Genomic DNA, 115343 nt, shown 5'->3' on the forward strand with positions numbered 1-115343 from the left:
GCGTATCAGGATAAAGCATTTCCAATAGCGGCTGATCAAACCATTTCTCATCCATATACGGTAGCCTTTCAATCACAAGTATTAGAAGTACAAGAAGGTGACAAAATTCTTGAAATAGGAACAGGTTCGGGGTATCAAACGGCTGTTTTATTGGAATTAAAAGCAGATGTGTACTCGATTGAACGTCAACATGAATTGTTCAAGAAGACTTCTAATTTCCTTCCCAAATTAGGGTATCGACCGAAGCGCTTTATTTTTGGAGATGGATATAAAGGATTGCCTGTGCAAGCTCCTTTTGATAAAATTATTGTTACTGCTGGTGCTCCTTTTGTTCCAAAAGCTTTATTAGCACAAATAAAAGTTGGAGGTAGGTTGTTAATTCCTGTGGGTGAAGGAGAGCAAGTAATGACCTTGTTTATTAGAAAATCACCTAAAGAGTTTGAAAAGCACGAGCTCGGTGATTTTCGATTTGTTCCTATGTTAAAGGAGAAGAATTAGATTCATCTGTTTTTTCAGTTTGATACTATCTTTCTACCAAAACTATTCTTATTCTAATTTGTAATTGAATATTGGTAAAACATTCTATGGATTTACTTTATTAAGGGTGAATAACTCTTTATAATCTATCTCATTCTTTAATCTACGACTTTTAGGGTCGAATATTAAACTCTCATGGTCTTTTTTATTATTTCAGCTAAATAAAACGGCAATTTTGACACAAAGATTCAGCCAAAGAAAGAAGCTAATATTAATAAAAACTATAACTTATGAAGAATTTAATATCGATAATTACTCCGGTAATAGATCAAATGCAAGAAAGTCATTTAAAATCTCAATTACTACGTTACTTTCCTTTACAGACGAATGAGTTTGCAACCATTGAAAATTCGTTTAAAAGTTTAACCTCACAAAAGCAGTCAAAAGAAACGTTAAACTTATTTTTTAAAAGTTGGAGTCAAACCAATAATAGCGCTATGACAGTTGCAGGTTTAAGCAATAGAATGACAATGTTGATTCATAAAAATAAGCCAGTGGTAAGCGAGCATGATTTATTCAAAGCTGTTGCAAGTTTAAATAGAATCGTTGATGAAGACCTTGCCGTTATTGGTCGTATTTTACACTCCGAAATGTTTTATACAATGGCAACGAATATTGCGGGAGATGATACATGGCTTTCAAAACAATATTTAAGTGCAGAAGCAAAAACGTTTAAAGCCTGGAAAGATAAAAATTCATTAAGAGATAAGGATATAATGATTGGTTTATTAACCACACTTGTGCATGAAATTTACACACATGGAGAGGTCGAATATATCATTCCTAAGTTTAATGCTTGGTTAAAAGAAGAAGGTACTTATACTGATGATGAAATTGAAAAATCATTGGCATGGATTCAGGTACATTGTGGTGCTACTGAAAAAGATCATTTTTTCCATGCCGTAGATGCTGTTAACTCGTATGCTAAAGCACAGAACATTGATGTTACTACCTATAATTTGGAAGAAATAGTAACTACATATTTAAAGTTAAAGGCAGAGGTTATGGGCGTTTTAGATGAGCAAATAGCTAAAGCTAATGAGTTAGTCGTGGAGGCATAATTTGATTTTTAACAAACGATTAAATGCAAGAGGTTAAAAAATCAAATGGAATATTGATGAAGTATGCACTGTCGAAATCTAAGGTCGATTACGAATATTTAATACCCCAACTAGAGGAGTTCTTTGGAGGTGTTCCATTTGGAGGAAAAGATACTTTTTTAAATGTTCCTATGGAAGTTGCCAGTTTTCAAATCGAAGAGCTTGGCAGACTTGGTAAATTATTAAATGAAGCTATTGAGCAAATAGTTAATAATTATTTTAAGGATGAGAGAATTAGAAATGTTTACCAATTAGATGCAGAATTAGAGAGTATTTTAAAACAAACAATTGCTGTTCCGTATAAAGTTGGTATGTATCGTCCTGATTTTATTTTCGATAAAAAGGGGCATCCTAAAATTTGTGAAATTGGTTGTAGATATCCTATTAATGGGTGGATGTTTAGTTATTATACACGCTTAATTTTTGATAAACTTTCAGCTCAAAATTGTAAAAGATGGATGGATGAATATCAAAATAAATCGTTTATAAAAGTAATATCGGAAGATTTTGTAAAGGAGAAAACACTTTATTATGTCCATGAATTGGAAGGAGGAACAGAAGCTTATCAGTTTTTTAATGAACTTGTAAAACTTGGTTTTAGTGTTAAAGATATTTTACCAAAGGAGTTAAGCTTCAAAGATGGTAACCTATTAGTAAATAATGAGGTTGCAGAGCAGTTTGTCGTCGAAATGGATCGTGAAGAATTAAGGGGAATAAACCCCGAAGTTCGTCAAGGGCTAATAAATTCAAAGAAATGTTTGAATGATTTTAGAACTTTAATCTTGGTACATGATAAACGTGTGCTATCGGTTTTATTTGATGAAACCATAATGGAGGATTATATAGATACTGAGGATTATCATTTTTTAAAACGTTTTTTAATCCCTTCATTTGTTTTGGATTCGGAAGAAAAAAGAAGTCACTTCGGACAAACATCACAGAACTGTTTACTTAAAAAGAACAGTGGAGGTAGAGGTATCGGTATTTATGTTAAAAACGAATGTTCCTCAAAGATATGGAGTGAGATAATTTCAAATCAATGGAACGAATATATGCTTCAAGAATATGTGAATCAGCAGGTGTATAACATTGAAAGAAATGGAGTAGTAAAAAATGTAAATATGGTAGGAATGCTGTTGTGTTATAATGGTCAGTCATATGGACCTGGAATATTTAGAGGTTCAGCAAAAAGTGTTATCAATGTGCATAGTGGAGGATATATTTTACCAACTGTTATTTCAAAAGAATTATGAAGATATCCATAGTACTTCCTTTATACAATAAAGCTCCATTTATTCAAGAAACATTGCAGTCCGTTTTTAACCAAACAAAATTACCTTTTGAACTTATTATTGTAGATGATAAAAGCACTGATAATAGCCTCCATATTGCTAAAGATTTTATATCCTCAAATAAAAAACTGATAGAAAAAGTAAGGATCGAAATTATTGAGTTGGAAGAAAATGGAGGTGTAAGTGTAGCTAGAAATGTTGGTTTCGAACAGACTACAGGTGAAGCGGTTATTTTTTTAGATGGCGACGATTTATATACCAGTGATTTGTTGGAAATGGCAAATAACTTAATGACGAACCATGCTATTGACTTTTTAGTTATGGGTATTCAATTATTTCCTAGCAATACCTTTCTGCCAGATTTGAAGAAATTAAATCAAAAATTAACTCCAATTTTTGAAAATGCTTATAGAATGGAAGAACCTTTAAAAGTGGTTAGTTCTATGCATTTTTATATGGGGCTAGGGAGTAATGTAATAGCAAAGAAAAAATGGATGGAGTCGGTTAAGTTCTATGAGAAACGAAATTTTTATGAAGGTATTGATTACTGGTACAAAGTGTTGAAAAAAGTTTTACAGGAAAAGAAAGATTCCATAGGACTTTTAATGGGAAACCGAATACAAGTGCGAGAAGTCGTTGGAAGTGCATCACGTAAAAAGTTTAATACTTGGAATGAAATAGCCGAAGCCCCTTTATTAAATTCTTGGAAAGGAAGTAATAATAAGTATGATAAATTAATCATGGGAGTAGTAGGAAAACGCTGGTTACGATATTGTATTAAAAACCTGCAAACGATAAAACAGAAGTTAATTTTCATTTATAAATACAAACATCTTTTTAAAAATCAGCTGTATTCTTTTTTTTTAAGAACTTTCAGTAAATAATATGATAAGTCAAAGATTACTTGAACATTTTTCAGTAGTGAAAAACTCTTCACTTTTTAAAAACTATTATGAGGGAGTTAATGAAAATACTATTCCTAAACCTATTGAAAAACATACATTACGAAATATTTTAGAAACTCGTTTTCAACTTGAAAATGAAACTGAAGGTGTTTATTTGGTGCGCTCAGGAGGCTCAACAGACAAACCTTTAATTTTTCCTGTTGACATAAAAGAAAACTTATACCAACGCGAATTATTAGCAAAAGAACTTGTTAAAAGCGGTATATTTTCGTCAAAAACCATTGCATTGAATTTGTTCAGTTACGATAGTATGTATCGATCTGCCGCAATTCTTGACGATATTCTTGAAAGATGTAATGCAACTACTATTGCAGGTGGTTCAAAAACTTCATTTGATTTTATGTTTAACGCAGCGTCTACATTCAAAGCAAATATAGTTTTAGGTACTTCATCGATGTTAACACTTTTTGCTCAGTATGTCATTGATAATAAGCTTAGTTTAAAAATTGATAATATGCTTTTCGCTGGAGAATATCTATTGAAGTCTCAAGCTGAAATTATTAAGAAAGCTTTTAAAACGAAAAATATTTATTCTTTATACGGATCAGCTGAAACGGGAATTTGGGGTTGGTCGACCGATGCTGAGAATACAACTTCTTTCGGGGTCTTGGATGATGTTATTATTGAAATAGATAATCCTGATGACGAAGGAAATGGGATGATTGTAGTTACTAATTTATTACGTAAAAGATTTCCTGTATTTAGGTATTTTGTTGGTGATATAGGATGTTTAAACTATAATAACGGAAAACAAATTCTTACCTTAAAATCTAGGGACTCTAAATCATTTTCAATTCAAGCTAATTCTTATTTTCTAAGTGATTTTGATAAGCTTTTAACCATAATCGATAGATTTCAAATACAGCTATTTTTAGATGAAGACTTGAAAACAGAACTAAGATTTTTGATTGTTAAATCAGAAACTAAGACTGAAAAATCAGAAATTATAAGAAAGGTAACCGAAAAACTTATTGAAATATTAGATATGAACCCCAACTTTTTTTCGCTAAAAGTTGATTTGGTTTCTCTATCCGATTTATATAGAAACGCAACAACCTCAAAAACACCAGTAATAGTTGATTTTAGAAGCTAATAATATGAGGGATTCAATAAATATAGAACTGTATGTGCTTTGTTTTAATGAACAAAAAATGATTCGTCATACATTAAATTATTATGCTCAAATCTGCAGTAAAATTGTCGTTATCGATAATCAAAGTACTGACAATTCTATTGAATTAGCGCGTAGTTATGAAAATGTGGAAATTCGATACTTAGATTCTGGTAACGAGTTTATAGAAGATAAACTTCAAGAAACACGAAACAATTGTTGGAAAGGAAGCACGGCCGATTATGTAATTGTTTGTGACATGGACGAGTTTTTATACGACAAAAACTTAATGGAGAAACTGCTCATGGCTAAACATAAAGGAATCGCGATTCCTATAATTATAGGATATAATATGATGAGCGATCATTTTCCTTCAAACTATGATACCTTAATTACTCAACAGGTTATGCATGGTAAACGATCCAATTGGTTTGATAAAAGTATCATTTTTGATCCTAAAAAAGTAAAAGAAATTAATTTTAGTCCAGGTTCTCACCAAAGTTATCCTGAGTTTTATGAAGATAATATCACAGATAATTTATTAGAGCTAAAATTATTGCATTACAAGTATTTAGGACGAGAGTATCTTTATAAAAAGCATGAGGGGTATGTAAAGAGAATGAGTGATATAAGTAGAGCTAAAAAACATGGCTATGAATATTTAGATGGCGAAAAACATATTGATAATATGTTTGATTCTTCAACCTACTTACATAAAATAATAGAATAAATTTCCTAGATCAATTATAAACAATGGATTTTACAATAGAATTTACCTCAGGAGGTAATCATGGACATCAATTAAAAGACGCTTTAGGCGGACTAACTATTGGTAAATTATTTAACTTAAATTATGTGCATACGCCCTATAGTTATTTAGATTATTTTGGTTTAGGATACCAATGTACTGTTGTAACTAAAGAAGAGCGCGGAGTAAAATATAAAAACGTGGTTCGTATTGAAGGACCTTTATGGTGTGGAATTGATGAATATGACGAATTATTAACCTATTTTGAAAAGGTTTTACCTTTAAGAGATAAAAACACATTGGTTGTTTTCGAAAATGCCTTAAGAATTCATCCTTTTCAAACCATACCTTGGTTTTTAAACGGGAATACGGAACGTAACATTTTTGCTGAAATTCAAGAAGAAACATCTCGAAAATTTAATGAATTACATAATTTAAAAATTACAGATTATAAATCTCCAATTCAAGTAGCTATGCATATAAACAGAGGTAACGATTATGACAAAGAAAAGTATCCAAGTCATTTTTCAACACCTTTTGCAGTTCGATATATGTTTGATATGGATTATTATGAAAATACATTAATTCATATTGAAAAAGCATATGGAGTAGGAAATGTGAAGTTTACGATTTATACCGAACAAGTAAATTCAGAGGCTATTGTGGAAAGATTTTCTAATAGACTAAATACTGAGGTCAAAATAGGATCTAATAGAGAAGAAAAAAACTATGATCAAATTCACCGAATTTTTAGAGCATTCGTTGAAGCTGATATTTTGGTATGTTCGAATAGTAGTTTTTCAGTAATGTGTGCTTATTTCCGAAAGGGAAGGAAAACCATTTATCACCCACATTTACAATTACGTTACCTGCCTGAACCAAACTACATAAAAACCGATGACAACGGAACTATTGATATTGAGGTTCTAAAGCAAAAAATAACCCAAGATGTTTACAATTTATCTGCTTTTGAAGAGGTAGGTTAGGAAGTTTTAAAAGGAGGTAGGTTGTTAATTCCTGTGGGTGAAGGAGAGCAAGTTGTGACCTTGTTTATTAGAAAATCACCTAAAGAATTTGAAAAGCACGAGCTAGGTGATTTTCGATTTGTTCCTATGTTAAAGGAGAAGAATTAATCTATTCTTTTATAGCTTTCGGATTTTTCTGTTATTAGATTATCAATAATATTTAGATATGGTAGTTTAATATAATTGGATTTCACATAGGTAACTTCTTTATAGTCGTAAGAAAAAACAGGTAAATAGAGTTGAACCTCAATACTATCTTTTAATGTTAAATCGGCTCTATTGAAAACTTTGAATTGATCATTTTTATCATCCAGAAAAAGTAAAGGTTTATTATGAATTACATCCATAATTGTATCATTTTTCGTCGTTTTGTAGTGACAATAATTAATACCGAAATCTTTCAAAAAGTCTCGATAACTTATCTTAGATTGAAAACTTTCATAAGGATTAATAGAAAATGTACTTAATCCTGTTCCGCAGGAAACAGAATAATTATATTTTTCTTTTATAAATTTTGAGTTGTATTTGGTTCGATAGTGCTGAAGAAACTTCTCATTATCAATATCAAAGATTATATTCCATCTATAAGTTAATGTTAGGTATGGTTTTATAGAATTATTTTTAAAAGTTAAGATGAAATCATCATTACTTTTATCAATTTCTATAGAAAGGTTATTATTTTCAACTTCAATCAACTCTTTTTCATGAGGATATGATAGAATATATACAATATCGGTCGAAAAGTACCCTCTAAAAACATAGAGATCTACTAAAAATGGACTTAGAGTTACTAAAATAATGGGGATAATAGCTTTTTTAAATGTCTTTTTCATAGCATGAATATAAGACTAAAAACAAAAAAATCCGCCTTAAAAGCGGATTTATTGAATTTGAATAAAGAAATCAACTATTCAGCAGTTGCATCAGCAACTAACACTTCCTGTTGATGAATATTTTGTTTAGTTTGCTTAGTTTCAGCTAAACCACAAGGGCTTGTACTTCCACAAGAAGTAAAACCTAATAAACTAACTATACAAATTGCAATAAATACTACTTTTTTCATTTTTAATATTTTAAGGACTCAAATATACATATTTCTGATCAATTTACCAGAATCTTCCGACTTTTCAATAACGTTGAATGATATCATTTTATTTTGTATCTCTGTAATTAATTCTTCAGAAACAGGTAAACCATCGTTCCATTCGGTTATTGATAGCCATTCTCTAATGTCTTCCAATTGCTGCTCGTACCTAGTTGCTAGTGTCTCATCGATACTTTTTATCTCTTTAAAGTCTGCAGTACAATTGTTAATGATATCCAATACTTTTTTCACTTCATTAAAATTGTTTTCTAAAACTTCATCTCTCACAGCAACAACAAAACAAGGCCAAGGAGTAGGACAATCACCTAGTCTACGAAAAGTTCCATTATCTACTAGAGGTTTGGTGGTAAAATGTTCCCACATAAAGTAATCCGCATCTCCATTTGTTAATGCATTGATACCTCCTTGAAGGTTTCCAACTACTTTAAATTTCAACTTTTGAATATCCCATCCATTGTTATGAGCATTTACAATGGCCATTAAATGTGATCCAGAGCCGTATCTACTGATGGCAACCGTTGCATTTTCTAAATCGTCAATTTTTTCAAATTTAGATTTAGCGCCTACATGAATTCCCCAGACTAGAGGGGTTTTTACAAACGTCTGTGTTATTTTGGAAGGATTTCCTTCTATAATATCTTTAATAATTCCTTCGGTAAGAACTATTGCAATATCGATATCACCAGCTCTTAAGGCTTTACACATAGCACCAGTTCCTCCAGGGAAATCTTGCCAGCGTAAATTAATATTATGTTTTGTGTATTCTTTATTCTTTAGTGTGATATACCATGGATAATTAAAGTGTTCTGGTACACCACCAACTTTTAAATTTAGCATTTATTCAACTAATTTGTTTAACGTGTAGATAATTAAATCTTCTACTGTTTTTTTAGGTTTTTGACTAAAAGTTCCGTTAGCTCTATTAGCAATAATGGCATTCATTGAAGCGGCATTATGTCCTAATAATTTTGCCAATCCATAAATGGCAGAAGTTTCCATTTCAAGATTGGTGATTTTATGTTCTTTAAACTCAAAACTATCAATTTTATTATTTAGTTCGGAATCTTGTAATGGTAGTCTTAAAACTCTTCCTTGAGGACCATAAAAACCGCCAGCAGTTGCCGTAATTCCTTTGTAAACCTTCTCTGAAAGAATTTTTTCTTCCAATGAAGTGCTATTGCTAATCACTAAAGGAGTAGCCTTTTTAGCACTCCAATTGGTATGTTGTACAAAGGCTTCTTCGATTTCAGAATGCCCAATAGTCTCTACTTGGTAAGAACGAAGCATTCCATTTAAATCTAAAGCATGAGAACTTAATAGAAAACTATCTACAGGAATATGGCTTTGAAGTGATCCAGAAGTACCAATTCTAACAATATTCAAAGCAGTGTGTTTCTTTTTAATTTGACGGGTTTCTAAGTCAATGTTTACAAGAGCATCGAGTTCATTTAATACAATATCTATATTATCAGGACCAATTCCTGTCGAAATAACCGAAAGCCTTTTTCCTTTATAACTACCCGTTGTAGTTTTAAACTCCCGCTTTTGAGTACTGAATTCAATACTATCGAAATGTTTAGTTATTTTATCAACCCTATATTGATCACCAACAAATATTATATCTGTGGCAATATTTTCAGGTTTTAAATTTAAGTGATAAATACTTCCGTCTGAATTTAAAATGAGCTCAGAATGTTGTATAGTCATTTACGATGTTATTTTGAGCAGCTTGTCGGTATCGTTTACATACAAATAGCTGTATTTTTTAGAACCGCCAAGATACGAAAAATCTGAACGTATTTGACCATAGAAGTTAAGTTGGTTTTCCAATACTTTTTTACCCTTTCTACTTAGTTTAACAGGATTAAACGATGAAAATAATTTTTTCATGTTCTGAAGCTTGTTTGCATATTGCACATCACCAAAACCATAAAAGCCTTGATCTTTCAGTATTTCACGAACAAGTTGATTCTGACTTTCCAGTTCTTGGGTATTGGCAATATTTAAAAGTTGATTTTCAAGTTTATTTAAACCGTTTTTAATGGAAGGAAATCTTTGTAAGTGAGCTTTAATTGCCTCTTCTAAGTAAACAAAAGGCGACATTGGGTTAAATTTATGAACTGTTTCTAATCTTAGGGGACTATCTGAACAGTACAATTGCCAAATATAATCGGCATATTCTATATCATCTTGAGTAAGTTCAACTCTATCTTTATAATGATTTAATAATTCTTTTTTATTTAAATGGCCTAAGGCATATAATCCTTCTTTACCTTCTATTCTTCCGCTACAAACGAGCGAAATTTTTCTTCCTTTTCTATATCTTTTCAACCAGCTTATTACGGCTACCATGTTTATTTGACAGAAAAGATCGTATTCGAACCATAGAACAATTTCATTTTGCTGTTTTTGTTTACATAGGTTCCTATACTCCTTCAAAGTATAATCGATAAAAGTTTTTTTGGTGGTTTTGTATGAAGATTTTAAAAACTCAAATCTCGTTTTCCAAAAATTTTCACTGCCTACATCAATGGTTGTCTTACCTTCACATAACATTTCCCGCCATGTGATGATTTCTCCATCGAAGTTTAATTTACTTAAAACTTGTGTAGTACTGTCTCCGTTTGTAATGTGTAATATTGAAGATGCCATATTCTTGGGGATAATTGATGATTTCTTAATTTAAATATAAAAACGTTACTTTATTATAAGTGTTGTTTGTTTTCAGTTGTTAATATGGTGTAATATTAAAACAAAATTTATAAAAACAAAAATGCTAGGATCAATTTCCTAGCATTTTAACTTTTTTAACCGCCAACTCTTTTCACATTAAACCCTTTTTCTTTTAGGATTTCCATGATCTTATCCCTGTAATCACCTTGGATAATTATACTGTCATTTTTAAAACTACCTCCAACACTTAACTTTGTTTTTATTTCTTTCGCTAATTTTTTAAAGTCGCTAGTAGCTCCATTATAACCATCAATTATCGTAATGGGTTTCCCCTTACGTTTTTCATATTTACACAAAATAGGATCATCCTGTAACCATATATCAGGTTTTTCTTCTTTCGGTTTTTCCTCAAATTGATGATCTGGGAAAAGATTTTTAAGTTGATCTTGTAAGTCCATTTTATTTTATAAGGCCCAATTCTCTTAGGCGTTCGTTCAAAAATTCTCCTGCAGTAATGTCCTCAAATTGTTTAGGGTTATTTTCATCAATACAATTTTCTAAAACATCTAATTTCATTTCAGATATTGGATGCATAAAAAATGGTATTGAATATCTTGAAGTACCCCAAAGCTCTTTTGGAGGATTCACAACGCGATGGATAGTTGATTTTAATTTATTGTTACTATGACGTGAAAGCATATCACCAACATTAATCATTAGTTCATCAGGCTGGGCAATGGCATCAATCCATTCTCCCTCATGATTTTGAACTTGAAGTCCTTTTCCATGAGCTCCCATCAATAACGTAATTAAATTAATATCTCCATGTGCGGCTGCTCTTACCGCTCCTTTAGGTTCTTCTTTAATAGGAGGGTAGTGAATAGGTCGTAAAATGCTATTTCCGTTTTTAATGTATTGGTCAAAATAAGTCTCTTCCAAACCTAAATGCAACGATAAAGCTCTTAAAACGTATTTAGCCGTCTTCTCGAGCATTTTATAGGTTTGTTTTCCAACATCGTTAAATTTTGCTAATTCTTCAACATTGACATTGCCAGGGTACTCTGATTCGAGTTTAGGATTGTCTTCAACATATTGACCAAAATGCCAAAATTCTTTTAAATCTCCTTCTTTTTTTCCTTTTGCTGATTCTTTACCAAAAGAAACATAACCTCTTTGCCCACCAATACCAGGAATTTCATATTTCTGTTTTACATCTATGGGCAATTCAAAAAACTTTTTAATCTCGTCATATAAATCATCCACTAATTGTTCGCCTAAGAAATGACCTTTTAAGGCAACGAAACCTATATTCTCATAGGCATTTCCAATTTCATTAATGAACTTTTGTTTGCGCTCTACATCTCCCGATAGAAAGTCCTCTAAATTTACGCTTGGAATTTTATTCATTGTTAATAAGTTTTTATGTAATACTTGGTAAAAGTAGTGAAATCAAGCGTATGCAGGAAAATTACTTATTAACAAAAGGTATTAGGTACGATATTGTGTAAAAAAAGCCAAAACCAGTGTTGCTTTCAAAAACTCTATTGAAACCAGGGCTATATAGGGTTTTAAAACCTGTTTGATCGTCAATACTCAATATAATTTTATAAGAGAAACCAGCTCCAACAAATAAGTTTTTTAGTGTTTCAACTTTCATCCCAATTTGTATTTCCGCCCAATGTGCCATTAACTCAGTTTCTTTTCTTGGAGTTGTAATGGTATTTGATGGGAAATAGGCAGTAGTAACATCGGTTCCTGGTAAAGAAGTGGTTCCTACGGTTGTATTAGGAGTATAACTATCTAAAGAATGATCAAATAAAGCAAAACCATAACGACCACCAATAAATATTTCATTATTCATATCCAGCCAATTCTTGTACGCATTATAGTTAGCTCCAATACGAATAAAGCTCCCTTGAGACGTTGATGTGGTAAAGTCTTCATATGTAGTTTCTTTTTCGTACCCTAGCTCCGTTGCAATGTACCAGTTTTTTGTAATTCTATAATCACCAACCAGCTCCAATCCACTATAACTTTTATCAAAAAATGATAAAACAGGTCTGCTAATATCAGCTCCAATTCTTAATCCGTATCCAGTTTTATAGGTAATACTATCTTTTGGAATCTCTTCATTTATTTTCTTTTGACTGAAGACGTTAAATGATACTAACGAGATTAGAAAACAACTAATGAAAAATTTGTACATGAGATTGAATTTGGTGATTAATTTCTGGGATCGAATTGTTAGATAGTCTCTCGATCCAAGAGTTGGTAACAGTTAAAGTAACATCGTCAAAAACATATCTAAAACCACAAGATCGAGAAATATAATCTTCTTCTGGAGTATAGGTTATTGTAAGTGTATCTACTTTGTTATCAGCTAGATTTCCTTCGGCATCATTCATTTTTAAAAGATAGACAGTTTCAGAAGCTAAACCATTTAAAGGAATTGCTATTGAATCAAGTGTTCTAGTACTAATAAGGCTATCGGTTTTACTTTGAGCAATTACCGATAAGCGAGGTACGCTTTTTACAGCAGTAATATCATCTTTATCATAAAAACGAATTACTAAATTAGGCGTTACTGGAGTTGTTGTACAAAAGTCATCTTTTTCACAAGCGTTAAAAGCAAACAAACAAAGTAACAAAATGCCAAAACATTTTTTCATTGATCGAATATTTTACAATGCGCAAATTATATAGCGCTATTAAATTTCCAATAGATGGATTTGGTTTATTTTTCAAATAGCACCACAGTTTCAATATGAGCTGTATGCGGAAATTGATCTACTAAACTTATCTTTTTAATTTCATATCCCGCATTAACCAACTCTTCAGTATCGCGAGCCTGAGTTGCTGGATTACAAGATACATAAACCATTCTATCCGCTTTCAAATTTATGATTTTTTTAAGTGTTTTAGGGGTGATTCCCGCTCTTGCAGGGTCAAGAATAATTGTTCTTATCTTGTTCCTGTATTGAGGATGCTCTAGTAAAAACTTTCCTACATCTGCAGCATAAAACTCAACACCTTCAATATTATTGCGTTTTGCGTTCTTTTTAGCATCTTTAATTGCTGAAGCAACAATATCAACACCAACAATTTTAGTATTATCTGCTTTTGAAGCTATAATTTGCCCAATAGTTCCAGTTCCGCAGAATAAATCCATTACCACAGTATTATCTACAGCATCTTTATTTTCTAAAGCATAATCAACAACTTTGGTGTATAACTTTTCAGCTGACTTCGGATTTGTTTGAAAAAAGCTTTTCATGCTAATCTCAAAATTTAAGTTTAATAACTGCTCTACAATTTTTTCATTTCCATAAACAAGATTGATACTACCGCTAGTAGCAATAGTTCTATCACCTGTTTCATCATTAATTGTATGAAGAAGCCCTGCAACTCTATCTCCAAATAATTCAACTAAATACTGAGCAAATTTTTGCAAGTCAAATTTAGGTAAATCTGCTGATGTTGTTACTAAATTAAATAAAAGTTGATTTGTTTTATAAGACTTTCTTACCACAAAATAGCGGAAGAAACCTTCTTTTCTTGGAGCATGCCATGGGGCTAAATTGGTGTTTTCACAATACGCTCTAATCTTATAAAGATTGTTTTCGAATTCAGCGTCAAACAATCCACTATCTTTATTTAAATTTTCACCAATCCACCAAGTTCCACGTCTTTTAAAGCCTAAAGTAAATTCATCAACATCAGTTTTGTTTTCATTGTCGTATCCAATCGCAGAAAAACTATATTCCATTTTATTTCTATAATGGAAAGCATTTGGAGAAGAAACAAATTCATCAAATAAGTCTTCAATGTTTTCAACTTTACCAATCTTTTTAAACAAACTCATGGTACTTGCATATTTGTACTCATGTTGCTTTTCAATAGGAAGTTGAATGTATGGTGCACCAGGTATGTGTTGATAAGGAGAAACGATTTCATCTTTAGATGCCTCGATTACCTCTAATAATTTACACTCGGCATATTTCTTTTTTGATTTATCTACTCTTGCTTTCACAAGTTGACCAGGAAGTGTGTTGGGTACAAAAATTACAAATTCTCCCAGTTCAGATCTAATTCTACCTATTCCTTTTCCTCCAAAAGCATAATCTTCAATTAAAATTTCTAAAATCTGACCTCTTTTTACAAATTTATTACGTTCTCTTCTCGGCATGTTTTGCAGCGTTTGTTTCTTATTATGGATTTCTCAAGCAACTCAAGAGTCACTTGGCTCCATAAATTGAATCTTATATTTATAGTTACCTTTCCTGTTGTTAATTGTGAGTAACAATTAACGGACTGCAAAATTAGGAAAAGATATGGTTTGTAGTACTATAGTTGACTGCAATAAATTTTTAAAATAAAAAATGAACTTTTTTAAAAACATACCGTCTACCAATTGAAGTATATCATGAAAACAAAAAGTAAACAAGAGGATTCATATTTGGTTCGGGCGTGTCTTTCTGGAGAAAAGAAAGCAGTAACAAAACTCGTTAAAAAATGGCATTTGGTATTTTGTAAAGTTGCTTACAGATATGTTAAGGATAGAGAAGTAGCTAAGGATATAGCACAAGATAGTTGGAGAAAAATTCTTAATAAATTGGAAGGATTGCAAGACCCACAAAAATTTGAAAGCTGGGCTTTAAGTTTAGTAAAAAGAAAGGCTATTGATTATTTACGGTCCAATAAGCGAAAGGAAGAACAATTAAAGAGAATAGCTGATGAAGATAGAAGTATGACTGAAAAAGAAGAGGATGTTAATGAAGACAGAAAAGCTCTTTTGAAAAAAGAAATAGAAAAATTAAACAAGGGACAAAGAGAAGTTATTCAATTGTATTATACGCAGGAATACTCGTTGAAGGAAATCAGTTCGATTTTAAATATATCAGTAGGAACTGCAAAGTCACGAATGTTTCATGCAAGAGAACGATTAAAAAAGGTAATTTTAAAAAGTAAATTATGAGAGATATAGAGGAAATAGATAAGCTAATTAAAGAAACGTTAACTGAAGAAGAGGCAAAATTTTATGAAGAACTAGATGAACAAAATGTTTTTCAAATGATTCAAGGGTTATTTAGAGGAAAGAATAAATGGATTATGATACTGATGAATATCATGACGGTGGTGATGTTTGTATTTTTTGTTTATTGTTTGGTCCAATTTTTTCAAGCAGAAGAAATTAAGGAATTAATCAAATGGGCAGGAGGTAGTATTATATTTTTATTAGGAGTAAGTATGTTAAAGATTTTTGCATGGCTTCAAATGGATAAAAATGCTGTTTTACGTGAAATAAAGCGTTTAGAGATTCAAATTTCATCAATATCGGCTAAAATCTCGGACTAAGATTTTAAGGAGCAAGGAATATTTAGTAATTTGCGCTTTTCTAGGGATGATTTCTCTCCCACGCTGCTTTTTCGAGTCCTTCGGAAAAATAAAGGTACAGTAGGAATCGTTATTTTATCAATTTTTAAAAATTACGAAAATGGCTGTTTTAGAACATTTAACTTCACAGCAAGCAATTGATTTAGAAAACAAGTACGGAGCGCATAATTACCATCCATTACCAGTGGTGCTGAGTAAAGGAGAAGGTGTTTATGTATGGGATGTAGAAGGTAAGAAGTATTATGATTTTCTTTCTGCATATTCTGCAGTTAACCAAGGACATTGTCATCCAAAAATTGTGGGTGCTATGGTAAATCAAGCACAAACCTTAACCTTAACATCTCGTGCTTTTTATAACGACATGTTAGGGCGTTATGAAAAATTCGCAACTGAGTTCTTTGGTTTTGATAAGTTACTTCCAATGAATACAGGAGCTGAGGCCGTTGAAACTGCATTAAAATTATGTAGAAAATGGGCTTATGAAGTTAAAGGAATAGAAGAGAATGAGGCTGAGATTATCGTATGTAAAAATAACTTCCACGGAAGAACAACGACAATAATTTCTTTCTCTAACGATCCAGTAGCTCGTAAAAACTTTGGTCCATTTACTAATGGATTTATCAAAGTGGATTATGACAACTTAACTGAATTAGAAGAGGCTTTAAAGAACAATAAAAATGTAGCAGGATTTATGGCAGAGCCTATTCAAGGTGAAGCTGGTGTTTATGTTCCTTCTGAAGGATATTTAGCCGCTGCGAAAGCATTGTGTGAAAAATACAACGTATTATTTATTGCTGATGAAGTTCAAACAGGAATAGCACGTACAGGAAAATTATTAGCTGTTCAGCATGAAAATGTACAACCAGATATTTTAATTTTAGGAAAAGCATTAAGTGGAGGAGCTTATCCAGTTTCTGCAGTATTAGCCAACGATAGCATTATGAATGTTATTAAGCCTGGAAATCATGGTTCTACGTTTGGTGGTAATCCAGTGGCTGCTGCTGTTGCAATTGCTGCTCTTGAGGTTGTAAAAGAGGAAAAATTAGCTGAAAACGCTGAGCGTTTAGGTAAGATTTTTAGAGAAGAGTTAGGGAAGTTTGTTGATGAAAATGAACTAGTAACTCTTGTTCGTGGAAAAGGGTTGTTAAATGCTGTTGTAATTAATGATACAGAAGATAGCGATACTGCTTGGAATATTTGTATGAAGTTACGTGATAACGGTTTATTAGCAAAACCTACACATGGTAATATTATCCGTTTTGCTCCGCCATTAGTAATGAATGAAGAGCAATTAAGAGATTGTATTGATATTATTAAAAAGACTATTGCTGAGTTTTCGAAATAGTTTTAGAAGATAAATACTAAAAAAGGGCTTTGATTTTTATCAAAGCCCTTTTTTATGTTCTAATTATCAATCTACAATTAGATTTCTAAAATTTGACGTATCATTTGATTAGTAAATCCCCATTCATTATCATACCAAGTCATTACCTTTAGTAAATCCCCATCTACTACTCTTGTCATACTCAGGTCAACAGTTGAGGCGTATGGACTTTGAACAATATCGGAAGAAACAATAGGTTCGTAAGTGGTTGCTAAAACTTTTTTATAACGATCTGTTTCTGCTTCTTCTTCAAGTATAGCATTTACTTCTTCGACGGTAACTGGTTTTTCAGTAACAAATGTCATATCAGAAATAGACCCAACAGGAATTGGTACTCTTAATGCAACACCATCGAATTTACCCGAATATTCCGGAAGTGCTTTGGTGGTTGCAATGGCTGCTCCTGTAGAGGTAGGGACAATATTTGCCGCTCCAGCTCTTCCCATTCTAAAGTTTTTATTTGAGATAGAATCTACCATATTTTGAGAAGCTGTATACGCATGGACGGTTGTCATAATGGCTTTTTTAATACCGATCCTTCTACCTAATACTTCCACAACGGGACTGATATTATTGGTAGTACAACTAGCGCAAGAAAATATACTTGTTCCTTGTTCGGTTGAGTTTACACCATGCACTACAGTAGGCGTATTTGGGCTTTTAGTAGGAGCAGAGATTACTACAGTTTTTGCTCCTGCAGTAATGTGTTTTTCAGCATCTTCTTGCTTTGTGAAGAATCCTGTACTTTCAATAACAATGTCAATTTTATTTTCTTTCCAAGGTAATTCTTCTGGGTTTCTATTTGAGAAATATTGAATCTTTTTACCATTTACGATTAAATGATTGTCATCATGTTCGACTTTCTTATCGTAAATACCGTAAACAGTATCGTATTTTAATAAATAAGCTATGTTTTCAATTCCAACAAGGTCGTTTACAGCTACCAATTCTAATCCAGGTGTTTCTAGGATTACTTTTAATGCAGCTCTTCCAATACGTCCCATTCCATTAATGGCTAATCTTTTCATCTCTATTTGATTTGTTAATTGTTTGATATTTAGTCGTAAAAAGGACTGATAAATTAATAAGAATATTTTAGAAACTTCTAATTAATTAGACTAAATACGTGAATTATAGGAAGTAAGGAGTTTTAATGTGATAAATGCGTTAAAACTTAGGGTTTAGTTCTTAGAAAAAAGGAATCAAATAAAAAGGGAACCCGTTAAGGTTCCCTCTATGTATAAAAAGTCAAGGACTTATTTTTTCAATAGTTTATTGACTAAAGCTTTTAATTTTTCTATTTCTTTAGTTTGATTTTCTAATGTTTTAATCTTCTCTTCTTGTACCTTTAATTGCTTTTCTTGAGCAATGGTGTATAAAGTCAGTTCTTCAATCTTTTGTAAAAGTTTTGCATCCATTGATCCTAAAAAGAAACCTTCTTGACTAACTTCTTCAGCACTAGGAATATCTTTTAAATGCCCATTTTTTTGAATATGATTTTCTACTTCATTCAAAGTAGGAAGGTCGTAATTGTTCTCGAATACATAATCTGGCCAGTTGGTATATGTAGCTACTTTTACTTCTTCAGCAGCGATTTTTCCTTTAACACCTAATTTGAATCCTTTTGTATCTGTAGTTCCGATACCAACACTACCTCCGTAATTGCGGTCAATAACAAGTTGGGCCAAACTTAAATCTGCTTTACCTATAGGCAGATTTCCTGAAGATGTTCCTAGTCCAAGACCCGCTTTCTCATTTTTCGCATCAATAGCAATATCTAAATATTTTAATTGATTATGGCTGTTTTTAGAGTTAACACGAACCCCTTTTATATTGTCATTGATTTCAAGGTTTTGGAATCTAGAAATTAAATTTTCTTTTGAAGTTACTGATAGCTTCGCATCAGGGGTTACTATTCCAATTCCTACGTTTCCAGTATGTCTTGAAGCTATTAGTACATCAGTAGGGTTATCATAGCCTCCTAAATAGAGTAAAGAAGTGGAATTGTCGGTTTTAATTGGTTCGATAACGGCGCCTGCCGTTCCATGCCAAACACTCAAATATTTATCATCAAAACCTTCTCTGTAAATTCGAAATTGATTTCTCTCTAAACCTCTTACATCAAGTTTTGATTTCGGAGTTTTATTTCCGATACCGACATTACCGTTTTGTGACAAGGTTAGTATGTCTTTATCAGATGAATTCCAAAAAGACAAAGAACTATTTATATCCTCTCGCCCTATTATTCTCCATTGCTCAGTAGAGTTGGTTTTAAATGATTGCCATGTATACCCCCAGCCTGGTTGCGCTCCAGTAAAATCTAATGAGAGTGTTCGGTTTTTAGAGGACTTTATGTCCAAGGGGCTTGAAGGGCTTGTTTTTCCAATACCTATATTACCATCTGCTAAAAGAGTTAATACATTATTACCAGGGTAACTCCAAAATTCTAGTTTTGATTTATTTGGATTAGCTGCTAAATAAGAATGATTTAAGTGAAATTCACCATAGTGATTTGAAGCAATATTGTTGTTAGTGAACTGAATAGTACCTAAGTTTCCTGATGATTTTAAACTTAAAATAGGTCTAGTATCACTTACTTGTAATAATTTACCTCCAAACCAGTTTTGAGGATTGTTGGTTCCTATACCAATATTACCATTTGCCGCAATTCTCATTCTTTCTGCTCCGTAAGTTGAAAATTTTAAAGCAGCATTTTCTCTATTTAAAAAGTGAACCTCACTATCACTTTCATTGATTAAAACGAAACCGTCCGAGACATTTTTTCCAGAATGATTGTTCGTCAAAGCAATTCTGGTATCTACATTATTACTGTGGATATGAAGATTGGTAAATGGGTTTGCGCTTCCCATACCAATGTTTCCATTGCCTAATATTTGTAATCCATTTGAAGCAGAGTGAGCACCTCCAATATTCAGGTTGTGAAAGGTTTTGGCTTGACTGTTATAATTATAAATAAATGCATTATCAGCATCAAGCATGTTGGTAGTTAATCGGAAATTCGTTTTTCCAGTTTCGGTTGAATAAGTGTGACTTGCACCTTGAGAAGATGATGCTCCTTTTACTGTCAAGTCACCATTAATTGTTTGGTCTTGAGCCCTTAAATTTATATTTAAACCTATCATAGCAAGGACAGCAATTTTGAATTTTGTTTTCATGTGTTTATTTTTTGTTTAAATCTCGTGTATATTCTTAATTGGTAACCAATTTTTAGATTAAAGAGTTAGTTACTTATAAGGATTTACAAGTTTCGTATTTTTAAAATGTTAATATTTCTTTAGCAATAGAGAAAAGTAAGAGTTCTCATATCAATTAATTTGTGGCAAAATTAACCAATTTAATGAGGATTACAAAAACATGCCTACCTAGTTCGACCGAGTTGAAATCAAATCAGCAAACCATTGAGTTAATACGTTATGACGCTTCTTAATAAGCCATTTCTTGAATATTCAAATGTTTTTTTAATAAGCCAGAAGGTGTTTTATTAGCTTCATTTAAAATTCGAGTATCTCCAAATAATATAAAACTGTCTTTAGCTCTTGAAACTGCAACATTCAACATGTTAGGTTTGTTATCTCTGTCGAAAAACATGGTTCCTTCATCTTCATTACTATATACCGAACTAAATAAGATAATACTTCTTTCGGCGCCCTGTAAAGCATGTACCGTTCCTAGTTTAATATCATTTATTTTATAGCCAGCATCAGTCAATGCTTTTGATAATTCCGTTTTTTGACTGGCAAAAGGAGTAATAATTCCTAAAACACTTTCGATAGAGTCAACATTATAGGCTTTTTGTATTGCATCTTTATTTTGTTGTAACCATAAAATAATAGCATTTACTTCCTTCATGTTACAACGGCTGTTGTACTTTCGTTCACTTACACCTTCAACATGATAGGCTACCATTGATGGAAAAACTTGGTCGTCTTTAGCTTTTCCTTTCATGGGTTTTAAAATACCATCATAAGCCAGTTCATTACAAAAATCAATGATTTCGTCATTACACCTTCTGTGTTCAAGAAGAATCAACCCGTTTTCTTTTTTGTTCCCAATAACAGTTTCATATTCACAAGCGTTTTGTGCCATTTTCATAATACTTCCGCTAGAAGCTAAAAAACCTAAACTATCTAACAGTTCGTTTTCTTGTGGAGTTTCAATTATATGCAACGAACTTAAGTTTCCAGTATCAATTTTTGGAGGAATAGACCAAATAGGTTCAATCTGTTTTAAGTCTCCCACAACGAAAGCTCTCTGTGCTAGCGCAAAAAGAGGAATACTAACTTCGGGTGTAACCTGACCCGCTTCGTCAATGATTAGTAAGTCAACAAAATTAGTTAGAGGGAAATATTCAAATATAGGTTTTCCTTCCTCACTTTCTCCTTGAAATTGACTACGAACAAAATGTGATGGCGCCATATAGAAGGTAGCAACAAAACAAGGGGTAAGCATTGCACGTCGTTTCCATTGTGCCTTTATTGTATTTTCCCCCGTACCTCTTTCAGTATCATTTTCAACAACGTCAATGGTTTCAAGAATCCAACGAGCCTCCCAATAATGCGTAGCTAATAAAAAGGCTCTATGACGCAAGGTCATATCAATTTCATTGTAAAAATATCCCTTAGATTTGTCGAGGTTTGGGTTTTTCTGTAAGTCTAAATCCCACATTTTTTCTTCAGAAACAAAAGGCTGTCCCAGAATTTTATTCTCTTTTTTCCAATCGCTTAGTTTAAGATTAGCTTGGAGTAAAAGGTTTACGTTTGCAAAAAGCTGTTTAATGTAAGAGAGGGCGGTATCTTGGTCTTTAAGCTTATCTTCGGTAATTTTAAAAACATGCTCCTCGTTTTGCGAGTTTTCATCCGAAGTAAAGTAAACACGAATATCATCAATAAAGTTATCTTGTTTATAAGTCTTTTTTAATTCGGCTAAAAGTGATCGCCATTGATGAATTTTTGTAATAATAAAAGTATCACCTGATATATGATCTTCTTCTCTTAATAATAGATTGTTGATATAATCAATTGCAGTAATATAGTCATTAGAAAAGCGAACTCCATCAATTAATTTATCTTCAATGTCAATTAATTCTTGTTGCAGTTGGTAACAAGCTTCTTCCAAAGAAGATTCTTGATAACCGAAGTAATTACTGTATTTTTCAAGAAAGTAATATTCAGCATCATATAAATATTGTTCGTTTTCTAAATCACAGAGGGTTCCCTCATAACCAAAAAGATTTCCTTTTAAATAGTTAATGTCTTTTAAAGCCTTGTCCGCTTTAGAGTTTGAAGGAAGGTAAGTTGCATATCCTTTAAAGTTTGGAATCCAGCGTTCAGCAAGCTCTCCTAAACTACTTGCGGAATTGATAAAACTATCAATAATATTGGTTACCGCCTGATTGTTGTTGGAACAAGCTAAAATCAGAGGAGCTTCTTCTCCAATAATTGCGGATTTAACGAATTCTGTTGCGACTAAACTTTGAAGCAATGTTGTTTTTCCTGTCCCAGGAGGTCCGTTTACAGCCATTACTGGATTATCTTCCGCTACTAAGTAGGAGAGTAGTGTTTTTCTTTGACTTATGGAAAGTGGAAACTCATTCGACATTTGTCCCAAATGCAAGTGGTTGTAATGCAAATAACCTTCATCGGTCACAGGTGGTTTTCTGTAACGATCAACAGGAGTTACAATTTTTGCCAGAAGAGGCAATTCATCAAGGTTATCTAAAAGATTTTCATATAGAAATAAGATACTTTTGGCTGTTGATATTTTTGAGCTTACTGCGAAATAAGTAAGGCTATGTTGTGTTGTGTACTTCTCTGTTTTATAGTTTGAAATACTACTAAAAGTAATTTCGTTAAATACTTCATTTATATAATCCCAGTAAACATCCCATCCTATTTTTTCATCTTCGTCATATGCTTCTGGTTGCTCAACATCACGAGCATTTGTAACATTTTCTAAGGATGAAAAAATGAAATCATTTTGGACATCAGCTATTGGAGTAACGTAATTCCTCACAATTAGAGGGAATAAATCTCTTGGAGCTGAAAGCTTTCCAGATCTGTCTAATGTGGCAGTGATCCAAAATGGGTGAATAACGTTTTGTTTGAATTTTTTATTATCCGTTTTAAATTTTAAATGGAAAGGGGAAATCAAGATTTGAGTTTCATTAATTTCTTGCCATCTAGAACTATCTTTTTTAGAAATTCCTTTCAGACGATTAATTCTACGCTCTTCCAAATCTAGAATTTCTGTAGCGTTTTTATTACTAATTAACGCATTGGTTAAGTCTGAAGAGTTTTGATGATACAGGTGTTTTATTCTTGAAATATCGATAGCTAAGTTTTCACTATCAAACAAACTATTTTTATAATAAAGTAACCAATTTCTTTCGTCGTCCATGAAAAATAAAATCTACAATTAAATAGGATAATTAGGGGGAGAATGGGCGCGAAAATAATAGAATTTATTCTGTTTTTTTAGTGAAGAACAACTTTCTTATCATAAAAGAATTAACAATTTTATGAGTAATTAAGAATCAATAAATTGTAAAAAAAAATCCTGAAGTTCAACTTCAGGATTTTTAAATATTTGTATTTTAACGAATCGTTTTACCAACCATTCATTCTTTCTTGTAAAAGTTCTGGATCCTGTAAAGCATCCCAACCTACAACAGCAATCATTCCAACTATAAATATTAAATAGAATACACTTAGCGCGATTCCGATAATTGCTAAAATTCTTCCTGTATTTAAGTTAGAGTAGTTTGTATAAAGGCTCGGATTTAAATCATACTTATTTTTATCTTGCTTAAACAAAACAAGAGCAATAACTCCAAGAATAATTCCAGGTATTCCATAGCAGCAACAACTTAAAATTGAAATAATTCCTAAAACCAAAACAGCAGTTGCATTGGGAAGTTGTCTTTGTTCAAATTCGTTCATGAATAATATATTTTATTTAGTTAACTTAATAATTTGTTCATTTTTATGATGTAAGCCAAAATGATAATGGCAACATTACTAAAGGCTAATACCACTAAAATTTTTAAGGTGATTTTCTTTTTCAAAAAGAAATGAAGAATGGCAATGGCAACAAGAAGAATTGTAGTGTATATTGCAGGAAACATGGTAAATGCATCGTAGAATTTCCCTTCAGATAAAAGTATAGTAGATCGTTGTAAACCACATCCAGGGCAATCTATTCCGAAAAGTTTCTTATTCATGCAAGGCAACATGTAATCTTCTAATTTCATGCCTGTTTTTATTTGAACATATCCATTCCAGGAATATTTGGCATACCACTTTTGGCAGCTATAGCAAGTTCCTGTTCATTAATTTCACCAGCTCTTTTTAAGGCTTTGTTTAAAGTTAATATTAGGTAATCTTCTAGTTCTTCTTTATCCTGAAGTAAAGATTCGTCTACTGAAATAGCTTTGATTTCTCGATTCGCAGTTACGGTAACTTTAATGTTTCCATTCGCCGCAGACTCATCTATCAAAACTGTATCTAACCTTTTTTTAGTCTCTTCAACTTTATCCTGGGCTTCTTTCAATTTACCCATCATATTAGAAAGATCTCCAAACATTGTATTTATTTTAAATCTATTGTTTTACAAAAGTAGTATTTTCACTTGAAAATAAAATAACCAAATTAAAATGAGAAAAATAATTATAGCAATAATAACTTTAAATCTTATTTTTGCTTCCTGCAAAAAAGAGAGAATGAATACAGAGATACAAATTCCCGTAGCTGAAAAACAGCCAACTAAGTTAGAGAAACACGGAGATGTAAGAACAGATAATTACTTTTGGATGCGTTTGACCGATGAGCAAAAAAATGCTGAGGTTAAGGATGAACAAACCCAAAAAGTATACAATTACTTGAATGCTGAAAATGAGTATTATGAGCAAGAAATTGCAAATACGAAAGATTTTCAAGAGAAGTTGTTTGAAGAAATGAAGGGGAGGATAAAAGAAGATGATGAATCGGTTCCTTATAAAGAAAATGGGTATTTTTATATTACACGTTATGAAATTGGCGGTCAATATCCAATTTACAGTAGAAAGAAAGAAACTTTGGAAGCTGAAGAGGAGATTATATTCAATGTAAATGAGGAAGCAAAAGGACATGAGTATTATCAGTTAGGAGGTTTAAGCGTAAGCCCAGATAATAAGTTGGCAAGCTTCGCTGTAGATACCGTAAGTAGACGTCAGTACACCATTCAAATTAAAGATCTTGCTACAGGAGAAATCCTTGGTGATAAAATTGAAAACACAACAGGAGGATCAGTTTGGTCAAATGATAACAAGTCATTTTTCTATACGAAGAAAGATCCTGTTACTTTAAGAAGTTCTCAAATATATAGACATGTTTTGGGAACAGATTCTTCAAAAGATGAATTGGTATTCGAAGAAAAGGATGAAACATTTGGAGTTTTTGCAACGAAAACGAAATCTAAAAAATACATTGTTATCGGTTCATATAGTACTGTTTCTACTGAATATCGAGTTCTTGAGGCTGATAATCCAGAAGGTGAGTTTAGAGTAATTCAACCACGTGAAAGAGATTTAGAGTATGATGTTGCACACTATGAAGATGCCTTTTATATCAGAACCAATAAAGATGGAGCTACAAACTTCAAGTTAATGAAAACACCTGAGAATAATACTACCAAAGAGAATTGGATAGATGTTATTCCTCATAGAGAAGATGTTTTACTTGAAGATTTCTCGATTTTTAAAGATTATTTAGTTCTTGAAGAAAGAAGCGAAGGGTTAAACAAAATTAGAATTAAGCGTTGGGATGGTAAAGAGGATTATTATTTACCTTTCAATGAAGAAACATACTCAGCTGGTGTTTATTCTAACCCTGAGTTTGACACAGATGTTATCAGATATTTATACAACTCAATGACAACTCCAAGTTCTGTAATTGATTTCAATATGAAAGATAGAACTAAAGATGTTAAAAAAGAGCAAGAGGTGTTAGGAGGCAAGTTTGACAAAGCTAACTATGTAAGTAAGCGTATTTGGGTTCCTGCTCGTGATGGGAAAAAGGTGGCTTTGTCTATTGTTTATCACAAAGACACAAAAATAGATAAAAACACACCTGTATTACAATATGCTTACGGATCTTATGGGTATACGATTTCAGATGGCTTTTCTACTACAAGATTAAGTTTACTAGATAGAGGATTTATTTTTGCTTTAGCTCATATTAGAGGAAGTCAGTATTTAGGAAGAGATTGGTATGAAGACGGAAAAATGTTAAATAAGAAAAATACATTTACTGATTTTATCGATTGTTCTAAATATTTAATAGATAATGGTTATACATCATCAGAGCATTTATATGCAATGGGTGGATCAGCAGGAGGTTTATTAATGGGAGCCATTATAAACATGAACCCAGAGTTATATAATGGAGTAATTGCAGCGGTTCCTTTTGTAGATGTTATTTCAACAATGTTGGATGATAGTATTCCATTAACAACAGGAGAGTATGATGAGTGGGGAAATCCAAACGATAAAGAATATTATGATTATATCAAGTCGTATTCTCCATACGATCAGGTAGAAGAAAAGGAGTATCCAAACATGTTGGTTACAACTGGTTTACATGATAGTCAGGTACAGTATTGGGAACCAGCTAAATGGGTGGCGAAGTTGAGAGAATTAAAAACAGATAACAACTTATTGTTTTTACATACAAATATGGAAGCTGGACATGGAGGAGCTTCTGGAAGATTTAATTCATTAAAAGAAACAGCAGAAGAATATACGTTCTTTTTGATGTTAGAGGGTCAGTTAGAAAAATAATTATATTTTTGCCCACGGAAAGCGAAGGTTGTTATTATGAAAAAATAGAAGAAAAATTTATTTCACCCTAGTTTTTCATAATGACGCCTTTTATGATTTTAGAAAGAATGAGACATACTGGTATTACCAATTCAGTTTTAGATCTAGTAGGAGAGACCCCTTTAGTTAAGTTACATAATATCACTCAAAATATCCCAGGAAAGTGCTTTGCTAAGTTAGAAGCATTCAATCCAGGACATTCGGCAAAAGATAGAATAGCTTTACATATTATTGAAACTGCTGAGAGAAAAGGAATTGTAAAGAGAGGCGATATTATTGTAGAGACTACTTCGGGAAATACCGGTTTTTCACTTGCTATGATTAGTATTGTAAAAGGATACAGATGTATTTTGGCTGTTAGTGATAAGTCATCTCAGGGTAAAATCGATATGCTAAAAGCCATGGGGGCAGAAGTACATATTTGCCCAGCGAATGTTGCTGCTGATGACCCTCGTTCTTATTACGAAGTTGCGAAAAGATTACACAAAGAAAATCCAGGTTCAATTTATATTAATCAGTACTTTAACGAATTAAATATTGAGGCGCACTATGTAAGTACTGGTCCTGAGGTTTGGGAGCAAACGGAAGGAAGGGTTACGCATATTGTAGTTGCGAGTGGAACTGGAGGAACTATTTCTGGTACCGGTCGTTATTTAAAGGAACAAAACCCAGATATAAAGGTTTTAGGAATAGATGCTATTGGTTCGGTAATCAAAAAATTTCATGAAACTGGTGAGTTTGATCCAAATGAAATAAGTCCTTATAAAATTGAAGGACTTGGGAAGACGCTTATCCCTACATCGACAGATTTTGATGTAGTTGATATTTATGAAAAGGTTTCGGATAAAGATTCAGCGTTAAAAGCGAGAGAATTAGTAAAAACGGAAGGTATTTTTGCAGGTTATACTTCTGGAGCGGTTTTACAGGGATTACAGCAATATGCAGATCAAGGGTATTTTGATGAAAATAGTGTTATTGTGGTAATCTTACCTGATCATGGTTCAAGATATATGAATAAGATTTATTCAGATGAATGGATGAAAAACCAAGGTTTTTTGTAAAAAGATAATTTAAATAAAAAAGGTAGCAATTTGCTACCTTTTTTATTTTTTCCATTCTATCTGCTATTGAACCAATTCGGACTGATTTCTGAAAACTAATTGATCATCAAATGAGTCTAATAGAATAATACTGTCCGTAGTTACCTTTCCAGAAAGAATTTCTTTCGAAAGTGCGTTTAATACCTCTTTTTGAATCACTCTTTTTACCGGACGGGCACCAAATTCTGGTTGATATCCCTTTTTAGCCAAGTATAAAATAGCTTCTTCGGTAGCATCAATGGTTATGTTTTGTTTTGCTACCATTTTCTTAACGCTATTTAATTGTAGCTCAACAATATTTTTAATATTGTTTTCAGACAATGGAGTAAACATTACGATATCATCAATTCTATTCAAAAACTCCGGACGTACACTTTGTTTTAACAAGCCTAGCACTTCAGTTTTAGCCAATTCCATTGTAGTATATATGTCTTGCTTCATGTTTTCGAACTTCTCTTGGATAATATGACTTCCCATATTCGATGTCATGATGATAATAGTATTCTTAAAGTCGGCTACTCTACCTTTGTTGTCCGTCAGCCTTCCTTCATCTAAAACTTGTAATAAAACATTAAACGTATCCGGATGCGCTTTTTCTATTTCATCAAGTAACACTACTGAGTAAGGTTTTCTTCTAACAGCTTCGGTTAATTGCCCACCTTCATCATACCCAACATATCCTGGAGGCGCCCCTACTAATCTACTTACAGAATGACGTTCTTGATATTCGCTCATATCTATACGGGTCATAGCATTCTCATCATCGAATAGATAATCAGCAAGAGCTTTTGCAAGTTCAGTTTTACCAACTCCTGTAGTTCCTAAGAATAAAAATGAACCAATAGGTTTATTAGGATTTTGTAGTCCAGCTCTTGAACGTCTTACGGCGTCAGAAACGGCTTCAATTGCTTCGTCTTGCCCAACCACACGTTTGTGTAATTCAATTTCAAGATTCAATAATTTTTCACGTTCAGATTGTAGCATTTTCGTTACTGGAATGCCTGTCCATTTTGCAACAACTTCTGCAATATCATCATAAGTTACTTCCTCTTTTATTAAGGAGTCTTCTTTTTGATTAGCTAGAACAACTTGTTGTTCATCAAGTTGCTCTTGAGCTTCTTTTATTTTACCATATCGTAATTCAGCAACCTTACCATAATCACCATTTCTTTCCGCTTTATCTGCTTCCAGTTTAAATTCTTCAATTGACGATTTTAACTGTTGAATTTTTTCTACTACACTTTTTTCAGATTGCCATTTTGCATTTATTTCGTTTCTTTCTTCTTTAAGATTTGCTAAATCGGCGTTCAAAGATTTTAATTTTACAGCATCATTCTCACGTTTAATAGCTTCAATCTCAATCTCAAGTTGCATTATTTTTCGATCTAAAACATCAAGTTCTTCAGGCTTAGAGTTGATTTCCATTCGTAATTTCGACGCCGCTTCGTCCATTAAATCAATAGCCTTATCTGGTAAAAAACGATTGGTTATATAACGTTGTGAAAGCTCTACAGCACCAATAATCGATTCATCTTTGATTCGTACTTTATGATGTGTTTCATATTTATCTTTAATTCCTCTTAGAATCGATATTGCACTTTCCGTGTCGGGTTCATCTACAATAACCTTTTGAAACCTTCTTTCAAGAGCCTTATCTTTCTCAAAGTATTTTTGATATTCATCAAGAGTGGTAGCTCCAATAGCCCTTAATTCTCCTCTGGCAAGTGCTGGCTTCAAAATATTTGCGGCATCCATAGCACCTTGACCACCACCGGCTCCAACTAAGGTGTGTATTTCGTCAATAAAAAGTACAATATCTCCCTCTGATGTTGTTACTTCCTTTACAACACTTTTTAACCTTTCCTCAAATTCACCTTTGTACTTGGCGCCTGCAATTAAGGCTCCCATATCCAAAGAGTAAATTTGTTTGTCTTTTAAATTTTCAGGAACATCACCGCGAATAATTCTATGAGCTAATCCTTCGGCTATGGCCGTTTTACCAGTTCCTGGTTCACCCACTAAAATAGGATTGTTTTTGGTTCTTCTTGATAAGATTTGAAGTAAACGCCTTATTTCTTCATCTCTACCTATGACTGGATCTAGTTTACCATCTTGCGCTAATTGGTTTAAGTTCTTTGCATATTTGTTTAAAGAATTATAGGTTTCCTCAGCACTTTGAGAAGTAACACGATCTCCTTTTCTTAATTCTTGTATAGCAGCGGTAAGGTTTTTTTCTGTTATTCCTTGGTCTTTTAAAACCTGAGATATTTGGCTTTTAGATTTAAAAATTGAAAGAATTAAATGTTCTATGGAAACATATTCGTCATTCATTTTCTTAGCAATCACCGAAGCTTCTGTAAGTGTTTTTCCAGCTTCTCTTGAGAGCACTAATTCAGTACCAGAAACCTTGCTAAAACTTTCTAGTTGTTTGTCTAATATTTGTTGAACAACTTGAACGTTTACATTTAGTTTTTTTAAGATAAAAGGTAACACGTTTTCATCAACAATAAAAAGTGCTTTAAATATATGTTCGTTTTCAATTTGGTTATGTGAATAACCTTGCGCGAGTTGTTGCGCTTGTTGTATTGTTTCTTGAGATTTTATCGTATAATTGTTGAAATTCATAATCATTTTATTTTACACAAGACAGGTCAAAATCAATACCATTACCTAGATATTGATAAAAGTAGACATAATGGCAGCTTATAGTTGGTTTTTGCTGACTTTTTGGCTTTCATGTTTGTTTTGTTCATAGAATGGTTCCTATTATATTAAAATAGGTTAAAGTGTTGTTAAAAAAGATTCTTGTTTGTGTTAAGTTGTGAATCCACAGTAATTTAGAATAGAAAACTAGTGAAAATGATAGTTAAAAATGAAGAATTTAATTGTTTTAATTGTATTGTTTATTTCTGTCTGTAATTTTGGACAAAAGAAGACTAATGATATAGTGCTTGGAGAGGAGCTCGTAATTGCATCGAAATATTTAAAAGACACTAAAAGCTTGCAAATATATTTGCCTGAGAATTACGAGGAAAAAAAACTGAATAAAAAGTTTCCAGTTCTGTATATTCTAGATAGTCAATGGTTTTTTTCAAGTGGAGTTGGAGTACAACAATCTTTAAGAGATAATGATATACTTCCAGAAATGATTATTGTTGGTATAAAAACAGATAGTTCTGGAAGGTATACAATATTAGGAGAAGAGAAGCTTAATTTTGAATCTTTTATTAAAAAGGAATTGATTCCTTTTATAGATTCAAAGTTTACCACTTCTAAAGTAAGAATTTTGTTTGGATGGGAATTTGCAGCTTATTTTTCGAGTGAAATACTTTTAAAAAATGACACATCTTTCTTAGGGGCGATTGCATGTAATGGAGGTTATGTTGATACTCTAACTTTAAAAAACCTGGAACTCGAAAAAACAAAATATTTGTTCTTAGCAAACTCTAAGAAAGATATTTATAATATATCTTCAACTGAGTCATTTAAGAAGTCTCTAACCGGTATTAAACCATCTAATTTAATTTGGCATTATCAATTGTTTAATGAGGAGTTTCATGAATCATTACCATATATTTCTTTGTATAAAGGGTTGAGGTTTTATTTTAAAAACTTTGCATCGTTACGTTTTGAAAGCATAAAGGAGTTTGAAGATATGGGAGGTTTTGAGTATTTAGAGAGTTATTATAAAGATAGAGGAAAACGATTTGGGTTACCTTCGGAAATCGATGATGGAGTTAAAAACAGCCTTATATGGTTGGCATGGAAAAGAGATAACTTTACCTATTTTAAGATTTTCATGGAAAAATTTAAGGATGTTTTACAAACAAAAAGATACCAATCTGGATATTGGCAAAATAGATTAGGGCAGTTTTATTTAAAGTACAAAGATTTCAATAATGCAATAAAACATTTTGAAATAGGTGTTTCAAAATACAAGGATAGTAAACAAATAACTAAGATTTACACAGGGCTGTCAAAGGCATATAGAGCGATAGGTAATAACGAAAAGGCGCAGTTTTTTGAAAAAAAAAATTAAAAAAACTTTAAATAAATTTGTCGAACAATTCATATATAAGAAATTGAAAGGAATGTTCAAATAAACCGTCAATACTTAAAAATATATTCATGGGAATTATAAATTCACTTTTCGGAAGTTCAGATAAAAATAACAAGAAGAAAGAATCCTTTGTTAACTGGATTCCTCTTACCAGTATAGAACAGTTAAATGAAATAGAAAACATATCGGAAAGCGAACCAGTTGCTATATTCAAACATTCAACACGATGCGGAATTAGTAGTATGGTTATTCAACGTTTTGAAAAGAGTTTTGATGAATCTTTGAAAGATTTTAAGGTTTACTATTTAGACTTATTGAGCTATCGTAACATTTCAAATGAAATTGGTTATAAGTTTCAAGTTTTACACCAGTCGCCTCAATTACTAGTGATAAAAAATAAAGAAGCGGTAGCACATGCTTCTCATTACGACATTGCTGGAATTGATTTAAAAAGTTTTTAAATTTTCCGCCAATTTCAGCGGAATTTCCTCAAATTCATCGTATTTTTGCTATCTTCAAAATAAGATAAAATTGAGTAAAGAAACAACGACGACCAAGAAAATTGTAGGTAAAAACTTATACGATTATCAAAAGGAATCGATCCACAAGATTTTTAAGAGTTTTGAAAATGCCCCCGAAAATTATCATCTTCTTTTCCAATTACCAACAGGAGGTGGAAAAACGGTTATTTTCTCTGAAATAACTAGGCAATATTTAAAGCATTATAAAAAGAAAGTGTTAATCATGACACACCGAATAGAACTTTGTAAGCAAACGGCAAGAATGCTTCGTGAGTTTGGTGTTGACAATAAGATTATTGATAGTAAGGCAAGTTTAGATGATCAAGGCAATTTCGATTGTTTTGTAGCGATGGTTGAAACGCTAAACAACCGTTTAAATGATGATATGCTCGATATTTCTGATGTCGGGTTGGTTATTATTGATGAGGCTCACTATAACTCTTTTACAAAACTGTTTAAGTTTTTTGATAAGTCATTCATTCTAGGAGTAACGGCAACACCGTTAAGTTCGAATATAAAGTTACCAATGAAAAACAACTATGATGAGTTAATCGTAGGTGAGAGTATTGGAACATTAATATCGAATGAGTATTTAGCAAAGGCCAGCGTATATTCATATAATGTTGGATTAACCTCATTAGAGGTGGGTGCAAATGGTGATTATACCGTAAAGTCTTCAGAAGATTTATATACTAATACAGATATGCTTTCTAAGCTTTTACAGGCTTATGAAGAAAGAGCAAAAGGTACTAAAACGTTAATATTTAATAATGGTATTAACACTTCTCTACATGTATATGATACATTTAAGAGGGCAGGGTATCCAATTGCTCACTTAGATAATACAAACACAAAGAAGGAACGTGATTTTATCTTAAAATGGTTTAATAAAACTCCGAATGCCATTATTACTTCGGTGAGTATCTTAACTACTGGATTCGATGAGCCCTCTGTTAGGTCGATTATCTTAAACAGAGCAACAAAGTCGCTAACATTATATTATCAGATGATTGGAAGGGGATCGCGTATTTTACCTGGAAAGTCTGGATTTAACGTTATTGACTTAGGTAATAACTTTCACAGATTTGGACCTTGGGGTGCTGATTTAGATTGGCAGAAAATGTTTAGAGCACCGAATTTCTACTTGGATAACTTGTTAACTGATGAAGAAATTGAGAGCGATTTTAGATATGAGTTACCAGAAGATGTTAAAAAAGAATTTGCAAACTCTGAAGATCTTTACTTTGATGTAAAAAAGGTTTACGTTCAAACCATTCAGTCAGGACAATCGTCAAAAAAGGTTTTAGAGAAATCTATAGAGCATCATGCTAAGTTGTGTATTGAGAATAGCGAAGATGTTTTTGATGCTTTAATACTTGCTAAAAAATTAGGAGGCGACATTGATGATAGAATTTTTAGATATTCGAAATGTATTTGTAAGAGTACTCATAATTTTATTGATTGGTTGCAAGATGATTATAGAAAAAAGCTAAATGCATATTTAAGAAATAATTTCGATGAGGTGTATGAACAAATTCATGGTCATCCTCCTCCAGAAGAAGAATAAAAAAAGTGGTTTTTACCACTTTTTTTTTGTTTATACCTTTCAATAATGCAATTTTTTTTTGGTAAAATGAAAGATTTATTTTGCCGTTTCGAAAAATAATTTATTTTTGGAATACTTATTATAAGTTAAATGTTAAGTTTTACTTATTTCGTTTTCAGTTTTTTACGGAAGATAAATAACTGTTTGGTGTTTCAGAAACGCAACGAAAGAATAAAGGTTTCTTCCAATTTTAAAATCGTTACTCCACAAATATTAATACTTCGTGGTGTTTTTTTACAGCTAAGAGTTTAGTTTATTTTTTCAATTAAGGTTATTAAAAATTAACTCCTTATTATGGTTATAAGGAGGAATCGGTGGCTATAATTTTATTTGAAAAAAATGAATACTAAATATAAAGATTTAATAGAGCAAACATTTGATTTTCCTCAAAAGGAATTTGATATAAATCAAGGAAACTTGTTTTTTCATGGTATTGATTTATCTAAATTGATAGAACAATATGGAACTCCTTTGAAATTTACATACCTACCTAAAATTTCAGAGAATATTAAAAGAGCTAAAAAATGGTTTTATGAAGCCATGCAAAAGCACGACTACAAGGGAAGGTATCACTATTCATATTGTACCAAAAGTTCACACTTTAAATATGTGTTAGATCAAGTTTTACAGAATAATGTCCATATTGAAACCTCTTCTGCTTTTGATATTGATATTGTAAAATCCCTGAAGGAAACAGGTAAATTATCTGATAATGCCTATGTATTGTGTAATGGTTTTAAAAGAGATCAATACATAGCGAACATTGTAAGTTTAATTGATGGAGGACACACGAATTGCATTCCTATTATAGACAATTATGAAGAGTTAAACCTAATTTTAGAAGAGACTAAAAGTAAGTTTAAAATAGGAATAAGAATTGCTTCAGAGGAAGAACCAAAATTCGAATTTTATACGAGTCGTTTAGGAATTGGGTATAAAAATATTGTTTCTTTTTATGAAAGAGAGATAAAGGACAATCCTCAGGTAGAGCTAAAAATGCTTCATTTCTTTATCAATACGGGGATAAAAGACAATGCCTACTATTGGAATGAATTACTTAAATGTTTGAAGGTTTATGTGGCTTTAAAGAAAATATGTCCTACACTAAATAGCCTTAATATTGGTGGCGGATTTCCTATTAAAAACTCTCTAGCTTTTAATTACGATTATCGATATATGATCGATGAAATCATCAATCAAATAAATGAGGCTTGTAAAGAAGGAGAGGTTGAAGTTCCAGACATTTTTACTGAGTTTGGAAGTTTTACTGTTGGGGAAGCGGGAGGAGCCATTTATGAGGTATTGTATCAGAAAAAACAAAATGATCGTGAAAAATGGAACATGATAAATTCTTCATTTATAACGACACTTCCCGATTCATGGGCGATTAATAAAAGATTTATTTTATTACCTATAAATCATTGGAGTAAAAATTATGAGCGTGTTTTATTAGGTGGATTAACCTGCGATAGTGATGATTACTATAATTCGGAGCAACATATTAATGCTATTTATCTACCAGTTTATGAGAAGGAAGCCCCATTATATATTGGTTTTTTTAATACGGGTGCCTATCAGGAAACAATAGGTGGTTTTGGCGGATTACAGCACTGCTTAATTCCGAGCCCTAAGCACATTTTAATTGATAGAAACGAAAATGGAGATATAACTACTAAGTTGTTTAAAGAGCAGCAAAAAAGTGAAGAATTACTTGATATACTTGGATATTAACCTTAACCCTTTATAAAATTTAAAAAATGAAAAATAGAACTTATGCTGGTATTCCTGAAGAATATAGCAAGTTGGAGAAAGCTAAAATTGTATTAATTCCTGTTCCTTATGATGGTACGAGTACGTGGCAAAAAGGCGCAGACAAAGGACCAGAAGCGTTTTTAGAGGCTTCCGAGAATATGGAATTATATGATATTGAAACGGAAAGCGAGGTTTATAAAGAGGGAGTGTATTTAGCAGATGCAGTTACCGAAAGTTCTTCACCAGAGTCTATGGTCGATGAGGTTCATGCAATAACGAAAAAATACATCAATAAAAATAAGTTTGTTACCATTTTTGGAGGAGAACATTCCATTTCTATTGGTACAATTAGAGCATTTAATGAATGTTATAATAATCTAACAGTATTACATATTGATGCCCATGCCGATTTACGTAAGGAATATGAGGGAAGTGCTTGCAATCATGCTTGTGCAGTATACGAAGCAAATCAACAAACGAATTTAGTTCAAGTAGCTATACGAAGCATGGATATTTCTGAAACTAGAGTAATGAATAAGGATAAAGTTTTCTTTGCTCATGAAATGGCTACAAATGAATATTGGATGGACAATGTGATAGAACAATTAACAGATAATGTTTTTATCACTTTTGATTTAGATGCTTTTGATCCTTCCATTTTACCAAGTACAGGAACCCCTGAGCCTGGTGGTTTGTTTTGGTACGAAACATTAGATTTTTTACGTCAAGTTTTTGAAAGTAAAAATGTGGTCGGGTTTGATATTGTTGAACTATGTCCAAATGAAAATGAAAAGTCTTCTGACTTTTTAGCAGCAAAATTGTATTACAAAATGTTGAGTTATAAATTTTGCCTTGATAAAGAAGATTATTTTGAAGAGGATGAAGATGAAGGAGAAACATTGATAGCATCTAAATTTAAGGGAGATTTCGAGGAAGATTATTAATTCTTGGGTATTCTCTAAAACAAAAATAAAAGATAACTATGGCTTATTGAGAACTTAATTCTGTTCTGATGAGTAGTAAATAACCTAAACAAAGCATTATAATTAAATGGATAAACCGATATCTAATTTTATTGAAAAGTATTTTTTACACTTTAATGCCGCTTCACTCGTTGATGCCGCTAAGGGGTATGAACAACAATTAGACAAAGGTTCTAAAATGTTGGTATCGTTGGCTGGAGCTATGAGTACCGCAGAATTGGGGAAAATTTTCGCTGAAATGATTCGTCAAAATAAAGTGCACATTGTTTCTTGTACAGGAGCTAATTTGGAAGAAGATATTATGAATTTGGTAGCACATTCTCATTACGAAAGAGTGCCGAACTACAGAGATCTAACCCCTTCAGATGAGTGGGACTTATTAAGCAAAGGCTTAAATCGAGTTACAGATACTTGTATTCCAGAGGAAGAAGCTTTTAGAAGATTGCAAAAGCATATTTTCAAAATTTGGCAAGATGCTGAAGCTAATGATGAACGCTATTTTCCACATGAGTTTATGTATAAATTACTCCTTTCTGGAGTTTTAGAAGAGTATTATGAGATTGATTTGAAAGATTCTTGGATGTATGCTGCTGCAGAGAAAAACTTACCCATGGTAGTTCCTGGGTGGGAAGATTCGACTATGGGTAACATTTTCGCTTCTTATGTAATGAAAGGAGAGTTACAAGCATCAACTATGAAGTCTGGTATAGAGTACATGACTTTTCTGGCTGATTGGTATACGGAAAACTCGGAGAATGGAATTGGATTTTTTCAAATTGGAGGAGGAATAGCAGGAGATTTCCCAATTTGTGTTGTGCCTATGTTGTATCAAGATTTGGAAAGAACTGATACTCCTTTTTGGAGCTATTTCTGCCAAATTTCTGATTCAACTACTAGTTATGGATCTTACTCAGGAGCCGTACCTAATGAGAAAATTACTTGGGGTAAATTAGATATTGATACACCTAAGTTTATTATTGAAAGCGATGCCACGATTGTAGCGCCTTTAATATTTGCATATTTATTAAAAATGTAATTTTTTGAATGTTGATTAGAACGATTGTTCAAAACATTTAAAGTTGCATTTCATCACAAAAACATTAAAAATAAATGGATGAAAAGAGTAATTGTAGATTATGCCAAATTAACAACAAACATTTTAGATTTGTTAGTTGAAAAGTATCCAGAAGGATATGAATACGATGATATTATAACGTTTCAAAACTCCAAAGGAGCTACAATAAGCGCCGTTGAAGTAAGAACTGATGATACAATTTATCTAGTTAAAATTAGTACTAAGCTCGAAAAGACCATGGAAAGCTATAGTGAAGATGAAGATTCTTTCAATTCAAATGATTTTGGTTTTGAAGAGGGTGGGAGTTTTTAATTTAAGCTTTTAAATATGAATTATTATAGCGCGGAACAATCGATAACAATGACGGGAGTGTTTGTTGGTTATGTCAATGGGAATTATGTTTTTCATATGGAAAATGATGATGTTATTGATTTTGAAAGAATCAATAAAGAAGTTTTAGAAATTTATAACTTGAAGGATGGAACTTTAAAAAACAAAAAGTTTGAAGTTGGTTACACAGAACTTTATGACGATTTAGATGATGAAGATTATGTTATTTTCAGGCTTGATAAGTTAAATGAATTATCATAATTTTTAGAATATTATCTGATGTAAAGAGTTCTTGTTGAAGATTCACAAAATTAATATATGCTTGACTTTAGTTTGAATAATTTTAAAGATTAGCTAATGATTAATTAATGTTAGTGAGATTACATTTGAATTTAGAAAAACATTAGAACAACCAAATGAAAAGAGTAATTGTTGATTACGCCAAATTAACTACTGATATTTTAGATTTGTTAGTAGAAAAATATCCAGAAGGATACGATTATGACGATATTGTAACCTTTAAAAATGTTGAAGGTTTAACTATTAATGCTATTGAAGTTCGAACAGAAGATACCGTTTATTTAGTTAAAATCAATACTAAGCTAGAAAGAACAATAGAGAGCTATATTGAAGATGAGAGCTCTTTTACACCAGAAGAGGTCAATGTCAGTTCAGAATATTAACAAAAAAATCCATTTCAAATTGAAATGGATTTTTGTTTATAAGGTAATAAAGCTCTTTTACTCTACAGCAGGTAATACTTTACCAGAGCAATCTCCAAATCCGATACGAACTTCGTTATTCTTTGCATAACCTCTTAAAATAACCGTATCGTTATCATTAATAAATTTACGCTCAGATCCGTCATTCATTTTTAATGGATTTTGTCCTCTCCAGCTTAATTCTAACATAGAACCATAGCTATCTTTAGTAGGACCAGAAATTGTTCCACTTCCCATCATGTCTCCTGCATTTACGGGACAACCGTTTACAGTATGATGAGCTAATTGTTGAACCATTGTCCAGTACATGTACTTAAAGTTAGAGTTACAAACGACAGTTTCTTCAGAATCTTCAGGTTTAATTGCTACTTGTAAATTAATGTCGTAACTATCTTTCCCTTCTTTCTTTAAATAAGGTAAAGGTTCATGTACTTGCTTTGGATTGTCTACTCTAAATGGCTCTAAAGCATCTAAGGTAACGATCCAAGGTGAAATTGTTGACGCAAAGTTTTTACCTAAGAAAGGTCCTAAAGGTACATATTCCCAAGCTTGGATATCACGAGCTGACCAGTCGTTAAATAATACCAAACCAAAGATATAGTCTTCAGCTTCTTCGATAGGAATTCTATCTCCTAAATCATTTGCAACAGTAGTAATGAAAGCCATTTCTAATTCAAAGTCTAATAACTTTGAAGGTCCAAATCCAGGCTTGTTCGTTCCTTCTGCGGGTCTAGATTGACCAATAGGACGACGAACTGGAGTTCCTGAAGGAATAATCGAAGAACTTCTTCCATGGTATCCGATAGGAATGTGTAGCCAGTTTGGTAACAAAGCATTTTCAGGATCTCTGAATAAGCTTCCTACATTAGTTGCATGTTCTTTACTTGCATAAAAATCAGTATAATCTCCAACACTCACAGGTAATTGCATTTCAATTTCCTCCATGGTGAAAATTACTTTATCTCTGTGGTCTGCATTATCACGTAATTTATGATTTTCAGCATCAAAAATATCCGCGATTCTATTACGAACTAAACGCCAAGTTTTTCTCCCGTCAGCAATAAAATCGTTTAAAGTATCTTGTAAAAATATATCATCGGTTAAAGGAATACCCTTAAAGTAGCCTAATTGGTGTAAAGCTCCTAAGTCAATGGCATAATCACCAATTCTAGTTCCAATGGTAATGATATCGTCTTTGGTTAAGAAAACACCAAAAGGTATATTTTGAATAGGAAAATCAGAGTCTACATCAACCGTTAACCATGATTTTCTATTTGGATTATTTGCAGTTATTTCCATTGAATTGTTATGTTTTATTTCTTTTCAAACCTACATATTTTTTTCAATTTACACCAGTGAAGTTGTCTAAAATATACGAAAACTCGAGCTTTATTAAGACATATTTAACGAATCGATTCAATCTTGTGAAAATACTTATAATCGGGCTTGTTTTACTTTTAAATTGATTACATTTGGCATCGAAATTTAACAACACATAATAATGCAAAGAGATCATCAAATTTTTGACCTAATAATTGAAGAAAATAAGCGTCAATTACATGGTTTAGAGTTAATTGCTTCTGAAAACTTTGTAAGCGAGCAAGTAATGGAAGCGCAAGGATCAGTTTTAACAAATAAGTATGCTGAAGGGTATCCAGGCAAACGTTACTATGGAGGATGTGAAGTAGTTGATGTTGTTGAGCAGATTGCAATTGACAGGGCTAAAGAATTATTTGGTGCTGAGTATGTAAACGTTCAACCTCACTCAGGTAGTCAAGCAAATACAGCTGTTTTTGCTACTTGCTTAAAGCCAGGAGATACTATTTTAGGTTTTGATTTATCTCATGGAGGTCATTTAACACATGGATCTCCTGTTAATTTCTCTGGAAAATTATATAATCCAGTGTTCTATGGAGTTTCTAAAGAAACAGGATTAATTGATTATGACCATTTAGAAAAGCAAGCTAATGAGCACAAGCCTAAGTTAATTATAGCTGGTGCCTCTGCTTATTCAAGAGATATAGATTTTAAACGTTTTAGAGAGATTGCTGATAGTGTTGGAGCTATTTTAATGGCAGATATTTCTCATCCAGCAGGATTAATAGCTAAAGGAATTTTATCAGATCCTTTACCTCATTGTCATATTGTAACAACAACGACTCACAAAACATTGCGTGGACCTCGTGGAGGGATGATTATGATGGGGAAAGATTTTGAAAACCCATTTGGTTTAACCTTAAAAAGTGGAAAGCCTAAGAAAATGTCTACATTGTTAAACGGATCTGTATTCCCAGGAAACCAGGGAGGACCATTAGAGCATGTAATTGCGGCCAAAGCCGTTGCCTTTGGAGAAGCATTAACTGATGGTTTCTTAGACTATCAAATCCAAGTTAGAGAGAATGCTAGAGCGATGGCAGCTGCATTTGTAGCTAAGGGATATGATCTTATTTCTGGAGGTACTGATAACCATATGATGTTAATCGATTTAAGAAACAAAGGAATTACAGGTAAAGATGCTGAGATTGCTTTAGGAAAGGCAGAAATTACAGTAAACAAAAACATGGTTCCTTTTGATACTGAGTCTCCATTTGTAACATCAGGTATACGTGTGGGAACTTCAGCAGTTACAACCCGTGGATTGGTTGAGGAAGATATGACTGTTATTGTTGACTTAATTGATGAGGCAATTCAAAATGCAGGAAATGATGAAGCCTTGGAAGCGATTTCTGAAAAAGTATATGATTTAATGCATCACAGAAGATTGTTTGTAATGTAATAAACTTTCTAATAAATATAATTTAAACCGAAGATCAAAAATCTTCGGTTTTTTTGTTAATATAGTTAATTCCAATATGTAGTTGTTTTAAAGGATGTTATGTTCAAAAAAAATGGCTAAATTGAGTGTCGATTATTTTTAAAAGAATTTTAAATGCGAGAAAATAATTTTGTTTTCGCTGATTTGTCTACTTACGATCTAGTAATTGCGAAAAGTTTTTATTCAAATGTGTTTGATTGGAGTTATCCAAAGAATTTTGATGATTACTTAACAGCCAAATATCAAACGAGAGAAGTGAGTGGTTTGTATGAAATGCCAGAAAAATTCAGGAGAATGAAGATGCCTTCTTTCTGGATGTCATATATACAAGTTAATGATATTGATAAAACTTTAGAGAAAGCTAAGGAACTCGGAGGAACAATTGAATTCATCGATAAAGAGCAGCTTATTGGTAAAATAGCTTTGATTCGAGATCCTCTTGGTGCTGGATTTACTGTTTATGAAGGAGATTCTTTAAATGCGCGCTTTGAAGATAAACCCAATACATTTATATGGAGTGAACTTTTTATTTCTGATTTTTCCAAAGTGAAAATGTTTTATGAAGGAGTTTTTAATTGGAAGTTAGAGGAGGGGCAAAGCGATCGTTTCTTTATTAAAAATAGAGAAGATGTTATCATAGGAGCAATTCAAGAGTTAGATTCAAAAATAAAAGGGGATAAAGAATATTGGAGCGTGTTCTTTGGGGTAGCAAATATTGAACAAACAAAAGAAAAAGTATTACAAAATGGAGGTAAGTTAGTATATGAAGATGTTTCAACTACTGTATTGTCCGATCCTTTTGGAGCCTTTTTTCATGTATCTCAAATAAGGAACACTTTGGGTACAGATGATAAAAAGGAAAATACTATTTTAAAAAAAAGAATAAAGTGGAAAGCCCTTTTAGGTATAGCTCTCATAGTAATTAGTTTTATAACGGGTTGGCTCTGGATTTGGGGATTCTTTTTTTTACTTTGGGTTATTTATGACGTAAGGTCAGGCATAACACATTTATTAGAGCCAATATCGAAAAAGGAAAGTCCTTTTTTGTTTTGGGTAATAATTGGCTTATGGACTTTCGTTAGTATGTATAGCTTTAGTCAATATTTAGCTTTGTAAGAAAATACAATATATGAATGAGTAAACCCCCCTTAATTATTCAAAAAATACTAAATACTAAAGATTACGTCTAATATGAAATATTTAAAGGCAACAGACTATTTAAACTTTAAACATGAGTCAATTCAAAAATTGGTTAAAGAGTTTAAAGAGGATTCTTTTACTAATAAAGAAAAGGTGATAGGCTTATACAAAAAGGTGCGCGATAAATGGAGATACGATCCTTACACGATTAGTTTGTTAAAAGAAAGCTATAAAGCTAGTGTTATAGCTGAAAAAACTTCAGGGAATTGCGTAGAAAAATCTGTTTTACTTGTAGCTTGTCTAAGAGGAGTGGGAATTCCCGCTAGATTACATTTAGGAAAAGTTAAAAATCATATTGCTGTCGAGCGTTTAACTGAAAAATTTGGCTCAAATGAACTAACACCTCACGGAATGGTAAATGTCTACTTAAATGGTAAGTGGTTAAAACTATCGCCTGCATTTAATGCATCTTTATGTGAAAAATTTAATGTGGAGCCACTTGAGTTCGATGGTGAAAATAGTTCTTTTTTACAGCAATATAATAGTGAAGGGAGCTTGTTTATGGAATATATAGATGATTATGGGCATTTTGAGGATGTTCCTTTAGATTTTATGAAACAAAATATAAAAGAAAATTATCCGCATATCTTTGATACCGATGAGAATATTTCAGAGTTTAAATTATAATAATAAAATTTAACTTGCGTGCTAAGTTAGAATAAAGAAAAAAACTATGAAAAAATTATTCTTAGATGATCTCAGAACCGTTGATATGATTTACCATAAATCAATGATTTCTGAATTTGATGTTGTACGTACCTTTGATGAATTCGTTTTTTATATTAAAACGAACGGTCTTCCTGATTTTATAAGCTTTGATAATGATTTAGGTCTTGATGAAGATGGAAATCTTGCTCCAGACGGTTATGCAGTAGTAAAGTGGCTTGTTTATGATTCTGGTTTAGATCTGAGTCAATTAGAATATAAGGTGCATTCTGCAAACCCAGTTGCCGCAGAGCAAATAAGGGGGCTGTTGAATAATTACATGATTTTTTTGAAGTCCTCAAAGAATGGATAAAACCGAGATATATAATAAAGATTTTGATCTTTGTATTAAAAAAGCGACCTTTTTTCGGTCGCTTTTTAACTAGCACTTTGTTAGTTCATATTATAGTATTTATTCATAATATCGGTAGTAACATTTGAATTTCGGTGGTGCTGAACAATTCTTTTTATTTTCAATTTTTCTTTTCGAACAAATTCAATAAATTGTTTTTCCACATTAGAGATATGTGTAGCTATAGAGTTGTCAGCAGGAACTTCTAAAAAATCACCTTCATAAATTATTTCTTCATTTTTGAAATAGGCAAAACTTTGCTTTAAACTATGTTCATTTTCTAGTACATAAAAACGAACTCCATTAATACTTTGTTTGTTTTCAATTGTTTTGAATTTAAAAGAATCAATTGTTTCCTTAAAGTTAGGGAAACTTCTAATGGCTTCAATAGTGTAATCATCAGCGATTATAGTGGTCCCATTTTTGGCGTAAGGTACTAAACCGCTGATATGATCACTGTGGGGGTGAGAAACAAACACGTATTTAATGTTTTTTGTGGGGAATTTATTCTCAATCAATCCGATAATTTTATTACTAATCTTTTCAGATAAAGGGGCTCCAAAAACCATGATTTCACTATCTATAACCTTAAAGAGGATAAACCTACTGTTATTGGTAGTGTTTATGAGATAAATGTTATTTGCAATCTGAGTAATCTCGCTTGAAATTGTTTGGTTTTTCAGAGGTAATACATACCCATAAGGTATTGCAAATTTTGAAGCAGCAATGCCCATGGTTTTTTCGAAACTCTCTACAGAAACATTAGCATTTAACTTGTTTTTTTTATAAATAACTAAGTCTTTGGCATATTCAATTCCATTTTTGATAACATAGTTTTTAAAATCTACAATAGAATTATCTTCGGTACTTTCCAAAGTCATTAGTCTTAACGATTTGATATCAAAAGTATAGGTGTTTCTAATCTTATCAATTGTAGTGTGAACAATCGTTGTTAGATCATTGTTTTTATCAATTTTGATTTTTAAATCATCTCCTTTTTTATAGCCATTTAATAAATCGGCAACCTTTTCGAAACTCAATACTTCGCCAGCTCTTTTATTTTCTTTTTCAAAAGCATTTTTTTTCAATAGTCTTAACCTTTTGCCTCTAATTACCCCATTTACATCATAAGAAACCGCTTTTTCACTATTCTTAAAATGTTTGAATTCGAAAACAAAATTACCAGGGAATTGACTTCTATCGTGCGTGAAATATTCTTTTTTCTCTTTATCAATTTCAATAGTATATATACCATAACCATTAACTTTATCTTCAGGGTGTTTATAATTATGACTTTGATAAGGGTTCAGAGAAGTGAATTTATAGGTTACAGTGTATTTCTTGATATCATTCGTGAATCTGTATTTTTCTTGTAGCTTATTAACAATATTGTCTTTTGTGATTTTTTGAGCATATGATGAAAAGAACATCAGATACACCATAATCAAGGTATTTATACGTATGAATTTGGTTAATTTCATTTTTTATTTTGGGTTTAATTATAAGTTTTTTTGAAAAGTGATTTTTAGGAATACGTTAACTTCTTCGGCAAATATATAATGTGAAAGTTTAGCTATTTTCGTGAAACATGGTCTAAAACATGAAATAAGTACTTAGTGTAGCGAAATACGTGTTAAAAAAATGCAAAAGAAAATTCATTATCCCATTTTAAGAAATCCTTTTTATGTTTTAAGTAGCTATTTCGTATTGCTACTTCCTGAGTTTATTAATTCTTGTAATCATAAGAAAGTAGTTTCTTCATTTTGGAATGTAATACCCATATGTAGTAAAGAGTTTGTTTTTTCAAGATTTTTAGGAAACTCTATAAAATCCATTCTTTTACTTATTGTCTGTTTTGAAGTTTTTAAAATAGTAGGAAAGTATTTTAATTTAAAAGGCTTACCTGATAATTTAAGACAGTGGGTACATTTTGAAAGTAAACTTTTAATAGCTGCTTTACTTTCTTTTTTTGGCTACATTATTATAGCCTTCCTTTTTGCATGGGGTACAGATACCTTAAAAGATTTAAGCATTTTTTCGATTTTATATAGAGTAATTATTATTACCTATTTAGGCATCCATGGAATGTTGCTTTTGAGTTTTTTAATTCACAAAAAAGATCCGTTAAATCAGAGTATAGAGGTTAAGAATTCAATAGGAGAAACATCGTTTTCTGTAAACGAAGCAATATGGTTTGAGAAGAAAGATAGAAACTATTTTGCGAACTCTAAAGATGGGGCATTTAAAGTTGAATATAACTTATCTCAACTAGAAGAAAAGCTCAGTAAAAAACATTTCTTTAGAATTAATCGCGCCGTAATAATAAATATCACCAAGGTGGAAGAAATTTTCCGCTGGGAAAATGAAAAATACATTGTCAAACTAAAAAATAATCAGGAGTTCGTTGGAACAAGAAAGCGTATTGTCGAATTAAAAAAACTAATAGCAGAGTTAAATTAATAGTTTAGTTCTCTTCTTGAGCACGTTCTATGATTTTTTCAGGTAAAGCTTTTTTGGCTTTAGTTCCCATTTTTTTCAGTTTTCAACACTGGATATTAAGTTACCTCTACCTTCAAAAAGTTTATTTATGGTCGAACTATAATCTGATTTGGTAGCATCAATCTTTTTACCAATATTAATGAGGTTTTTTAATAGTTATCATATAAAGCCCCCTTGACTTTCTATTCCAGTAGTTTTTCTTTGTTATTTTGTATCTATGGTGAATATGTAGTAGAGATAGCAATAATACTTCTATCAAACATTTTTGATTTCCCCATAAATAACTATTCAGAAAGATATACTGCTTTCCAGAAAGTATAGTTTCTCATTTTAAATACTTAATAGAGTTTTGCTCAAAACTTAAAAATTTTAAAAGATGAGAAAAAACTTAATTTTTTTATTGTGCGTAATATTACAGTTTTACGTAAGCGCTCAAAACTGCAACACACTTGAAAACTATAGTGCAGATAATAATTGGACTATTGAAGGAATTGATAGAGGTGGAAATTCTATAAATCCCCAGACAATAAGCATTGCTAATGGCACTTTTAACTACGAAGAGACACCGGATGCTTGGAATGTGATAAGAGCTTATAGACCTTTAGGCTATACTTTGTGTAACTCATGGCAAACAGAATTTATTTTTAATCCGACTTCAGTGAATAATGACCCATTAAGCGCTGGACATATTATTTTTAGTGCAACAGCGGGAAGTCTGGCACCAATGAGAGTGGTAAATCAAAATACAGATACATTGGTTTGGACAGATCAAGACGCTATAGGAGTTGTTTTTCGCTCGAACGGAACTGAATTTGATCTAGAAATGTTACCATTTATTAAAAATGGAACCGATTGGATAACTCCAAATTGTGCCATTTCTTTAGATGGAAATCAGACCATAACCCCAGAAGTATCCTATCGAGTTCGATTGGAAAGAATATCAAGAGAAAGAGGAAGATTAACTGTTTTTAGGGTAGTACCAGAAGGTGAAGATGAACGTATAGGAGAATGTTGTTTTGATATTCCACCAGGAGTGGAGGGGCTAAGTGTTATACAGCATGCCAATGCTACTGGAGGAAACCATACCAGAATAATATCTGGTACTATTGATGATTTATGTATTCAAAATTGTTTTAGAAGAGAAAACTGTTGTATTGATCAAGAAATTATTGGGAATACCCTTATTTGTGCTAGTTCCGGAAATGAGTTTGTGTCTGATACATTTTCTGTAACCAATAGTCCAGATGCTAGTTATACATGGAATGTGCCTAGCGGTATATTATTTAGAGGACAAGGAACTAATAGTATTACGGTAACAAATTGGGCAGGGCATTTTGGACCGATAACGATAAGTGTTGATATTACTTGCGGATGTGAAACCACAACAAGAACAATAGAAGTAAATTTATTAGCCGATCTTAGCCTTTTCGCAAGCTTTGATTTGATGGCGAGTTCATCTGGAAACACAGTAAATTATGTTAAAGGAACACCACGTCATTTAAACGGACCAACAAATGTTATTCATTGGTGGAATATTTTTGAAGCTGAAAATTCTATTCAGAATGATGCTACTATTTTAAATGAGCAAAACGGAACTCCTGTGGCTCTTAGAAATCCAGTAACAACCGCAATAGCCGAGTTCGAAACACCAGATATTGTTGGAGGTATGCAGGATTTATTGGTAGGAACTCCTTATGTTGTTGTGCATAGAGTTAATTACGAAGGAGAGCCTTGTGAGTGGGTTGAGTATAGATATAAATTCATGTTAAATCCAGTTCCTGGTAATTCTAATGAAGCTGAACTTATTATACTTTCCGAAGATAATACGGTTATCGGAGAGTTTAATACTGGTTTTACTTTATATCCAAATCCAAGTACTAATTACATTCAGTTGAAATTATTGGGAAGTGAGAAGGCAGAGTTGATTACAGTTTACAATACCAACGGGAATAAAGAAGAGGTGGTAATAAAAGATAATAGAGTAGATATTTCTGGCCTTAAAAGAGGTGTGTATTTAGTAAAAATGGAAACCGCAAAAGGAAGTTATACACGTCAATTTATAAAAGAATAGGGCGTTAAAGGAAAAGCAATGTAGGTTTATTAATTTCACTCTTTCTTGGTCTAATTTGAAAGGGTGAAATTTTTATTTAGTACCAAATAAGAATCCTTAAGTACAGTTTAGAAATTTTTTCTTTCGATTCAGAAAGAAGTAGGTTCTTTTTAAAAACATAAAAATACCTTTAACCTATGTTTTCTAATATTTTTACAAAACAATTGTAGCGCGTTTTATGATAAGATATTTGTCCAATACCGTTTTTCTTTTTTTAGTCACAACTATTTACGCACAGAGCATTGATTATTTATCGTATCAAATTACGCAAGAAGAAGGATTGCCCGATAGAGAAATATACTCAATACTAGAAGATAATTCAGGGTTAATATGGTTGGCCTCAAATTCTGGATTGTTTAGTTTCGATGGAAAATCTTTTAAGCATTACAAGCATCCAAAGCAAAGAAAATCAGCTGTTTTTAGCCCTCAGATTGACAGTAAAGGCCGCTTGTGGTACTGTAATTTAAGTGGTCAAATTTTTTATATTCAAGGAAAGAAAGTAGTCTTTTTTGATGACTATAATTATTTGATAAAAAATACAGTTGCAAACTATACTGTTACGGATGATTACTTGTTTCTTACAACAAGGCAATCTGTTTTAAAAGTTGATATAAATTCAAAGAACAAAGAAGAAATCTTTCTTAAAAGAAAAGGTAAAGTATTTGCTTCTTCTAAGGTTATTAACACCAATGAAGAATTTTATATTACCGATGCACGAAAAATCTATAATGTAGATGAGTTACTTGATGTAACAATAGTTAATGAAGAAAGGTTTTTGGAATACATTAAAATTATCTCAAAACCAGGAAAGATAATTACTCAAGTTCGCTTATTTAATCATTTAAATGAGTTTAGGGTTTTAAATAAACAAAATAAGTTTATCCCTCTATCAGGAACTAAAGAATTAGAACGAGTTACTATTTTAAATATCAAATTTTTAAATGATAAGTTATGGGTATTAACATCTGATGGAGCTTACGAATGTCAAATAAGCAACAATAATATAAAGATAAAATCTAATTATTTGAAAGGGTACTCTATTTCAGATGTGTTAATCGATTCGAATGATAATATTTGGTTTAGTTCTTTATCCTCGGGGTTATTTGTTATACCAGACAAAAGAATTAAAAGGCTAAAAAGGTTACACGAGAACGAATATGTTTCGAATGTAAAACCAATTAATGATAGCGTGATTTTTTACGTTGAAGGGAAAAAGTATTTTGTAAAGAACAATTTGAGCAATAGCACACTACAGTTAAATGAAATCAAAAGATTAAATAACCAGAAAATTTACTACGATTCTTATTTAGAGAAGTGCTTTTTTTTCAATGATCATGAAGCCTTAATTTATGATAAAGATAGACTTATTCCCTTTAGGAAAGCAAATAAATTAGGAATAAAGGATATCGTGAGAGTAAATGAGAATACTTATTGGACAACACGTTATTCGGCACTTCAAAAAGTAAACAGTGTTAGCTTCAAAAAAGAAGAAAGGGTTGTAGGAAGATGTAATAGAATTTTATATAATGATTTTAATGATTATTTATATGTAGATTTTTACGGAGGCTTAAAAGCAGGGAACGATCCGAATCATTTGAGATATGTTTTAGATAAAGGAAAGAAGATTTTTGTAAAGGCTATTACAAATCAAGTAGAATCCAGAATTGTATGGGTGGCTTTCGATAATAAAATTGTCGCAATTGAAGATGGCGATATTTTGAAAGTGGTAGAACTAGATAAGAAATATTCAGTTTTATGTTTGTCGTCAAGTTTGAATAACTTATGGATAGGAACCAATAAGGGAGTTTTAAGGCTTGATTTTAACTCTGAGAAAGTTTATTCTTTGACTCGGTTAAACACTACTTTTCAACCCATTGTTAGAGAAATTCAAACGACCACAAACTATACATTTGTGGCTACGGATAAATACATTTATCGAATACCAAATAATCATACTGAACATGAAGTGTTTCCTAACACTCCCTATTTTAAAACCTTAAGTATAGATGATAAAAAAATGGTGTGTGCCAATAATTCGCCAATAGAACTTTATAAGAGTAGTGGTTCAGTAGAGGTTAATTTTACGATTAATGGTTTTAAATCTCATGACTATCATAAAATAGAATATAGACTTAAAAATGGACCTTGGCGTACAATTAGTGGAGACAATCTTTTAATATCGAATCTTTCTTTCGGAGAGCAAGTACTTGAGGTTAGAGGAACTAATTCTGAAGGAAACATATCTGAAACAAATGAACTCGTAATTTTAGTGCACAAACCCTTTTATTTTAAATGGTGGTTTTTGAGTTTATTGATAGTATTTGTTGTTGTTGTTTTGATCTTTTTTGTGAAGTTTTTGCTAAAAAAACTTGAAGAGAGAAAGAATGAAGAATTATATCAAATTGAAATACAAAAACAATTAGCCGATTTAAAATTGGAGAATTTAAGGTCTCAAATGAACCCTCATTTTATTTTTAATGCTTTAAATTCTATACAGGAATATATTTATAACAATAATCAGAAAAAAGCTTCTAGTTATTTAGTGAAGTTTTCAAGACTCATTAGAATGTATTTAGATCATAGTAAAACATCTGAAATATCACTTCAAAACGAGATAGAAGCACTTGAATTATATTTGCAATTGGAAAGTAATAGAATGGGAGGGGAGTTGGAATATAGTGTTCATATAAAAGAACTTTTTAACTTAAGAAATATCATAGTTCCGTCATTATTTATACAACCTTACGTAGAAAACTCTATTAAACATGGATTGCTGCATAAGAAAGGAGAAAAAAAGATAAAAGTTGCTTTTTTTGAAAAAGAAGAAAATCTTTATTGCATAGTTGAAGATAATGGAGTGGGACGGGAAGTCGCTTTAAAATTTAGAGAGAATAAAGTGCATACATCTTTTTCTACAAAAGCTAATATAGACAGAGTAGCTCTAATTAATTCGACTAGAAATATTAATATGAAAGTTGAAATTGAAGATTTAAAAAACAAAGAAGGAATAGCTCTAGGAACTAAAATTATCATAACTATACCTTTAAAAATTATGAAAAATGAAAGTACTAATCATTGATGACGAAGTAAGTGCAAGAAGATTGTTGCTTAGAATGTTACCTGATATATTTAAAAATGATCGTGAGGTTGTTTTTTATGAAGCTGAAAATCTTTTAGACGGTGTTCAAATAATTAATAACGAATCTCCCAATTTGATATTGCTCGATATTGAAATGCCAGGGCATACTGGGCTTGAAATTTTGAATTTTTTCAAAGATAAAACAGTAGATTTTCATATTATTTTTACCACTGCTTATAGTCAATATGCAGTTGAAGCATTTAAGATGAATGCAATTGATTACTTGTTAAAACCCATTGATTATGATGAACTTGAGGTAACGATTAAAAAGTTAAAAGAAGTAATCGATAAAGAGGAAATCAATAAAAAATTAGAAAACCTTCGAAAAACATTTTCCGAGTTATCAGGTAAGAAAATAGCCTTAGAAGTTCCTCATGGTTTCTTATTTGTTTTACCTGATGAAATTATAGCCTTAGAAGCAGATGGTATGTATACAACAGTATATTTAAAAGAGCAACCGAAGGTATTGATAGCAAAACCCTTAAAGTACTTTGTAGATCAGTTAGCCAAGCATTCTTTCTTTTATAGATCGCATAGAACCCATTTGGTAAATCTAAAATTTCTAAAAGAATTTTCTAAAAAAGAAGGCTTTAAAATAATTCTTGAAAACGGCATGAAGATACCCCTTTCAAGAGACCGTAAAGAAGAATTTATGACTATAATTAAGGAAATGTATTTTTAATCCTCTTCTTGAGCACGTTCTATGATTTTTTCAGGTAAAGCTTTTTTGGCTTTAGCTCCCATTTTTTTCAGTTTTTCAACACTGGTTATTAAGTTACCTCTACCTTCAAAAAGTTTATTCATGGCCGAACTATAATCTGATTTGGTAGCATCAATCTTTTTACCAATATTGATAAGGTCTTTTAACAAACCATCGAATTTATCATACAAGGCTCCGGCTTGACGTGCTATTTCAATAGCATTTCGTTGCTGTTTTTCGTTATTCCACATAGTATCAATTGTGCGTAGGGTAGCCAATAAAGTTGTTGGAGTAACGATAACAATATTTTTTTCAAATGCTTTGTTGTATAAAGTGTTATCTTCATTTAAAGCAACTGCAAAAGCGGGTTCAATAGGGACGAAAAGCAAAACAAAATCAGGAGATTCTATTCTATAAATGTCTTCGTATTTTTTTTCAGAAAGTTGCTCAACATGTCTTTTCAACGAGTTTACATGTTCTTTAACAAATCGCGCTTTTTCATCATCATCTTCAGTATTTATGAATTGTTCATATGCAGTCAACGAAACTTTAGAATCCACAATCATCTTTTTGTTGTCAGGTAAATGGATTACTACATCGGGCATAATACGTTTACCTTCTTCATTTGTAAATGACTGCTGAACAAAATACTCTCGGTCTTTTTCCAAACCAGATTTTTCAAGAACTCGTTCTAAGACTAATTCTCCCCAATTTCCTTGCGTTTTACTATCTCCTTTTAAAGCTTTGGTCAGGTTAATAGTTTCTTTACTCATTTGAGCATTTAACTCTTTTAAGCCTAACAATTGTTCTTTCAAAGCAGAATGCATTGAAATACTTTCCTTTTGAGTATCTTCAACCTTTTTCTCAAACGTCTTAATCTTCTCTTGAAGAGGATTTAATATGGTTTGCAGGTTTTCTTTATTTTGCTCAGTAAATTTATTCGATTTCTCATCGAGTATTTTGTTCGCTAGATTTTCAAATTCTTTGGTGAATTTTTCTTGTAACTTACTAATCTCTTCTTTATTTTCATTAAGCTTTAATTGTAAGTTTTTCAGCTCTTCATTCTTTCGGGCTAATTCTATAGAAGAAAAATCTTTTTCTCTTCGAAGTTCATTAATTTCTTTATTCTTATCATTCAATCTTGAGGAAAAATCTTCTTTCTGCTGGTTAAAAGATTCTTCTTTTTCTTTTTTCTGAGTTTCAAGATTCTCTACCTTACTTTGAAGAATATTATTGTCTTTTTCGAGTTCGCCTGTAACTTTCTTTAAGGTTAATTTCCCCAATAAATTTCCAATAATAACTCCCAAAGCCAAGCCTATCAAAGCAATAATTATAACAAGTACGGTAGTGTTCATGTAAATGATAAAAATTTAAATATAATAGCAAATATAGGGCAAGTTATGATAAAAATATTTGTTCTTATTGCTGAAAACCGTATCATTGGGGCTTATTTTAGCAAGAATGATATCTAAATTTATATATACTAAAGTTTTAGGATGGAAGTTGGTTGGAGAATTTCCCGAAGAACCGAAAAAGTTTGTTGCGATTGGAGCTCCACATACCAGTTGGAAAGATTTTCCTATCGCTATTTTAGCAAGAAATTCCTTTGGTGTTAAAATTAATTTTATCGGAAAGAAATCGTTATTCAAACCACCATTTGGATTCATATTTAAATGGTTGGGAGGCACTCCTGTAGATCGTTCAAAGAGTAATAATTTAGTAGAATCAATCATAGACATTTTTAACTCTAGAGAGGAATTTCGCTTAGGACTTTCTCCCGAAGGAACTCGAAAAAAGGTTGATAAATGGAAAACGGGGTTTTACTATATTGCTAAAGGAGCAGGAGTTCCTATTATCATGTTTACTTTGGATTTTGGAAAGAAGCAGGTAGCCATATCAGAACCCTATTATCCAACGGATGATATAGAAAAAGATTTCAAAGTTTTTACCGAATTTTACAAAGATGTAAAGGGAGCAAACCCTGATCAATTTTAAACCATTTAGCCATGAATTTGAGGTGTTTAATTTCATTATTAAGTTTAACTCTATTAGTAAACTGCCAGAAAAAAGAAACCAAGAAACAAGTTAAAACTCCAAAAGAACCTTTCTTTGTTGTTTTGGGGGTTGCCCAAGATGCTGGATATCCTCAAATAGCATGCGAAAAAACATGTTGTGAGAAAACAAGAAAAGATACAGAATCAGAAAGAATGGTAAGTTGTATTGGTTTGGTGGATCCAATTTCAAATGAAAGTTGGATTTTTGATGCAACACCAGATTTTACTGAACAAACAGAATTACTTTCGACATATACTCCAAATAAAACAGTGCCAGATGGTGTTTTCTTAACTCATGGTCATATTGGCCATTATACAGGAATTATGTACTTGGGGAGAGAGGCAATGAGTGCAAATAAAACTCCTGTTTATGCAATGCCAAGAATGTTAGATTACTTAACGAACAATGGACCTTGGGGGCAATTGGTTACTAATAAAAATATTGAATTAAAACCTCTTACTAAAGACTCTCTTCAAGTTTTAAATGAGCGAATATCTGTAATTCCATTGGAAGTACCTCATAGAGATGAATATACAGAGACCGTTGGTTTTGAAGTTCATTACAAGGAAAAGAAAGCATTGTTTATTCCAGATATTGATAAATGGGAAAAGTGGGAGAGGAGTATTACCGATTATATTAAAAAGGTAGATATTGCTTTTTTGGATGCTACTTTCTTTAAAAATGGAGAAATTAATAGAGATATGTCTGAAGTTCCTCATCCATTTGTAGAAGAGAGTATGAAGTTGTTCTCTCAATTAAGTATCAAGGATAAAAACAAGGTTCATTTTATACATTTTAATCATACGAACCCATTGCTAGATGAATCGAGTGAAGCTTTTAAAACTGTTTTAGAAAATAACTTTAAAGTTGCAGTTGAGAAATCTGTTGTTAGCTTTTGATAAAAAAGAACCCCAAGACTAAAGGGGAAGCATAGTCTTGAGGTTCAAACGTATAATTACTACTATATAATGAAAACAATTAAATCCTTAAAATTTGTAGTTCACAGATAAGTTAAATAGAGCTCCTAATTGACTGAAATGGTATCCATCATAAGTCATTTGAGAGTATCTTTGGTTAAATGTGATTAGGTTTGATTGGTTTTTAACCTGAGCAGGATCATTTAAGATAGCTTGTCCGGCAGCATTTTCTGCTTTGAAGCTCCATTCAGGTAAAACATTCAAGATGTTATTTGCATTAAAACCAATGGTCCAGTTTTTATCTACGTTGAAGTTAACTCCTAAATCAGTTACAATTTTTGGGGTAAATTCAGTTCTTAAGTTTGTATCTAAACCTTGTTGCTTAAAGGTAGTCTTACCAAAGTAAGTGTTGTTTAAAGAGAATCCGAACTTCCCTATATCATAAGTTGTTCCGAAAATCCATTTAGTTCTTGGTCTTGAAGTAAAGAACAACGCTTCTTGTGTTTCATTAACAACAGACTGACCAGCTCCTTCTACGATTGCAGGGTTTTTAACAGCACCATCTCTTTCGTTTTGAATGGTATAGTTACCCGATAAATTAAAACCTAACTTTCCGTTTCCTGCTTTTAAATTGTTATAACTAAATACAAAGTCAAGCCCTGATGTTTTAGTGTCAATTGCATTTGAGAAGAAACTAATATCACTCAAGTTGTTGCTATCTAATAAGATATCTAATGGGTTTGAAGCATCTCCAGTACGTCCTATTTCAGTACCTAATACAATTCTATCTTCAACAGATATACTATAATAATCAATAGTGAACGAGAAGTTTTTAAACGGTTTTCCTCCAAGACCAACAGTGAAGTTGGTAGAGCTTTCAGCATCTAACTTAGGAATACCTAATAATCGCGCTTGCGGAGAAATATTGTTTACTAATCCACCTACTTGAATACCTTGTCCTGGTACAAAGCTATATTGCGCTTTTTGAGTGTAGATTTGGTGTAAGGTTGGTGCTCTGAAACCTGTAGAAATAGAAGCTCTCAAAGTATATTTGTCTTCGGCAAACTTATATCTTGAACTCGCTTTCCAAACGAAAGTACTTCCGAAGTCAGAATAGTTCTCAATCCTTGCTGTACCACTTAATAAGAAATCTTTGTTGATATCCCAATCGATACTCGCATAAGCTCCTAAGTTATAACGATTAAAGTTTCCTGAGTTTTCAGGTCTGTTTCCAGCAAATGAATCTGCACCACCTCCGTCGTAAGAAGCTAGCTCACCTTCAATTACTTCGAAGTTTTCTGTTCTAAACTCAGCACCAAATGCTACAGCTACTTGATCTGATAAGATCTTAGAGATATCGATGTTCCCAACAACATGACTAAATGCTGTTCCTCCTGGATCGAAGCTAATTTGACTATTTTCTTGGTATAATCTCGTTGGTTCAAAAGTACCTGTATTGCTATCATAAGTAGGTACAAAAACTTCGTTTCTGTTATGAGAGTTGTTAACTTTATATGTTTGTTGATTACCACCGAAAGTAGCACTTACATCAACATTCCATCCATTAAGTTTTGATCTAAATCCAACTGTGGCGTTATAATCGTTTAAATCTCCTTCAAATGTAGGTACATATCCATCATATCCATTTCCTTGGAAAGTGTTTCCATAAGCGTCTGTATAAGAACCTTGATTGTTTGGATTACTTCCTGGGAAGAAATTTCCTAAATATGGAAAGTCTTCAATAGTTCTCCAATATGGAGTTCTATAGTTGGCAAAACTATTTACCTTTTTATAAACATAGGCAGCATTGAAGTATAATTCGTTATCTTCTTTTAAATCAATTCCACCATTTATTAAAAACTTAGCAGCTGTAGTTTCTGGAGAACCGTTAATATTTCCAGCATCTGGCCTTCTTGATAAGAATTCCTGTACATCATTAATATCAGCACCAAAGTCTGCTGCCTCACCAGCAGCATCAACCGTTCCAGGTCTGTTTGCTAAGGCTGTCTTAGAGAAGTCAACTGTATAGTTAATAAAACCTTTACCTTCTCCTAGTTTAGTACCATTGTTTACACTAATACCTAACATTTCTCCATCACCTTCTCCAGAAATTCCAGATCTAAATGTAGCCGATCCGTTTTTGTAATCATCTTTAAGAATGATGTTCATTACCCCAGCAATAGCATCAGAACCATATTGTGCAGAAGCTCCGTCACGTAATATTTGAATAGTTTTAATAGCGTCTGTTGGAATACCAGAAATATCAGCACCTGTTTCACCTCTACCAGGTGACGTTTGTGTATATAATAAGGCACTTAAATTCTTACGCTTACCATTAATAAGAATTAATGTTCTACTTGGTCCCATATTTCTAATTTCATATGGATCAAGTAAAGAAGTTGCATCATTTACAGGAGTGTTTACTGTGTTAAACGATGGAATTTTATATTGTAATGCTTTATCAAAAGTTGTTTGACCTGTAGCTTGTAGTTCCTTTACACCAACAATATCAACTGGTAAAGGACTTGAAGTATTACTTCTCGCCGGTGTTCTACTTCCAGTAACAACAACTTCTTCTAATTGAAGTCCTTCTTGAAGAGTTATGGTAAATGTTTTTCTTCCATCCACTGCTATTTCTTGAGTTTCGAAACCAGAATAACTGATTACTAAAATAGCTCCTTCTTGAACCGTTAATTGGAATTTTCCGTCAAAATCTGTAGTAGCACCGTTTTGAGTTCCTTTTTCTAAGACATTAGCACCTGGTAGTACTTCGTTATTTGCATCTTTTACTACCCCCGATACTTGTGTTTGTGCCCAAGAGGCGCAGGTTATTGCAATAGAAAAAAGAAGTGTTAGTGTTTTCTTCATAAATTAAATTTTAGTTAATAATTTTAAGAATATGATTACTGAATAAATATTCATTTAACATATTCGCTACATTATTTAAAAAGACGGGTTGGTTTTATTTATACTCTTTTTTCTTAAAAAAAATATAAAAAAGTTAAAATTTTAACAATAATTTGGAGTAGTAGAAGGCCCCATTGGCTCCCATTTGTATAGCATCCCAAAGCCCGCCACTATCAGTATTTCTGGCTTGTTCTGTGGGGTAGGTGTTAAAAAGATTATTAACTCCTGCTTGAAGAGATAGGTGATTTGTTAAATCGTAAGTAAAGTGGGTGTCAAATGTATATTTTGCTTTATAATAATCGATAGAGGCATCAAATCTTTGTTGCGAGGAATTGTTAAATTGACTCAAAGGTTTAAAAATTTGCCAATCGATTAATTCTAAGCTACTAAACCTTGTTAAGGTACTGCTTATAGAAAAGTTTTTAACGGAATAAACTGCATTTAGGATAAGTTTATGTTTTGGCGCAGAAGCAAGTAAGAAGTACTGTTCTCTTGCACCAAAAAAGGTTTCTTTATCTAAATTCTTATGGTTTATTTCATTAATTTCCATTTTATTTAAATTCCCAACAAAACCAATATTTAACCTCGAATTATTGAAGTACTTCACCCAATCGAATCGAAAGTCAAGACCTACTGTAGAGGTGTTTACACCATTTGCAAAAAACTGTACATTTTTTACATTAGAGTTTAGTTCCGAGGCATCAAAGTTTCCACTCAAAATAATTCGATCTCTAATAAAAATATAATAAGAGTCTAGAGAAAATTTGAAGTTTTTGTTGAACGAGTGATTTATTCCTAAGCTATAATTAATAGCTTTTTCTTCTCTTAACTGCTCTATACCAAATTTTTCCGTTAAAGGATTGTTATTCGCTATTAAAAAAGACTCTACGGCTTCATTATCAATAAAATTTGTAAATTTTAAGTTATAATAGATTTGTGCCAATGAAGGAGCACGAAAACCAGTACTAAAAGAGAAACGTAAATTGGTTTTAGGAGTTACTTTATAACGTGTTGCAATTTTTGTGTTAAGAGTACTTCCAAAATCACTATAATTTTCATAGCGTAAAGCAGTTGCTAATAACCATTTTTTTGTGAAGTCTATTTCACTATCAAAATATACGCTAACACTCGTTCTTGTTCTGTCAACTTCATTGAGAGGTGAATAACCAGGAAATCCTTGAGATCCGCCAGGTCTAATTTCTCCATTGTGAACAGGCAATAAGTCAGTGGGAGTTGAATCGGTTACAATATTTCCATTAATATCATACCATTCATAAGAACCTTCTTCACCTGAAAAAATTCGATAGTTTTCAATTCTATTTTCAATTCCAGCAGCAATATTTAACCCTTTTAAAAAATTTTTAAAATGCTTAGAAACATCAATATTTGTGGTATTCTGAATTAGGCTGTGACCACCAGCATCAAACTCTTTTGGTGAAGAAGCTAACAGAGAAGCGTTTAGCGTTTCTTTTATATAATATTGAAAATAATTCTTTCCATAAGTATTGCTAAAGTCAACATTCCAGCCAGAATAAACCCCATTTGCACCAACGGTTAGCGATTTATCTGAAATATTGGAAGTAATTAAAGGATTAAATCCAGAAGGATAAATTTCAAGAACATTTCTTTCGCTATCAGGAGGTCTTGTAAATGCATATGCTCGTGTATTTTTATAATTATAACCTCCATTCAAATACACTTTCATTTCATTTGATAAAGGAATTTCTGAATTTAAAAAAATACTACTGCTGGTTGTAGCAGGATCTCCATAATTCTCTCGAATATCTGTTCCACGTCGGAAGGTATGTCCTTTGCTTAAGAACTCCGCAGATAAATTTATAAATCCGTCTTTGTTTATTTTAGCACCATAATTTACGTCGGCTTTGTAGGTTATTCCATCAATTCCTTGCCTATCTTTATTTGTATTGTTTGAAGCATTGTGAAACCCGAAGGTAGAGTTAACCTGAGTTTCTTCAGATTGATCATTTAAAACAATGTTAATTACTCCTGCTATGGCGTCTGAACCGTATTGAGCTGAAGCTCCATCTTTTAGTACTTCAATTCTCTTTATAGCGGATGGAGGAATGGCATTTAAGTCCGTACCAGAGTTACCACGACCTCTTGTTCCGTAAAGGTTAATCAAAGAGGCTTGATGTCTTCGTTTTCCATTTATTAATACAAGAGTTTGATCTGGGCCCAAACCACGATAAGTAGCAGGAACGATATGGTCTGAACCATCGGAACCCGACTGTTTTGTTGCATTAAAGGAAGGAATTTCGTTTTGAATGAATTGATTTACTTGAATAAATTCACTTTTACTTTTTACTTGATGAATGTCGATAACATCTGTGGAAACAGGGGAGTCGATTTTTTGGCGGTTATTATTTCTAGATCCCACAACAAAGACTTCATCCAGTTCGACACCCGATTTTAAATGAACCGTTACGAAGTTATTTTTAGGAGAAATAATTTGAGTATTGTACCCAATATGCGATATTTCAATTGGATTATTTCCTAAAATATAAAGTTCAAAGGTTCCGTCATTATTCGTTGTAATACCATTTTGTGTATTTTTTTCAATAACGTTGGCTTTTTGAATAGGAGTATTGAATTGATCATAGACAATACCTTTAATGAGAAGTTTGTTTTCGGGTATCTGTTTACTTAATTCTCTAGAATCGGTTACGGTAGAGTTAACTGAATCTTTATTTATTTCGGAGACTCGTTGGTATTGCTTATTTAATTTATAAATAACATAATAATTGTTTCCTAAATACTCAATCTTAAAAGGAGTTATTCGCTTTAATAAATCAATAGATTCATAAATAGAAAGATTTTCAAAGTCACTGAATTTTACCTTTTGTTTTTTGATAACCATAGGGTTATACGTAAAAAAAACACGATGTTTTTCACTTAGGTATGCCAAAGCCTCTGATAGAAAAATAGAATCAGTCTCTTGAGAATATAGTTTATACGGGGTGATAGTGAATACGAAAGTTATTAGAAAAAATAAAAAGGTATTCTTACGTATCATTAAAAGGTTGATTATTAGTTTTTATAAACAACTAATTTAACATTTTCTTTTTTGATACTAATGTCCGCAGATTTCTTTATAGCATTTAAACAAATTTCAAGGTTAGTTGTTGGAACTGTTCCAGTTATAAGTGTGTTTTTTGTTTCTTGATCATGAAAGTCAAATTCAACTCCATAAGTGTCAGAAACCTTATGCAAGGCATCCATAAGTGTCGAATTATTAAAAATAAGAGTTCCATTTTTCCAAGCCAATTGCTCATCACTAGAAATAAGCTGATCGTCTACTAGAATCTTTTTTGAATCAGAAGAGTATTCAATATAGTTACCAGGAATCATCTTTTTTGAAGTTCCATTGTTTAAGCTTAACCATATATTTCCTTCTTGAAGAAATACTTTGGTTTTGTTTCTTTGTGTATTTACATTGAATTGTGTACCGTAAACTTCAACAATTAAATCATTTGTATTTACCCAAAATTTAGCATTGGTACTTTGCTTTTTATTTACTTTGAAAAAAGCTTCTCCTTTCAACCAAACATTTCTAACATCATTCTTTTTATATGAAATACTAGAGTTAGAATTTAATGTTACTAAGGTACCATCATTAAGTTTCAGTTCTAAAACTTCTCCATAGGCCGTTTTATGAGTTACTTTGGATAAATTAGTAAAGAAATACCAAGAACCAACTGAAAATAACAAGAGTAAACTGGCAGCAATGCTTATGAAAGTATATTTCTTATTTCTTTTTGGAAGTGTTTCTTTTTGCTTTTTTTGCTGAATCTTTTTTAACTTGGTTTCAAGCTTATTCCATTCGAAATCAATTTTTTCTTCAGGAATATTATTTTTTTTGAAATTAATGCCTAACAAAATATCCCGGGCTTCAAAAGCTAAATCTTTTTTATGTGGGTTGTTCTTTAACCAGAAATCCCAGAATGAAACATCCGAGAGCCGGCTATTAAACGCCCAATTTTTAAATGACTGATCATCTAAAAAATCATGAATGGTATTGTAATTTTTTTGTGCCATACGAAAACTAAGCATAGGGTAACATCTAAATAAGATGATAATATGATAATTATACCCTTTTTTTTTACAAATTTACGAATTTATAAATTTAATAATTCAGAAACTGCTATTTCTTCTCTAAGATTTTTGATGGCTTTATGTAAGGTATTTACTACACTTTGGTAATTGATACCCATTGTGTCAGCAATTTCTTGTGGTTTAAGTCCACAATGAAACTTCAAATAAATAACTTCTTTTTGCCTTTTAGGAAGTTGATTGATAATTCTAGCTAAATTTTTGTTACGAAAAGTTGTTGATTCTTGGTTGGTGATGAATTCTTCTGGTGTAAAATTTATATCCACAATATTGGTGTCTAAATTTCGAACCATTGAATATTTTTTAGATTTATTTAAGCGCTTAATGATGAATCTTCTAAAAGAAGAAAATAAGTAAGGAGCAATGGTTTCTAAATTGCTCAAATTCTCTTTGTGTTCATATATATAAACAAAAAAATCTTGTAAAGAGTCTTCGGTTAAAACGGCATCATTTGAAATTTTTAAACCGTAACTAAATAGAGAAGAGTAGAACTTTTTAAATAAAACAGAAAAAGCTTTTAAATCCCCCTCCTTTAACGATTTCCATAAAATTTCGTCACTTAAATAACTCATTTTTTGCTGGTTAAAGTATGTAAATGTAGTAAAAATTTAACAAACGATTATTTTAGTCTTAAATTTCTGTTAAAATAGTTGAGAAGAGTTTGACTATCATATCGCAAAAAATGAAGTATTGTGCTATATTTGCCACGCTAAATTAATACAATAGATAATGAAAGCCGGAATTGTAGGATTACCTAACGTAGGGAAGTCAACTTTATTTAACTGTTTATCAAACGCAAAAGCCCAAAGTGCGAACTTTCCTTTTTGTACCATAGAACCTAATTTAGGAGTTGTAAATGTTCCTGATACAAGATTGGAAAAGTTGGAAGAACTAGTAGTACCTGAAAAAGTAATACCTGCAACTGTTGAGATTGTTGATATTGCTGGACTTGTAAGAGGAGCTAGTAAAGGAGAAGGTTTAGGAAATCAATTTTTGGCTAATATTAGAGAAACAGATGCTATTCTTCATGTATTACGTTGCTTTGATAATGATAATATTGTTCACGTAGACGGTTCTGTTGATCCAATTAGAGATAAAGAAACTATTGATATTGAATTACAGTTAAAAGATTTAGAAACCGTTGAAAAAAGGCTAGATAAAGTTAAAAGAGCTGCAAAAACTGGTAATAAAGAGGCTCAGAAGGAGCTAGAAGTTTTAGAAACTATTCAAGAAACTCTTTTAGCAGGTAAATCTGTTAGGACTCTTGAGTTCTCTGAAAAAGAAGATGAATTAGTGAAGTCAATGCAATTCATTACAGCAAAACCGGTATTGTATGTGTGCAATGTGGATGAGTCTTCAGCGAAAGATGGTAATGCATATGTTGAAAAGGTTCGTGAAAATGTAAAAGATGAAGACGCCGAAATAATTGTGTTAGCAGTAGCAACTGAGGCTGATATAGCTGAGTTAGAAGACTACGAAGAACGTCAAATGTTCTTATCTGATATAGGTTTGGAAGAGCCAGGAGTTTCAAGGTTAATTCGTTCTGCTTATACTTTGTTAAATTTACAAACATATTTTACTGCAGGTGTAAAAGAAGTAAGAGCTTGGACTGTTAACGTAGGTGCTACGGCACCACAAGCAGCGGGAGTAATTCATACTGATTTTGAAAAAGGGTTTATTAGAGCTGAGGTTATCGGATATGATGATTATGTAGCGTTTGGATCAGAGTCTAAAGTAAAAGAAGCTGGAAAAATGAGAGTAGAAGGAAAGGAATATATAGTAGCCGATGGCGATGTAATGCATTTCAGATTCAACGTATAATAGAACTACAAACAAACTATAATAAGCGAACTCTATTGGGAATTCCCAATAGAGTTTTTTTTATATCTTTAACCAAATCTATTTATTTATGAACTTTAAAAAGGAAAGTCTTGATTTTTTGAAAGACTTAAAGGAAAATAATGACCGTGATTGGTTCGCAGAACACAAATCTATATTTACTGAGGCTCAAAATAATGCGAAAGAATTATATGCTACGATTAGAGAAAAGTTGGAAGAACATGATGAAATAGAAAAGTTCAAGTTATTTCGAATTTATAGAGATGTTCGATTTAGCAAAGATAAAACACCTTATAAACCTCATTTTGCGGGCTCTTTTTCGCGTAAAGGAGCACATTTAAGAGGAGGTTATTACCTAAGAATTAGACCAGGAGAAAGCTTTTTAGCAGGTGGTTTTTGGGAGCCCAACAAGGAAGACCTTTTCAGAATTAGAAAAGAATTTGAATTAGACGATTCTGAAATTAGAGATATTTTAAATGATAAAAAGTTCAAAAAATATTTTGATGGCAAGTTAGAAGGAGATGAGTTGAAAACAGCTCCTAAAGGATTTGATAAAGAGCATCCATCAATAGATTTGATAAGAAAAAAAGCCTTTGTGGCTATTAGGAACTTCTCAGATGAGGAAGTACTGTCAGATAACTTTATAGAAGAAGTTAATAACTCTTACATAGCACTCCGTCCTTATTTCGATTTTATGAGTGATGTGTTGACTACTAATTTAAATGGAGAATCAATACTTTAAACGAAGCTCCGCTTAAAGTATTGATAAAATCAATTAAAGTTATATTTGACTTAGCCCTCCATCTACTTCAAGTTCTACACCGTTTATATATGATGCTTCGTTTGAAGCTAAGAATAAAGCGGTATTTGCTACTTCTTCAGAAGTACCAAATCTTCCTAAAGGAACGCTTTGAGCAAAACCTTTCCCCATTTCTTCAACCACCTCTTGAGGTAAGTTCATCTTTCCATAAATAGGAGTTTCAATTGGTCCTGGAGCGATAGAATTCACTCTAATACCTCTGTCTTTTAATTCAGAAGTTAATACACGAGCATAAGCTCTTAAAGCTCCTTTACTGGCAGAATACACAGCAAATCCGTCAAAACCTTTTTGATGTACAATTGAATTGGTAAACAATACTGATCCTCCATCATTAAGATGAGGAATTGCTTCTTTCGTGGCTAGCATTGGTCCTTTTACGTTGATATCGAATACTTCATTGTAATGATCCGATGTAATGTCATTTGTTGGCATTATAGGAGCAATACCAGCATTTAAAAACAGAATATCAATATTTTCATATTTAGCAACTGCTTCTTTAATCAATCGTTTATTGTCTTCTTCTTTGGCTACATCGGCAACTACTGTTATAAAGTCTCCATTTAACTCTTTTGAAGCTTCGGTAAGAGCTTCTTCTCGTCGTCCAGCTAAAACAACTTTTGCTCCCTCATTAAGAAATAATTTAGCTGTCGCTAGCCCGATTCCACTATTGGCACCTGTGATAATTGCTACTTTGTCTTTTAATTTACTCATCGTTGGTTTTATTTTTTTATTTGAAATGATCGTTTCAAATAAGGTTAAAAAAAATTAGGTTAATACTGATAGGGTCGTTTTAATAATACTTTCTATCTCTTTACGATCATTTTCCAATATATTCGCCATACTCAAGCCTTGAAAGGTGGCAAGTAAATACAAGGCATATTCTCGAGCCGATTTATTTTTATTTATCGCTCCTTGCTCTTGTCCAGATTGCACAATTTTTTCAAACAAACCAGTCATTCCTTTTTGATTGCTTGTTAAGAAAGCTTTAATTGTATCATCCTGATTGGCCATTTCAGAAGTACAATTATTAATTAAGCATCCTTTGGAATTATTCATGTTCATAGAAAAAATATTCTCCAAAATTTTTAAAGAACAATTATCCTTATCTATGATATTTTCAATTCTGCATTTCGAATCAGACTGGTAACTTTTTAAACATTCTAAATACAATTCATGCTTACTACCAAAAGAATTGTAGATGCTAGATCGATTTAAACCTGTAGCATCTACTAAATCCTGCATAGAAGTAGCATTATAGCTTTTACTATGGAAAACCTCTCTTGCTTGGTTTATGACTTGTTCTTTATCAAATGTTTCTGTCTTTGGCATATATTTGAAATGATCGTTTCAAAATTAAATAAAATATGAATACCAAACTTTAAAAAACTGTTAATTTTCATATTTTAAATCTAACTTCAAGGCTCTGTGAAGGAAAACATAGGTAATGAGAGTTGATAAAACATCTCCAATTGCAAAGGACATCCATACACCGTTAACGCCGAAGAATTTTGGTAAAAAATATACCAAGGGAATTAAACAAAAACCTTGCTTTAAAAGAGTTAAAAGTAGCGCAGGTAAAGCTTTTCCCGCTGCTTGAAAATAAGCAGACCCAATAAGCTGCACTGAAATAATAGGGATTGCCAAAAATGTAGTAACAAGTGCTTTTGGGGCAAGCTTTATAAGTTCTTCATCCGTAGTAAAAATTTTCACAAGTTGAGTAGGGAAAATTAAGATAAATATAAAAACAACACTAGCAATCGTTGTTCCGAATATTATCGATTTCCATATTGTTTTCTTTACTCGTAAGGCATTTTTTGCGCCAATATTAAATCCAGCTATAGGTAAAAAAGCTTGTGTAACACCTAGAACAGGAGAAAGGGCAAACATTGTAACTCGGTTAATAATTCCAAAAATTGATATGGAAATTTCACCTCCGTATTTATATAAGCTATAGTTTAATATAATTACCAAAATACTAATAACTCCCTGTCTTACAATAGATACACCTCCAAGCGCTACTATTTCTTTTAGAATAGGAATATTTATGAAAAAGTATTTGGGAATAATTTTTAGCTCGTTGTTTTTGGATAGAAAAAACCATAAGACAAACAACCCGCTTATTCCATAGGCAATAGAAGTGGCTAAGCCTGCTCCATACATTCCTAAATTTAAAACTTTAATCAATATAATATCCAGAACAACATTTACTATTGAAGGTATAACCAGGGTGAGCATTGCATAATTAGGTTTTCCTACAGCTCGGATTACTGGATTTCCCATCATGGCAAAAGCAAGGAAAGGAACCCCATAAACAATAGTATTAAAATACTCCTTAGCAGGTTCTATGATTTCTCCATTGGCGCCAAATAACTTTAGTAAAGGAAGGCTAAAGTAAGTTCCTAAAATTATGAATAATAAAGATAAGCTGGTTGTCAAACTAATTTGATTTCCAAAAACGTTATAAGCTTTATCAAATTTTTTCTCCCCAAGGGCACGCGAAATTATCGAGCTACCACCAACTCCAATTCCCATTCCAATAGATGAAATTAAAAAGGCAATAGGTAAAACAACGGTAATTGCGGCAATGGCCAAAACATTAATCCATCTTCCTACAAAAATGGTATCGACAATCATGTTCAATGACATTACCAAAATACCTACAGTTGCTGGGATTGCTTGCTTTAGCAATAGGCGACTAATGCTATCAGTTTCAAATTTATTTGTCAAGATTTCTAGTTTAGTTAGTTCGCCCCGAAGATCAACGTTTTTTTCTAACGAATTATCAAAATAATGTTAATTTAAGGAATAATTAACTAAAGAAAATCCCAAGGTTTGATTATAAGAAAGTTAGTATTTATACCTCTAGAAAAAAAATGTTAAATAAAGAATTACATTAAGTATTGCTCTTTAAATTTAATTTAATTTCTCTTCTTAGAATAATAAAAGTTACAAAAGCTGAAAGGATATCAGCAATTGGAAAAGAAATCCATACTCCATTAATACCATAAATTTTTGGTAAAAAATACACTAATGGAATAAGAAAAAAGCCCTGCTTTAACAAAGCGAGTAACAATGCTTTTAATGTTTTACCTGCGGCTTGAAAATACGCCGAACCAATCAGTTGAATTGTAATTAACGGAGTAGCTAGAAATGCTATAATTAGGGCTTTAGATGTTAATTTGACAAGCCTTTTATCATCTGTAAATATTTGGATTAACTCAGTATGAAAAAGCATAATTAAAATAAAAATTAAACTAGCTATTCCTGTACCAAATAGTAAAGATATTCGAATCGTTTCTTTGACTCGTTTTACGTCTTTTGCGCCATAGTTATACCCTGCCACAGGTAAAAATCCTTGTGTAACACCTAAAACAGGAAATAAAGCAAACATCATTACTCTATTGATAATACCATAAATTGATATTGAAATAGCGCAACCGTATTTAAATAGACTATAGTTTAAAATGATGATTAAAAGACTAATAGTGCCCTGTCTGATAAAAGTAATACTTCCTAAGGATAGTATTTCTTTAATAAGAGAAGTGTTGATTCTTGGATTTTTCACGTTTAGTGACAAGCGGTTTTTTTTAGAAATAAAAAACCAGGAAACGAATAAACCACTGGCAACGAATGAAGCTGTGGTTGCCAAACCGGCACCGTACATACCAAGGTTTAAAACTTTGATAAAGATAACATCCAATCCAATATTTACCAATGCAGGTAATATAATAGCATACATTGCGTAATTAGGCTTTCCCAAGGCACGAATAACAGGATTTCCCATCATTGCAAAAGTGAAAAAAGGAACTCCATAAATAATGATATCAAAATATTCTTTAGCTAAAATAGCTATTTGCCCTTGTGCACCGAATAAGCGAAGTAATGGAACAGAGAATGTTGAACCAATAACCAAGAAAAGAATCGATACCACAAAGGTTAAAAACAATTGATTTTCGAAAACCCAGTTAGCCTTTTTCTTATTTTTCTCACCAAGTGCGCGAGAAATAATAGAACTACCACCAATACCAATTCCCATTCCAACAGAAGAAACAAGGAATACAATAGGAAGAACAACAGTTAATGCACCGATAGCCAAAAGATTAATCCATCTTCCAACAAAAATGGTATCAACAATCATATTTAGCGACATAGCTAATATTCCGATAGAAGCAGGTATAGCTTGTTTAAGGACTAGCGAGCTAATTTTTTCGATACCAAATTTGTTAATCACGGCTGTTAGTTTAAGGTTTGGATTCTCAATATCTCTTTATTATCACCTACAAAGCAAATACAAGAGGTTATTTTAAGTATAAATTAACATCATTTCTGTAAGTTTGTTAAATGAATGTTTATGAAAAGACTCAAGTAGTTCAAAAAAGTGAGATAGACGAATACAATCATGTCAACAATGTTGTTTATGTTCAATGGATTCAAAATATAGCCAATGAACATTGGCAAGAACTTACAAAAGGAGTTGAATCTATAGATTATGTTTGGTTTATTGTAAGACATGAAATAGATTACAAGGCGCAAGCAGTTTTAAACGATACTATTACGATTAAAACTTGGGTTGGAAAAACAGAAGGAGTTAAGTCGGTTCGCCATGTAGAAATTAGTAGAGGCTCTCAGGTTATAGTAAAATCACAAACAACATTTTGTTTGGTAGATAATAAAACAGGAAGACCAAAAAGAATTACCGAAGAAATAACAAATTTACTTTTAGGGAAAAAATAAGCAATATCTTTGCGCGCATAAACAAATTGGGATGACAACATTTAGAGAATTAGGAGTACGAAAGGATTACATTAAAGGATTGAATGAATTGGGTATAAAAAATCCAACGCAAGTTCAAGAAGAAGCAATTCCTTATTTGTTAAACAATCATTCTGATTTTATTGGTTTAGCTCAAACAGGTACAGGTAAAACCGCAGCTTATGGTTTACCAGTTTTACACAAAATTGATGCTTCAAAAAAAACAATACAAGCTTTAATATTATCTCCTACGAGAGAGTTAGTTCAGCAAATAAAAAAGCAGCTTTTTAAGTTTACCAAATATGTAGATGATAGAATATTTTTAGAAGCTGTTTTTGGTGGAGAAAAAATCGATCGTCAAATAAAGAATTTAAAAAGAACAACTCATATTATTATAGCTACTCCAGGTAGATTGATTGATCTAGTAGAAAGAGGAGAGGTTGATTTAAACAATATAGAAACTTTAATTCTAGATGAAGCAGATGAAATGCTTAGCATGGGATTTAAAGAGGAGTTAAATCGTATTTTAAAATATACTTCTGGAGGAAGAAAAACATGGTTGTTTTCAGCAACGATGCCTTCTGAAATAAGGAACATCATTAAAAAATACATGTCGGCTTCGGCTAAACAAATTGAAGTCAATAAGAACTCTTTGGTAAATGCAAACATTATTCATCAATTTACAGAAACCACAATTCCTGAAAAATTAGATGTTATCGTTCGATTTCTTGAAAAAAGAAATTCGGAAAGGGGAATTGTATTTACCAAAACAAAAGCAGGAGCTCAAAAGTTAGCGAAAGAGTTAAAATCGGAAGGTTTTTCAGTTGAAGCATTGGAAGGTGATATGCAGCAGAAAGAACGTGATAAAGTGATGAGAGCATTTAAAAATGAAAATGTACAAGTTCTGATTTCTACTGATGTTGCAGCTAGAGGAATTGATGTTAAAAACTTAGGATTTGTCGTTCATCATCAACTTCCTGAAAAACTAGAGTATTATACCCATCGAAGTGGAAGAACTGCACGTGCAGGGAAAACAGGTGTTTCTTTAGTTTTATCTTTAAATAACGAAAGAGAGCGCGTTAGAGAAATAGAAAGACAGTTACAAATAAGAATTTCGGAAATTTCAATCTAAAATGAGTATAATCTATACCATCGATATTATTGGAACCTTCGCTTTTGCAATTAGTGGAGCTTTGGTTGCCATTAAAAAAGAATTTGATGTTTTTGGTGTGGTCATTATAGCTTTCGTTACCGCTGTTGGAGGAGGAATGCTAAGAGATGTTTTAATCAATGCTCATCCTATAAATTGGATGGGAGACATTAATTACATTTGGACAATCCTGTTGGCGGTAGTATTTACTTTTTTATTTAAATCGAAAATAGCGCCATTACGTAAAACTATGTTTTTATTTGATACCATTGGAATTAGTGTGTTTACATTACTTGGGCTACAGAAAGGATTGGCGTATAATTTGCATCCTTTTCTAGCTTTGGTTATGGGAATGGTTTCTGCTGTCTTTGGAGGAGTTATAAGAGACGTATTAACTAGAAAGGTTCCTCTAATCTTCAAAAAAGAAATCTATGCATCTGCATGTTTATCTGGAGGAGTTATCTATTTGCTATTAGAAAATATAAGCATTAACAACGATTTACAGTTTGTGATATCTGCTACAGTTATCATCATTATTCGAACGGTATCGGTTATGAAAAAGTACGAATTACCCAAAATAAAAGGAGATATATTCACTTCATTCAATAAATAGGCTTTATCCTTCTATAAATTCGAGTTTTTTTATCATTTTATTATTCAAAATAACATCATTACGAGAGATTAACCTTTATGTGGTAAAGGCTGTTTTAGGTTGTTAATTTCGTGTTGTTTGTCGATTTTTTTTTAAGACTCATGCAATAATTAGGAATTTCATAATCAACTAAATTATATATTTATGAAACCCTTCTTACTTATCCGAAAAAGGATGTTTATAGCATTCTTTTTCCTAACAGCGTGTTTGTACGCGCAAGTCAACACTGGTGGAAATGCCACCACTGCAAACCATCAAAAGCAAGTAATTGGATACATTACCAATTGGGATGCTTGGAAAAACAATAGAGCAGGTGTACCCGGCGCCGGAGCTTTAACCCATTTAAACATTGATTACTCTAAGTACACTATTTTGAATTATTCATTCTTTGGTGTAGCAAGAGACGGATCATTACACAGTGGAGATCATCGAAATAAAAGTATTTATAAAGATGGTGTTTCACAAGAACCTAAAGATATCTTTTTTAAAGACATCTACAGTAGCTGGGATTTACACATCCTATTTGGAGAAATTGAACCACTTCAATACATAAACGAAGAGGCGAAAAGAAGAGCGGAAGCTCAAGGATTTCAAGTAGCGGTTAACGGAACATCATGGACACAACCTACTTGGGGATTAAGTGGAGGTTTACCGTTACCATTGCACAAGGAAACTGGAGCTCCAGGTTTATTAGAGTTAGCTCATCAAAATGGAGTTAAAGTAATGGCTTCAATTGGGGGATGGAGTATGTGTAAGCACTTCCCTGAAATGGCTGCCGATCCAGTGAAAAGAGCAAGATTTATTGAAGACTGTAAAAAGTTAATTGCTACAGGTTTTGATGGAATTGATCTTGATTGGGAATATCCTGGGCCTTATTCTGGAATGAACTTCACGGGTACTCCAGAAGATTTTGCAAACTTCGAAATTTTAGTAGAAGAAATTAGAGCGGCTATCGGACCAGATAAATTAATTACTTCGTGTTTTTCAGCTGATCCAAGAAAACTAGACGGTTTTAACTGGGGACGTTTAGTAAATTCGATGGATTACTTTAACATGATGACCTACGATTTCAACGGAGGATGGTCAAACAAGGCTGGACATAATGCTCCAATTTATCCTTACACTGATGCTGAAGTACCATTTTTTAACTGGCAATCTACATTACAGAAATTAAACCAATTAGGAGTTCCTAAAGGTAAAATTTGTATGGGATCTCCTTTTTACGGAAGAGGTGTCGTAACTGATGGACCTGCGGATTTAAATGTAAAAACAGTAAAGCGTAATGAAACAGTACAGCCTGATGGACCTATCGTTACAGCAGCAGATTACACTAATTGGAAAAAAGAAGTGTATGATGGTACACCTAATTATTTCTTCATTAAACAAAAAGCTCTATCTCCTAATAGTGGATGGACAAGAAAATGGGATAATGAAGCAAAAGTACCATACTTAGTTAAAGGAAATTACTTTTTAAGTTATGACGATGAGGAGTCTATAGGAATTAAAGCACAGTTTATCAACGACAATTCTTTAGGAGGAACAATTGTTTGGACTGTTTATGGAGACCTTGAATTCGGAGGAAGTGTTACCTCATATGGTACTAAGTTAAAAAAGTGGTCAAATGTAAAATCGCCACTAGTAAATAAAATCAACGATGTTTTCGCAAATGGAAACGGGGGAGGAAATGTTGCTCCAACTGTTAGTATAACTGATCCTTTAAATAATGCTGTTTTTCAAGTAGGAGATACTATTACAGTAAAAGCAAATGCATCGGACAGTAATGGTACTGTAACTAAGGTTGAGTTTTTCAACGGAGCAACTAAGTTAAGTGAAGATACTACGAGTCCTTATTCACATGTAATAACGAATGCTCAAGTTGGTACTTACAATTTTACGGCCAAAGCAACCGATAACGAAGGAGCTTCAACTACTTCTACAGTGGTAAAAGTAACAGTTAAGGATGGAACGCAAAATGTTGCTCCTGAAGCATCGATTACCTCTCCTAAAAACGGAGATTCATTTGTTGAAGGAACAGCAGTAACTATTGAGGCTAAAGCCACTGACGTAGATGGTACTATCGCAAAAGTAGAATTTTTCAAAGGAGCAACAAAATTAGGAGAAGTAACAGCTTCACCATATAATTATGTTGTAAATGGATTAACAGTTGGTAAGTATTCGTTTACGGTAAAGGCAACTGATGATTTAGGAGCTTCAACAACTTCTGCAGCTGTTGAAATAGATGTAACAAAAGATTCAACGGGGCCATGTGATAAATATCCAGTATGGTCGCCTTCTGAAGCTTACCCTACAGGAACAGATGTAAAACACAATAATATTCATTATAGAAATAGATGGTGGTCTAGAAACCAAAATCCAAGCACTAACTCAGGTCCTTGGCAAGTTTGGGAAGAAATTGGACCATGTGACGGAGGATCAGGAACCAATAAGCCTCCGAAAGTAAAAATAGATTCTCCAGTAACTGGAACAACACTAGATAATGGAGCAACTATTAATATTCAAGCAAGTGCGTCTGATAGTGATGGAACTGTAGCTAAGGTAGAATTCTATAATGGGGCTACAAAACTAGGTGAAGATTTATCAGCACCTTATGCTTACAGTATAGCTAATGCTCCAGAAGGAGAGTATAACTTAACAGCAAAAGCAACTGATGATAAAGGAGCTTCAACAACTTCGGTAAATGTTGTAGTAACTGTTAAATCTGGAACAACTGGAGGTTGTGCAGGTGTAGTTCAGTATGTAGCTGGAACTTCATATCAACAAAATCAAGAAGTTCAAAATCAAGGAGCAAAATATAGCTGTAAAGTAGCAGGTTGGTGTTCATCAGCATCTGGTTGGGCTTATGCTCCTGGAACAGGAATGTACTGGGATCATGCCTGGACTAAAGTTGGAACATGTACAGCTCCGGTAGTAGGTAACAAACTTGAAGTTTATCCAAATCCTGTATTAAGTAAATTAACTCTTTTGAATTCGAAAGAATCTAGCGCAATTGCTGGAAGTGTTGAAGTTCAATTAGAGGTATATAATATCAGTGGTGTACAAGTAATAAATTCGAATGTTAACTCAAATAATGGAAGTATTACATATGATGTAAGTTCTTTAAGAAAGGGACTATATTTCTATGTAGTTCATTATGGACAAGTAAAATACGAAGGAAAATTTGTAAAAGCTGAATAGTGATTCTTTTAACCTTGTTCTGGTCCTGTCTAACAAAAGTTAGACAGGATTTTTTTATAGTTCTGGTTTTTAAGTGTTTGTTATTCATGTTTTTAATTCGTTTTAATTAAAAAGATTCGTAAATTTGAATAACTTATTAGGGGAATCATGAAATATTTTATACTACTAACATTATTGGTTTTTAACCAGTTGTTACTACACGGACAAGAAAAACAGCTACCTAAAGGTTGGGATAAAATTATACTCAATAAAAAAACGGCTTATATGAATTTGGTAACAGGTGAAGTGTCTAATACTTTTCCTAAGAAAGCAGCTGAAGAAAATAAGAATGTCGAGGAATTTGATCCAACTATTATTCATATTGTTAAAGAAGGAGAAAACCTAAGTAATATTGCACGACAATACGAATTATCGTTAGGTACTCTTTATAAACTCAATAGTATGAGTAATTTTGATGAACTTAATGTGGGAACTGAAGTTGTTTTGGGGTATGCAGCCAATCAGGAAGAAAAGCAAGAATTCTTCGAAAAACTAGGGATGTCAAAATACACAATTCATAAGGTTGGAGAAGGTGAAACTTTATATAGCATTTCAAAACAATATAATTTACCCATAACTGAATTAAAACGTAAAAACAATATCGAAAACAATACTATTTACTTGGGACAAAAGCTCAAAATTAAATAGTTATCTTAAAATACTGTTAAACTCAAACAATTACTGTAACTGACTTGTTATTTGGTCGTCTTATAATTGATTACTTAACAATAACAGTTGGTGATTAGTTAGTTTTTAATAGTTGATTGAAGAAGGCTCAAATTATTCATTTTGAGCCTTTTTTTGTGATTATTTAATAACCTAATCTTTTAAATACTTGCGAAAATTACTTGAAGTAAGTAGGTTATGTCTTTAAGGAAAGGATAGATTCATAAAATCTCTCAATTATTTTCTTTCAAGTAGTGCCATATAAAACCCGTCGTATCCGGATTTATGAGCTAAAACCTTTTTATCACTTACAAAAGAAAAATCTTTACCTTCATCTGAAGCCAAAAATAACTCAACTTGTTGCTGGTTTTCTGATGGTAATACAGAGCACGTAGCATAAACAAGTTTCCCTCCTGGTTTAACCATTTTTGAATACTTAGCCAACACTTCTTGTTGAATGCCTCTAATTCTATCTAAAAATGAAGGCTCAAGCTTCCATTTACTATCAGGATTTCTTCTAATAACACCTAATCCAGAACATGGAGCATCGATCAATACACGATCAGCTTTATCATGAAGTTTCTTGATCACTTTCGTTGAATCAATAACTTTGGTATCAATATTATGAACTCCGTTTCTTCTAGCACGTACCTTTAACTTCTTTAATTTACTTTCGTAAATATCCATAGCTATAATTTGCCCTTTATTTTGCATCAAAGAAGCCAAGTGCAATGTTTTTCCACCAGCGCCAGCACAAGTATCAACCACTTTCATTCCTGGTTGAACATCTAAATATTTTGCTACTAATTGAGAAGAAGCATCTTGAACTTCAAAATATCCTTTTTTGAAAGCCTCCGTTTTAAAAACGTTCGCACGTTCCACTAGTTTTAAAGCATCATCATACCCTTTAATAGGAACGGCATTGATATTTTCAGTTGCTAGAACCTTTTGAAGTTTATCTTTGGTAATATTAAGAGTATTGGTTCTTAAAATAACTTCTGCTTGTTTGTTTAGAGCGGAAATCTCTTTTGTCCAAACATCTTCCCCTAATTCTTGTAGACCAATCTCATCAATCCAATCAGGAATCGATTCTCTGAATTTTCTAATTTTCAAAAGTTCATCAAATTTTCCTTTAATTCTTCGAGTAGGAGTTGGTTCAATTTGATTCCAATCAGGTAATTGAATTCCTCTCAACACACACCATACAGCAAACATTCTCCATAAATCAGGTCTTGAATATGGTTCCTTAACATTGGCTATTTCAGCATACAAACGTTTCCAACGAACAATATCATAAATAGTTTCTGCTACAAACTTTCTATCTCTAGCTCCCCAGCGTTTATCTCTTTTCAAAGCTAACTCCACAGCTTTGTCGGCATAAACATCCTCATTAAAAATATCGCGTAAACTATCAATAACCGCGAAAACCAAGTTCCTATGTAATCTCATTGATTGAATTTAAGGCTGCAAAGATAGTTGATTTTAGTGGTTTTTTGTATTTTCGTTAATAGGAACTGTCTTAATTTAATATGTCAATAAATTCAGATAGATTGAAGGACGAACATCTTGTAGTTTGTTAAAGACAAGTCTCTTAAGATTGTATTGTGAAAAAATAGAACAAACTTCCAATGAAAAATTTGACGATATTTTTTTTATTTCTTGGGTTAATCTCTTCGAATATAAGAGCTCAAGAAGAATATATACACGAAGCTATAGAGTTTTCACTCAATGATAAAGTTGTTTTATTTGGGAATGATGTGAAACTAAGAAGCGAACCTAATACAACTTCAAAAACCTTAGAACTTTTACCAATTCTTTCAAAGCTAACGGTACTAGAAAAGACAACTAAAACCTTTTTTTACAATGGAATTGAAAATCCTTGGTATAAAGTTAAGACAACAAACAATCAAGAAGGATATGTGGTAGGAGGTTTATTAGCATTGGATAGTAAGAAGGTTGATAATTGGACCTATCTGGTCCAGTTGAAGCTTAATGAAGAAAAATCGTTTACGGTTTTAAGGGCAGTCCAAGGAAATAGTTCTGAGTATATTGAAACAACTCATCAATTAGCGAATTCTACATTTTCGGTAAAAACCTATTCCAACAAAGGTGTAGAGGGAATTAAGAATATGATTTATATAGATTATATGGCAGAGGCTTGTGGTGAAGAAGGTGGTGGTGTTTATTTTTTTAATGATGGTGATTCCCTGATAAAGGCAGTTGAGGTATCACATGTTTTTAATGCTGATGTTTATTGGTTAGAAGAAACAATAACTTTTCCAAATGAAGAGGGAGGTAGTACAGGGAAGATTATTTTTTCTAGAGAAGAAGGAGAAACATTTAATAATGAGATCCTACATGAGAAAAAAACAATTGAAACGAAAGAATTTATTTGGGAAGGGAAGGAACTAAAATTAGATACAAGACAGGAGTAATAAAAGATGAACTTAAACAGTCCAGTTACATACATAAAGGGAGTAAGTGTTGCTAGAGCTGAATTATTGTATTCGGAATTAGGTGTTAAAACTTGTCGAGATTTATTACATCTTTTCCCGTTTCGTTACGTTGACAAAACACAGTTTTATACAATTAACCAATTACAACAAAACTCTTCTGAAGTTCAAATTGTTGGAAAAATTACGGGGATTAAAACGGTAAAGCAGAAAAGAGGGAGTCGATTGGTAGCGATATTTTCTGACAGCACTGGAACTATGGAACTCGTTTGGTTTAAAGGTGCTAAATGGATAAAAGACAATTTAAAAGTTAATGTTCCATATGTGATTTATGGGAAATTAAATTGGTACGGAGGAAAAGCTAGTATGCCACATCCTGAAATGGAAACAGTACAGGCTTACAAAAGTAAGCTTCAAATGGCGATGCAGCCTGTATATCCTTCTACTGAAAAGTTATCGAATAAAGGGATTACCAATAAGGTCGTGAGGGGAATGATGATGAACTTGTTTCAACAGTTTTTTAGTACTATTGAAGAGAGTTTACCGCAATATTTAATCGATAAGCATGAATTGATAGCCAAGAAGGAGTCACTACTGAATATACACTTTCCGAAAAGCCAGGAATTGTTAGCAAAAGCTCAGTATCGTTTGAAGTTTGAGGAATTGTTTTTTATACAGTTGCAATTACTTCAGAAAAAACTCATTCGAAAATCAAAATTAAAAGGATTTGTTTTTGGAGAGGTTGGTGAAAAATTCACGGAGTTCTATTCAAATCACTTACCATTTAGTTTAACCAATGCCCAGAAAAGAGTTTTAAAGGAAATTCGGAAAGATGTCGGTTCTGGTGCTCATATGAATCGATTGTTACAAGGAGATGTTGGATCTGGAAAAACGATTGTGGCATTGTTAACAATGCTTTTGTCAATTGACAATGGGTATCAGGCAACGATAATGGCCCCTACAGAAATTTTAGCCATACAGCATTATAATGGAATAGCTCAGTTACTTGAAAACACATCCATCAAGGTTGATTTGTTAACAGGTTCAACCAAAACAAAAAAACGCCGTGAAATTCATGCAGGTTTAGAAGAAGGGAGTTTGCATATTCTCATTGGAACTCATGCTATTTTGGAAGATAAAGTACAGTTTAACAATCTAGGAATTGCCATTATTGATGAGCAGCATCGTTTTGGTGTAGAACAGCGTTCTCGTTTATGGAAAAAAGGAAGGCAAGTTGAGGGAGAAGAATTAGTCCCGCCACATATTTTGGTCATGACAGCGACGCCTATTCCTAGAACTTTAGCAATGTCTGTTTACGGAGATTTAGATGTTTCTGTAATTGATGAATTACCTCCTGGAAGAAAAGAAATTAAAACAGTACATCGTTATGACAGCCACAGATTGGGAGTTTTCAAATTCTTAAAAGATGAAATAGAGAAGGGGAGACAAGTGTACGTTGTGTATCCGTTAATTCAAGAATCTGAGGCTATGGACTATAAGGATCTAATGGATGGTTATGAAAGTATAGCCAGAGAATTTCCTAGTCCAAAATATCAAATTAGTATTGTTCATGGACAAATGAAACCAGCTGATAAAGATTATGAAATGGATCGGTTTGTAAAAGGTGAAACACAAATAATGGTGGCTACAACGGTAATAGAAGTAGGAGTGAATGTTCCAAATGCTTCTGTAATGGTGATTGAAAGTGCTGAACGTTTTGGATTGAGTCAATTACATCAGTTAAGAGGAAGAGTAGGGAGAGGAGCAGAGCAAAGCTTTTGTATTTTATTGTCTAGTTATAAACTGTCATCTGATGGTAAAACCAGATTAAAAACGATGGTCGATACCTCAGATGGATTTAAAATTGCTGAGGTAGATTTAAAACTTCGAGGTCCAGGGAATATTATGGGGACCCAACAAAGTGGGGTGTTGAATTTAAAAATAGCAGATGTTGTAAAGGATTCTCCAATATTACATGTAGCGAGAAAAACTGCAATTGAAACAATTAATGACGACCCTGCTTTAGCAAAACCAGAAAACGATAGACTAAATAAGATAATTTCTCAGCTTCGAAAGAAAACAGGGATTTGGAGTAATATTAGTTAAAATTATTTAACAAGTTTTGAAGCGCATTAATTAATGGAGAATCGTATAAAATTGACATACAATTCAGAGGAAAATACTTACCGTATGCAGATAGATAATATTCCCAAAAACGTTTTTACTATAAATACCATTGAAAGCGAAACACATAAGATGTTCTCTGAAGGTAATTGGGTGTTTATCTTGTTTGCAGGCTATTCAGGATACGATCTAATAATGGTTTCGAAGTTTTTAGATATTGCAGATCAATATTCAGAGTTTAACTTTGCTTTGAAACCATATATGGATGATAGTAGAATACAAAGTTTTACAAAAGTAAATATCCAGAAAAAAGTTACTCCAATTCTTTTGCAAAAGAATAGAGAAACTTCAGTTTTTTTAGGTTCTCAAGTAATCAAAATAGAGGAAGCTGAACAAATACTCAATGAGATTAAGCTGAATGGAAAAAATAAAAAAAGGATTTGATACTTTAATTAATAGTTTTTATGGTAGGAAATGATAGAACTTTTAAAACCTTTGTAGATGAGTATTTTGAATCTTCAAGTTTAAGAGAGTATTTGGAATGCTATGATTACTGGAATCTTGTTAATGGATATGTTGAAACTCGTTATGGAATTTATCTAGGTTTTTTTGACATGTATATTAATGATATAGATGAAGAAAGCGAGTTGGATGGAATTGAATCCAGTTACAAGCTAGGTAAGAAATCCCAAACCTTACTCTTTGAAACTTTTAGAAAGCTTTCAAAAGAATTGTCAGAAGAATATGAAGAGTTTTGTCAAGAACAAGAATTCAAAGAACACTACCGTTTTCTAAAGGAAAAGTCCCAAGAAATAGAAAAAAGTTTCTGTAAAAAATTTATAGATATTTTTTACGGATCAAATAACAAGCATAACAACATAGAGGAAATTACTATGGACTCCATAATAGGTCGGTTTTCTCCATTTCTTGATTCAAATTTAAAAGTGCCACAGATAATGAGAGGCAAGAAAGAATTAACATCTTTCAAACTGAATTTTGAGTACTTCCTAAATCAATTATCTTCATATGGAAAATTTACATTTTATTTTGTAAAAGATGTTTATTATTATTGGCAAGATAGAGCCATTATAGCTTGCGATTTTGATAGTGATGGAGATAGAAGTAGTGTTCGATTTATCTATTTTCAATTATCTGACAATAATTAATGAAATGAATAGTATCTATTTAACTAATTGAAAATCATGTTTTTCAAATTCATTACCATTGATTATTATTGAAACTTGATGAAGTCCCACATGAAACTTTCTTGTTGTGATAATTTTAAAAGACTGTTTTCTAGTTATGCTAGTAGAACTGTTTGCCTCATACTCTTTTTCACTAATCTTAAAAACTTTTCTTGATAGAGAGCCGTTTGCCTTTTGATAATATAAACCATATTCTAACCTTAATTTAGCAGATGTTTGACTATTATTGTTGAGCAAGAATGAGAACTCTAGAGCCTCTCCAATCTTAACTAAGGGAGTAGTGATTTTAAATTTCTGGATTTCAATATGTTCTACAGAGCCAAAACCAAATAATTGTAATACTTGAGGTTCTCCTTGCTTTAAAAGAGTTCGACAACCATGCTTTACAACCCAGTCAAGTTCTTTTGATTTTCCTATCCAACGTTTCGCTATATCAATGACAATTTCGGGGTTATCTTTAGCAATGTCATTTAGATTATTGGCTACACTGCGTCTCACTGTTTCTGATACGTCACTCTTAAGTTTTTCGAGAATAGGAAGTATAGGGATTGGATTTTCTTTTAAAAAAGGAAGTGCCATGGCCCAAGGTAATCTTGGACGACATCCTTCTGTAGCTAATCTTCTCACCATATGGTGCTTGTGCGATGCCCAAGACAATAGCTGTGGAATCATTTGATCCTTGTATTTTATTATAAATGGGCGCACCGCAAACTCGCAACTGGTAAATTGTGTAACTCTTTCTATAGCTTTGATAGAAACATCGTAATGGTCAATTCCAAATACTTCAATATAATCGGGAAAGAACATATATTCTATAGAGGTTTCTCTAATGTCGTGCTTTTCGAGATGATTAATGATTTTGACAATTGTATTTATGTCGTCCTTAAAATTCTTTGAAAGATGATTGTTCAGAGTAACTGAAATATGACGCATACGTTGCTTTAATTCCATGTCATCCCAATCTTGATTAAAAATGGAGTCAATAAACGATTGTTTATTAAAATTTAATGAAACTTTTGTAACTATTTCAGAAAATTCATTTATAAATTTTTGATTGTATATGTTTTTAAAAAGTTCTGCCATTGTCGTTAATAAATATTGAGGTTATTTATGCTTATAAGTTTAACGAATCAATTATAATCTGATGATCTTCTACATCGCTTAAACCTGACACTGTAATTGTACCAATCATTCCAGCATTTTCAACAAACAATGGAATAGAGCCCCCTTTTGCTAAATAATCTTTATTAGATAATTGAAAAGTTCCTTCTAAAGTCATATTCCCGTTTTTTAAATCGTTTTTTACACTCAAAGAACTTTCTTCAAAGTGTTTTGCGACATTGGCTTTTCGTTTTAACCAATTATGTTTATCGGCAGGTAAGGTATCATCAACATATAAGAAGATAGAATGGTTTAATCTGCATATTTCTATAGCTATCTTTTGATTTCGCTCACGAGCTAAATCTATAATTTTCAGTCCCATTTTTAAAGCGCTATTATTTGAGAACTTTTGTAGTGTGATTTTTTTGAGTAGGTCCATTGATTTTTTTTCTAAAAGTAATGCATTTTACTTTCAAAAAATGTTAATAAAAGACTTATAATTTTAAATAAAAAAAAGGTTTTTGGAACGGGAATAAAAAAAAGATAAGAAGCATCTTTTTTTGAAAAAAATACTTCTTATTCTTTAAAACAAACTAAACATTGAAAAATAAAGGATAAAGTTTTTATCTTTAAAATAAAGATAGCTTTAACCCTCAATACATTCCTAGAAAGTTAGTTAAAAAGCATAAAAACATAGACAGAAAACAAAATAGAACTTACTAACAAATTAAAAGTGGAGATAAGTGTAAAAATAAAAACCTCTCTGTGAAAACAGAGAGGCATGAATCAAACAATTACGCATTAATATTTTTTAGAAACCCTTCATTTTTTCTATTGATATAATGCTCGACAAAAGTAAAACTGTGTTGAAGAAAATAGTATTAAATAAAACTTAAAAAAAAGCTAAACTTTACTGAAAAAAGAGCAGTCTGTTAAAGTGTTGTTTTGTCTTGGATTTACTAGTATTGTATTGGTTTAAGAGATAAAATATCATCTTTGTATTTCTATATGAATATGATTGATTTTAATTTAGTTTTTTTATTAAAAAAATGCTATTGAATGAAGCTTAATAAAAGCGATATAACATTTTTTTTAAAGAAGTAAATAAAAAAAGAAGTACTCCCCGCGAATACTTCTTATACTAACTTTGAATCTGTCTAACTATGATTTATTAAAAATTAAAATCAAATTTATAATTATACTCTAAAGATATGTTATTAATTAAGTAACGAATAAATTGTTAGTTGTATTGTAGGTATCTGTGGTTAAGTTGTTGATTTTTATAAGATAACCTTGTTTTGCCTGTTTAGGCATCGAATTAATTGCTTACAGATTTGTTCTGAAATCTATTATAACTAGACTCTTTTAATAGATTGTTTTTGGAATTGTTTGGGGAGTTTCACTTTATAAAGAATAATATTTATCTTATTCTGTTTAAATAAAAAAAGAAGCATTTTTTTAAAAATGCTTCTTCTTAAACTAACTAAACAACTATTTAAAAATAAAACTATAATAATCAAACTATACTTCAAAATTAAAAGATGTTTTAAAAGTATTTTACATTGTTAGTTGAAATGGTTGTTACTAAAGTTTAACAGAACAACTCTCTTGGTCGAAATACTTTAATCGACAGATTTTCTTCGGTAAGCCGAAAATTTACCCGCCAAAACCTTCACCACCTCCGTCATATTCTCTCTGAGGTCGTTCTCGTTTCTTTTTCTGATTAAACCTATAAGTGAAGCTCAAGGAAATTTGACGTTCTCTCCATTGAAATGAACCATCAACAATACTTGTTGGGTTTAATCTATCGCCATTATAAGTAATGCTTTCTCGTTTTCTGGAGTTTAAAAGATCTCTAACATTAAAAACTAATGTTGCTTTTTCCTTGAACAAATCTTTACTAAAAGAGAGGTCGGCAGAGAATATTCCTTTTCTTTCAGATTGAGCGTCTTCTTGAGGTCCACGATACATTATTCTGGTTTGCCATTGAACTTTTGCAGGTAAGGTTATTCTCGCATTAAATCTCGTAAACCAACTACTATTGTTAACCGCCTCTAACTGAGTTGTTGTTTGTGCTCCATTAGATGCAGTAGCTACATAAGTAAAAGCATCTGTTTTAAACTTAAAATAGTTAAAAGTAGCTGACAATCTAGCCCATTTCGCAGGAGAATAGTTGGTTGTAAGTTCAAAACCATATCGGTTTTCATTGTTTAAATTCGTCGGTTGGCGCACAAATACATTTGTTCCATTTCGTTCCTCGATAATGGATACCATTTGAATAATATCAGTAGAGTATTGATAGTATATGGAAGAGTTTAATGTCAATTTTTTAATTTTAGTTGTATACCCCAGGTCAAATGAACTGGTAAACATTGGATCGATATCAGGATTACCCCTAAAAACATTTGTTGCCGAACTTCTAGATTCAAAAGGGTTTAAAAACCAAAACCTTGGTCTACGTATTCTCCTACTATATCCTAACGTTAAATTATCCGTTTCGTTAAGTTCATAACCGAAATTTACCGTAGGGAACCATTCAGTATAATTTTTGTCAGAAACCTGATTTGTTGTAAGTACATTTAAATCGATATCAGTAATTTCAGTTCTCAATCCTAGTAAGTATGAGAATTTATCGATCTTATTTCCGTATTGCCCATAGAAAGCATAAATATTCTGTTTAAAATCAATCGCATTCGAAGGATCGAAAGTAAAAGGATTTCCATTGGCATCTCTTACTCTAAAGTCTGAATTTAAGTCTTGTAATGTTGACTTGTGTCCAAGCTCGAATTGACTGTTTTCTCCAATAGGGTGAACATAATCTATCTGTAGAAGTTTATCAACCGATTTTGTTGTTTGTGAGTTTTGTTCAATCAATGTTCCATTTTCGGTAATAGGTGCTAATTCGGTTTCGTCACTATCTCCATATTGAAGATCAACGATTAATTTTTTTCCTTTTCCGTCAAAGTTATTCGTATAATTTAAAGAAAACTGTTTGTCAACACCATCTTCGTTTTCATTTTCAACTCTGTTTTCAGTTGAAGTTAGTACGTTGTTAGCATCAAAGTTAGTCGTGATGTTTGTGGCAATATCTTCACCATTAGAATCTCTATAGAAAACAGAACCTGTTATTGAACTATTGTCGTTAATATAATATTCAAGACCTAATGAACCATTAAAGTTATTGTTCTTTCTGTCAAAAACTCGATCCTCATTTCTATAACTCTGCACAACACCATTTTCAAGATTTGTGAAGTAACTCTGCGAATTCCCTGGTCCTTTTCTATAGGAGTATCCGATGTTTGAAAATAAATTGAACTTTTTTGTACGATAATTTAGGTTAGGAGCTACGCGAAACATAGCAGGATATCCGGTTGTAACATTAATAGAACCGTTGAAACCGGTAATTTTACCCTTTCTTAAAATAATATTTAGGATACCTGCGGTTCCTTCCGCATCATAGCGAGCAGATGGAGAGGTGATTACTTCTACTTTTTCAATAGCATCAGCAGGTAGATTCCTCAGTGCTTCTGTTCCATTAAGACCAACTAAAGCGGAAGGTTTTCCATCAATAAGAATCCTCACATTTTCGTTTCCTCTTAAACTTACTGCACCTTCAGCATCAACATTTACAGAGGGAACATTATCTAGTACATCAGAAGCATTACCACCTTTGACCGTCATATCTTTACCAACGTTGTATATTTTTTTGTCTAGACGAATTTCAACAGTAGATTTTTCCGCTATGATCTCCACTTCATTAAGTTGCTCTGCATCTTCACTCAGTAGAATTGTTCCTAGATTCGAGTTTTTAGCAAATACCTTGTTTGGTAACTTTTTGGTTTTAAAACCAATATACTCGACTTTAATAGCATAAGAACCTTTTGGGATTTGAATTTCGAATATTCCAGTAGTGTTTGTAACTCCACCAGTGATTTTGTTGTTTTTAAGGTTCGTCAGAACTATTGTTGCATATTCTAGGGGAATATTGCTATTATTTTCTAAAACTTTACCAGTAATGGTTACTTTAGGAGATTTGCCTCCATAATTTTCTCTTTGAGCAAACAATGTTATACTAAAGAGTAAAAATAATACCGTGATATTTTTCATTGAATTAGTTTGTAAAGACCTTTGACTGCGAAGTTCTCTATAGGTTTAATTCTTTTCTGTTAAAGCTTTGTTAAATAAAAGTTTAATTAATTGAGTTGAGATTTTTTATTTTCAAATCGCCAATATTATTGGCATTTGTTATGAATTTAACGGTTGTTTCAGTGTTTGGTAAAAGGTCAAAAAAGTTGTCGGTAAATCTTCCCTTTTCAGTTGTATGCAGGAATACATCTTTTTGAAGTGTTACGCTTTTCAAACAAACAGAAAAACCATTCTCAGTCTTTTTTATAGATGTTGTAATAGGAGCTTTTTTCAACTTTAGATTTTTGGGTTTAGTTAAATAAATGATTCGAGATTCTTTGTTGAAATTGACGAATACAACGTTTGATGTTCTATCTATATTTTTCAATGATATTTGTTTATATACTTCACTGCTATTAGAGGAAATGTTGGCTTCTTTTTTAAAAGTTGAACTAATATTACCAGAAAGATCCATTATTTGGATATTAAGTGTGTCTTTTATCGTATTAAAGCCATCATTTACAATATAAATTTGAAGATGATTATCCTCAATTTTAGAAGAAATTAATTGGTTTTTAAACGCTTTTTTCGCTTTATATTGGAGCGCTTTCCAATTCCCTAAATAATCAATGCTAGACCAGGAAATAGAAGGCCAACAGTCGTTTAATTGCCAATACAAGGTTCCCATGTTTTTGGGTTTAGCACGCCTATGAGCTTCTATTCCCATGGTAATTCCTTTTGCCTGCACCAATTGACTTATATAAATATAGTCTTCAGAGTTATTAGAGACAATATAGTCTCTCATCATATATTCTCTAATCAATTGGAATCCTCTGGAATGTTTTTGATGATTTTTGATGGATTCTGATTCCAGATTCAAGCTTTTATTTTGATTGATCATATTTACAACGTCATAGCTTGGAAAAGATTGAAATCCAAATTCACTCATAAACCTAGGTACTTTTTCCTCAAAATGTTCGAAAGGAGCAGCATCGTGCCAAACCCACCAATCATGGGCATCACCTTCGAATTCATATTTAGGATTTCCTCTACCATACTTTGGAGAACTTTCCCAATAAGAAGTTTTATCACTGTTTTGGCTAACTATTGAAGGAAGTAAGTCCTTAAATAAGTTTTGGTAATGCGACCAGATGAGTTCTTTTTCTTCTTCTGATTTGTTCATCTGCCATCCCCATCGATGCCATCCTTCTGAGCTTTCATTGTTTCCACACCAAAGAGCAATTGAGGTATGATTTCTTAATCGTTTGACTTGCTGTATAGCCTCGGTTTTCACATTCTCAAAAAACGCTTTATCTCCTGGATACATGGCGCAAGCAAACATAAAATCCTGCCAAATTAAAATTCCCTTTTCATCACATAAATCATAGAAAGAATCATTTTCATAAATACCACCACCCCAAATACGAAGCATATTCATGTTTGAATCTACAACATCGGTCAACAAATTATCATAGTCACTTAGTTTAACTTTATTTTGAAAGCTATTTTGAGGAATATAATTGGCTCCTTTGGCATAAATGGGTTTGCCGTTGAGTTCAAAGTAAAATGAAGTTCCTATAGCGTCTTTTTGGGTGATTAGCTTTATATTTCGAATACCTTTTTTAAGTGTTTTTTTGTCATAAACAGTTCCTGCAGATTTCAAGGTAAAGTCAAAGTTGTATAAGTATGGAGTTCCTAAGTTATGCGTCCACCAAAGTTTCGGATTGTTAATAGTTATTGGAATCTCATATAGGTGTTTTCCTTTTTTTAATTCAATAGAAACTTTTTTTGAGATACCATTAATTGAATATTGAATGTTGGCAGAAGTTTCAATTGTACTTTGAATCGTGATTTTTGCGGTAAGACTTGCTGAATTCTTGGTAATTGAATTTTGTTGAAGAAATACATCTTCAAATAGGAGCTCATCCCAAGCCTTGATGCTGATGTTTTTCCAAATTCCGCAAGTGTTCAACTTAGGTCCCCAATCCCATCCGTATTGAAATTGAGCTTTACGAGTGAAAACACGATTTCCTTCTGGTAAGGTATAATTAATTGCTTCTTTGAGCTCTTTTTCTCTTTTTTCAGGAGCGTCAAATACGATTGTTAAGTTGTTTTTAGCTTTAATAATTTCCTTTATAGAAAAAGAATAATTTCGAAATGCGTTGTTCGTTGAACCAATGAGTTGATCATTCAAAAAGATAGAAGCGTAGGTGTCGAGACCAGCAAAGTTTAATATAACGTGTTGTTTTTTTAAAATATCTTCTGAAAGCTCAAATGAAGTTTTGTATTCCCAATCTTTTGACGATACCCATTGTACTTTTTTTTCGTTTGAAAGAATAAATGGATCAGGAATATTGTTATTGTTTTTCAAATCGGTAAAAATATTCCCTGGAACCGTAGCTTTTTGCCAATCTAAAGTATCGGTTCCTTTAAAAGACCAATTTTTGTTGAGGTTTACGATATAGGGCAGGTTTTGTTTTTGTTTACAACTTAAAGCAATAAAGAATGAAAAAAGTAAAAGAACATTACGCATTGTTAAGTTGTTTTATCAATGATTTTATTGTTTCTGGATCAGAAACTGTTTGCGGAATTGTTTCGAATTCAGGAAAGAAAGATTTTTGTTGAATAACTTTTGATGCAGATGTGTGTATTTCAGTAAATCCCTTTTTTTTAAAAATTGAAATGTTAGAATGGTTGACACCGCTACCTGGCATAATGTTCAAATTTTTCCCACCAATTTCTTTTAGTTTTATTAACAATTCGATTCCTTCAATTGCAGTAGGCTTTAATCCTGAACTTAAAATACGTTTAACACCAATTTCTTTTAATGCTTTTATAGAATCTTCAGGATTTGCTACACAGTCAAACGCTCTGTGAAAAGTGAAATCAAGAGGTTTAGCCAATTCAAATAGAGCTTTTGTTCTTTTGATGTCAATATTTCCATTTTCAGATAAAACTCCTGTAACAATACCTGAACAGCCAACCTTTTTGCAAAATTCAATATCTTTTTTAATTATTTCGAATTCAGTATCTGTATATATAAAGTTACCACTTCGAGGTCTAATTAAAATAAAAACAGGTATTGAAATATTTTCAATAACCTGTTTTATAAGTCCATATGAGGGAGTAATACCACCAAGGCTTAACTCACTACATAATTCTATTCGATTTGCACCAGCATTTTGAGCGTTTATAGCTGATTGATAAGAATTGGCACAAATTTCTAGAAGCATATTTAATTTATAATAATTTCGTCTAAAAATAACCAAGATAAATTTCCTGCACCACGTTTTCCTGGTTTAATAATACCATAGTTAGGAATAGAAATGGTTATTTTTTGAGCTTTTATACCATTGAAAGTAGTTTTAAAGTTTACAACCCACTCTTTAGAATTCGGAACTTCAACCTTTTCAGGTTTTCCATCATCGAATGAAACCCAAATCTCGTTAGGAGCGTAAATCCATTGATATTGCCCATTGTGAAAACGTGCACTAATAGAACTAATATCAGTTACTTTTTCAAGATCATAAGTTAATTTAAGTGTGTCTTCTCTAAAACCTAACCACTCTTGATCGCGGTGACGTTTATCACTTCCAAGGATACCATTGTTTAATGTGATTTTACCTCCGGCGTTGAATTTTTCATTAGGAAGCGCACTCAAGCTTAACTTTTTACCAATAGCTTTATGTTTATAGATTTGTTGGTCAAGTATATTGCTGACTCTACCTTTTTCGTCAAAACTAGCTGCTTTTAACTGTGTATCTTTTTCGATAACAATTGGTTTTTTATATAGTGTAGAAGAAATAGTTGGATCCGTTCCATCAGTCGTATAACGAATAGATTTACCTTCAGTCTCACTTTTTAGGGTATATGTAGTCTGATCATTTTGTGTTTCAATGTGTCCACTTAATTCAAATAAATGATTGGCATAATTGACGTCTAAATGATCTAGGCGTTTCATAAAATGTAAAAGTCTTTGTTTAAAATCATCGAAGTTTTTGTTCTCAGATTTCGACCAAACCACTTCGCTCAAAGCCATCATTCTTGGGTAAGCCATATACTCAAGTTGTTCTGTAGTTGGAATGTACTCAGTCCAAATATTTCCTTGTGCTCCAAGAACATATTTAGCCTCTTCTTCAGTTAACTCTTCAGGAATCGGGTTAAAACTGTATACTTTTTCAAGAGGTAAGAATCCTCCAATAGCTAAAGGTTCACTTTTGTTTTTAGATTGATAGTGGTCGAAGTAACAATGAGAACCAGGTGTTAAAATAACATCATGATGTTCTTTTGCAGCTTCAATAGCTCCTTTTGTTCCTCTCCATGACATTACTGTAGCGTTAGGAGCCAATCCACCTTCCAAGATTTCATCCCAACCAATAATTTGTCTTCCTTTAGAGTTAATGTACTTTTCCATTCTTTGAATAAAATAACTCTGTAACTCGTGCTCGTCTTTTAATCCATTTTTCTTAATAAAGTCTTGGCAGAATTTAGATTCTTTCCATTGTTTCTTTGGAGCCTCATCTCCACCGATATGAATGTATTTCGAAGGGAAAAGTTCGACAACTTCATCAATTACGTCTTCTAAAAATTTAAAAGTCTCTTCTTTTGGACAGTAAATATCTTCAAATACTCCCCATTTTTTAACAACTTCCACCTTATTACCAGTACATCCAAATTCTGGATATGCAGCTAAAACCGCTTGAGAGTGCCCAGGCATTTCTATTTCAGGAATAATGGTAACTTGTCTTTCAGTAGCGTAAGCAACAACTTCTTTAACTTCTTCTTGAGTATAGTAACCACCATATCGCTTATTATCATATCGTTCAGGTTTGTCGCTATAATGACCTATTAAAGTTCCATCTCTAAAAGCTGAAATTTCTTGAAGTTTTGGATATTTTTTAATTTCAATACGCCATCCTTGATCTTCAGTTAAGTGCCAATGAAAGGTATTCATTTTAAGCAATGCAATCATATCAATGTATTCTTTGATAAAATCAACAGGGAAAAAATGTCTTCCAACATCTAAATGCATTCCTCGGTATCTGAATTGAGGAGCATCCGCGATTTCAACACATTGAATAGATACTTGAGAAGCTTTCGTTTCTAAAGGCATTAATTGAATTAATGATTGCACAGCATAAAAGGCTCCTCTTGCAGATTTCGCCTCAATAGTAATCATTGTTTGGGTTACATTTAAAGTATACCCCTCTTCATTTTCAATTTGATTATTATAGTTGAAAACAATTTGCTTATCGTTGGCTTCCGTAAAGGAAATATTAAAGTTTTTTGAAACGTACTTTTTCAAATAATTACCAACTTCTTTAAAGCGATCATCTACTTTTAAAGAAACGTTGTTATCGAGAGAAAATAAACCATTTTTTACAGTTTGGGACGCAGGGGCGGGAATAATTGCCGGGTAAATCGGCTTTGGGATATTTTCATGACAGTTAATAAATAACAGCATAAAAAATAATCCTAGGTAGTAAGTAGTTTTCATTTTCTATTATATTTGGTACTAAAATAACAATCTATTAATATGAAATTCAAAAATTTCAGCTTATTTGTTACGATAATTCTACTAACGAATTGTAATAGTCGAAGTTCAGCAAATTTTGAAGCAAAAAAAGATAGATCTTTGATTTCGTATGTAAATCCATTTATTGGTACAGGAGGGCATGGTCATACCTATCCAGGAGCATCAATGCCATTTGGTATGATGCAATTATCTCCTGATACAAGATTAGATGGATGGGATGGGTGTTCTGGGTATCATTATTCTGATTCCGAAATTTATGGGTTTACGCATACCCATTTGAGTGGTACTGGTGTTTCTGATTATGGAGATATTTTATTAATGCCTACGAACAAAGTTGTTTTTAATAATGGAGTAGATGGAAAGGATGGGTATAAATCTAAGTTTTCTCATAAAAAAGAAGCTGCTGAACCTGGATTTTATAAGGTTTATTTAGAGGATACCAATATTGATGTTGAGTTGACCGTGTCAAAGAGAAGTGGGGTACATAAGTATCAATTTCCAAAAAAAGAAAATCAGATTGTTATTTTAGATTTAGAGCATCGTGATGAGGTTTTAGATTTTAATTTTGAACAACATGATAAGTATACCATAAGTGGTTATAGACATTCAAAAGCTTGGGCTACAAATCAAAAGTTATTTTATTACATCAAGTTTTCTCACAAAATAGCAAAACCCTTTTATAACAATAATGAAAAAGCCTCCAAGATTGCTTTTGAGTTTATAAACCCGAAAAATGAACCTGTCTTTGTTAAAGTAGGAATTTCGGCAGTGGATGTTGAAGGAGCAAAGAAAAATTTAGAAACTGAGATAGGGAGTAAAACATTCGCAGAGGTAAAGAAAATAGTACGAGATACTTGGGAAAACCAGCTTGAAAAAATTATAGTAGAAGATACTAATGAAGCTTATAAAGTAAATTTTTATACCTCTATGTATCATGCTATGATTGCTCCTAATTTGTATCAAGATGTTGATGGGAGGTATAGGGGAATGGATTTGAAAATTCATGAAACAAAAAAGTTTAATTACTATACCGTATTCTCTTTATGGGATACGTACAGAGCTGCACACCCATTGTATACAATTATTGAGCAAGAGCGAACAAATGATTTTATCAATACGTTTTTGGCAAAGTATGACGAAGGAGGTATTATGCCAATTTGGGATTTATCGGGTTGTTATACAGGATGTATGATTGGGTATCATGCAGTACCAGTTATAGCCGATGCATATTTAAAAGGAATTCAAGGTTATAACGTTGAAAAAGCTTTTGAAGCGATGAAGCATTCGGCAATTCAAGATAAATTAGGTTTGGAAGCGTATAAAAAATATGGTTTTATTCCAGTAGAAAAAGAATCAGAGTCGGTTTCAAAAACGTTAGAGTATGCTTATGACGATTGGACCATTGCTCAAATGGCGAAGGCGTTAGGGAGGCAAGAGGATGTCAAAACCTTTACCGAAAGAGCCCAGTTTTATAAGAATGTTTTTGACCCAAAGAGTCAGTTTATGCGTGGACGATTTAGAAATACTTGGTTCAAACCTTTTGATCCATATGAAGTAAACTTTAATTATACGGAAGCCAATTCTTGGCAGTATAGTTTTTATGTACCACAGGATGTTTCTGGGTTTATGAAATTATTAGGAGGGAAGCAGCAGTTAGAAGAAAACTTAGACAAGTTGTTTAGTGCAGATGATAATACTTCTGGTCGTCATCAGGTGGATATAACCGGATTGATCGGTCAATATGCGCATGGAAATGAACCAAGTCATCACATGGCTTATCTGTATAATTTTGTGAATAAACCTTCAAAAACGCAAGAGCGAATTCGTCAAATTCTAACGGAACAATATACCAATACTCCTGATGGTATTTCTGGAAATGAAGATTGTGGACAAATGAGTGCTTGGTATATATTTAGCAGTTTAGGATTTTATCCAGTTACACCGGCATCTAGTCAGTATATTATTGGGAGTCCATTGTTTAATAAAGCGACTATCAACCTAGAAAATGGAAAGAAATTTACTATGGTTGCTCATGATTTGTCTGAAGAGAATAAATATATTTCTAAAGTGATTTTAAATGGTAAGTCTTTGGAAAGAACTTTTATAAATCATAGCGAAGTTGTAAGCGGAGGAACCTTGGAGTTTTACATGACCAGCTCTCCTTCAGAATGGGGAACAAAAGAAGGGCAAGAGCCCGTTACCGAAATAAAAGAACATCCGATTGTTGCAGCACCATTTATTGCGGAAGGGGATATTGCCTTTAAAGGCAAAACAGCACTAACATTGGCAAGTGTTGATAAAGATGCAAAGCTATTTTATTCCTTAAACCAAGAGGATTTTACTGAATATCATCAACCAATAGAAATAAAGGAAAAAGGAGTCTTAAAGGTTTATGCGGAAAAGAATGGGAGTAAAAGCTCCATCATTACTACAGAATTGTATAAGATTGATCCAAATTTAAAAATCGATTTACAAACGAAATATGCCAACCAATATAACGCAGGAGGCGATAATGCTTTAATTGACGGTATTCTTGGAGCTAATGATTTTAGAACAGGTACTTGGCAAGGATATTTCGATACTGATCTGATTGCGGTTGTTGATTTAGGAAGACAGAAGAAAGTGAATATGGTGGAAGTAAACTTTTTGGAAGATCAACGTTCATGGATATTTCTCCCTTCTTCAGTAGAATGTTTTGTTTCAAAAGATGGTAAAGAGTATAAGTCTATAGAAAGCAAGAAGCAAATCGAAAATACAACCCCTACTGAAGTAGTTAGTATTAAGAATGTTTATTTCAAACAACCTTCTCAAGAATTTAGATATGTTAAAGTGATAGCGAAAAAATTAGGAACGTTACCAAAATGGCATTTAGGATACGAACATGATGGGAAATCATGGTTGTTTGTCGATGAAATACAGATAAAGTAAAGTAACTACAAAATAACAACTACAATACAGACAAATGAAGAGAAGGAAGTTTTTACAAAAGGCATCAGTATCTGGATTAGGAGTTTTTGCTGCTTCATCCATATTAGCTTGCAAAACAGAGCAAGAGTCAGATAAAACTCAAAATAAACAGAATGGAACTTCGACAATAGTCAAACCATTAGTTATTGCAACTTGGAACACGCCATTGGCAGTTGAAACAGCTGCTAAAATTTTGGAAAGAGGAGGTTCAGCTTTGGAAGCAGTGGAAGAAGGTTGTCGGATAGAAGAGGCGAATGAAGAAGGACAATCTGTTGGAAAAGGAGGATTACCCGATAGAGATGGAAATGTTACTTTGGATGCGTGTATTATGGATGAGAAAGGGAATTATGGAGCTGTATTGTGTGTGAAAAATATTAAACATGTGATTTCTGTAGCGAGAAAAGTTATGGAAGATACTCCTCATGTGATGCTTGTTGGAGAAGGAGCGGAGCAGTTTGCTGTATCACAAGGGTTTGAAAAAGAAGATTTATTAACTGAATCTTCTAGAAAGGCTTGGGAGAAATGGAAAGAAAAATCAGAATATAAACCAATTATTAATATAGAAAATCACGATACTATTGGAATGCTTGCTATTGATAATAATGGTGATATTTCTGGAGCATGTACTACAAGTGGACTAGCTTACAAAATGGCTGGAAGGGTTGGTGATTCTCCGATTATTGGAGGAGGACTTTTTGTAGATAACGAAATTGGAGGAGCTGCGGCAACAGGTTTGGGAGAAGAGGTATTAAAAACTGTGGGGAGTTTTTTGATTGTAGAATTAATGAGACAAGGGAAATCTCCTCAAGAAGCTTGTGAAGAAGCAATTGCTAGAATTGTAAATAAGCCAAATAGTGACTATAAAAACTTTCAAGTTGGTTATATTGCGGTAAATAAAAAAGGTGAAACAGGGGCGTATTCAATTCACGAATGGTTCAGCTACAATATTTATAAAAACAAAGAAAACAAAAACATTAAATCAGATTTTATTCTAAATAGAAAACAATAACGCTAAATAACTATGACTACATCAACCAACAAATCCTATACAAAGGCATTTATCTTTTTAACCTCCTTATTTTTTCTTTGGGGATTCATAACTGTTTTAGTAGATTCTTTAATACCTAGAATACGAGAACTATTTACGCTTTCATATTTTCAAGCAGGTTTGGTTCAGTTTGCCTTTTTTGGAGCGTATTTTTTGTTATCAATTCCTGCAGGGTACATTTTAGCGAGAATTGGTTATAAAAAAGGAATTATTTTGGGATTATCTACAATGGCAGTTGGGTGTTTATTGTTTTATCCGGCCGCGTCCTATCGTGTTTTTGGAATTTTTATGTTGGCATATTTTGTTTTGGCAGGCGGAATTACGATCCTTCAAGTAGCGGCCAATCCTTATGTTGCAGTTTTAGGTTCGGAAGAAGGTGCAAGTAGCCGTTTAAATCTATCACAAGCTTTTAATTCTTTAGGAACAGCTATAGCACCTGCCATTGGAGCTATGTTAATTTTAAGTGATAAGGTCAAGTCTAAAGATGAAATTGCTGCGTTATCGGAAACAGCAAAAGAACAATATTTATTAGCAGAAGCAGAAGCTGTACAAACTCCTTTTATTGGTATTGCAGGCTTTATAATTGTATTAGCACTAATATTTGTTTTTGTAAAGCTTCCAAAATTATTAGAAAAAGTTCCAAATGGAGGGTATGCAAAATTACTTTCTAATAAATCACTCATGATGGGAGCTATCGGAATTTTTGTCTATGTGGGAGCTGAGGTATCTATAGGAAGTTACTTGGTGAACTATTTTATGGATATGAATTTATTTGAAGCTATAAAAAATAGCGCTTTCATGAAAGGAATTTCAGAAACCCTATTGAATGCTGATCTTGGAACCGTTGATAATAAAGCAATAGTAGGAGCCTTCGTAACTTTTTATTGGTCAGGAGCCATGATTGGAAGATTTATTGGGGCTTATTTAACGAAAGTTATCGCTCCAGCAAAAGTACTAATGAGCTTTGCTATTGGTGCTCTTGCTTTGATTTTAATATCAATGAACACTTCAGGTTTTGTTGCTATGTGGACCATCTTAGCCGTAGGTTTGTTTAACTCTATTATGTTCCCAACTATTTTTACACTGGCAATTGATGGTTTGGATGATTTAAAACCTCAAGCTTCCGGTGTTTTATGTACTATGATTGTTGGTGGAGCTATTATTCCTCCTTTATATGGATTATTAACTGATAACATTGGATTTAAATTAGCCTTTGTATTAGTAATCCTTTGTTATGGATATATCTGGTTTTATGGGAAGAGTAAAATTAAGGTATCGAAATAAGTATTGATTATAAATAACAACAATATATAATAATAGCCGCTCTGTTCTGAGTATTTTAAATAGTTTATTATCATGAATAACCTACCTTATTTGATGACGAATAGCTGTAACATTTTAATAAATTATAAATAAGTTGCTCAGTATTAGATTTTAATGTTAATAGTATTTTTAATATTAATCAGATTCAAATGGAATCAATAATAGAAAAATTAGATAGAATACTAGGAGTGACTGCTGCGCTATGTTTATTAGTTTTTATAGTGTATCATTCCATATCTACTAGTAATGATTTGATAGACAATGGTGTTGTTACTAAGGGAAAGATATTTGATGGCCATTATGTCGGTGGTAAGTTTTACATTAAGTACTATTTCTACGTTGCTAATAAGAAGTATGTTAATGAAAGGAGAGTTAGTACTTTTGTATGCGATGACGGAACAAAATGTTGTATTGGTAAAGAAGTAAAAGTTTTTTATTCGAAGAAAAACCCTGAAAACTCAGATGTTAACTTAGGTAAATACAATAAGTATAAAATGGGAAAGAAGTTGTATGAGTTTTATCGTGATTCTCCAGCAACGATAGATTACCAAGAATAAAATAATAAATGCACCGCTAGTTTGTAACTAGTGGCGAGTAAAAGTAAGCCAAATAGCAATAAATATAAAAACTACTTTACATTAGTTTGTAAGGTCGTTTTTATTTTAAAATCATATCTTTTGCAATTATATCTGAGAATTATAATATAGTTTAAAAGTCGATTGCCATTTCAAATGTTAACAAGAGAAAAGCGGTTTGGCGTTTAGAGTAACAGAGATTAGATTAAATATGAACTAATGGTAAGATATTTTATAATATTATTTTTAATAATTTGTACTTCATGCATTAATAAGGAGGATAGTAAAATTAATCTTAAAGAAAGAATAGTATACTTCAAGGTCTAGAAGAGGTTGAATATGCAAGTTTAAAGAAAAGAGGTATACGAAATCATGATGTTGAATCTAAACTATTTGATTCTATTTTTGTTAGTAAAAATTTATGCGATGGAATCCCTAATGAGTGTTTTTATACTAATAATACTTTTAGTAATGAATTTCATGGGCTTTTTTGGTCTAATTATTCGAATGAAATAGATTTTTTGTTTTTCCTTGTAACAGATTCAAAGGTTTCAAATAAGACATATATTGCTTCGGTAAAAGATAATAAAATAGTATCTCGCTTAGTCATAGGTAAATTTGATCATTTCGATAGCGGAAAAAGCATTAATTTTAAGATTTCAAAGGAAAACGAATTTGAGATAAATAAGTTTTTTCATGAAAAGAATTTGAGGGTTTGTTTAAAAGAAATCTATAAAATAGATACCATAAGCGGAAAGTTTTATTTATCAGAACCTCCTAATATCATTAAGAATGAGTAATAAAGATTAGTGCTACTTTGAGAACCCTTTCGTGTGGCTAGTAAGAGTAAGTGAAACAATAATAAATAAGAAGCTACCTTAATGTAAAATTTAAGGTAGTTTTTTATGCAATAACCTTATTAATTCATTTTGGTAATACCAATATTCATTAATCGCCCATGAAGCGTTTGACCAGCATTTAAAACATATCGTAATGAAATTAGATCGTTAGCATTGAGATTGTACATTACAACTCCTGTACTTCCCCACCAATCTTGATTGGTTAATGAAACCGAGCCTCTGTTTAAATATGCAATCAAGTTATTATTTCTAAAAGCTGCGATGATATATTTTGTATTTCCAGCTGGCATATTTGAGGTTGATAATTCGGCTGAAATCATATAAATACCTGTTTTTAAAATTCTAATAGTTCCATTGGAAACAACTTGGAATATATCATTATCGATATACTGAACATGGCCATTATTAATAGGGAAATTGTAGTAGGTATTCGTAGAATTAGGAATATTATAACCTCCATTTCTGTTTAATATAACAGACTTTAGTTTTGCGGTATCATCTATGGCAGACCAATTGGTACCGTTAAATTTATAAATGCCGTTATCATCAGTATTATACACTAAACTTCCAGGGTTAGGCGCAGTTATACTTAAAATTTCTGTATTAGTAGCTCTTGGTAAAGCAAAAAGCGAGTTTGCATCTATTTGGGCATTAATACATTGAAAAGAAAATAGCACAAGAAATAGCGCTAATGCAGGTTTGGTTGAAAATTTCATTTTCAGGCAATTAGTAGTTAAAGTTTTTAAATGTATCTTCAAAAGTCAATTATAAGCTACTCCGAAGATGGTTGTTGGTTTTCGCGCCCGAAAATAGCGCTTTTTTAAATGTGTTTTAGTTTTTTAACGTAATTATAAGATTATATAAAAAAAGCAATAAAAATGAACCGATTTTGATGTTTTTAGAGTCTTTAAAACTCGATTGTTTTAAAGTGTTCTTTGCTAATATTTCGTATTCAATTACTTTTATAAAAAAATATAATTATTCGTAAAGCATAAAGAGTCGTATTAGTCAATCTAAACTTGTTTCAGCTTCTCATCTTTTAACTTGTTTTTTAAGTATAAAGAGATACCTAAATAAGTTGGAATCACCTAAATATTACAACTATGACTTAGTGCAAACATTAAAAAAACAACAATCGATGAAGTTAACATTTAACTTTGAACATGGGGAAATAGAAGGTGTTCTTAAATTAAGTCAAGAAAATAATACAATGGTTATTATTACCAATGGACATAACGGTTTTTATAATTATGGAATGTTTCCATTTATTCAAGAAACCTTATTGAAAAATGGTATTTCATCGTTTAGTTATAATTTTAGCCACGGAGGTGTGATTGGAGATGCCGATAGATTTGACGATTTAGAGAATTATGAAAAGAACTGTATGCGCCTAGAAAGGCTGGATTTTATAGAAGTTCACAAGGCAATAGCATCAAAATACCCAAAAACAAAAATATTTCATTTAGCGCATAGTTTAGGAGGCATACCTACAACCTTTGGTATTTCGGAATTAGAAAAGCACAACATACCAGTTTCGGGAGCTATTTTATTAGCAACTGTAAAAAAGTTAGATATTTGGTCCCAAGAGGTTATAGAGCAATGGAAAACAAACAAAGTTCTCCACAAAAAGAATAATAGAACGAAACAAGAATTACCACAAGGAAGCGAGTTTTTAAGTGAAGTTTTGAATGCAAGTAAAAATTGGAACGTACAGGCTGTTTTAAATGAAATTAAAACACCTTTTTACTATATCCATGGAAAAGAAGACGAAGCAATACCTTATGAGCACGGAGTGAATCAATTTTTATGGAAAACATTGAATTCAGAATTAAGTCTAATTGAAAAAGCCACGCATACCTTAAATACAAGGCATCCTTTTGAAGGACCTTCACCCCAATTGTTAGAGTTTCTGGATTTAACAGTCAATTGGATAAAAGAAAAATCCTAATAGATTATATAAAAAATAGAATGAAAACTAACAGTTCGTCATTTCGAACGCTAGTGAGAAATCTTTTGTTAACATCTGATTTACTTTTAAGTAAGTATTTGGTTAATCTAGCATTAATCAAAAAACTTTAGTATTCATTATTCCTTTATAATAGCATTATCGATACATTTTTTAAGTTATTACGATTTTATAGAAATCATTCTTGTAGGCATTTTTAAGAAGTAAACTTCAAACAAAGCTTGTAAATTCAGCGTTTTTCACATAGAAAAATATTCTTCCATTGATAATTAAAAAAAAAATGGTAAATTTACTAGCTATCAATTGGTTAGCTGTTGTTAATCTTTTGACTGCACTTTTGATGAAAGATTAGATGTCTTTTGGGGGATAATAACATTTTTACAAACAAAAATCTTTTAGACTTAAGTTCGTACTTGTCGGTCTTTAAGTGATTCTCCTACTCATCAAACGAAAACATTAAATTAAACTATTATATGAAACTTTTTTTATTGGCACTAGTAGGTTTTGGAATGACCTCATTTTGTTTCTCTCAAGACTTATCATCTTCAGAATTGAAGGATATTGAAGCAAAAGTAATTAAATGGCGTAGGCATTTTCATCAGAACCCAGAATTGTCGAATAGAGAGTTTAACACAGCAAAAGTCATAGCAAAACATTTGAAATCACTTGGTATTGAAACACAAGAAAATGTGGCAAAAACGGGTGTTGTGGGTGTTTTAAAAGGACCAACAGGTACAAAAGTAGTAGCCCTTAGAGCCGATATTGATGCTTTACCTGTGAGAGAACGAAATGATTTAGAGTTTAAATCTACTATTACTTCTGAATACTTAGGAAAAGAAGTTGGTGTAATGCACGCTTGTGGACATGATACACATACCGCTATTTTAATGGGAGTGGCAGAATTACTTTCAAAACATAAAGATAAAATAAACGGTACGGTAAAATTCATCTTTCAACCTGCTGAAGAAGGAGCGCCCGAAGGAGAAGAAGGAGGAGCGGAGTTGATGGTGAAAGAAGGAGTTTTAAAGAACCCTGATGTTGATGCTATTTTTGGTTTGCACATCTCTTCTGGACTTGATGTAGGTAGAATTCTATACAAACCTAGAGGTATTATGGCGGCTTCTCAGAGTTATAAAATTAATGTAAAAGGGAAACAATCGCATGGTTCACGACCTTGGTCTGGAGTTGATCCTATAGTGGCTTCAGCCAAAATAATCGATGGTTTACAAACCATCATTAGTCGTGAAGCGGATTTAACCAATGAAGGAGCTGTTATAACGGTAGGGAAAATAGATTCTGGTGTACGTTCGAATATTATTCCAGAATCAGCTACTATGATCGGTACGATTAGAACATTGGATTATAAAATGCAAAAGCAAATTAATGATCGTATGAAAGAAATGGTGCCTACGATAGCAAAGGCTTATAGAGCTGAAGCCACCATAGCTATAGAAAAAGGATATCCAATTACCTATAACGATGTTGATTTGACGCAAATGGCGTTACCAACCTTGCAAAAGGTAGCTGGTATGGAAAATGTAATTTTAACGAAAGCAATAACAGGTGCTGAAGACTTTTCCTTCTTTCAAAAAGAAGTGCCTGGATTTTATTTTTTCCTTGGAGGAAAAGCAAAGGATGATAAAAATCCTTATCCACATCATACTCCAGATTTCATGATTGATGAAAGCGGATTGATTTTAGGAGTAAAAACGATGTATCAATTATCACTCGATTATTTAAATCAATAGATTTTTTTAATATTAGCAGAATGGAAGCCGTCTAACATTGTTTAGGTGGCTTTTCCTTTTTGAGACTATCTATAATGATTAAGGGTGTTCCGATATATGGAGAATAAATATATTGGAATAACGATGAAAATGAAGTGAAAAATGTATCGATAACTGCATACAATAAAAAGAAACACTTTTCGATACAAAATTATTAGTCATTTAATTTTAAATAGATTTTAAAGAAATAAAAAACCATCTAAACGAGAGCTTAGATGGTTTATATTTTATAACGATTTAATCGTTTTATTTTTTCTTAGATTTCTGTTGAGCAGCTTGTTGTTCTTGAGCTTGCTTCATCGCTGCATCTAAGCGTTCGCGGAATTTACTCTTTTTAACAGGCTTCTTTTTGTTTTCCTCAATTTGAGCGTGAATCTTAGCTTCATCAATTACAAAGTTCTTAATAACGAACATAATTGCAATGGTAAGTAAGTTTGAAATAAAATAATATAAACTCAATCCACTTGCATAGTTATTAAAGAAGAATAACATCATAATAGGAGAGAAGTAAATCATCCACTTCATCATTTTACTCATATCAGGCATTCCTTCTTGTGGAGGAGCTTGCATATTCGCTTGTTGACTTTGGTTCATTTTCATATAGAAGAAAATAGCAACAGAAGCCAAAATAGGGAATAAACTTACATGATCACCATAGAAAGGAATTTCAAAAGGTAATTTGAAAATGATATCATACGACGATAAATCATTAGCCCATAAGAAACTCTTCTGTCTAAAATCAATATTTGTTGGGAAGAATTTGAATAAGGCAAAGAAAACAGGCATTTGTAATAAAGCCGGAATACATCCTGACATCATACTAACTCCAGCTTTTCGCTGAACAGCCATAATTTCTTGCTGGCGCTTCATAGCGTTTTCATTTCCAGGATATTTCTTGTTGATTTCCTCCATTTCTGGACGAATCACCTTCATTTTAGCACTTGACAAATATGATTTGTATAATACTGGAGATAACAAGATTCTAACAACAATAGTCATTAAAATAATGATAAGCCCGTAGTTACCAACAAAACCTTTTAAAACATTGAATACAGGATAAAATACGTAACGGTTTAAGGTTCCAAAAATTCCCCAACCTAAATCAGCAGTTTGATCTAAATCTGTTCCTTTAAATGTTTTTAATAAGTTATAATCTGTTGGTCCGTAAAACCACTCCATATTATAATTAAACTCTCCATTAGATAAAGCTAAAGGAGTTTTTAACTCATAAGATTTGGTAAAAGTATGCTCTTTCTCATCATCGGTAGCTAAATCTGTAGAAGTTAAGGTCGCATTGTTGAAAGGAGTGTCACTTGTTAAAATAGAAGAGAAGAAATGTTGCTTGTATGATACCCAGTTTACATCATTTAAAACTTCTGAGTTACCAGGACGTAAATAATCTACTTCATTATCAGCTTTATAGTAATACCAAGAGTACATGGTATTTTCAGTCTTTAAACTTTTTTCTTGTCTATAAGCATTTAATTTCCAATCTAAATTAATTTGTTGAGAAGCATTGATTACATTTCCTAATCCCTGAGATCTTACAGCGAAACCAACTCTATAATCGTTAGGTTTCATTTCATAGCGATATTCTAAGAATTTATCTTCAGCAACTTTCAACTTCATAGAAAGTACTTGCGTATCTCCATTTTTAGTCAACGTTGGTGCAAATAATAAGTCGTTGGTATTTAAAATACGATTATCTGAAGTACCAAAGTTAATATTGAACGAAGCGTTATTATCTTTAATTAAGTAAAGAGGTAACGAGTCGTGAGTTTTATAATTCTTTAAAAGAGCTTCAATAATTTGTCCCCCTTTATTGTTTACAGTAAGTTTTAGTAAATCATTTTCGATAACCGTACTACCTTCTTTTCCAGTTAAACCACTGTAAGCAAAAGCACCTAGTTTATTTTGAAAAGCAACTTGCTTTAAAGAGTCGTTTTCGAAAGTTGCATCAGCTACTTTAGATGTAATTGAAGTAGGGTTTGTAACTTGTTCTGTTTGAGTTTCTGTAGAAGTTTCAGGAGTTTCCTCTGGCTTTTGAGTATTCATCCACCACAAAAGGATTCCTCCTAATAAAAGCATTCCAATAAAGGAATTTAAATCAAATTTTTTTTGTTCCATTGATATGTTTTATAAATGTCAACCTGTCAGTTTGTGTTTTCCTTCTCGTTCGAAAAACCCGACAAAGGTAGTAAAACTGCCAACAATTTAGTCAGTTTTGTTGCGATTAATTTTCGTTTCTATAGTAGCGCAAAGGCTATTCCAAAAACGAAAAAATCCTGCAATTTTACTTACAGGATTTTGAAATTTATTTTTTCGATTGCTTTAAAGCAGCTTTAATAAAGTCTACAAAAAGTGGATGAGGGTTTAATACCGTACTCTTGTATTCTGGGTGGTATTGCACTCCAACAAACCAAGGATGTGTAGGTATTTCAACAATTTCTACGAGTCCTGTTTTAGGATTTGTACCTGTTGCCTTCATTCCCGCAGCTTCTATTTGCTCTTTATATACATTATTAAATTCATAACGATGTCTATGACGTTCGCTGATTAATTCATCTTTATAAATGTCATAAGCTTTTGAGTCCTGAGTCAATTGACAGTTCCAAGCACCTAAACGCATGGTACCACCTTTTTCAGTAACGTCTTTTTGCTCTTCCATAAGGTTGATCACTGGACTTGAAGTTTCGTTATTCATTTCAATAGAATTGGCGTCTTTCAAACCAAGAACATTACGAGCAAATTCAATTACAGCCATTTGCATACCTAAACAAATACCTAAGAAAGGAATGTTGTTTTCACGTACATATTGTACAGCAGCTATTTTACCTTCAATACCTCTATCTCCAAAACCAGGAGCAACTAAAACACCATCTAAACCTTCAAGCATTCCTGCTGCATTCTCTGGAGTTAATTCCTCTGAATGTATCCAACGTACGTTTACTTTGGTTTTATTCGCAGCGCCAGCATGAATAAATGCTTCAGTAATTGATTTGTAAGAGTCGTGTAATTCTACATACTTACCTACTAATCCAACTTCAATAGTAGAGGTAGGGTTTTTATGTTTCTCTATAAATTTGTTCCAAGCTTTTAATTTTGGTTGTTTTCTGGTTGATAAACGAAGTTTCTCTAAAACAACATAATCCAATCCTTCTTGGAACATTAAATTAGGTACATCATAAATAGTTTCAGCATCCAACGATTGTATAACGTCTTGCTGTTTTACATTACAGAATAAAGCTAATTTACGTTTGATGGTGTCATTAATTTCATATTCTGAACGACATACTAATATATTAGGACTAACTCCACTTTGCATTAGCATTTTTACAGAGTGCTGTGTAGGCTTTGTTTTTAACTCACCAGCAGCAGCTAAATAAGGAACCAAAGTTAAATGAATAACAATTGCATTCTCTTCTCCGAGTTCCCATTGTAATTGTCTTACAGCTTCAACATAAGGTAATGATTCAATGTCGCCGATAGTTCCACCGATTTCAGTAATAACGATGTCGTATTCACCTGTATTTCCTAAAATTTGAATACGATTCTTAATTTCGTCTGTGATATGAGGAATAACCTGAACAGTTTTTCCTAAAAACTCTCCTTTACGTTCTTTATTAATTACAGATTGATATATTCTACCTGTAGTTACATTGTTCGCTTGAGAAGTTGGAATATTTAAAAAACGCTCGTAGTGACCTAAATCTAAATCAGTTTCCGCACCATCGTCAGTTACATAACATTCCCCATGTTCATATGGATTTAAAGTTCCAGGGTCAATGTTAATATATGGGTCTAATTTTTGAATAGTTACCGAGTATCCTCTTTCTTGCACTAATTTAGCTAACGAAGCAGCTATAATTCCTTTTCCAAGGGATGAAGTTACGCCTCCAGTTACAAAAACGTATTTTGTGTTATTCATGGTATTGTTAGGTTTGCGCAAAAGTAAGAACTCTACCAAACACGGCAAAAAAAATGTTCAAAAAGATGAATTTTTCTCAAAGATGAATTTTTTCAAAAAAAAAGGAATTAGGATTTGCTAGACTAAAAAACTGTTGTATATTTGCCCACGCTTTTAGCAGACGGAATTTCACAAAAGCAAAATTAATTAAAGAAGATATTTAAGATATATTGTAATGAGTAAAAGAACGTATCAACCATCAAAACGTAAGAGAAGAAACAAACACGGTTTCAGAGAGAGAATGGCTTCTGCTAATGGGCGCAAAGTATTAGCTAGAAGAAGAGCGAAAGGAAGAAAGAGATTGACTGTTTCATCAGAAGCAAGACCTAAGAAATAATGATATTTATATCATTAATATAGAGGTGTTACTTTTTATTAGTAACACCTTTTTTTATACCCAAACGAATTTTATTTTTACACATAACAACACAATCAATAAGTAATGCCTAAAAGACAAGACCTTAAATCGATTTTAATTATTGGATCAGGACCTATAGTAATCGGTCAAGCATGTGAATTTGATTATTCAGGATCACAAGCATTGAGATCGTTACGTGAAGATGGAATTGAAACTATTTTGATCAATTCTAACCCAGCGACCATTATGACAGACCCGTCAATGGCCGATCATGTATATCTTTTACCATTAAATACAAAATCAATTGTTCAAATTTTAAAGGAGCACCCACAAATTGATGCTGTTTTACCAACAATGGGAGGACAAACCGCATTAAACCTTTGTATCGAAGCCGATGAAAAAGGTATTTGGGAAGACTTTGGAGTTGAGATTATTGGAGTTGACATTGATGCAATTAATATTACGGAAGACCGTGATAAGTTCCGTTTATTAATGGAGGAAATAGGAGTGCCAATGGCACCTCAAGCAACAGCTACTTCATTTTTAAAAGGAAAAGAAATTGCTCAAGAGTTTGGTTTTCCATTATGTATTAGAGCGTCATTTACCTTAGGAGGAGCTGGAGCTTCAATTGTATATGATGAAGCTGAGTTTGAAAAAGCATTATCGAGAGGTTTAGAAATATCTCCTATTCATGAGGTAATGATCGATAAAGCAATGATGGGATGGAAGGAGTTTGAGTTAGAATTATTACGTGATGATAATGATAACGTAGTAATTATCTGTTCTATCGAAAATATGGATCCAATGGGAATCCATACAGGAGATTCTATTACAGTTGCACCAGCAATGACACTTTCTGATAAGACGTATCAGAAAATGCGTGATATGGCCATCAAAATGATGCGTTCAATCGGTGAATTCGCAGGTGGATGTAACGTACAGTTCGCTGTTTCTCCAGACGAAAATGAAGATATTATTGCTATTGAGATTAACCCAAGGGTTTCACGTTCATCGGCATTAGCTTCAAAAGCTACTGGATATCCAATTGCAAAGATTGCAGCTAAGTTAGCTACTGGATATACTTTAGATGAATTAGATAATCAGATTACAAAATCTACTTCGGCTTTATTTGAGCCAACATTGGATTATGTAATTGTAAAAATTCCTCGTTGGAATTTTGATAAGTTTGAAGGTTCTGATAGAACTTTAGGACTACAAATGAAAGCAGTAGGAGAGGTAATGGGAATTGGACGTTCTTTCCAAGAAGCATTGCACAAAGCTACTCAATCTTTAGAAATCAAACGTAATGGTATTGGAGCCGACGGAAAAGGATATAAAGATTATAGTCAAATTAAAGAAAAACTAAAGTTTGCTTCTTGGGATAGAGTATTTGCTATTTATGATGCGATTCAAATAGGAATGCCTCTAAGTAAAATACACGAAATAACAAGAATCGATATGTGGTTCTTGAAGCAATATGAAGAGCTTTTCGAATTAGAAAAAGAGATTTCAACTTTTACAATTGAAACTTTAGAAAGAGATTTACTTTTAGAAGCTAAGCAAAAAGGATATGGAGATCGTCAGATAGCTCATATGTTAGGTTGTTTAGAAAGTGAAGTTTATAAAAAACGTGAGGAACTTAACGTAAATCGTGTATATAAGTTAGTAGATACTTGTGCTGCGGAATTTACAGCGAAAACTCCTTATTATTATTCAACTTTCGAAAACGAAATTGAAACTGCTGAAGGAACAAAAATGCATGCAAATGAAAGTGTTGTTTCTGATAAGAAGAAAATCATTGTATTAGGTTCTGGACCCAACAGAATTGGTCAGGGAATTGAGTTCGATTATTGTTGTGTTCATGGTGTTCTTGCAGCTGCGGAATGTGGATATGAAACGATTATGATTAACTGTAACCCTGAAACAGTTTCAACTGATTTTGATACTGCTGATAAATTATACTTCGAACCTGTTTTCTGGGAGCATATCTACGATATCATTAAGCACGAAAAACCTGAAGGTGTAATCGTTCAGTTAGGAGGACAAACAGCGCTTAAATTAGCAGAAAAGTTAGATCGTTATGGAATTCCAATTATCGGAACTAGCTTTAAAGCGTTAGATTTAGCAGAAGATAGAGGTAGTTTCTCTACCTTATTAAAAGATAATAACATTCCTTATCCAAGATTTGGTGTTGCTGAAACGGCAGATGAGGCTTTAGCTTTAGCGGATGAATTAGATTTTCCAATCTTAGTACGTCCTTCATATGTATTAGGAGGTCAAGGAATGAAGATTGTCATCAACAAAGAGGAGTTATTAGAGCACGTTGTTGATTTATTAAGAAAAATACCGAACAATAAGTTATTATTAGATCATTATTTGGAAGGTGCAATAGAAGCAGAGGCAGATGCTATATGTGATGGAGAGAATGTTTATATTATCGGTATCATGGAGCATATTGAGCCATGTGGTATTCACTCTGGAGATTCAAATGCAACCTTACCTGCGTTTAACTTAGGTGAGTTAGTATTAGAGCAAATCAGAGAATATACTAAAACAATTGCTTTAGCTCTAGATACAGTTGGATTGATCAACATTCAGTTCGCTATTAAAGATGATAAAGTATATATCATTGAAGCAAACCCAAGGGCATCTAGAACAGTTCCGTTTATTGCAAAAGCTTATAAAGAGCCTTATGTAAATTATGCAACAAAAGTGATGTTAGGGGATAAGAAGGTTACAGATTTTGATTTCAACCCTCAATTAGATGGTTTTGCAATCAAACAACCTGTATTCTCTTTCAATAAATTCCCTAACGTAAACAAAAAACTTGGACCAGAAATGAAGAGTACTGGTGAGAGTATTTTGTTTATCGAGAGTTTAAGAGATGATCAGTTTTATGATTTATACTCTCGTCGTAAGATGTATTTAAGTAAATAAGAATATATTCTATATAGTAAAAAGCTTCTCGGAATCCGAGAAGTTTTTTTTATATGTGAAATTTAAAAAGTATTCATAATTATTCTAAATTTAATAACGATCGCGCGGATTTTTGATCAATTTTTAGGATTTAACATTTTTTTTTGTAACTTCACATTATTAACAATTTATCCCCTTAATATAATGTTATACAACTTCTTATCCCCACAAGACAGCATCATATTTTATATTCGAAACATATTTCTAAAGCCAGAATATATATTTAATATATAAAGAACACTCTATACTACTTTTACCGTTTACCAAACTTTACTTTCTACTTCTTTATCCAATAATTATATAATTATAATATAGTTTAAATGAGATTTAAGATATTAATAGTGCTGTTCTTAACCTTTTCGTACAAAGCAATCTCTCAATTAGATGCAAATTCATTAATGGGGTTGCCAAGAGGAACCACGGCTGAAATTAACGCCATTTCTTCACCGAACGAAGGTTCAATTGTTTATAACACAGAAGATAAAAGGATTTATAAACACAATGGTACCACATGGGTTCCATTGAATATTGGTAGTGAAACGAAATTAGTTGCAGATTCGAACATATCAATTACAGGATCTGGAACTGATGATGATCCTTATGTAATTAGGGCAATACCAGCAACTTTAACAGAAAACTCGGATGGCACCTATACCTTTTCTAACGGTGTTGATACCGATGTAACAATTACTCCTGGAAGTGTAGGTAATACTCCTATTGTATCAGGTTCCAACGCTACAGGTGGTTGTGCAGATCAATTTGAAACAAACCAGACAAGGGATGTAGTTATTACAGGAGACTATTTCGATGGTAGTGCCACTGTAACTATACCAGGTCAAACCGTAAATTCTGTTACCGTGAACAGTGCGAATCAGATCACAGCGAATGTGACAGCAGGATCAACTACAGGTGATTTTGATGTTTCTGTAACAACTAGTGTGGGAACAGGAACATTGCCAAATGGATTTAGTATAAAAACGGCCCTTGTAACCTATACCTATAGTACAACGGATATGGTTATTTCAAATCAAATGTCCTACACAGGAGGTAATTTAAATAGATTTGCAAGTGCTGGATGGAATCAGCAAGGGTATTCACTTGTTAGAGCAATTCCTGCTGGAGCTGAAGGTCATTTAAATTTTACAGCGGGTCCTAATAATACTTATCGAATGATAGCTCTAAATAGTGACCCTACGTCAAATGCATCTTATACATCTTTAGATTATGCCATTTATTTAGCGCCAACTTGGGTTTATGTATATGAAAACGGGAGTTATAGAGGAAGATTCGTAACCTATGTTTCGGGGGATCAGTTTGAAATTAATGTCGCATGCAGTGGAACCGTTACCTATAAGAAAAACGGAACGGTATTTTATACTTCCACAATTAGTGCAAGTTCTACCATGTATTTAGATTCATCTTTTTACAATACAAATAGCACAGTTAGTAATATTTCAATTACTTATTAATTGAAGACAGAATAAAAAAAGGAAAATTTATATCACTAGTATATATATTTAGATTAAGTTGCATGGCTGTCAGATGTTTCATCTGATAGCCTTACTAATTTTTGAACTTTATTTCTAAGTAAATAGTTCTTTATAATAACCTTAGCAAGCTGTTTATTTTCAATTTCTGTAACCATCGATTTTAAAATATGAAGTTGATTTTCTTGAAATGCTAAATTTGTAAAAGCATGACCGATAACTTCGTTATTTTCAATAAGAATCACAGAGTTTTCTTCTGGTTTTCGACCTCTATCAATAATAAGAAAACTTGGATTATTAAATACTTTGGTAATATTCTTTCGTTTTCTAATAATATTATATTTAGGTCTTATTTTATCTAAGTCTAAATGATACTTTAATCGTGTAAGTAATTGGTTGCCTGTTTCTTCATAGCTAACTTCATAGGCTCTTTTTAAAACTTTTTCAGCTTTTGAAGTTTTCTTTACAAATTGCTTACTAACTTCAGACTTTATATTTTTACCTCGCCCAATAAATATAATATTACCTTCTTGATTATGCACATAAAATACTCCTTGTGTTTCAGGAAGACTTTCTAAAATTTTTACAATCCTAAGTTTTTCATGTCTGTTGTCAAAATATTTAATAGACTGAGTAATTATTTCCTTATCATTATCTTTATCTAACAATAATTTAAAAAGTTTTACGGTAGCGTAGGCATCACCATTAGCTCTATGTCTATCTGTAACAGGAATTCCAAGGTGCCTACATAGTTTTCCTAAGCTATAAGAAGGAGCATCCTTTATTAATTTTTTACTTAAAGTTACCGTACAAATAGTATTTTTTTGGTAGTCGTAACCAAGGCGTCTAAATTCTGTTTTTAGAACGCGATAGTCAAAACTAGCATTATGAGCTATTAAAATACAGTCTTGTGTAATTTCAATAATTCGTTTGGCTACTTCGTAAAATTTGGGAGCATTTTTTAGCATCGAGTTGTTTATTCCTGTAAGTTTAGCTACAAACTCTTGAATCTCTCTTTCAGGATTAACTAGGCTAATAAATTGATCTATAACTTCATGTCCGTCGTATTTGTAAATTGCGATCTCCGTAATTCCTTCTTCGTTAAATTTACCTCCGGTCGTTTCAATATCTAAAATTGCGTACAATTCTTTCTCTTTTTAGTTCTTTCTAGGCTGACTTAGGGTAAATCTAAGCATTATAATTTCTAACTCCAAATATTGAACTACCTATTCTAACCATGTTACTTCCTTTTGCAATAGCCAGCTCGTAATCACCACTCATTCCCATTGACAGTATGTTTAGATTAGTGTGCGCATTTTTTATTTTGTTATGAAATTCATGTAGTGATTCAAATTCATCTGTAATTTGCTTCACATTGTCAGTAAAAGTTGACATTCCCATGAGTCCAACAACCTTAATGTTTTTTAATGTTTTTATTTCTTCAGAGTTTAAAATAGCTTCGATCTCATTAAAAGATAAACCGAACTTACTTTCTTCTTTAGCTATTTTTGCTTGCAAAAGGCAGTTGATTACTCTTGAATGTTTTTTGGCTTGTTTATCAATTTCAATTAATGTTTTTAAACTATCAACACCGTGAATTAAGTTCACAAAATGAGCCATATACTTCACTTTATTGCGCTGAAGATGTCCAATCATGTGCCATTCAATATCTTTGGGTAATTCTTCATATTTACCGACCATTTCCTGAATTTTATTTTCCCCAAAAACTCTTTGCCCAGCGTTATATGCTTCTTGAATATCGGAAACTGGTTTTGTTTTTGAAACAGCTACCAAAGTAACCTGCTCAGGAATCGTTTTTTTTATATTGTGTAAATTGTCTTTTATCATAATTAAAAAGGATCGAAGGCACTATATTTCGTATATAGTAAGTGCACTTCGCAATTTGGGTTCTATATAAGTTGTTTTTGGAGGCATTATTAAATCAGAATCCACAATGTTTTTTATTTCATCTATAGTTGTAGGAAGCATTCCAAAGGAAACCTTGAAAAGACCTTCGTCTACTTTTGTTTTTAGCTCTAATCCTCCAGATTTATTCTGAGAATAAATAATTTTAGAACTATTTCTAATATTATCAATACCCAAAATAGGTTTCAAAACAGTTTTAAATAATATCTGAGCATCTAGTTCACTTAAAGCATTATCAAATTCGTAGGCTGATTTTCTAAGCGCTAAAGAATAAAAATTACCATCTAAATACATGCTGAAATGATGTTTTTCTTTAGGTCGATAAAGTTCTTGACCTTTGTTTTCTATCTTGAAAATAGTATCCAGTTCAATTAAAAACTCATCTGTATTTAACCCATTTAAATCTTTTATAAATCTATTAAATTCATAAATACAAAGTTGACTTTCAGGTAAGAGGTAGCTCATAAAAAAATTATAAGGCTCGTTTCCAGAATGCTCACTGTTTTGTTTTGCTAAATTCTGAGCTAACATACATGATGAAGTCGATCGATGATGCCCATCAGCAATGTACAAAGTGTTGACAGTTTCAAACGCATTGATAATCGTTTCAAGATCCGATTCTTCACTAATAACCCATAATTTATGAAGATCTTTATCAGTTGAAGTGAATTCGTATTCAGGTCTGTTTATTTTGTACTTTTCAATAATAGTTTCAATACTATTATTATCTGGATAGGTTAATAGCACAGGCTCTGCATTAAAACCTGTGTTTTTTAGGTAATCTTCAAACAACAATTCTCTTTTGTGTAAAGTACTTTCATGCTTTTTGATTACGTTGTTGTGGTAATCATCAACAGAAGTCGCAGCAATAATTCCGCAGTAGGAATGAGAAGGTGTTGTTTTTTCGTAAATATAAAACCCAGGCACTTCATCTTCCTTTAAATAACCATCTTCTTTGAACTCTAAATATCTATTATGCACAAGTTTAAAACGTTGCTCTCCGGTAATCTCTTTTTTATGATACTTATACCCAGGATTAATAACATGCAAAAAGGTATAAGGATTAAAGGCAAGTTTCGAATTCAACTGATCTATAGTATAGGCTTCATAAGATTTGGAAGATACTAAAGCAACTTTATCACGAGTTGCTCTTACCGCCTTGAAAGGTTTTACAATAGCCATAAATTACTCTGCTAATAATTCTGTTATTTGTTTTGCCAATTCTTCATCTACACGTTGCTTTGATTCGATAGTTAAAGAACCAATATTTGGTGTAAACGAAATCTCAGGATTCATTAAAAGTTGAATTTCAGGAGTTGGTTGATTTTCGAAAACATCTAAGGCAGCATATTTTACAGTTTTATTTTCAATAGCGCTTACAAGAGCAACTTCATCTATAAGACCTCCTTGTGAAGCATTTATAATTCCAATACCAGGTTTCATGTGCTCGAATTCTTTTGTACTGATGATATAACCATCTTGTAAAGGAGCATGAATTGATATAAAATCTGATTTCTGTAGAACTTCTTTGAACGGTTCTGTTTCAACAGTAAAGTCAA

93 protein-coding genes and 2 pseudogenes (2 of these 95 cut by a window edge) are annotated in these 115343 nt (G+C 32.2%); 52 read left to right on the forward strand and 43 right to left on the reverse strand.

From position 1 onward, the window contains the following. The 8 genes and pseudogenes from ACKTTV_RS05505 to ACKTTV_RS05540 all read left to right on the forward strand — a co-directional run. A protein-coding gene (locus ACKTTV_RS05505) for a protein-L-isoaspartate(D-aspartate) O-methyltransferase (RefSeq protein ID WP_408029820.1) crosses the window boundary here: on the forward strand, positions 1 to 498 show its 3' portion. Its footprint begins 144 nt before the window's first position; the window shows 498 of its 642 coding nt (coding positions 145-642); the start codon falls outside the window, past its left edge; its stop codon occupies positions 496 to 498. Positions 499 to 767: 269 nt separating this feature from the next. After that, the gene (locus tag ACKTTV_RS05510; RefSeq protein WP_408029821.1) at positions 768 to 1598 is read left to right on the forward strand and encodes a hypothetical protein; all 831 of its coding nucleotides are present in this window, start codon (positions 768 to 770) and stop codon (positions 1596 to 1598) included. Positions 1599 to 1621: 23 nt separating this feature from the next. After that, positions 1622 to 2890, forward strand: a complete 1269-nt coding sequence (locus tag ACKTTV_RS05515; RefSeq protein ID WP_408029822.1) for a hypothetical protein — start codon at positions 1622 to 1624, stop codon at positions 2888 to 2890. Then, the gene (locus tag ACKTTV_RS05520) at positions 2887 to 3813 is read left to right on the forward strand and encodes a glycosyltransferase family 2 protein (protein WP_408029823.1); all 927 of its coding nucleotides are present in this window, start codon (positions 2887 to 2889) and stop codon (positions 3811 to 3813) included. Before ACKTTV_RS05515 ends, ACKTTV_RS05520 begins: the two co-directional genes overlap by 4 nt. Before the next feature lies 1 nt (position 3814). Then, positions 3815 to 4987, forward strand: a complete 1173-nt coding sequence (locus ACKTTV_RS05525) for a phenylacetate--CoA ligase family protein (protein WP_408029824.1) — start codon at positions 3815 to 3817, stop codon at positions 4985 to 4987. A gap of 4 nt (positions 4988 to 4991) precedes the next feature. After that, entirely contained in the window at positions 4992 to 5735 is a 744-nt protein-coding gene (locus ACKTTV_RS05530) for a glycosyltransferase family 2 protein (RefSeq protein ID WP_408029825.1), read from the forward strand. A 23-nt stretch (positions 5736 to 5758) separates the two neighbouring features. Continuing rightward, the gene (locus ACKTTV_RS05535; RefSeq protein WP_408029826.1) at positions 5759 to 6739 is read left to right on the forward strand and encodes a hypothetical protein; all 981 of its coding nucleotides are present in this window, start codon (positions 5759 to 5761) and stop codon (positions 6737 to 6739) included. A 12-nt stretch (positions 6740 to 6751) separates the two neighbouring features. Next, positions 6752 to 6886, forward strand: a pseudogene (locus tag ACKTTV_RS05540) (protein-L-isoaspartate(D-aspartate) O-methyltransferase); the annotation flags it as partial. Here the strand turns inward: ACKTTV_RS05540 and ACKTTV_RS05545 are convergent. The 10 genes from ACKTTV_RS05545 to rlmD all read right to left on the reverse strand — a co-directional run bounded on the left by ACKTTV_RS05545 (position 6883) and on the right by rlmD (position 14742). After that, the gene (locus ACKTTV_RS05545; protein ID WP_408029827.1) at positions 6883 to 7611 is read right to left on the reverse strand and encodes a hypothetical protein; all 729 of its coding nucleotides are present in this window, start codon (positions 7609 to 7611) and stop codon (positions 6883 to 6885) included. The pseudogene ACKTTV_RS05540 and the gene ACKTTV_RS05545 sit on opposite strands and share 4 nt — an antisense overlap. A 74-nt stretch (positions 7612 to 7685) precedes the next feature. Continuing rightward, positions 7686 to 7841 (reverse strand): hypothetical protein, encoded by a 156-nt coding sequence (locus tag ACKTTV_RS05550; protein WP_408029828.1) that lies wholly within the window; start codon positions 7839 to 7841, stop codon positions 7686 to 7688. 18 nt (positions 7842 to 7859) lie between these two features. Beyond that, complete coding sequence (locus ACKTTV_RS05555) at positions 7860 to 8720, reverse strand: substrate-binding domain-containing protein (protein WP_408029829.1); 861 nt, start codon at positions 8718 to 8720, stop codon at positions 7860 to 7862. Further along, positions 8721 to 9590 carry a nucleoside phosphorylase gene (locus tag ACKTTV_RS05560; RefSeq protein WP_408029830.1) on the reverse strand — a complete coding sequence of 290 codons (870 nt, stop codon included), beginning with the start codon at positions 9588 to 9590 and terminating at the stop codon, positions 8721 to 8723. Further along, on the reverse strand, positions 9591 to 10535 hold the full coding sequence (locus ACKTTV_RS05565) for a DUF1835 domain-containing protein (protein ID WP_408029831.1): 945 nt from the start codon (positions 10533 to 10535) through the stop codon (positions 9591 to 9593). Between the two features lie 155 nt (positions 10536 to 10690). Next, the gene (locus ACKTTV_RS05570; RefSeq protein WP_408029832.1) at positions 10691 to 11014 is read right to left on the reverse strand and encodes a translation initiation factor; all 324 of its coding nucleotides are present in this window, start codon (positions 11012 to 11014) and stop codon (positions 10691 to 10693) included. 1 nt (position 11015) lies between these two features. Next, positions 11016 to 11963, reverse strand: coding sequence for an isopenicillin N synthase family dioxygenase (locus ACKTTV_RS05575; RefSeq protein WP_408029833.1), 948 nt, complete (start codon positions 11961 to 11963; stop codon positions 11016 to 11018). Positions 11964 to 12024: 61 nt separating this feature from the next. After that, positions 12025 to 12762 carry a DUF6048 family protein gene (locus ACKTTV_RS05580; RefSeq protein WP_408029834.1) on the reverse strand — a complete coding sequence of 246 codons (738 nt, stop codon included), beginning with the start codon at positions 12760 to 12762 and terminating at the stop codon, positions 12025 to 12027. After that, complete coding sequence (locus tag ACKTTV_RS05585; RefSeq protein ID WP_408029835.1) at positions 12743 to 13225, reverse strand: DUF6452 family protein; 483 nt, start codon at positions 13223 to 13225, stop codon at positions 12743 to 12745. Before ACKTTV_RS05585 ends, ACKTTV_RS05580 begins: the two co-directional genes overlap by 20 nt. 65 nt (positions 13226 to 13290) lie before the next feature. After that, entirely contained in the window at positions 13291 to 14742 is a 1452-nt protein-coding gene (rlmD, locus tag ACKTTV_RS05590; protein ID WP_408029836.1) for a 23S rRNA (uracil(1939)-C(5))-methyltransferase RlmD, read from the reverse strand. 237 nt (positions 14743 to 14979) lie between these two features. On the opposite strand from rlmD, the gene ACKTTV_RS05595 reads away from it, so the two are divergent. The 3 genes from ACKTTV_RS05595 to rocD all read left to right on the forward strand — a co-directional run bounded on the left by ACKTTV_RS05595 (position 14980) and on the right by rocD (position 17295). After that, positions 14980 to 15531 (forward strand): RNA polymerase sigma factor, encoded by a 552-nt coding sequence (locus ACKTTV_RS05595; protein WP_408029837.1) that lies wholly within the window; start codon positions 14980 to 14982, stop codon positions 15529 to 15531. Then, positions 15528 to 15911: a DUF6768 family protein gene (locus ACKTTV_RS05600; protein ID WP_408029838.1), complete on the forward strand. Its 384-nt coding sequence runs from the start codon at positions 15528 to 15530 to the stop codon at positions 15909 to 15911. Before ACKTTV_RS05595 ends, ACKTTV_RS05600 begins: the two co-directional genes overlap by 4 nt. Before the next feature lie 139 nt (positions 15912 to 16050). After that, positions 16051 to 17295, forward strand: a complete 1245-nt coding sequence (gene rocD, locus ACKTTV_RS05605) for an ornithine--oxo-acid transaminase (RefSeq protein WP_408029839.1) — start codon at positions 16051 to 16053, stop codon at positions 17293 to 17295. Between the two features lie 77 nt (positions 17296 to 17372). Here rocD and gap read toward each other — a convergent pair whose 3' ends face one another. The 6 genes from gap to ACKTTV_RS05635 form a co-directional block, all read right to left on the reverse strand. Continuing rightward, a complete protein-coding gene (gap, locus tag ACKTTV_RS05610) occupies positions 17373 to 18362 on the reverse strand; it encodes a type I glyceraldehyde-3-phosphate dehydrogenase (protein ID WP_408029840.1) in 990 nt (329 codons plus the stop codon). Between the two features lie 228 nt (positions 18363 to 18590). Then, positions 18591 to 20510, reverse strand: coding sequence for a hypothetical protein (locus tag ACKTTV_RS05615; protein ID WP_408029841.1), 1920 nt, complete (start codon positions 20508 to 20510; stop codon positions 18591 to 18593). Positions 20511 to 20778: 268 nt separating this feature from the next. After that, a complete protein-coding gene (locus ACKTTV_RS05620; protein WP_408029842.1) occupies positions 20779 to 23751 on the reverse strand; it encodes a DEAD/DEAH box helicase in 2973 nt (990 codons plus the stop codon). Positions 23752 to 23960: 209 nt separating this feature from the next. Beyond that, positions 23961 to 24293 (reverse strand): CCC motif membrane protein, encoded by a 333-nt coding sequence (locus ACKTTV_RS05625; protein WP_408029843.1) that lies wholly within the window; start codon positions 24291 to 24293, stop codon positions 23961 to 23963. A gap of 20 nt (positions 24294 to 24313) precedes the next feature. Then, entirely contained in the window at positions 24314 to 24604 is a 291-nt protein-coding gene (locus ACKTTV_RS05630) for a DUF2752 domain-containing protein (RefSeq protein WP_408029844.1), read from the reverse strand. Between the two features lie 8 nt (positions 24605 to 24612). Further along, complete coding sequence (locus tag ACKTTV_RS05635; protein ID WP_408029845.1) at positions 24613 to 24936, reverse strand: YbaB/EbfC family nucleoid-associated protein; 324 nt, start codon at positions 24934 to 24936, stop codon at positions 24613 to 24615. 136 nt (positions 24937 to 25072) lie between these two features. On the opposite strand from ACKTTV_RS05635, the gene ACKTTV_RS05640 reads away from it, so the two are divergent. Together ACKTTV_RS05640 and ACKTTV_RS05645 are read left to right on the forward strand one after the other, a co-directional pair. Further along, the gene (locus tag ACKTTV_RS05640) at positions 25073 to 27169 is read left to right on the forward strand and encodes a S9 family peptidase (RefSeq protein WP_408029846.1); all 2097 of its coding nucleotides are present in this window, start codon (positions 25073 to 25075) and stop codon (positions 27167 to 27169) included. A 92-nt stretch (positions 27170 to 27261) separates the two neighbouring features. Then, on the forward strand, positions 27262 to 28269 hold the full coding sequence (locus ACKTTV_RS05645) for a PLP-dependent cysteine synthase family protein (RefSeq protein WP_408029847.1): 1008 nt from the start codon (positions 27262 to 27264) through the stop codon (positions 28267 to 28269). 63 nt (positions 28270 to 28332) lie between these two features. Here the strand turns inward: ACKTTV_RS05645 and clpB are convergent, their stop codons facing one another. Beyond that, the gene (clpB, locus tag ACKTTV_RS05650) at positions 28333 to 30933 is read right to left on the reverse strand and encodes an ATP-dependent chaperone ClpB (RefSeq protein ID WP_408029848.1); all 2601 of its coding nucleotides are present in this window, start codon (positions 30931 to 30933) and stop codon (positions 28333 to 28335) included. 247 nt (positions 30934 to 31180) lie between these two features. On the opposite strand from clpB, the gene ACKTTV_RS05655 reads away from it, so the two are divergent. The 9 genes from ACKTTV_RS05655 to ACKTTV_RS05695 all read left to right on the forward strand — a co-directional run bounded on the left by ACKTTV_RS05655 (position 31181) and on the right by ACKTTV_RS05695 (position 39318). Beyond that, positions 31181 to 32347 (forward strand): alpha/beta hydrolase-fold protein, encoded by a 1167-nt coding sequence (locus ACKTTV_RS05655; protein ID WP_408029849.1) that lies wholly within the window; start codon positions 31181 to 31183, stop codon positions 32345 to 32347. A gap of 89 nt (positions 32348 to 32436) precedes the next feature. Beyond that, on the forward strand, positions 32437 to 32829 hold the full coding sequence (ytxJ, locus tag ACKTTV_RS05660) for a bacillithiol system redox-active protein YtxJ (RefSeq protein WP_408029850.1): 393 nt from the start codon (positions 32437 to 32439) through the stop codon (positions 32827 to 32829). Positions 32830 to 32899: 70 nt separating this feature from the next. Next, positions 32900 to 34456, forward strand: coding sequence for a DEAD/DEAH box helicase (locus ACKTTV_RS05665; protein ID WP_408029851.1), 1557 nt, complete (start codon positions 32900 to 32902; stop codon positions 34454 to 34456). Positions 34457 to 34834: 378 nt separating this feature from the next. Next, positions 34835 to 36226 (forward strand): type III PLP-dependent enzyme domain-containing protein, encoded by a 1392-nt coding sequence (locus ACKTTV_RS05670; protein WP_408029852.1) that lies wholly within the window; start codon positions 34835 to 34837, stop codon positions 36224 to 36226. Positions 36227 to 36252: 26 nt separating this feature from the next. Further along, positions 36253 to 37191 carry an agmatinase gene (speB, locus tag ACKTTV_RS05675; protein WP_408029853.1) on the forward strand — a complete coding sequence of 313 codons (939 nt, stop codon included), beginning with the start codon at positions 36253 to 36255 and terminating at the stop codon, positions 37189 to 37191. Positions 37192 to 37297: 106 nt separating this feature from the next. Continuing rightward, positions 37298 to 38266 (forward strand): deoxyhypusine synthase family protein, encoded by a 969-nt coding sequence (locus ACKTTV_RS05680; RefSeq protein WP_408029854.1) that lies wholly within the window; start codon positions 37298 to 37300, stop codon positions 38264 to 38266. Positions 38267 to 38344: 78 nt separating this feature from the next. After that, a complete protein-coding gene (locus ACKTTV_RS05685; protein ID WP_408029855.1) occupies positions 38345 to 38617 on the forward strand; it encodes a hypothetical protein in 273 nt (90 codons plus the stop codon). 15 nt (positions 38618 to 38632) lie between these two features. Further along, entirely contained in the window at positions 38633 to 38896 is a 264-nt protein-coding gene (locus tag ACKTTV_RS05690) for a hypothetical protein (RefSeq protein WP_408029856.1), read from the forward strand. A gap of 155 nt (positions 38897 to 39051) precedes the next feature. Then, positions 39052 to 39318, forward strand: coding sequence for a hypothetical protein (locus ACKTTV_RS05695; protein WP_408029857.1), 267 nt, complete (start codon positions 39052 to 39054; stop codon positions 39316 to 39318). Positions 39319 to 39375: 57 nt separating this feature from the next. Here ACKTTV_RS05695 and fahA read toward each other — a convergent pair whose 3' ends face one another. Further along, entirely contained in the window at positions 39376 to 40656 is a 1281-nt protein-coding gene (fahA, locus tag ACKTTV_RS05700) for a fumarylacetoacetase (RefSeq protein WP_408029858.1), read from the reverse strand. A gap of 202 nt (positions 40657 to 40858) precedes the next feature. On the opposite strand from fahA, the gene glyA reads away from it, so the two are divergent. The 4 genes from glyA (at position 40859) to ACKTTV_RS05720 (ending at position 44390) form a co-directional block, all read left to right on the forward strand. Continuing rightward, the gene (gene glyA, locus ACKTTV_RS05705; RefSeq protein ID WP_408029859.1) at positions 40859 to 42133 is read left to right on the forward strand and encodes a serine hydroxymethyltransferase; all 1275 of its coding nucleotides are present in this window, start codon (positions 40859 to 40861) and stop codon (positions 42131 to 42133) included. A 153-nt stretch (positions 42134 to 42286) separates the two neighbouring features. After that, entirely contained in the window at positions 42287 to 43288 is a 1002-nt protein-coding gene (locus ACKTTV_RS05710; RefSeq protein ID WP_408029860.1) for a VOC family protein, read from the forward strand. A 75-nt stretch (positions 43289 to 43363) separates the two neighbouring features. Further along, entirely contained in the window at positions 43364 to 43999 is a 636-nt protein-coding gene (locus ACKTTV_RS05715) for a transglutaminase-like domain-containing protein (protein ID WP_408029861.1), read from the forward strand. A gap of 46 nt (positions 44000 to 44045) precedes the next feature. Next, on the forward strand, positions 44046 to 44390 hold the full coding sequence (locus tag ACKTTV_RS05720) for a cyclic-phosphate processing receiver domain-containing protein (protein ID WP_408029862.1): 345 nt from the start codon (positions 44046 to 44048) through the stop codon (positions 44388 to 44390). A gap of 80 nt (positions 44391 to 44470) precedes the next feature. On the opposite strand, the gene ACKTTV_RS05725 is transcribed toward ACKTTV_RS05720, so the two are convergent. Further along, entirely contained in the window at positions 44471 to 45910 is a 1440-nt protein-coding gene (locus ACKTTV_RS05725; RefSeq protein WP_408029863.1) for an MBL fold metallo-hydrolase, read from the reverse strand. 160 nt (positions 45911 to 46070) lie between these two features. Between ACKTTV_RS05725 and ACKTTV_RS05730 the strand changes: the two genes are divergently transcribed. Continuing rightward, the gene (locus ACKTTV_RS05730; RefSeq protein WP_408029864.1) at positions 46071 to 46889 is read left to right on the forward strand and encodes a LytTR family DNA-binding domain-containing protein; all 819 of its coding nucleotides are present in this window, start codon (positions 46071 to 46073) and stop codon (positions 46887 to 46889) included. A 4-nt stretch (positions 46890 to 46893) separates the two neighbouring features. Here ACKTTV_RS05730 and ACKTTV_RS05735 read toward each other — a convergent pair. Next, a pseudogene (locus ACKTTV_RS05735) lies at positions 46894 to 47081 on the reverse strand (DNA recombination protein RmuC); the annotation flags it as partial. Positions 47082 to 47304: 223 nt separating this feature from the next. Here ACKTTV_RS05735 and ACKTTV_RS05740 point away from each other — a divergent pair. The 3 genes from ACKTTV_RS05740 to ACKTTV_RS05750 all read left to right on the forward strand — a co-directional run bounded on the left by ACKTTV_RS05740 (position 47305) and on the right by ACKTTV_RS05750 (position 52859). Beyond that, positions 47305 to 48999 (forward strand): T9SS type A sorting domain-containing protein, encoded by a 1695-nt coding sequence (locus ACKTTV_RS05740; protein ID WP_408029865.1) that lies wholly within the window; start codon positions 47305 to 47307, stop codon positions 48997 to 48999. A 217-nt stretch (positions 49000 to 49216) separates the two neighbouring features. Next, positions 49217 to 52117 carry a sensor histidine kinase gene (locus ACKTTV_RS05745; protein ID WP_408029866.1) on the forward strand — a complete coding sequence of 967 codons (2901 nt, stop codon included), beginning with the start codon at positions 49217 to 49219 and terminating at the stop codon, positions 52115 to 52117. Then, entirely contained in the window at positions 52098 to 52859 is a 762-nt protein-coding gene (locus ACKTTV_RS05750) for a LytR/AlgR family response regulator transcription factor (protein ID WP_408029867.1), read from the forward strand. Before ACKTTV_RS05745 ends, ACKTTV_RS05750 begins: the two co-directional genes overlap by 20 nt. Here ACKTTV_RS05750 and rmuC read toward each other — a convergent pair. Continuing rightward, complete coding sequence (rmuC, locus tag ACKTTV_RS05755; RefSeq protein ID WP_408029868.1) at positions 52856 to 54232, reverse strand: DNA recombination protein RmuC; 1377 nt, start codon at positions 54230 to 54232, stop codon at positions 52856 to 52858. The genes ACKTTV_RS05750 and rmuC overlap by 4 nt on opposite strands. 106 nt (positions 54233 to 54338) lie before the next feature. On the opposite strand from rmuC, the gene ACKTTV_RS05760 reads away from it, so the two are divergent. Continuing rightward, a complete protein-coding gene (locus tag ACKTTV_RS05760; protein ID WP_408029991.1) occupies positions 54339 to 54872 on the forward strand; it encodes a lysophospholipid acyltransferase family protein in 534 nt (177 codons plus the stop codon). A gap of 11 nt (positions 54873 to 54883) precedes the next feature. Next, positions 54884 to 55831, forward strand: coding sequence for an MBL fold metallo-hydrolase (locus ACKTTV_RS05765; RefSeq protein ID WP_408029869.1), 948 nt, complete (start codon positions 54884 to 54886; stop codon positions 55829 to 55831). Between the two features lie 87 nt (positions 55832 to 55918). Here the strand turns inward: ACKTTV_RS05765 and ACKTTV_RS05770 are convergent, their stop codons facing one another. The 4 genes from ACKTTV_RS05770 to ACKTTV_RS05785 all read right to left on the reverse strand — a co-directional run bounded on the left by ACKTTV_RS05770 (position 55919) and on the right by ACKTTV_RS05785 (position 63459). After that, a complete protein-coding gene (locus ACKTTV_RS05770; protein WP_408029870.1) occupies positions 55919 to 58717 on the reverse strand; it encodes a TonB-dependent receptor in 2799 nt (932 codons plus the stop codon). Between the two features lie 133 nt (positions 58718 to 58850). Continuing rightward, positions 58851 to 61790, reverse strand: a complete 2940-nt coding sequence (locus ACKTTV_RS05775; RefSeq protein WP_408029871.1) for a TonB-dependent receptor — start codon at positions 61788 to 61790, stop codon at positions 58851 to 58853. 14 nt (positions 61791 to 61804) lie between these two features. Beyond that, the gene (locus tag ACKTTV_RS05780; protein WP_408029872.1) at positions 61805 to 62812 is read right to left on the reverse strand and encodes a FecR family protein; all 1008 of its coding nucleotides are present in this window, start codon (positions 62810 to 62812) and stop codon (positions 61805 to 61807) included. Between the two features lie 80 nt (positions 62813 to 62892). Beyond that, entirely contained in the window at positions 62893 to 63459 is a 567-nt protein-coding gene (locus tag ACKTTV_RS05785; protein WP_408029873.1) for an RNA polymerase sigma factor, read from the reverse strand. A gap of 157 nt (positions 63460 to 63616) precedes the next feature. On the opposite strand from ACKTTV_RS05785, the gene ychF reads away from it, so the two are divergent. Together ychF and ACKTTV_RS05795 are read left to right on the forward strand one after the other, a co-directional pair. Beyond that, on the forward strand, positions 63617 to 64708 hold the full coding sequence (gene ychF / locus ACKTTV_RS05790; protein WP_408029874.1) for a redox-regulated ATPase YchF: 1092 nt from the start codon (positions 63617 to 63619) through the stop codon (positions 64706 to 64708). Between the two features lie 88 nt (positions 64709 to 64796). Next, positions 64797 to 65468 (forward strand): DUF2461 domain-containing protein, encoded by a 672-nt coding sequence (locus ACKTTV_RS05795; RefSeq protein WP_408029875.1) that lies wholly within the window; start codon positions 64797 to 64799, stop codon positions 65466 to 65468. 39 nt (positions 65469 to 65507) lie between these two features. On the opposite strand, the gene ACKTTV_RS05800 is transcribed toward ACKTTV_RS05795, so the two are convergent. The 4 genes from ACKTTV_RS05800 to ACKTTV_RS05815 all read right to left on the reverse strand — a co-directional run bounded on the left by ACKTTV_RS05800 (position 65508) and on the right by ACKTTV_RS05815 (position 69777). Then, positions 65508 to 66257: an SDR family NAD(P)-dependent oxidoreductase gene (locus tag ACKTTV_RS05800; RefSeq protein ID WP_408029876.1), complete on the reverse strand. Its 750-nt coding sequence runs from the start codon at positions 66255 to 66257 to the stop codon at positions 65508 to 65510. A 54-nt stretch (positions 66258 to 66311) separates the two neighbouring features. Further along, positions 66312 to 66875: a TetR/AcrR family transcriptional regulator gene (locus tag ACKTTV_RS05805; protein WP_408029877.1), complete on the reverse strand. Its 564-nt coding sequence runs from the start codon at positions 66873 to 66875 to the stop codon at positions 66312 to 66314. Positions 66876 to 66935: 60 nt separating this feature from the next. Next, complete coding sequence (locus tag ACKTTV_RS05810) at positions 66936 to 68273, reverse strand: MATE family efflux transporter (RefSeq protein ID WP_408029878.1); 1338 nt, start codon at positions 68271 to 68273, stop codon at positions 66936 to 66938. 166 nt (positions 68274 to 68439) lie between these two features. Further along, positions 68440 to 69777: an MATE family efflux transporter gene (locus ACKTTV_RS05815; protein ID WP_408029879.1), complete on the reverse strand. Its 1338-nt coding sequence runs from the start codon at positions 69775 to 69777 to the stop codon at positions 68440 to 68442. A gap of 110 nt (positions 69778 to 69887) precedes the next feature. Here ACKTTV_RS05815 and ACKTTV_RS05820 point away from each other — a divergent pair, with 110 nt between their 5' ends. From ACKTTV_RS05820 to ACKTTV_RS05840, 5 genes are all read left to right on the forward strand, one after another. Then, entirely contained in the window at positions 69888 to 70280 is a 393-nt protein-coding gene (locus tag ACKTTV_RS05820; RefSeq protein ID WP_408029880.1) for an acyl-CoA thioesterase, read from the forward strand. A gap of 31 nt (positions 70281 to 70311) precedes the next feature. Next, positions 70312 to 71430 (forward strand): DEAD/DEAH box helicase, encoded by a 1119-nt coding sequence (locus ACKTTV_RS05825; RefSeq protein ID WP_408029881.1) that lies wholly within the window; start codon positions 70312 to 70314, stop codon positions 71428 to 71430. A gap of 1 nt (position 71431) precedes the next feature. Further along, positions 71432 to 72061, forward strand: a complete 630-nt coding sequence (locus ACKTTV_RS05830; protein ID WP_408029882.1) for a trimeric intracellular cation channel family protein — start codon at positions 71432 to 71434, stop codon at positions 72059 to 72061. Between the two features lie 183 nt (positions 72062 to 72244). Continuing rightward, on the forward strand, positions 72245 to 75295 hold the full coding sequence (locus ACKTTV_RS05835; RefSeq protein WP_408029883.1) for a glycosyl hydrolase family 18 protein: 3051 nt from the start codon (positions 72245 to 72247) through the stop codon (positions 75293 to 75295). A 147-nt stretch (positions 75296 to 75442) separates the two neighbouring features. Next, a complete protein-coding gene (locus ACKTTV_RS05840; RefSeq protein WP_408029884.1) occupies positions 75443 to 75982 on the forward strand; it encodes a LysM peptidoglycan-binding domain-containing protein in 540 nt (179 codons plus the stop codon). Positions 75983 to 76237: 255 nt separating this feature from the next. On the opposite strand, the gene ACKTTV_RS05845 is transcribed toward ACKTTV_RS05840, so the two are convergent. Beyond that, positions 76238 to 77449, reverse strand: coding sequence for an RsmB/NOP family class I SAM-dependent RNA methyltransferase (locus ACKTTV_RS05845; RefSeq protein ID WP_408029885.1), 1212 nt, complete (start codon positions 77447 to 77449; stop codon positions 76238 to 76240). 179 nt (positions 77450 to 77628) lie between these two features. Between ACKTTV_RS05845 and ACKTTV_RS05850 the strand changes: the two genes are divergently transcribed. The 4 genes from ACKTTV_RS05850 to ACKTTV_RS05865 are packed head-to-tail and all read left to right on the forward strand — an operon-like array spanning position 77629 to position 81743. Next, positions 77629 to 78435 carry an SH3 domain-containing protein gene (locus tag ACKTTV_RS05850; RefSeq protein WP_408029886.1) on the forward strand — a complete coding sequence of 269 codons (807 nt, stop codon included), beginning with the start codon at positions 77629 to 77631 and terminating at the stop codon, positions 78433 to 78435. Positions 78436 to 78441: 6 nt separating this feature from the next. Continuing rightward, a complete protein-coding gene (gene recG / locus ACKTTV_RS05855; RefSeq protein WP_408029887.1) occupies positions 78442 to 80559 on the forward strand; it encodes an ATP-dependent DNA helicase RecG in 2118 nt (705 codons plus the stop codon). A 33-nt stretch (positions 80560 to 80592) separates the two neighbouring features. Next, complete coding sequence (locus tag ACKTTV_RS05860; protein ID WP_408029888.1) at positions 80593 to 81021, forward strand: hypothetical protein; 429 nt, start codon at positions 80593 to 80595, stop codon at positions 81019 to 81021. 20 nt (positions 81022 to 81041) lie between these two features. Beyond that, on the forward strand, positions 81042 to 81743 hold the full coding sequence (locus ACKTTV_RS05865; RefSeq protein WP_408029889.1) for a hypothetical protein: 702 nt from the start codon (positions 81042 to 81044) through the stop codon (positions 81741 to 81743). Positions 81744 to 81758: 15 nt separating this feature from the next. Here the strand turns inward: ACKTTV_RS05865 and ACKTTV_RS05870 are convergent, their stop codons facing one another. The 6 genes from ACKTTV_RS05870 to ACKTTV_RS05895 all read right to left on the reverse strand — a co-directional run bounded on the left by ACKTTV_RS05870 (position 81759) and on the right by ACKTTV_RS05895 (position 92505). Continuing rightward, on the reverse strand, positions 81759 to 82865 hold the full coding sequence (locus ACKTTV_RS05870) for a DNA alkylation repair protein (protein ID WP_408029890.1): 1107 nt from the start codon (positions 82863 to 82865) through the stop codon (positions 81759 to 81761). A gap of 31 nt (positions 82866 to 82896) precedes the next feature. Further along, positions 82897 to 83322 (reverse strand): heme-degrading domain-containing protein, encoded by a 426-nt coding sequence (locus tag ACKTTV_RS05875; protein WP_408029891.1) that lies wholly within the window; start codon positions 83320 to 83322, stop codon positions 82897 to 82899. A gap of 1217 nt (positions 83323 to 84539) precedes the next feature. After that, the gene (locus ACKTTV_RS05880) at positions 84540 to 86990 is read right to left on the reverse strand and encodes a TonB-dependent receptor domain-containing protein (protein WP_408029892.1); all 2451 of its coding nucleotides are present in this window, start codon (positions 86988 to 86990) and stop codon (positions 84540 to 84542) included. Between the two features lie 82 nt (positions 86991 to 87072). Beyond that, positions 87073 to 89541, reverse strand: coding sequence for a beta-mannosidase (locus ACKTTV_RS05885; protein ID WP_408029893.1), 2469 nt, complete (start codon positions 89539 to 89541; stop codon positions 87073 to 87075). Further along, positions 89534 to 90241 carry a copper homeostasis protein CutC gene (locus ACKTTV_RS05890; protein WP_408029894.1) on the reverse strand — a complete coding sequence of 236 codons (708 nt, stop codon included), beginning with the start codon at positions 90239 to 90241 and terminating at the stop codon, positions 89534 to 89536. Before ACKTTV_RS05890 ends, ACKTTV_RS05885 begins: the two co-directional genes overlap by 8 nt. Before the next feature lie 2 nt (positions 90242 to 90243). Beyond that, positions 90244 to 92505 carry a beta-N-acetylhexosaminidase gene (locus ACKTTV_RS05895; RefSeq protein WP_408029895.1) on the reverse strand — a complete coding sequence of 754 codons (2262 nt, stop codon included), beginning with the start codon at positions 92503 to 92505 and terminating at the stop codon, positions 90244 to 90246. A gap of 39 nt (positions 92506 to 92544) precedes the next feature. Between ACKTTV_RS05895 and ACKTTV_RS05900 the strand changes: the two genes are divergently transcribed. The 4 genes from ACKTTV_RS05900 (at position 92545) to ACKTTV_RS05915 (ending at position 98439) form a co-directional block, all read left to right on the forward strand. Further along, positions 92545 to 95472: a GH92 family glycosyl hydrolase gene (locus ACKTTV_RS05900; RefSeq protein ID WP_408029896.1), complete on the forward strand. Its 2928-nt coding sequence runs from the start codon at positions 92545 to 92547 to the stop codon at positions 95470 to 95472. Positions 95473 to 95506: 34 nt separating this feature from the next. Next, a complete protein-coding gene (locus tag ACKTTV_RS05905; RefSeq protein WP_408029897.1) occupies positions 95507 to 96520 on the forward strand; it encodes an isoaspartyl peptidase/L-asparaginase family protein in 1014 nt (337 codons plus the stop codon). A gap of 12 nt (positions 96521 to 96532) precedes the next feature. Then, positions 96533 to 97843, forward strand: coding sequence for a sugar MFS transporter (locus tag ACKTTV_RS05910; protein ID WP_408029898.1), 1311 nt, complete (start codon positions 96533 to 96535; stop codon positions 97841 to 97843). A gap of 188 nt (positions 97844 to 98031) precedes the next feature. Beyond that, positions 98032 to 98439 carry a hypothetical protein gene (locus ACKTTV_RS05915; RefSeq protein ID WP_408029899.1) on the forward strand — a complete coding sequence of 136 codons (408 nt, stop codon included), beginning with the start codon at positions 98032 to 98034 and terminating at the stop codon, positions 98437 to 98439. Positions 98440 to 99376: 937 nt separating this feature from the next. On the opposite strand, the gene ACKTTV_RS05920 is transcribed toward ACKTTV_RS05915, so the two are convergent. Beyond that, complete coding sequence (locus ACKTTV_RS05920; protein ID WP_408029900.1) at positions 99377 to 100033, reverse strand: hypothetical protein; 657 nt, start codon at positions 100031 to 100033, stop codon at positions 99377 to 99379. Positions 100034 to 100455: 422 nt separating this feature from the next. Between ACKTTV_RS05920 and ACKTTV_RS05925 the strand changes: the two genes are divergently transcribed. Together ACKTTV_RS05925 and ACKTTV_RS05930 are read left to right on the forward strand one after the other, a co-directional pair. Beyond that, entirely contained in the window at positions 100456 to 101265 is an 810-nt protein-coding gene (locus ACKTTV_RS05925; RefSeq protein ID WP_408029901.1) for a hypothetical protein, read from the forward strand. A 491-nt stretch (positions 101266 to 101756) separates the two neighbouring features. Continuing rightward, the gene (locus ACKTTV_RS05930) at positions 101757 to 103031 is read left to right on the forward strand and encodes an amidohydrolase (RefSeq protein WP_408029902.1); all 1275 of its coding nucleotides are present in this window, start codon (positions 101757 to 101759) and stop codon (positions 103029 to 103031) included. 285 nt (positions 103032 to 103316) lie between these two features. On the opposite strand, the gene yidC is transcribed toward ACKTTV_RS05930, so the two are convergent. Both yidC and ACKTTV_RS05940 read right to left on the reverse strand, forming a co-directional pair. Then, a complete protein-coding gene (gene yidC, locus ACKTTV_RS05935; RefSeq protein WP_408029903.1) occupies positions 103317 to 105197 on the reverse strand; it encodes a membrane protein insertase YidC in 1881 nt (626 codons plus the stop codon). 187 nt (positions 105198 to 105384) lie between these two features. Next, complete coding sequence (locus tag ACKTTV_RS05940) at positions 105385 to 106998, reverse strand: CTP synthase (RefSeq protein WP_408029904.1); 1614 nt, start codon at positions 106996 to 106998, stop codon at positions 105385 to 105387. 214 nt (positions 106999 to 107212) lie between these two features. On the opposite strand from ACKTTV_RS05940, the gene rpmH reads away from it, so the two are divergent. The 3 genes from rpmH (at position 107213) to ACKTTV_RS05955 (ending at position 111840) form a co-directional block, all read left to right on the forward strand. Beyond that, complete coding sequence (gene rpmH / locus ACKTTV_RS05945) at positions 107213 to 107374, forward strand: 50S ribosomal protein L34 (protein ID WP_408029905.1); 162 nt, start codon at positions 107213 to 107215, stop codon at positions 107372 to 107374. Between the two features lie 105 nt (positions 107375 to 107479). Then, a complete protein-coding gene (carB, locus tag ACKTTV_RS05950) occupies positions 107480 to 110332 on the forward strand; it encodes a carbamoyl-phosphate synthase large subunit (RefSeq protein WP_408029906.1) in 2853 nt (950 codons plus the stop codon). A 359-nt stretch (positions 110333 to 110691) separates the two neighbouring features. Further along, positions 110692 to 111840 carry a hypothetical protein gene (locus ACKTTV_RS05955; RefSeq protein ID WP_408029907.1) on the forward strand — a complete coding sequence of 383 codons (1149 nt, stop codon included), beginning with the start codon at positions 110692 to 110694 and terminating at the stop codon, positions 111838 to 111840. A gap of 53 nt (positions 111841 to 111893) precedes the next feature. On the opposite strand, the gene ACKTTV_RS05960 is transcribed toward ACKTTV_RS05955, so the two are convergent. The 4 genes in view from ACKTTV_RS05960 to ACKTTV_RS05975 are tightly spaced (at most 43 nt apart) and all read right to left on the reverse strand, a layout consistent with a single transcriptional unit that may run on beyond the window. Continuing rightward, complete coding sequence (locus ACKTTV_RS05960; RefSeq protein WP_408029908.1) at positions 111894 to 113003, reverse strand: exonuclease domain-containing protein; 1110 nt, start codon at positions 113001 to 113003, stop codon at positions 111894 to 111896. Between the two features lie 43 nt (positions 113004 to 113046). Then, positions 113047 to 113706, reverse strand: a complete 660-nt coding sequence (locus ACKTTV_RS05965; protein ID WP_408029909.1) for a YggS family pyridoxal phosphate-dependent enzyme — start codon at positions 113704 to 113706, stop codon at positions 113047 to 113049. 21 nt (positions 113707 to 113727) lie between these two features. Further along, positions 113728 to 114966, reverse strand: coding sequence for a DUF1015 domain-containing protein (locus tag ACKTTV_RS05970; protein ID WP_408029910.1), 1239 nt, complete (start codon positions 114964 to 114966; stop codon positions 113728 to 113730). 3 nt (positions 114967 to 114969) lie between these two features. Then, positions 114970 to 115343, reverse strand: partial view of an NAD(P)-dependent oxidoreductase gene (locus ACKTTV_RS05975; protein WP_408029911.1) — the end only. It continues 580 nt past the right edge of the window; only the last 374 of its 954 coding nucleotides appear in the window; its start codon lies beyond the right edge, outside the window — the gene reads right to left on this strand; its stop codon occupies positions 114970 to 114972.

This window comes from Tenacibaculum xiamenense, assembly GCF_964513065.1.
Taxonomy (GTDB): domain Bacteria; phylum Bacteroidota; class Bacteroidia; order Flavobacteriales; family Flavobacteriaceae; genus Polaribacter; species Polaribacter xiamenense.

What these genes read in the sequence shown, in the direction of transcription:
- ACKTTV_RS05510 (WP_408029821.1), top strand. Translation starts at nt 768, where the DNA reads ATGAAGAATTTAATATCGATAATTACTCCGGTAATAGATCAAATGCAA.
- ACKTTV_RS05515 (WP_408029822.1), top strand. Translation starts at nt 1,622, where the DNA reads ATGCAAGAGGTTAAAAAATCAAATGGAATATTGATGAAGTATGCACTG.
- ACKTTV_RS05520 (WP_408029823.1), top strand. Translation starts at nt 2,887, where the DNA reads ATGAAGATATCCATAGTACTTCCTTTATACAATAAAGCTCCATTTATT.
- ACKTTV_RS05525 (WP_408029824.1), top strand. Translation starts at nt 3,815, where the DNA reads ATGATAAGTCAAAGATTACTTGAACATTTTTCAGTAGTGAAAAACTCT.
- ACKTTV_RS05530 (WP_408029825.1), top strand. Translation starts at nt 4,992, where the DNA reads ATGAGGGATTCAATAAATATAGAACTGTATGTGCTTTGTTTTAATGAA.
- ACKTTV_RS05535 (WP_408029826.1), top strand. Translation starts at nt 5,759, where the DNA reads ATGGATTTTACAATAGAATTTACCTCAGGAGGTAATCATGGACATCAA.
- ACKTTV_RS05545 (WP_408029827.1), bottom strand. Translation starts at nt 7,611, where the DNA reads ATGAAAAAGACATTTAAAAAAGCTATTATCCCCATTATTTTAGTAACT.
- ACKTTV_RS05550 (WP_408029828.1), bottom strand. Translation starts at nt 7,841, where the DNA reads ATGAAAAAAGTAGTATTTATTGCAATTTGTATAGTTAGTTTATTAGGT.
- ACKTTV_RS05555 (WP_408029829.1), bottom strand. Translation starts at nt 8,720, where the DNA reads ATGCTAAATTTAAAAGTTGGTGGTGTACCAGAACACTTTAATTATCCA.
- ACKTTV_RS05560 (WP_408029830.1), bottom strand. Translation starts at nt 9,590, where the DNA reads ATGACTATACAACATTCTGAGCTCATTTTAAATTCAGACGGAAGTATT.
- ACKTTV_RS05565 (WP_408029831.1), bottom strand. Translation starts at nt 10,535, where the DNA reads ATGGCATCTTCAATATTACACATTACAAACGGAGACAGTACTACACAA.
- ACKTTV_RS05570 (WP_408029832.1), bottom strand. Translation starts at nt 11,014, where the DNA reads ATGGACTTACAAGATCAACTTAAAAATCTTTTCCCAGATCATCAATTT.
- ACKTTV_RS05575 (WP_408029833.1), bottom strand. Translation starts at nt 11,963, where the DNA reads ATGAATAAAATTCCAAGCGTAAATTTAGAGGACTTTCTATCGGGAGAT.
- ACKTTV_RS05580 (WP_408029834.1), bottom strand. Translation starts at nt 12,762, where the DNA reads ATGTACAAATTTTTCATTAGTTGTTTTCTAATCTCGTTAGTATCATTT.
- ACKTTV_RS05585 (WP_408029835.1), bottom strand. Translation starts at nt 13,225, where the DNA reads ATGAAAAAATGTTTTGGCATTTTGTTACTTTGTTTGTTTGCTTTTAAC.
- rlmD (WP_408029836.1), bottom strand. Translation starts at nt 14,742, where the DNA reads ATGCCGAGAAGAGAACGTAATAAATTTGTAAAAAGAGGTCAGATTTTA.
- ACKTTV_RS05595 (WP_408029837.1), top strand. Translation starts at nt 14,980, where the DNA reads ATGAAAACAAAAAGTAAACAAGAGGATTCATATTTGGTTCGGGCGTGT.
- ACKTTV_RS05600 (WP_408029838.1), top strand. Translation starts at nt 15,528, where the DNA reads ATGAGAGATATAGAGGAAATAGATAAGCTAATTAAAGAAACGTTAACT.
- rocD (WP_408029839.1), top strand. Translation starts at nt 16,051, where the DNA reads ATGGCTGTTTTAGAACATTTAACTTCACAGCAAGCAATTGATTTAGAA.
- gap (WP_408029840.1), bottom strand. Translation starts at nt 18,362, where the DNA reads ATGAAAAGATTAGCCATTAATGGAATGGGACGTATTGGAAGAGCTGCA.
- ACKTTV_RS05615 (WP_408029841.1), bottom strand. Translation starts at nt 20,510, where the DNA reads ATGAAAACAAAATTCAAAATTGCTGTCCTTGCTATGATAGGTTTAAAT.
- ACKTTV_RS05620 (WP_408029842.1), bottom strand. Translation starts at nt 23,751, where the DNA reads ATGGACGACGAAAGAAATTGGTTACTTTATTATAAAAATAGTTTGTTT.
- ACKTTV_RS05625 (WP_408029843.1), bottom strand. Translation starts at nt 24,293, where the DNA reads ATGAACGAATTTGAACAAAGACAACTTCCCAATGCAACTGCTGTTTTG.
- ACKTTV_RS05630 (WP_408029844.1), bottom strand. Translation starts at nt 24,604, where the DNA reads ATGAAATTAGAAGATTACATGTTGCCTTGCATGAATAAGAAACTTTTC.
- ACKTTV_RS05635 (WP_408029845.1), bottom strand. Translation starts at nt 24,936, where the DNA reads ATGTTTGGAGATCTTTCTAATATGATGGGTAAATTGAAAGAAGCCCAG.
- ACKTTV_RS05640 (WP_408029846.1), top strand. Translation starts at nt 25,073, where the DNA reads ATGAATACAGAGATACAAATTCCCGTAGCTGAAAAACAGCCAACTAAG.
- ACKTTV_RS05645 (WP_408029847.1), top strand. Translation starts at nt 27,262, where the DNA reads ATGATTTTAGAAAGAATGAGACATACTGGTATTACCAATTCAGTTTTA.
- clpB (WP_408029848.1), bottom strand. Translation starts at nt 30,933, where the DNA reads ATGAATTTCAACAATTATACGATAAAATCTCAAGAAACAATACAACAA.
- ACKTTV_RS05655 (WP_408029849.1), top strand. Translation starts at nt 31,181, where the DNA reads ATGAAGAATTTAATTGTTTTAATTGTATTGTTTATTTCTGTCTGTAAT.
- ytxJ (WP_408029850.1), top strand. Translation starts at nt 32,437, where the DNA reads ATGGGAATTATAAATTCACTTTTCGGAAGTTCAGATAAAAATAACAAG.
- ACKTTV_RS05670 (WP_408029852.1), top strand. Translation starts at nt 34,835, where the DNA reads ATGAATACTAAATATAAAGATTTAATAGAGCAAACATTTGATTTTCCT.
- speB (WP_408029853.1), top strand. Translation starts at nt 36,253, where the DNA reads ATGAAAAATAGAACTTATGCTGGTATTCCTGAAGAATATAGCAAGTTG.
- ACKTTV_RS05680 (WP_408029854.1), top strand. Translation starts at nt 37,298, where the DNA reads ATGGATAAACCGATATCTAATTTTATTGAAAAGTATTTTTTACACTTT.
- ACKTTV_RS05685 (WP_408029855.1), top strand. Translation starts at nt 38,345, where the DNA reads ATGAAAAGAGTAATTGTAGATTATGCCAAATTAACAACAAACATTTTA.
- ACKTTV_RS05690 (WP_408029856.1), top strand. Translation starts at nt 38,633, where the DNA reads ATGAATTATTATAGCGCGGAACAATCGATAACAATGACGGGAGTGTTT.
- ACKTTV_RS05695 (WP_408029857.1), top strand. Translation starts at nt 39,052, where the DNA reads ATGAAAAGAGTAATTGTTGATTACGCCAAATTAACTACTGATATTTTA.
- fahA (WP_408029858.1), bottom strand. Translation starts at nt 40,656, where the DNA reads ATGGAAATAACTGCAAATAATCCAAATAGAAAATCATGGTTAACGGTT.
- glyA (WP_408029859.1), top strand. Translation starts at nt 40,859, where the DNA reads ATGCAAAGAGATCATCAAATTTTTGACCTAATAATTGAAGAAAATAAG.
- ACKTTV_RS05710 (WP_408029860.1), top strand. Translation starts at nt 42,287, where the DNA reads ATGCGAGAAAATAATTTTGTTTTCGCTGATTTGTCTACTTACGATCTA.
- ACKTTV_RS05715 (WP_408029861.1), top strand. Translation starts at nt 43,364, where the DNA reads ATGAAATATTTAAAGGCAACAGACTATTTAAACTTTAAACATGAGTCA.
- ACKTTV_RS05720 (WP_408029862.1), top strand. Translation starts at nt 44,046, where the DNA reads ATGAAAAAATTATTCTTAGATGATCTCAGAACCGTTGATATGATTTAC.
- ACKTTV_RS05725 (WP_408029863.1), bottom strand. Translation starts at nt 45,910, where the DNA reads ATGAAATTAACCAAATTCATACGTATAAATACCTTGATTATGGTGTAT.
- ACKTTV_RS05730 (WP_408029864.1), top strand. Translation starts at nt 46,071, where the DNA reads ATGCAAAAGAAAATTCATTATCCCATTTTAAGAAATCCTTTTTATGTT.
- ACKTTV_RS05740 (WP_408029865.1), top strand. Translation starts at nt 47,305, where the DNA reads ATGAGAAAAAACTTAATTTTTTTATTGTGCGTAATATTACAGTTTTAC.
- ACKTTV_RS05745 (WP_408029866.1), top strand. Translation starts at nt 49,217, where the DNA reads ATGATAAGATATTTGTCCAATACCGTTTTTCTTTTTTTAGTCACAACT.
- ACKTTV_RS05750 (WP_408029867.1), top strand. Translation starts at nt 52,098, where the DNA reads ATGAAAGTACTAATCATTGATGACGAAGTAAGTGCAAGAAGATTGTTG.
- rmuC (WP_408029868.1), bottom strand. Translation starts at nt 54,232, where the DNA reads ATGAACACTACCGTACTTGTTATAATTATTGCTTTGATAGGCTTGGCT.
- ACKTTV_RS05760 (WP_408029991.1), top strand. Translation starts at nt 54,339, where the DNA reads ATGATATCTAAATTTATATATACTAAAGTTTTAGGATGGAAGTTGGTT.
- ACKTTV_RS05765 (WP_408029869.1), top strand. Translation starts at nt 54,884, where the DNA reads ATGAATTTGAGGTGTTTAATTTCATTATTAAGTTTAACTCTATTAGTA.
- ACKTTV_RS05770 (WP_408029870.1), bottom strand. Translation starts at nt 58,717, where the DNA reads ATGAAGAAAACACTAACACTTCTTTTTTCTATTGCAATAACCTGCGCC.
- ACKTTV_RS05775 (WP_408029871.1), bottom strand. Translation starts at nt 61,790, where the DNA reads ATGATACGTAAGAATACCTTTTTATTTTTTCTAATAACTTTCGTATTC.
- ACKTTV_RS05780 (WP_408029872.1), bottom strand. Translation starts at nt 62,812, where the DNA reads ATGGCACAAAAAAATTACAATACCATTCATGATTTTTTAGATGATCAG.
- ACKTTV_RS05785 (WP_408029873.1), bottom strand. Translation starts at nt 63,459, where the DNA reads ATGAGTTATTTAAGTGACGAAATTTTATGGAAATCGTTAAAGGAGGGG.
- ychF (WP_408029874.1), top strand. Translation starts at nt 63,617, where the DNA reads ATGAAAGCCGGAATTGTAGGATTACCTAACGTAGGGAAGTCAACTTTA.
- ACKTTV_RS05795 (WP_408029875.1), top strand. Translation starts at nt 64,797, where the DNA reads ATGAACTTTAAAAAGGAAAGTCTTGATTTTTTGAAAGACTTAAAGGAA.
- ACKTTV_RS05800 (WP_408029876.1), bottom strand. Translation starts at nt 66,257, where the DNA reads ATGAGTAAATTAAAAGACAAAGTAGCAATTATCACAGGTGCCAATAGT.
- ACKTTV_RS05805 (WP_408029877.1), bottom strand. Translation starts at nt 66,875, where the DNA reads ATGCCAAAGACAGAAACATTTGATAAAGAACAAGTCATAAACCAAGCA.
- ACKTTV_RS05820 (WP_408029880.1), top strand. Translation starts at nt 69,888, where the DNA reads ATGAATGTTTATGAAAAGACTCAAGTAGTTCAAAAAAGTGAGATAGAC.
- ACKTTV_RS05825 (WP_408029881.1), top strand. Translation starts at nt 70,312, where the DNA reads ATGACAACATTTAGAGAATTAGGAGTACGAAAGGATTACATTAAAGGA.
- ACKTTV_RS05830 (WP_408029882.1), top strand. Translation starts at nt 71,432, where the DNA reads ATGAGTATAATCTATACCATCGATATTATTGGAACCTTCGCTTTTGCA.
- ACKTTV_RS05835 (WP_408029883.1), top strand. Translation starts at nt 72,245, where the DNA reads ATGAAACCCTTCTTACTTATCCGAAAAAGGATGTTTATAGCATTCTTT.
- ACKTTV_RS05840 (WP_408029884.1), top strand. Translation starts at nt 75,443, where the DNA reads ATGAAATATTTTATACTACTAACATTATTGGTTTTTAACCAGTTGTTA.
- ACKTTV_RS05845 (WP_408029885.1), bottom strand. Translation starts at nt 77,449, where the DNA reads ATGAGATTACATAGGAACTTGGTTTTCGCGGTTATTGATAGTTTACGC.
- ACKTTV_RS05850 (WP_408029886.1), top strand. Translation starts at nt 77,629, where the DNA reads ATGAAAAATTTGACGATATTTTTTTTATTTCTTGGGTTAATCTCTTCG.
- recG (WP_408029887.1), top strand. Translation starts at nt 78,442, where the DNA reads ATGAACTTAAACAGTCCAGTTACATACATAAAGGGAGTAAGTGTTGCT.
- ACKTTV_RS05860 (WP_408029888.1), top strand. Translation starts at nt 80,593, where the DNA reads ATGGAGAATCGTATAAAATTGACATACAATTCAGAGGAAAATACTTAC.
- ACKTTV_RS05865 (WP_408029889.1), top strand. Translation starts at nt 81,042, where the DNA reads ATGGTAGGAAATGATAGAACTTTTAAAACCTTTGTAGATGAGTATTTT.
- ACKTTV_RS05870 (WP_408029890.1), bottom strand. Translation starts at nt 82,865, where the DNA reads ATGGCAGAACTTTTTAAAAACATATACAATCAAAAATTTATAAATGAA.
- ACKTTV_RS05875 (WP_408029891.1), bottom strand. Translation starts at nt 83,322, where the DNA reads ATGGACCTACTCAAAAAAATCACACTACAAAAGTTCTCAAATAATAGC.
- ACKTTV_RS05880 (WP_408029892.1), bottom strand. Translation starts at nt 86,990, where the DNA reads ATGAAAAATATCACGGTATTATTTTTACTCTTTAGTATAACATTGTTT.
- ACKTTV_RS05885 (WP_408029893.1), bottom strand. Translation starts at nt 89,541, where the DNA reads ATGCGTAATGTTCTTTTACTTTTTTCATTCTTTATTGCTTTAAGTTGT.
- ACKTTV_RS05890 (WP_408029894.1), bottom strand. Translation starts at nt 90,241, where the DNA reads ATGCTTCTAGAAATTTGTGCCAATTCTTATCAATCAGCTATAAACGCT.
- ACKTTV_RS05895 (WP_408029895.1), bottom strand. Translation starts at nt 92,505, where the DNA reads ATGAAAACTACTTACTACCTAGGATTATTTTTTATGCTGTTATTTATT.
- ACKTTV_RS05900 (WP_408029896.1), top strand. Translation starts at nt 92,545, where the DNA reads ATGAAATTCAAAAATTTCAGCTTATTTGTTACGATAATTCTACTAACG.
- ACKTTV_RS05905 (WP_408029897.1), top strand. Translation starts at nt 95,507, where the DNA reads ATGAAGAGAAGGAAGTTTTTACAAAAGGCATCAGTATCTGGATTAGGA.
- ACKTTV_RS05910 (WP_408029898.1), top strand. Translation starts at nt 96,533, where the DNA reads ATGACTACATCAACCAACAAATCCTATACAAAGGCATTTATCTTTTTA.
- ACKTTV_RS05915 (WP_408029899.1), top strand. Translation starts at nt 98,032, where the DNA reads ATGGAATCAATAATAGAAAAATTAGATAGAATACTAGGAGTGACTGCT.
- ACKTTV_RS05920 (WP_408029900.1), bottom strand. Translation starts at nt 100,033, where the DNA reads ATGAAATTTTCAACCAAACCTGCATTAGCGCTATTTCTTGTGCTATTT.
- ACKTTV_RS05925 (WP_408029901.1), top strand. Translation starts at nt 100,456, where the DNA reads ATGAAGTTAACATTTAACTTTGAACATGGGGAAATAGAAGGTGTTCTT.
- ACKTTV_RS05930 (WP_408029902.1), top strand. Translation starts at nt 101,757, where the DNA reads ATGAAACTTTTTTTATTGGCACTAGTAGGTTTTGGAATGACCTCATTT.
- yidC (WP_408029903.1), bottom strand. Translation starts at nt 105,197, where the DNA reads ATGGAACAAAAAAAATTTGATTTAAATTCCTTTATTGGAATGCTTTTA.
- ACKTTV_RS05940 (WP_408029904.1), bottom strand. Translation starts at nt 106,998, where the DNA reads ATGAATAACACAAAATACGTTTTTGTAACTGGAGGCGTAACTTCATCC.
- rpmH (WP_408029905.1), top strand. Translation starts at nt 107,213, where the DNA reads ATGAGTAAAAGAACGTATCAACCATCAAAACGTAAGAGAAGAAACAAA.
- carB (WP_408029906.1), top strand. Translation starts at nt 107,480, where the DNA reads ATGCCTAAAAGACAAGACCTTAAATCGATTTTAATTATTGGATCAGGA.
- ACKTTV_RS05955 (WP_408029907.1), top strand. Translation starts at nt 110,692, where the DNA reads ATGAGATTTAAGATATTAATAGTGCTGTTCTTAACCTTTTCGTACAAA.
- ACKTTV_RS05965 (WP_408029909.1), bottom strand. Translation starts at nt 113,706, where the DNA reads ATGATAAAAGACAATTTACACAATATAAAAAAAACGATTCCTGAGCAG.
- ACKTTV_RS05970 (WP_408029910.1), bottom strand. Translation starts at nt 114,966, where the DNA reads ATGGCTATTGTAAAACCTTTCAAGGCGGTAAGAGCAACTCGTGATAAA.